At 73.3% G+C, this 115343-nt stretch carries 101 protein-coding genes, 1 tRNA gene and 1 pseudogene (2 of these 103 running past the window's edge); 68 read left to right on the forward strand and 35 right to left on the reverse strand.

Annotated elements, in window-relative coordinates; all coding sequences use genetic code 11:
* From uvrB to AC0VX0_RS05290, 6 genes and pseudogenes are all read left to right on the forward strand, one after another.
* Window positions 1-1745: the 3' portion of an excinuclease ABC subunit UvrB gene (uvrB, locus tag AC0VX0_RS05265; RefSeq protein WP_158183754.1), read on the forward strand. It extends 385 nt beyond the left edge of the window; 1745 of the gene's 2130 nt are visible here — the last part of the coding sequence; the start codon falls outside the window, past its left edge; the stop codon is at window positions 1743-1745.
* Between the two features lie 77 nt (window positions 1746-1822).
* Window positions 1823-2461 carry a SatD family protein gene (locus tag AC0VX0_RS05270; protein ID WP_036315325.1) on the forward strand — a complete coding sequence of 213 codons (639 nt, stop codon included), beginning with the start codon at window positions 1823-1825 and terminating at the stop codon, window positions 2459-2461.
* A complete protein-coding gene (locus tag AC0VX0_RS05275; RefSeq protein WP_158183755.1) occupies window positions 2458-3222 on the forward strand; it encodes a hypothetical protein in 765 nt (254 codons plus the stop codon). Before AC0VX0_RS05270 ends, AC0VX0_RS05275 begins: the two co-directional genes overlap by 4 nt.
* A 159-nt stretch (window positions 3223-3381) precedes the next feature.
* Window positions 3382-4392 carry an IS481 family transposase gene (locus AC0VX0_RS05280; protein ID WP_182496708.1) on the forward strand — a complete coding sequence of 337 codons (1011 nt, stop codon included), beginning with the start codon at window positions 3382-3384 and terminating at the stop codon, window positions 4390-4392.
* Window positions 4393-4397: 5 nt separating this feature from the next.
* Window positions 4398-5237: pseudogene (locus tag AC0VX0_RS05285) on the forward strand (TerC/Alx family metal homeostasis membrane protein); the annotation flags it as partial.
* 16 nt (window positions 5238-5253) lie between these two features.
* A complete protein-coding gene (locus AC0VX0_RS05290) occupies window positions 5254-6513 on the forward strand; it encodes a TerC family protein (protein WP_049147868.1) in 1260 nt (419 codons plus the stop codon).
* Between the two features lie 52 nt (window positions 6514-6565).
* On the opposite strand, the gene AC0VX0_RS05295 is transcribed toward AC0VX0_RS05290, so the two are convergent.
* Both AC0VX0_RS05295 and AC0VX0_RS05300 read right to left on the reverse strand, forming a co-directional pair.
* Window positions 6566-8032: an alpha/beta fold hydrolase gene (locus tag AC0VX0_RS05295; protein WP_376174037.1), complete on the reverse strand. Its 1467-nt coding sequence runs from the start codon at window positions 8030-8032 to the stop codon at window positions 6566-6568.
* A gap of 32 nt (window positions 8033-8064) precedes the next feature.
* Complete coding sequence (locus AC0VX0_RS05300; protein ID WP_376174039.1) at window positions 8065-10698, reverse strand: DEAD/DEAH box helicase; 2634 nt, start codon at window positions 10696-10698, stop codon at window positions 8065-8067.
* A 42-nt stretch (window positions 10699-10740) separates the two neighbouring features.
* On the opposite strand from AC0VX0_RS05300, the gene AC0VX0_RS05305 reads away from it, so the two are divergent.
* A complete protein-coding gene (locus tag AC0VX0_RS05305) occupies window positions 10741-11664 on the forward strand; it encodes a methyltransferase domain-containing protein (RefSeq protein ID WP_144826483.1) in 924 nt (307 codons plus the stop codon).
* A gap of 30 nt (window positions 11665-11694) precedes the next feature.
* Here AC0VX0_RS05305 and AC0VX0_RS05310 read toward each other — a convergent pair whose 3' ends face one another.
* The gene (locus AC0VX0_RS05310) at window positions 11695-12375 is read right to left on the reverse strand and encodes an MBL fold metallo-hydrolase (RefSeq protein WP_144826482.1); all 681 of its coding nucleotides are present in this window, start codon (window positions 12373-12375) and stop codon (window positions 11695-11697) included.
* A gap of 113 nt (window positions 12376-12488) precedes the next feature.
* Between AC0VX0_RS05310 and uvrA the strand changes: the two genes are divergently transcribed.
* The 13 genes from uvrA to istB (AC0VX0_RS05375) all read left to right on the forward strand — a co-directional run bounded on the left by uvrA (window position 12489) and on the right by istB (AC0VX0_RS05375) (window position 28086).
* Window positions 12489-15473 (forward strand): excinuclease ABC subunit UvrA, encoded by a 2985-nt coding sequence (uvrA, locus tag AC0VX0_RS05315; protein ID WP_144826480.1) that lies wholly within the window; start codon window positions 12489-12491, stop codon window positions 15471-15473.
* A 40-nt stretch (window positions 15474-15513) separates the two neighbouring features.
* Window positions 15514-16185: a lysophospholipid acyltransferase family protein gene (locus tag AC0VX0_RS05320; RefSeq protein WP_145951129.1), complete on the forward strand. Its 672-nt coding sequence runs from the start codon at window positions 15514-15516 to the stop codon at window positions 16183-16185.
* The gene (gene uvrC, locus AC0VX0_RS05325; RefSeq protein ID WP_036315391.1) at window positions 16178-18103 is read left to right on the forward strand and encodes an excinuclease ABC subunit UvrC; all 1926 of its coding nucleotides are present in this window, start codon (window positions 16178-16180) and stop codon (window positions 18101-18103) included. Before AC0VX0_RS05320 ends, uvrC begins: the two co-directional genes overlap by 8 nt.
* Window positions 18100-18996: an RNase adapter RapZ gene (gene rapZ, locus AC0VX0_RS05330; protein WP_044658950.1), complete on the forward strand. Its 897-nt coding sequence runs from the start codon at window positions 18100-18102 to the stop codon at window positions 18994-18996. Before uvrC ends, rapZ begins: the two co-directional genes overlap by 4 nt.
* On the forward strand, window positions 18993-20039 hold the full coding sequence (locus AC0VX0_RS05335) for a gluconeogenesis factor YvcK family protein (RefSeq protein WP_036315301.1): 1047 nt from the start codon (window positions 18993-18995) through the stop codon (window positions 20037-20039). The genes rapZ and AC0VX0_RS05335 overlap by 4 nt, the downstream gene beginning before the upstream one ends.
* Window positions 20040-20070: 31 nt before the next feature.
* Entirely contained in the window at window positions 20071-21036 is a 966-nt protein-coding gene (gene whiA / locus AC0VX0_RS05340; RefSeq protein ID WP_036315298.1) for a DNA-binding protein WhiA, read from the forward strand.
* Window positions 21037-21185: 149 nt separating this feature from the next.
* On the forward strand, window positions 21186-21812 hold the full coding sequence (locus AC0VX0_RS05345) for a superoxide dismutase (protein WP_036315296.1): 627 nt from the start codon (window positions 21186-21188) through the stop codon (window positions 21810-21812).
* A 185-nt stretch (window positions 21813-21997) separates the two neighbouring features.
* Window positions 21998-23008 carry a type I glyceraldehyde-3-phosphate dehydrogenase gene (gene gap / locus AC0VX0_RS05350; RefSeq protein ID WP_044658949.1) on the forward strand — a complete coding sequence of 337 codons (1011 nt, stop codon included), beginning with the start codon at window positions 21998-22000 and terminating at the stop codon, window positions 23006-23008.
* A 107-nt stretch (window positions 23009-23115) separates the two neighbouring features.
* Window positions 23116-24363 (forward strand): phosphoglycerate kinase, encoded by a 1248-nt coding sequence (locus tag AC0VX0_RS05355; RefSeq protein WP_044658948.1) that lies wholly within the window; start codon window positions 23116-23118, stop codon window positions 24361-24363.
* Between the two features lie 2 nt (window positions 24364-24365).
* Complete coding sequence (tpiA, locus tag AC0VX0_RS05360; protein WP_010078716.1) at window positions 24366-25157, forward strand: triose-phosphate isomerase; 792 nt, start codon at window positions 24366-24368, stop codon at window positions 25155-25157.
* A gap of 81 nt (window positions 25158-25238) precedes the next feature.
* Window positions 25239-25490, forward strand: a complete 252-nt coding sequence (secG, locus tag AC0VX0_RS05365; RefSeq protein WP_036315286.1) for a preprotein translocase subunit SecG — start codon at window positions 25239-25241, stop codon at window positions 25488-25490.
* Window positions 25491-25780: 290 nt separating this feature from the next.
* A complete protein-coding gene (locus tag AC0VX0_RS05370; protein WP_031943827.1) occupies window positions 25781-27304 on the forward strand; it encodes an IS21-like element ISMlu14 family transposase in 1524 nt (507 codons plus the stop codon).
* The gene (gene istB / locus AC0VX0_RS05375; protein WP_010078636.1) at window positions 27301-28086 is read left to right on the forward strand and encodes an IS21-like element helper ATPase IstB; all 786 of its coding nucleotides are present in this window, start codon (window positions 27301-27303) and stop codon (window positions 28084-28086) included. Before AC0VX0_RS05370 ends, istB (AC0VX0_RS05375) begins: the two co-directional genes overlap by 4 nt.
* Window positions 28087-28235: 149 nt before the next feature.
* Here the strand turns inward: istB (AC0VX0_RS05375) and AC0VX0_RS05380 are convergent, their stop codons facing one another.
* From AC0VX0_RS05380 to tkt, 5 genes are read right to left on the reverse strand one after another with little or no spacing between them, the layout of a single operon-like run.
* Window positions 28236-29177, reverse strand: coding sequence for a glucose-6-phosphate dehydrogenase assembly protein OpcA (locus AC0VX0_RS05380; protein WP_044658947.1), 942 nt, complete (start codon window positions 29175-29177; stop codon window positions 28236-28238).
* Window positions 29174-30736: a glucose-6-phosphate dehydrogenase gene (zwf, locus tag AC0VX0_RS05385; RefSeq protein ID WP_044658946.1), complete on the reverse strand. Its 1563-nt coding sequence runs from the start codon at window positions 30734-30736 to the stop codon at window positions 29174-29176. The genes AC0VX0_RS05380 and zwf overlap by 4 nt, the downstream gene beginning before the upstream one ends.
* On the reverse strand, window positions 30726-32327 hold the full coding sequence (locus AC0VX0_RS05390; protein WP_044658945.1) for a glucose-6-phosphate isomerase: 1602 nt from the start codon (window positions 32325-32327) through the stop codon (window positions 30726-30728). Before AC0VX0_RS05390 ends, zwf begins: the two co-directional genes overlap by 11 nt.
* Before the next feature lie 56 nt (window positions 32328-32383).
* The gene (gene tal, locus AC0VX0_RS05395) at window positions 32384-33502 is read right to left on the reverse strand and encodes a transaldolase (RefSeq protein WP_044658944.1); all 1119 of its coding nucleotides are present in this window, start codon (window positions 33500-33502) and stop codon (window positions 32384-32386) included.
* Between the two features lie 60 nt (window positions 33503-33562).
* Window positions 33563-35737: a transketolase gene (gene tkt, locus AC0VX0_RS05400; RefSeq protein ID WP_044658943.1), complete on the reverse strand. Its 2175-nt coding sequence runs from the start codon at window positions 35735-35737 to the stop codon at window positions 33563-33565.
* 262 nt (window positions 35738-35999) lie between these two features.
* Here tkt and AC0VX0_RS05405 point away from each other — a divergent pair, with 262 nt between their 5' ends.
* Window positions 36000-36983 carry a heme o synthase gene (locus AC0VX0_RS05405; protein WP_044658942.1) on the forward strand — a complete coding sequence of 328 codons (984 nt, stop codon included), beginning with the start codon at window positions 36000-36002 and terminating at the stop codon, window positions 36981-36983.
* An 87-nt stretch (window positions 36984-37070) separates the two neighbouring features.
* Here AC0VX0_RS05405 and AC0VX0_RS05410 read toward each other — a convergent pair whose 3' ends face one another.
* From AC0VX0_RS05410 to AC0VX0_RS05420, 3 genes are read right to left on the reverse strand one after another with little or no spacing between them, the layout of a single operon-like run.
* Window positions 37071-38087 (reverse strand): COX15/CtaA family protein, encoded by a 1017-nt coding sequence (locus AC0VX0_RS05410; RefSeq protein WP_044658941.1) that lies wholly within the window; start codon window positions 38085-38087, stop codon window positions 37071-37073.
* 42 nt (window positions 38088-38129) lie between these two features.
* Window positions 38130-38906, reverse strand: coding sequence for an ABC transporter permease (locus AC0VX0_RS05415; protein ID WP_044658940.1), 777 nt, complete (start codon window positions 38904-38906; stop codon window positions 38130-38132).
* Window positions 38903-39868: an ABC transporter ATP-binding protein gene (locus tag AC0VX0_RS05420; protein WP_235281248.1), complete on the reverse strand. Its 966-nt coding sequence runs from the start codon at window positions 39866-39868 to the stop codon at window positions 38903-38905. The genes AC0VX0_RS05415 and AC0VX0_RS05420 overlap by 4 nt, the downstream gene beginning before the upstream one ends.
* Before the next feature lie 143 nt (window positions 39869-40011).
* Here AC0VX0_RS05420 and AC0VX0_RS05425 point away from each other — a divergent pair, with 143 nt between their 5' ends.
* From AC0VX0_RS05425 to AC0VX0_RS05445, 5 genes are all read left to right on the forward strand, one after another.
* A complete protein-coding gene (locus AC0VX0_RS05425; protein ID WP_223247562.1) occupies window positions 40012-40704 on the forward strand; it encodes a helix-turn-helix transcriptional regulator in 693 nt (230 codons plus the stop codon).
* Between the two features lie 76 nt (window positions 40705-40780).
* Window positions 40781-42253, forward strand: coding sequence for a Fe-S cluster assembly protein SufB (gene sufB / locus AC0VX0_RS05430; protein ID WP_036315257.1), 1473 nt, complete (start codon window positions 40781-40783; stop codon window positions 42251-42253).
* A 1-nt stretch (window position 42254) separates the two neighbouring features.
* Window positions 42255-43493 carry a Fe-S cluster assembly protein SufD gene (gene sufD, locus AC0VX0_RS05435; protein ID WP_044658938.1) on the forward strand — a complete coding sequence of 413 codons (1239 nt, stop codon included), beginning with the start codon at window positions 42255-42257 and terminating at the stop codon, window positions 43491-43493.
* Window positions 43494-43539: 46 nt separating this feature from the next.
* A complete protein-coding gene (sufC, locus tag AC0VX0_RS05440) occupies window positions 43540-44304 on the forward strand; it encodes a Fe-S cluster assembly ATPase SufC (protein WP_010078702.1) in 765 nt (254 codons plus the stop codon).
* A 1-nt stretch (window position 44305) separates the two neighbouring features.
* Window positions 44306-44632 carry a metal-sulfur cluster assembly factor gene (locus tag AC0VX0_RS05445; protein WP_002855327.1) on the forward strand — a complete coding sequence of 109 codons (327 nt, stop codon included), beginning with the start codon at window positions 44306-44308 and terminating at the stop codon, window positions 44630-44632.
* A gap of 108 nt (window positions 44633-44740) precedes the next feature.
* Here the strand turns inward: AC0VX0_RS05445 and ypfJ are convergent, their stop codons facing one another.
* Window positions 44741-45688 (reverse strand): KPN_02809 family neutral zinc metallopeptidase, encoded by a 948-nt coding sequence (gene ypfJ / locus AC0VX0_RS05450; RefSeq protein WP_044658937.1) that lies wholly within the window; start codon window positions 45686-45688, stop codon window positions 44741-44743.
* 20 nt (window positions 45689-45708) lie between these two features.
* Window positions 45709-46719 (reverse strand): IS481 family transposase, encoded by a 1011-nt coding sequence (locus AC0VX0_RS05455; RefSeq protein ID WP_182496708.1) that lies wholly within the window; start codon window positions 46717-46719, stop codon window positions 45709-45711.
* A gap of 217 nt (window positions 46720-46936) precedes the next feature.
* Between AC0VX0_RS05455 and abc-f the strand changes: the two genes are divergently transcribed.
* Window positions 46937-48535, forward strand: a complete 1599-nt coding sequence (gene abc-f / locus AC0VX0_RS05460; protein ID WP_355504192.1) for a ribosomal protection-like ABC-F family protein — start codon at window positions 46937-46939, stop codon at window positions 48533-48535.
* A 30-nt stretch (window positions 48536-48565) separates the two neighbouring features.
* Here abc-f and AC0VX0_RS05465 read toward each other — a convergent pair whose 3' ends face one another.
* The 3 genes from AC0VX0_RS05465 to AC0VX0_RS05475 are packed head-to-tail and all read right to left on the reverse strand — an operon-like array spanning window position 48566 to window position 50315.
* Window positions 48566-49483: an SURF1 family cytochrome oxidase biogenesis protein gene (locus tag AC0VX0_RS05465; protein ID WP_355504194.1), complete on the reverse strand. Its 918-nt coding sequence runs from the start codon at window positions 49481-49483 to the stop codon at window positions 48566-48568.
* Window positions 49480-49851, reverse strand: coding sequence for a hypothetical protein (locus tag AC0VX0_RS05470; protein WP_061867249.1), 372 nt, complete (start codon window positions 49849-49851; stop codon window positions 49480-49482). Before AC0VX0_RS05470 ends, AC0VX0_RS05465 begins: the two co-directional genes overlap by 4 nt.
* Window positions 49848-50315, reverse strand: coding sequence for a DUF3099 domain-containing protein (locus AC0VX0_RS05475; RefSeq protein WP_355504196.1), 468 nt, complete (start codon window positions 50313-50315; stop codon window positions 49848-49850). Before AC0VX0_RS05475 ends, AC0VX0_RS05470 begins: the two co-directional genes overlap by 4 nt.
* A gap of 171 nt (window positions 50316-50486) precedes the next feature.
* On the opposite strand from AC0VX0_RS05475, the gene AC0VX0_RS05480 reads away from it, so the two are divergent.
* On the forward strand, window positions 50487-51233 hold the full coding sequence (locus AC0VX0_RS05480) for a beta-ketoacyl-ACP reductase (protein ID WP_355504198.1): 747 nt from the start codon (window positions 50487-50489) through the stop codon (window positions 51231-51233).
* Window positions 51234-51270: 37 nt separating this feature from the next.
* Window positions 51271-52029: an SDR family oxidoreductase gene (locus AC0VX0_RS05485; protein WP_355504200.1), complete on the forward strand. Its 759-nt coding sequence runs from the start codon at window positions 51271-51273 to the stop codon at window positions 52027-52029.
* Window positions 52030-52102: 73 nt separating this feature from the next.
* Here AC0VX0_RS05485 and serB read toward each other — a convergent pair whose 3' ends face one another.
* Complete coding sequence (gene serB, locus AC0VX0_RS05490) at window positions 52103-52939, reverse strand: phosphoserine phosphatase SerB (RefSeq protein ID WP_036315229.1); 837 nt, start codon at window positions 52937-52939, stop codon at window positions 52103-52105.
* A gap of 86 nt (window positions 52940-53025) precedes the next feature.
* On the opposite strand from serB, the gene AC0VX0_RS05495 reads away from it, so the two are divergent.
* From AC0VX0_RS05495 to AC0VX0_RS05520, 6 genes are all read left to right on the forward strand, one after another.
* Window positions 53026-53850: an ABC transporter ATP-binding protein gene (locus AC0VX0_RS05495; RefSeq protein WP_051995263.1), complete on the forward strand. Its 825-nt coding sequence runs from the start codon at window positions 53026-53028 to the stop codon at window positions 53848-53850.
* Window positions 53847-54692, forward strand: coding sequence for a sulfite exporter TauE/SafE family protein (locus AC0VX0_RS05500; protein ID WP_036315227.1), 846 nt, complete (start codon window positions 53847-53849; stop codon window positions 54690-54692). Before AC0VX0_RS05495 ends, AC0VX0_RS05500 begins: the two co-directional genes overlap by 4 nt.
* Window positions 54685-55527 carry a TrmH family RNA methyltransferase gene (locus AC0VX0_RS05505; RefSeq protein ID WP_051995262.1) on the forward strand — a complete coding sequence of 281 codons (843 nt, stop codon included), beginning with the start codon at window positions 54685-54687 and terminating at the stop codon, window positions 55525-55527. The genes AC0VX0_RS05500 and AC0VX0_RS05505 overlap by 8 nt, the downstream gene beginning before the upstream one ends.
* A gap of 109 nt (window positions 55528-55636) precedes the next feature.
* Entirely contained in the window at window positions 55637-55894 is a 258-nt protein-coding gene (locus tag AC0VX0_RS05510; RefSeq protein ID WP_002855042.1) for a type B 50S ribosomal protein L31, read from the forward strand.
* A 103-nt stretch (window positions 55895-55997) separates the two neighbouring features.
* On the forward strand, window positions 55998-57056 hold the full coding sequence (locus tag AC0VX0_RS05515) for a lipoate--protein ligase family protein (protein WP_036383370.1): 1059 nt from the start codon (window positions 55998-56000) through the stop codon (window positions 57054-57056).
* 373 nt (window positions 57057-57429) lie between these two features.
* Window positions 57430-58074 carry a hypothetical protein gene (locus AC0VX0_RS05520; protein WP_223247538.1) on the forward strand — a complete coding sequence of 215 codons (645 nt, stop codon included), beginning with the start codon at window positions 57430-57432 and terminating at the stop codon, window positions 58072-58074.
* A gap of 79 nt (window positions 58075-58153) precedes the next feature.
* Here AC0VX0_RS05520 and pepN read toward each other — a convergent pair whose 3' ends face one another.
* Together pepN and glgC are read right to left on the reverse strand one after the other, a co-directional pair.
* Window positions 58154-60802, reverse strand: coding sequence for an aminopeptidase N (gene pepN / locus AC0VX0_RS05525; protein ID WP_069941299.1), 2649 nt, complete (start codon window positions 60800-60802; stop codon window positions 58154-58156).
* A gap of 103 nt (window positions 60803-60905) precedes the next feature.
* The gene (gene glgC, locus AC0VX0_RS05530; protein ID WP_069941300.1) at window positions 60906-62150 is read right to left on the reverse strand and encodes a glucose-1-phosphate adenylyltransferase; all 1245 of its coding nucleotides are present in this window, start codon (window positions 62148-62150) and stop codon (window positions 60906-60908) included.
* 113 nt (window positions 62151-62263) lie between these two features.
* Here glgC and glgA point away from each other — a divergent pair, with 113 nt between their 5' ends.
* On the forward strand, window positions 62264-63460 hold the full coding sequence (gene glgA, locus AC0VX0_RS05535) for a glycogen synthase (protein WP_044658928.1): 1197 nt from the start codon (window positions 62264-62266) through the stop codon (window positions 63458-63460).
* A gap of 76 nt (window positions 63461-63536) precedes the next feature.
* On the opposite strand, the gene AC0VX0_RS05540 is transcribed toward glgA, so the two are convergent.
* Both AC0VX0_RS05540 and AC0VX0_RS05545 read right to left on the reverse strand, forming a co-directional pair.
* Window positions 63537-65660, reverse strand: coding sequence for an acyl-CoA dehydrogenase family protein (locus AC0VX0_RS05540; RefSeq protein WP_144869172.1), 2124 nt, complete (start codon window positions 65658-65660; stop codon window positions 63537-63539).
* Window positions 65657-66370, reverse strand: a complete 714-nt coding sequence (locus AC0VX0_RS05545) for a TetR/AcrR family transcriptional regulator (RefSeq protein ID WP_036315211.1) — start codon at window positions 66368-66370, stop codon at window positions 65657-65659. The genes AC0VX0_RS05540 and AC0VX0_RS05545 overlap by 4 nt, the downstream gene beginning before the upstream one ends.
* 127 nt (window positions 66371-66497) lie before the next feature.
* Between AC0VX0_RS05545 and AC0VX0_RS05550 the strand changes: the two genes are divergently transcribed.
* The 3 genes from AC0VX0_RS05550 to AC0VX0_RS05560 are packed head-to-tail and all read left to right on the forward strand — an operon-like array spanning window position 66498 to window position 70119.
* Complete coding sequence (locus AC0VX0_RS05550; RefSeq protein ID WP_216886044.1) at window positions 66498-67841, forward strand: acetyl-CoA C-acetyltransferase; 1344 nt, start codon at window positions 66498-66500, stop codon at window positions 67839-67841.
* Between the two features lie 32 nt (window positions 67842-67873).
* Window positions 67874-69223, forward strand: a complete 1350-nt coding sequence (locus tag AC0VX0_RS05555; protein WP_475452011.1) for a 3-oxoacyl-ACP reductase — start codon at window positions 67874-67876, stop codon at window positions 69221-69223.
* Between the two features lie 2 nt (window positions 69224-69225).
* Window positions 69226-70119 (forward strand): MaoC/PaaZ C-terminal domain-containing protein, encoded by an 894-nt coding sequence (locus tag AC0VX0_RS05560; protein WP_216886057.1) that lies wholly within the window; start codon window positions 69226-69228, stop codon window positions 70117-70119.
* 67 nt (window positions 70120-70186) lie between these two features.
* Here AC0VX0_RS05560 and malQ read toward each other — a convergent pair whose 3' ends face one another.
* On the reverse strand, window positions 70187-73696 hold the full coding sequence (malQ, locus tag AC0VX0_RS05565; RefSeq protein ID WP_377636196.1) for a 4-alpha-glucanotransferase: 3510 nt from the start codon (window positions 73694-73696) through the stop codon (window positions 70187-70189).
* 85 nt (window positions 73697-73781) lie between these two features.
* Window positions 73782-73865, reverse strand: a tRNA-Leu gene (locus tag AC0VX0_RS05570).
* A 116-nt stretch (window positions 73866-73981) separates the two neighbouring features.
* On the opposite strand from AC0VX0_RS05570, the gene AC0VX0_RS05575 reads away from it, so the two are divergent.
* Window positions 73982-75307 carry a M20/M25/M40 family metallo-hydrolase gene (locus AC0VX0_RS05575; RefSeq protein WP_357012993.1) on the forward strand — a complete coding sequence of 442 codons (1326 nt, stop codon included), beginning with the start codon at window positions 73982-73984 and terminating at the stop codon, window positions 75305-75307.
* 49 nt (window positions 75308-75356) lie between these two features.
* Here AC0VX0_RS05575 and AC0VX0_RS05580 read toward each other — a convergent pair whose 3' ends face one another.
* Complete coding sequence (locus AC0VX0_RS05580; protein WP_036384809.1) at window positions 75357-75596, reverse strand: DUF5703 family protein; 240 nt, start codon at window positions 75594-75596, stop codon at window positions 75357-75359.
* Window positions 75597-75689: 93 nt separating this feature from the next.
* Between AC0VX0_RS05580 and AC0VX0_RS05585 the strand changes: the two genes are divergently transcribed.
* The 3 genes from AC0VX0_RS05585 to mshC all read left to right on the forward strand — a co-directional run bounded on the left by AC0VX0_RS05585 (window position 75690) and on the right by mshC (window position 78144).
* Window positions 75690-75908 carry a hypothetical protein gene (locus AC0VX0_RS05585; RefSeq protein WP_036315190.1) on the forward strand — a complete coding sequence of 73 codons (219 nt, stop codon included), beginning with the start codon at window positions 75690-75692 and terminating at the stop codon, window positions 75906-75908.
* A 69-nt stretch (window positions 75909-75977) separates the two neighbouring features.
* Window positions 75978-76811: an undecaprenyl-diphosphate phosphatase gene (locus AC0VX0_RS05590; protein WP_355504209.1), complete on the forward strand. Its 834-nt coding sequence runs from the start codon at window positions 75978-75980 to the stop codon at window positions 76809-76811.
* Between the two features lie 64 nt (window positions 76812-76875).
* Window positions 76876-78144, forward strand: a complete 1269-nt coding sequence (mshC, locus tag AC0VX0_RS05595; protein WP_036315180.1) for a cysteine--1-D-myo-inosityl 2-amino-2-deoxy-alpha-D-glucopyranoside ligase — start codon at window positions 76876-76878, stop codon at window positions 78142-78144.
* 22 nt (window positions 78145-78166) lie between these two features.
* On the opposite strand, the gene AC0VX0_RS05600 is transcribed toward mshC, so the two are convergent.
* Window positions 78167-79117 (reverse strand): PAC2 family protein, encoded by a 951-nt coding sequence (locus AC0VX0_RS05600; RefSeq protein WP_377636200.1) that lies wholly within the window; start codon window positions 79115-79117, stop codon window positions 78167-78169.
* A gap of 91 nt (window positions 79118-79208) precedes the next feature.
* Between AC0VX0_RS05600 and AC0VX0_RS05605 the strand changes: the two genes are divergently transcribed.
* From AC0VX0_RS05605 to dop, 5 genes are read left to right on the forward strand one after another with little or no spacing between them, the layout of a single operon-like run.
* Entirely contained in the window at window positions 79209-79949 is a 741-nt protein-coding gene (locus tag AC0VX0_RS05605; protein WP_377636202.1) for an HAD family hydrolase, read from the forward strand.
* Window positions 79946-81073: a site-2 protease family protein gene (locus tag AC0VX0_RS05610; RefSeq protein ID WP_377636204.1), complete on the forward strand. Its 1128-nt coding sequence runs from the start codon at window positions 79946-79948 to the stop codon at window positions 81071-81073. Before AC0VX0_RS05605 ends, AC0VX0_RS05610 begins: the two co-directional genes overlap by 4 nt.
* 16 nt (window positions 81074-81089) lie before the next feature.
* The gene (locus AC0VX0_RS05615; RefSeq protein ID WP_122054331.1) at window positions 81090-82154 is read left to right on the forward strand and encodes a tRNA (adenine-N1)-methyltransferase; all 1065 of its coding nucleotides are present in this window, start codon (window positions 81090-81092) and stop codon (window positions 82152-82154) included.
* Window positions 82155-83909: a proteasome ATPase gene (arc, locus tag AC0VX0_RS05620; protein WP_122054333.1), complete on the forward strand. Its 1755-nt coding sequence runs from the start codon at window positions 82155-82157 to the stop codon at window positions 83907-83909. It abuts the gene before it with no gap.
* Window positions 83906-85633 (forward strand): depupylase/deamidase Dop, encoded by a 1728-nt coding sequence (gene dop, locus AC0VX0_RS05625; RefSeq protein ID WP_122054335.1) that lies wholly within the window; start codon window positions 83906-83908, stop codon window positions 85631-85633. The genes arc and dop overlap by 4 nt, the downstream gene beginning before the upstream one ends.
* 15 nt (window positions 85634-85648) lie before the next feature.
* On the opposite strand, the gene AC0VX0_RS05630 is transcribed toward dop, so the two are convergent.
* Together AC0VX0_RS05630 and AC0VX0_RS05635 are read right to left on the reverse strand one after the other, a co-directional pair.
* A complete protein-coding gene (locus tag AC0VX0_RS05630; RefSeq protein ID WP_073116889.1) occupies window positions 85649-86242 on the reverse strand; it encodes a cyclodeaminase/cyclohydrolase family protein in 594 nt (197 codons plus the stop codon).
* A gap of 40 nt (window positions 86243-86282) precedes the next feature.
* The gene (locus AC0VX0_RS05635; RefSeq protein ID WP_036336875.1) at window positions 86283-86747 is read right to left on the reverse strand and encodes a pyrimidine dimer DNA glycosylase/endonuclease V; all 465 of its coding nucleotides are present in this window, start codon (window positions 86745-86747) and stop codon (window positions 86283-86285) included.
* 124 nt (window positions 86748-86871) lie between these two features.
* Between AC0VX0_RS05635 and AC0VX0_RS05640 the strand changes: the two genes are divergently transcribed.
* The 10 genes from AC0VX0_RS05640 (at window position 86872) to AC0VX0_RS05685 (ending at window position 98296) form a co-directional block, all read left to right on the forward strand.
* Window positions 86872-87063 (forward strand): ubiquitin-like protein Pup, encoded by a 192-nt coding sequence (locus AC0VX0_RS05640; RefSeq protein WP_036336876.1) that lies wholly within the window; start codon window positions 86872-86874, stop codon window positions 87061-87063.
* Window positions 87060-88454, forward strand: a complete 1395-nt coding sequence (pafA, locus tag AC0VX0_RS05645; RefSeq protein WP_069941584.1) for a Pup--protein ligase — start codon at window positions 87060-87062, stop codon at window positions 88452-88454. The genes AC0VX0_RS05640 and pafA overlap by 4 nt, the downstream gene beginning before the upstream one ends.
* Before the next feature lie 37 nt (window positions 88455-88491).
* The gene (locus AC0VX0_RS05650; RefSeq protein ID WP_069941585.1) at window positions 88492-89583 is read left to right on the forward strand and encodes an FKBP-type peptidyl-prolyl cis-trans isomerase; all 1092 of its coding nucleotides are present in this window, start codon (window positions 88492-88494) and stop codon (window positions 89581-89583) included.
* 32 nt (window positions 89584-89615) lie between these two features.
* Window positions 89616-90011 carry an FKBP-type peptidyl-prolyl cis-trans isomerase gene (locus AC0VX0_RS05655; protein WP_010078659.1) on the forward strand — a complete coding sequence of 132 codons (396 nt, stop codon included), beginning with the start codon at window positions 89616-89618 and terminating at the stop codon, window positions 90009-90011.
* 11 nt (window positions 90012-90022) lie between these two features.
* Complete coding sequence (locus AC0VX0_RS05660) at window positions 90023-92122, forward strand: helix-turn-helix transcriptional regulator (protein WP_036315139.1); 2100 nt, start codon at window positions 90023-90025, stop codon at window positions 92120-92122.
* Window positions 92123-92159: 37 nt separating this feature from the next.
* Window positions 92160-92417: a twin-arginine translocase TatA/TatE family subunit gene (locus tag AC0VX0_RS05665; protein ID WP_002855080.1), complete on the forward strand. Its 258-nt coding sequence runs from the start codon at window positions 92160-92162 to the stop codon at window positions 92415-92417.
* Window positions 92418-92437: 20 nt separating this feature from the next.
* Window positions 92438-93295 carry a twin-arginine translocase subunit TatC gene (gene tatC / locus AC0VX0_RS05670; protein WP_020627219.1) on the forward strand — a complete coding sequence of 286 codons (858 nt, stop codon included), beginning with the start codon at window positions 92438-92440 and terminating at the stop codon, window positions 93293-93295.
* 74 nt (window positions 93296-93369) lie between these two features.
* A complete protein-coding gene (locus AC0VX0_RS05675; protein ID WP_377636211.1) occupies window positions 93370-96360 on the forward strand; it encodes a DEAD/DEAH box helicase in 2991 nt (996 codons plus the stop codon).
* A 19-nt stretch (window positions 96361-96379) separates the two neighbouring features.
* The gene (locus AC0VX0_RS05680; RefSeq protein WP_041103783.1) at window positions 96380-97474 is read left to right on the forward strand and encodes an amidohydrolase family protein; all 1095 of its coding nucleotides are present in this window, start codon (window positions 96380-96382) and stop codon (window positions 97472-97474) included.
* Window positions 97475-97564: 90 nt separating this feature from the next.
* Window positions 97565-98296, forward strand: coding sequence for a polyprenol monophosphomannose synthase (locus tag AC0VX0_RS05685; protein ID WP_036315073.1), 732 nt, complete (start codon window positions 97565-97567; stop codon window positions 98294-98296).
* Between the two features lie 76 nt (window positions 98297-98372).
* On the opposite strand, the gene AC0VX0_RS05690 is transcribed toward AC0VX0_RS05685, so the two are convergent.
* The 3 genes from AC0VX0_RS05690 to AC0VX0_RS05700 all read right to left on the reverse strand — a co-directional run bounded on the left by AC0VX0_RS05690 (window position 98373) and on the right by AC0VX0_RS05700 (window position 100545).
* Window positions 98373-98720, reverse strand: a complete 348-nt coding sequence (locus tag AC0VX0_RS05690) for an RNA polymerase-binding protein RbpA (protein ID WP_060774975.1) — start codon at window positions 98718-98720, stop codon at window positions 98373-98375.
* Between the two features lie 87 nt (window positions 98721-98807).
* On the reverse strand, window positions 98808-99998 hold the full coding sequence (locus AC0VX0_RS05695; protein WP_078025539.1) for an SPFH domain-containing protein: 1191 nt from the start codon (window positions 99996-99998) through the stop codon (window positions 98808-98810).
* Window positions 99999-100068: 70 nt separating this feature from the next.
* Window positions 100069-100545 (reverse strand): NfeD family protein, encoded by a 477-nt coding sequence (locus AC0VX0_RS05700; protein WP_020624804.1) that lies wholly within the window; start codon window positions 100543-100545, stop codon window positions 100069-100071.
* Between the two features lie 149 nt (window positions 100546-100694).
* On the opposite strand from AC0VX0_RS05700, the gene AC0VX0_RS05705 reads away from it, so the two are divergent.
* Together AC0VX0_RS05705 and AC0VX0_RS05710 are read left to right on the forward strand one after the other, a co-directional pair.
* Window positions 100695-102800, forward strand: coding sequence for an NADPH-dependent 2,4-dienoyl-CoA reductase (locus AC0VX0_RS05705; protein ID WP_250202753.1), 2106 nt, complete (start codon window positions 100695-100697; stop codon window positions 102798-102800).
* Between the two features lie 59 nt (window positions 102801-102859).
* Entirely contained in the window at window positions 102860-103408 is a 549-nt protein-coding gene (locus AC0VX0_RS05710) for a maltokinase N-terminal cap-like domain-containing protein (RefSeq protein ID WP_100057212.1), read from the forward strand.
* Window positions 103409-103424: 16 nt separating this feature from the next.
* Here the strand turns inward: AC0VX0_RS05710 and AC0VX0_RS05715 are convergent, their stop codons facing one another.
* Both AC0VX0_RS05715 and AC0VX0_RS05720 read right to left on the reverse strand, forming a co-directional pair.
* Window positions 103425-103670, reverse strand: a complete 246-nt coding sequence (locus tag AC0VX0_RS05715) for a superinfection immunity protein (protein WP_020624801.1) — start codon at window positions 103668-103670, stop codon at window positions 103425-103427.
* A 192-nt stretch (window positions 103671-103862) separates the two neighbouring features.
* Complete coding sequence (locus AC0VX0_RS05720; RefSeq protein WP_122054342.1) at window positions 103863-104513, reverse strand: hypothetical protein; 651 nt, start codon at window positions 104511-104513, stop codon at window positions 103863-103865.
* A gap of 109 nt (window positions 104514-104622) precedes the next feature.
* Between AC0VX0_RS05720 and AC0VX0_RS05725 the strand changes: the two genes are divergently transcribed.
* Entirely contained in the window at window positions 104623-105039 is a 417-nt protein-coding gene (locus AC0VX0_RS05725) for a DUF3054 domain-containing protein (protein ID WP_041103767.1), read from the forward strand.
* Window positions 105040-105107: 68 nt separating this feature from the next.
* Window positions 105108-105389 (forward strand): Lrp/AsnC family transcriptional regulator, encoded by a 282-nt coding sequence (locus AC0VX0_RS05730; protein WP_002854527.1) that lies wholly within the window; start codon window positions 105108-105110, stop codon window positions 105387-105389.
* Between the two features lie 54 nt (window positions 105390-105443).
* On the opposite strand, the gene trpD is transcribed toward AC0VX0_RS05730, so the two are convergent.
* Entirely contained in the window at window positions 105444-106502 is a 1059-nt protein-coding gene (gene trpD / locus AC0VX0_RS05735) for an anthranilate phosphoribosyltransferase (protein ID WP_041103765.1), read from the reverse strand.
* A gap of 190 nt (window positions 106503-106692) precedes the next feature.
* Between trpD and ctaE the strand changes: the two genes are divergently transcribed.
* The 6 genes from ctaE to istB (AC0VX0_RS05765) all read left to right on the forward strand — a co-directional run bounded on the left by ctaE (window position 106693) and on the right by istB (AC0VX0_RS05765) (window position 114624).
* On the forward strand, window positions 106693-107331 hold the full coding sequence (gene ctaE, locus AC0VX0_RS05740; RefSeq protein WP_428842618.1) for an aa3-type cytochrome oxidase subunit III: 639 nt from the start codon (window positions 106693-106695) through the stop codon (window positions 107329-107331).
* Between the two features lie 86 nt (window positions 107332-107417).
* The gene (qcrC, locus tag AC0VX0_RS05745; protein WP_069941589.1) at window positions 107418-108224 is read left to right on the forward strand and encodes a cytochrome bc1 complex diheme cytochrome c subunit; all 807 of its coding nucleotides are present in this window, start codon (window positions 107418-107420) and stop codon (window positions 108222-108224) included.
* 69 nt (window positions 108225-108293) lie between these two features.
* Window positions 108294-109370: a cytochrome bc1 complex Rieske iron-sulfur subunit gene (gene qcrA / locus AC0VX0_RS05750; protein WP_069941590.1), complete on the forward strand. Its 1077-nt coding sequence runs from the start codon at window positions 108294-108296 to the stop codon at window positions 109368-109370.
* A 5-nt stretch (window positions 109371-109375) separates the two neighbouring features.
* On the forward strand, window positions 109376-111070 hold the full coding sequence (gene qcrB / locus AC0VX0_RS05755; RefSeq protein ID WP_069941591.1) for a cytochrome bc1 complex cytochrome b subunit: 1695 nt from the start codon (window positions 109376-109378) through the stop codon (window positions 111068-111070).
* A 1248-nt stretch (window positions 111071-112318) separates the two neighbouring features.
* Window positions 112319-113842, forward strand: coding sequence for an IS21-like element ISMlu14 family transposase (locus tag AC0VX0_RS05760; protein ID WP_031943827.1), 1524 nt, complete (start codon window positions 112319-112321; stop codon window positions 113840-113842).
* Window positions 113839-114624, forward strand: coding sequence for an IS21-like element helper ATPase IstB (istB, locus tag AC0VX0_RS05765; protein ID WP_010078636.1), 786 nt, complete (start codon window positions 113839-113841; stop codon window positions 114622-114624). The genes AC0VX0_RS05760 and istB (AC0VX0_RS05765) overlap by 4 nt, the downstream gene beginning before the upstream one ends.
* Window positions 114625-114849: 225 nt before the next feature.
* Here istB (AC0VX0_RS05765) and AC0VX0_RS05770 read toward each other — a convergent pair whose 3' ends face one another.
* Window positions 114850-115251 (reverse strand): cytochrome c oxidase subunit 4, encoded by a 402-nt coding sequence (locus tag AC0VX0_RS05770; RefSeq protein WP_036315109.1) that lies wholly within the window; start codon window positions 115249-115251, stop codon window positions 114850-114852.
* Window positions 115248-115343 carry the 3' portion of an aa3-type cytochrome oxidase subunit I gene (ctaD, locus tag AC0VX0_RS05775; RefSeq protein ID WP_051995259.1) on the reverse strand. 1614 nt of this gene lie beyond the right edge of the window, so the window shows 96 of its 1710 coding nt (coding positions 1615-1710); its start codon lies beyond the right edge, outside the window; the stop codon is at window positions 115248-115250. Before ctaD ends, AC0VX0_RS05770 begins: the two co-directional genes overlap by 4 nt.

The following is a 115343-nucleotide window of genomic DNA, read 5'->3' on the forward strand; positions in this document are numbered from 1 at the left end:
AGCGGCTGCGCCACTCGGCCACGAACGCGCTGCTGACCCGGCGGGACGTGATCGTGGTGGCCACCGTCTCCTGCATCTACGGCCTCGGCACGCCCGAGGAGTACATCGAGCAGATGGTCACCCTGCGCCGCGGTGCGGAGATGGACCGGGACGTGCTCCTGCGGCGGTTCGTGCAGATGCAGTACGTGCGCAACGACGTCGACTTCCACCGCGGCACCTTCCGGGTGCGGGGGGACACCGTGGAGATCATCCCCATGTACGAGGAGCTCGCGGTGCGCATCGAGTTCTTCGGGGACGAGATCGAGTCCATCCAGACCCTGCACCCGCTCACCGGCCAGGTGGTGCGCGAGGAGGAGGAGATGTACATCTTCCCGGCCTCGCACTACGTGGCCGGCGACGAGCGCATGGGCCGGGCGATCACCACCATCGAGGACGAGCTGCGGGAGCGGCTGCAGGAGCTGGAGTCCCAGGACAGGCTCCTCGAGGCGCAGCGGCTGCGCATGCGCACCACGTACGACCTCGAGATGATGCAGCAGATGGGCTACTGCAACGGCATCGAGAACTACTCGCGCCACATCGACGGCCGTCCCGCCGGCTCCGCCCCGCACTGCCTGCTGGACTACTTCCCGGACGACTTCCTGCTCGTGGTGGACGAGTCCCACGTGACCATCCCGCAGATCGGCGCGATGTACGAGGGGGACATGTCCCGCAAGCGCACCCTCGTGGAGCACGGCTTCCGCCTGCCCTCGGCCATGGACAACCGCCCGCTGAAGTGGGATGAGTTCCTCGAACGGATCGGGCAGACCGTGTACCTCTCCGCGACGCCGGGCGCCTACGAGCTCGGCCAGGCGGACGGCTACGTCGAGCAGATCATCCGGCCCACCGGGCTGGTGGACCCGCAGGTGGTGGTCAAGCCGACCGAGGGCCAGATCGACGACCTGCTCGAGCAGATCCGGGTGCGCACGGCCAAGGACGAGCGCGTCCTGGTGACCACGCTGACCAAGCGCATGGCCGAGGACCTCACGGACTACCTGCTCGAGGCGGGGGTGAAGGTCGAGTACCTCCACTCGGATGTGGACACGCTGCGCCGCGTGGAGCTGCTGCGGGAGCTGCGCAAGGGCACCTTCGACGTGCTGGTGGGCATCAACCTGCTGCGCGAGGGCCTGGACCTGCCCGAGGTCTCGCTCGTGGCGATCCTGGACGCGGACAAGGAGGGCTTCCTGCGCTCCACCACCTCCCTCATCCAGACCATCGGCCGCGCCGCCCGCAACGTCTCCGGCGAGGTCCACATGTACGCCGACAACGTCACGGACTCCATGCGGCGGGCGATCGACGAGACCGAGCGGCGCCGGGCCGTGCAGATCGCGTACAACGAGGAGCACGGGATCGACCCCCAGCCGCTGCGCAAGCGCATCGCGGACATCACGGACCAGCTGGCCCGGGAGGACGTGGACACCGCCGACTTCCTCAAGGGCATGGGGGGCGTGAAGTCCGGGTTCGACTTCGGCATGGGCCACCGCGGCCTCAGCTCACTGGACCGGGCCCCGGCCACGGGGGAGGGTGCCGAGGCCCCGGCGGTGGACCCGGCGTCGCTGCCCGCCAAGGACCTGGCCGATCTGATCGAGCAGATGTCGCAGCAGATGCACCAGGCGGCGGCGGACCTGCAGTTCGAGCTCGCGGCCCGCCTGCGCGATGAGGTCGGCGAGCTCAAGAAGGAGCTGCGGCAGATGAAGCGGGAGCAGTGACCGCCCGGCGCGTTCCGCGCCCCGGGGTGTTATGAAAACACTGATGAATATCTTCATATCAGTGATAGTGTGACGCCATGAGCGCAGCACCCCCGGTCGCGGCCGTGATCGCGGACATCGTCGGCTCCCGCGCCCTCCCGGACCGGGACCGCGCGCAGGAGCAGATCCTGGCCGCCTTCGCGGCCGCGGAACAGGACGTCCCGCCGCTGCGTCCCGCCTGGGCCAGCGTCGGCGACGAGTTCCAGGCGCTGCACCGCACCTGGCCGGACGCGCTCCGGCTGACCGTCCGCGTCACGCTCGCCCTGCCCCCGGGCCTGGACCTGCGCTTCGGGATCGGCCTGGGGCAGCGGCGGGCCCTGGACGCCGGCGGAGACGGCATCGAGGACGGACCGGCCTGGTATCGGGCCCGCGAGGCCGTCGAGCGCGCGCATGAGCGGGCTGTCGGAGCCGCGACCGCCTTCCGCGCCGCGGACCCGTCCCTCACCGCCGCCGTGGACGGGCTCGTCCTGCTGCGCGACCATGTCCTCGGCCGGCTCAAGGCCCGCGAACGCCGAATCGCCGCCGCCCTGCTGGGCGGGGCGACCCAGGCGGAGGCGGCACGGGCGGAGCGGATCACGCAGTCCGCGGTGTCACAGGCCGTCGCGCGGTCCGGGATCGACCGGCTGCTCGAGCTGGACGCCGAGCTCGCCGCCGCGGCGACGGAGGTCGCGCCGTGACCGCCCTCGCCCTGCTCGCGCTGGGGCTGCACGACCTGCTCGACGCCGTCCTGCCCGACGCCTGGCCCACCCCCCGGCGGCGGTGGCTGGCCCGGGCCGGCGCGGCGGTGGCCGCCGTCCTCGCCGCGGTGCTGGTGGCCGTCCTGGCGCCGACCGGCATCTCCGTCGCGGTGGGCGGCGGCCTGGTGGCCCTCGGCCTGCTGATGGGCTGGACGTGGCTGCACCCGGACCGGCCGCTCGGGGTGGTCGCGGTGGCGGCCGCGGTCGGCCTGGTGGCCGTGCTCGAGTCGACCCTGGCGCCCGCGGGTCTGCGCTCCGCGCCCCCGGCACTCACGCTGCTGGCGGTGACGGTGGCGCTGACCGAGACCGGCAACCGGGTCACCCGCGCGGTCCTCGCCCTGGCGGGCCGGTCCGCCGACGGGGGCGACGAGGAGGCGGAGGACCCCGCGGCGGAGCCCACGACCGTGCCGTCCGCCGCGCCCACGGACCCCGCGGCCGACGGCCTGCGCGGCGGTCGCTACATCGGGCCCATGGAGCGACTGCTCATGGTCGTCCTGGGGCTCGCGCAGGCCTATCCGGTGATCGCGGCCCTGATGGCGGCCAAGGGCATCGTGCGCTTCCCGGAGATCTCGGCGGACCGCGGAGCCGGCTCGCGCGCGGAGGAGTTCCTCATCGGCTCCCTCGCCAGCTGGGGCCTGGCCGCCGCCGGCGCCGTCGTCGTCTGGCTCGCCCTCGGCTTGACCGCCCCCGGCGCAGCCTGAGACCGGGCCCACCCGCATCCGCGCGCGGGACCGCACCCGTCTAGATGTTGTGGGTCATGAGGTTCTTGACACGAGGCACGGGCTGAGATGAGACGAGCGGGCTCCGCCCCGCAGGATGGGAATTGCGACATCCACTCATCCGCGGAAGGAAGCCCGCTCGTGACTCACGCTAACGCACCTCTGACCCCCACCGGCCGGCTGCGCATGGTCCACCGCCACCTGAACGACGGGATCCCGCAGTCCCACGTGGCCGCGGAGTTCCGCGTCAGTCGGCCCACGGTGGCCACCTGGGTCGCCCGCTACCGTGCCGAAGGCGAGGCAGGACTGCAAGACCGCTCGAGCCGGCCCCATCGCTCACCTGCCCGGCTCGACCCCGCGATCGTGGCCGAGCTGGAGGCCCTGCGCCGGGCCGAGAAGTGGTCCGCCCGGCGCATCCATCACCATCTGGTCGGCGAGGGCCACCAGGTGTGTCTTCGCACCGTGGGGCGATGGCTGCACCGGGCCGGGATCTCCCGCCTACGGGACCTGACCCCAGCCGGAGAAGACCTCCGCCGGCAGCCGGCCCGGAGGATCACCGCGAGGGGGCCAGGGCACATGGTGCACCTGGACGTGAAGAAGATCGGACGCATCCCTGAAGGGGGAGGCTGGCGCGCCCACGGAAGAGACAGTGAGGCAGGGCGTGCTTCCAAGCGGGGGTCTGGCCAGCGGGTCGGCTACACCTACCTGCACTCGGCGATCGACGGGTTCACCCGCCTGGCGTACACGGAGGCGCTGGAGGATGAGCGGGCGGTGACCACGATCGGGTTCTACTGCCGGGCCCGCGCGTTCTTCGCCGCTCACGGCATCACCGTGGACCGGGTGGTCACGGACAACGGGAACAACTACCGGGCCGTGGACTTCACCCGGAAGGTGGTCTCTCTCGGGGGCCGGCATCACCGGATCCGCCCCTACACCCCGCGCCACAACGGGAAGGTCGAGCGGTACAACCGGCTGATGGTCGACGAGGTCCTCTACGCCCGCCCGTACTCCTCAGAGCGGGCTCGGCGTGAGGCCCTGCAGGTGTGGGTGAACCACTACAACTACCATCGGCCTCATACCTCCTGCGGAGAGGCTCCTCCGGCCTCGTTGGCCCCGGTGCGTGTCAACAACGTCATGCCCTCCTACATCTAGACTGGCGCGGCCCCCACGAGCCCTCCATGAAGGAGGCCGGCCTGTGGATCGGGTTCTACGTGGCGCTGGCGCTGGTCTTCGCGGGGCTGCTCTTCGCCCTGGGCGATGCGCAGCACGGCACCGAGTTCCTCGCCGGCTGGGTCACCGAGTACAGCCTCAGCGTGGACAACCTGTTCGTGTTCCTCATCATCATGGCCAAGTTCCAGGTGCCCCGCCGCTACCAGCAGGAGGTGCTGATGGTGGGCATCATCATCGCGCTGATCGCCCGCGCGGTGTTCATCGCGGTCGGCGCCGTCGCCATCGAGCACCTGACGTGGGAGTTCTACATCTTCGGCGCCTTCCTGCTCTGGACCGCCTGGCAGCAGCTCAAGGGCGACGGCGGGGACGAGGAGTCCGAGCCGGGCGTCGTGGCCCGCCTGACCCGCCGCCTCAACGTGGCGCCGGACTACGACGGCAACCGACTGCGCACCACCGTGGACGGCCGGCGCATGTTCACCCCCATGGTGGTCGTGTTCATCACGATCGGCCTGACGGACGTGATGTTCGCGGTGGACTCCATCCCGGCGATCTTCGGCCTCACCCAGAACTGGTTCATCGTCCTGACCGCCAATATCTTCGCCCTCATGGGCCTGCGCCAGCGGGCCCGACGACGCCCCGCTCCGCCCGCCGCGGGTCGGGGCGTCGTCGTGCGACCGGGTAGACTGACCGGCGACGTAGGGGAGTATCCCGAACACTGTGGACGTCAGCACGCCGCGGCCGCCGAGAGCGCGCCGCCGGCCGGACACAGGGGCCCGGGCCGCGGCCGCGGCGGGCGGAGAGACTTGCGGCACCGTCCTGACCCCTGACGCCGAGAGGTGACCCGTGGAAATCAACGGCCTGACCTGGGGCCTGACGATCGCGCTGATCGTCGGGCTCCTCGCGTTCGACTACTTCGCCCATGTCCGCAAGGCGCACACGCCGTCGATCCGGGAGGCCGCGATCTGGTCCGGCGTCTACGTCGGCCTCGCGCTCGTCTTCGGCCTCGTGTTCTTCGCCTTCGGCGACACCCAGCACGCGGTCGAGTACTACACCGGCTACCTGCTGGAGAAGGCGCTCAGCGTCGACAACCTGTTCGTCTTCCTGGTCATCATGGCCAGCTTTCGGGTGCCGCGCGAGTACCAGCAGAAGGTGCTGCTGTTCGGCATCACGTTCGCGCTGATCTCGCGCACCCTGTTCATCCTGCTGGGCGCCGCCGTCATCGCCGCGTGGTCGGACGTGTTCTACCTCTTCGGCCTGTTCCTGCTGATCATCGCCGGCGGCCAGCTCAAGGGCGAGATGTCCGGCGACGCCGAGGGCGCCCAGGACGAGGCGGACAACGTGATGGTCCGCCTCGTCAAGCGGTTCCTGCCCGCCTCCGAGCAGTTCGACGGCGACCGCCTCTTCACGACGGTGGACGGCAAGCGCCTCATGACGCCGATGCTCCTCGTGATGATCGCGATCGGCGCCACGGACATCCTCTTCGCCTTCGACTCCATCCCCGCGATCTTCGGCGTGACCCAGGAGGCGTACATCGTCTTCACCGCCACGGCGTTCTCGCTCATGGGCCTGCGCCAGCTGTACTTCCTGATCGACGGCCTGCTCGACCGCCTCGTCTACCTGGCCTACGGGCTCTCCGCGCTGCTGGCGTTCATCGGCGTGAAGCTGATCCTGCACGCCCTGCACGAGAACAACCTGCCGTTCATCAACGGCGGCGAGAACGTGCCCGTCGTCGAGATCCCCACGACGCTGTCCCTCGTGGTCGTCGTCGTGATCCTGGCGATCACCGTGGCGATCTCCCTGGCCTCGCCGAAGGGCCAGGCCCTGCGGGCGCTGCAGAACGCCGAGAAGTACTCGTACCGGTACTCGAAGCTGCCCGAGGACGCCGACCCGGCCGAGCGCGAGCGCGCCGCCGCCCTGATGGATCGCTGGACGGCCCGGGCCGAGGCCGTGGACCAGCGCTGGCGCGACCAGCTGCTCGAGCACAAGGACGCGTGGTCGGCCATCATCCGCACGGCCCACGAGACCCGGCTCGCCGATCCCCGTGACGACGACGCGCGCGGGGTCTCCGAGCAGATCGTGCGGCAGGACGGGCCCACCGTCTGAGCCGATCACGGCGCCGGGGAGCCCTCCGCCGGCGCCCGGGCCCCCGGGCCGGTCAGTCGACCGGGTCGGGGGCCGTCGTCGTCCCGGCGCCGTCCGGCGCGGTCATCGCCAGGAGCCGCTCGAGGATCGCCGGTCCGTCGTCGGCGATGCCGTCGTGGTGGAAGGCGTCGGTCTCCCACACCTGCAGGCCGCGGACGCGCCGCGCCGTCTCGAGCGAGAGGTCCCGGTCCACGTACACGTCGTCGGCGTAGACCGCGGCGGCCACGGGGACGGTGTTCTGCGCCAGGGCAGCCACGTCGTAGAGCGGGCCCCACTGCGTGCGCTCGGCGAGCAGCCGCGCCGTGCCGGCCAGGGGCCGCAGCCGGGGGTCGACCTCGACGGACCAGGGCATGACGTGTTCGCCCGTGGGCAGCGGGACCGTGGTCGCCTCCGGGTCGAAGTCCGGGTGCTCGGCGAGCATCCGGGACGCCGACCAGCCGGTGTCCGCCCGGCCGCCGGCCAGGTCCGCCGGCTGCGCGTAGATCGCCTCGTGCAGCACGGTGTAGAGCGGGTTGACGAGGCGGTCGTCCTGGTCGGCGACGGCGGCCAGGAACGTCTCGGACAGGCGCGGCGCGGGTCCGGTGCGGTCCACGGCCTCGGCGAGGACCCAGTGCAGGCGGTCCACGCTGGTGTTGCCGCCCAGCAGCATGCCCAGACCCTGGGCCCGTCCCACGGTGAGCGGCCCGCCGCCGGGCAGGGGGATCGGGGCGCCCGCGGCCTCGGCGGCGCGGATCAGCCCCACGGCCTCCGACCACGCGTCGCGGTCGGCCGGGTGCCGGTCGAAGAACTCCTCGGTGCGGGCGCGCATCCGGGCGTAGGTGGCCCGGTAGACCCGGTCGGCGTGGCCGGTGAGCGGGGCGAGGCCGCCGGTCACCAGGCTGCGCTGCAGGCCCTCCGGGTGGAAGGAGAGATAGCTCAGCGTGCAGAACCCGCCGAAGCTCTGGCCCAGTGTGGTCCACGGCCCGGCGCCGAGGGCGAGGCGCAGCATCTCGGCGTCCCGCACGATCGAGGGCGCCCGCAGGTGCACCAGGTGCTCGGCGCGCGCCTCGTCCGTGGCGAAGGCGCCCGGGGCGGTCAGGGTCGCCACAGTGGCCGGGGTCGAACGCCCCGTGCCGCGCTGGTCCAGCAGCAGCACGCGGTGGCTCTCGGCCAGCGCGCCGAGCCAGCCGCTCAGGCGCGCCGGGCGGGGCCCGGCACTGCCGGGGCCACCCTGGAGGTACAGGGCCCAGGGGCGCTCGCCCTCGGGGTCGTCCTTCGCCCGGATCTCGCGGGCGAAGACGGTCAGCGTGCCGCGCCCGTGCGGCCCGACGCCGGTGCCCGCCGCGTCCTGCGCCTCGGCCTCGGCGAGGCCCAGCGCGTGGTCGATCGGCACCGAGAACCAGTGGTCCACCGTGACGGTGCCGTCGTAGAGCTCGGTGCGCTCGCCCACGCGGTGGCGGGCCGGCTCGAGGGGAGCGAAGCCGCGCGGGTCGCCCGCCACGGGCCGTCCTGCCGCCCGAGCGTCCCCGGCGCTCACAGGCCCCACCCGGACTCGGGCGCGCCCACGGAGACCACCCGGATCACGGGATGGCCCGCCTCGTCGGAGGCGTCCAGGTCGACCACGGCGTTGATCCCGTGGTCCAGGTCCCCGTCCGGGTCCTTCAGGACCTGCCGCACCGCCCACCAGCGCGGGCCGGCCAGCTCCAGCGGGGCGGCGACGTCGGGGGCCGCGGCCACGCGGAACAGCTCGGGGCCGCGCGCGGCGGGGCCGTCGTCGATGTCCTCGTGGTCGTCGAAGTAGGCGTCGAGGGCGTCGGCCCAGTCGTCGGCGGACAGCTCGCCGGACAGGCGCGCGAGCGCCTCGTCCCGCTCGTCGCCGAACAGGCGCACCCGCTGGAACATCGCGTTGCGGACCATCACCCGGAACACGGGCTCGTTGTCCGTCAGGCGAGGCGGGGCCGGCGGCTCGAGCGCCTCCATGTCCCGGCGCAGCTCGTCGATGTCCCCGGCCACCAGGTCCTCCCACTCCTCCAGGAGGGACGAGTCGGTCTGCTTCACCATCTCGTCGAGCCAGTCCAGCAGCACCTGGAGCTCCTCGGTGCGGGCCGCCTCGGGGACGGTGTGGCGCAGTGCCTTGACCGCGTCCGTGAGGTAGCGCAGCAGCACGCCCTCGGACCGGGCGATCCCGTAGAACCGCACGTAGTCGCCGAAGCCCATGGCCCGCTCGAACATGTCGCGCACCACGGACTTGGGGGTCAGCTCGAACTCCGCGAGCCACGGGGCGTCCTGCCGGTAGAGCTCGAACTGCTGCTCGAGGAGCTCGGCCAGCGGCCGCGGGTGGGTGATCTCGTCGAGGGCCCGCATGCGGTCGTTGTAGTCCATGCCCTCGGCCTTCATGGCGGCCACGGCCTCGCCCTTGGCGTGCTTGACCTGGGCGGAGAGCACCTGGCGCGGCGGGTCGAGGGTCGCCTCGATCACGGAGACGACGTCGAGCGCGTGGTCGGGATCGGCCGGGTCCAGCAGGTCGAGCGCGGCGAGGGCGAAGGGGGAGAGCGGCTGGTTGAGCGCGAAGTCCGGCTGCAGGTCCACCGTGAGGTCCACGGTGCGGCCCTCGGCGTCCGGCTCGGGCAGACGCTCGACGACGCCCGTGGCCAGCAGCTCCCGGAAGATCCCGAGCGCGCGGCGCATGAGCACCGCCTGGCGGGCCGGGGTCTCGTGGGTGCCGCGCAGCAGGCGCCGGACCGCGATGACCGGGTCGCCGGGCCGGTCGAGGATGTTCAGCAGCATGGAGTGCGTGATCCGCATGCGGGAGACCAGCGGCTCCGGCTCGGCGGAGACGAGGCGCTCGAACGTCGCCGGCCCCCACGAGACGAAGCCGGCCGGCGGGGTCTTGCGCTTGCCGGACTTCACGGACTGCTTCATGCGCTTGGCCCGCTCGGCCTCGTCCTTGACGTTCGCGAACTTCGCCGCGGCCTTGCGCTCGGCCGCCTTGTTCTCGATCACGTGCTCGGGGGCCTGGACCACCACGGTGCCGGAGGTGTCGAAGCCGGCCCGGCCCGCCCGGCCGGCGATCTGGTGGAACTCGCGGGCCTGGAGCAGGCGGGTCTTCTCGCCGTCGAACTTGGACAGCGCGGTGAGCAGCACGGTGCGGATCGGCACGTTGATCCCGACGCCGAGCGTGTCCGTGCCGCAGATGACCTTGAGCAGCCCGTCCTGGGCCAGCTTCTCCACGAGGCGGCGGTACTTGGGCAGCATGCCCGCGTGGTGCACGCCGATGCCCGCCCGGACGAGGCGGTTCAGGGTGTGCCCGAAGCCCGCGGAGAAGCGGAAGCCGGCGATCCGCGCGGCGATCGCCTCCTTCTCCTCCCTGGACGTCACCGAGATCGAGGACAGCCCCTGGGCCGTCTCCACGGCGTCCAGCTGCGAGAAGTGCACGATGTACACCGGTGCCTGGTGGGTGCCCACGAGCTCCTCGACCTTCTCCTGCAGCGGCACCTCGGACCACTCGAACGTCAGCGGGATGGGGCGCTGCGCGTGGGCGACGACGGCGACCTCGCGCCCGGTGCGCTCGGTCAGGTCCGCCTCGAGGCGGGTCGTGTCGCCGAGGGTGGCCGACATCAGCAGGAACCGGGCCTGCGGCAGCTCGAGGAGGGGCACCTGCCAGGCCCAGCCGCGGGAGGGGTCCGCGTAGTAGTGGAACTCGTCCATCACCACGGTGCCGATCTCCATGCCCGAGCCCTCGCGCAGCGCGCGGTTGGCGAGGATCTCGGCGGTGCAGCAGATGATCGGGGCGTCACCGTTGACGGTGGAGTCACCCGTGACCATGCCCACATTCTCCGCGCCGAACACGTCCACCAGCGCGAAGAACTTCTCCGAGACGAGCGCCTTGATCGGCGCCGTGTAGTAGGAGACGGCGTCGTGGGCGAGTGCGTCGGCGTGTGCAGCCAGCGCCACCAGGGACTTGCCGGAGCCGGTGGGCGTCGCCAGGATCACGTGCCGGCCCTGGACCAGCTCGAGGGCGGCCTCCTCCTGGGCGGGGTAGAGCGTGATGCCGCGGTCCTCGGTCCAGGCCGCGAAGGCCCCGAAGACGTCGTCGGCGTCCGGGGCCGGCGGGAGCGCGTCGATGCGGTCGGTCAGCGAGGGCGGGTTCGTGGCGGGAGAAGTCATCGCTCCCAGCGTATCGGCCGCTCCGCGCGATACGGTGCCGCCATGAGTCAGATCGCGCCTGAGAGCCCGCACCCGGACACCGACGCCGTCGTGGGGGACGTGACCGGCCGACAGGGCGGGGGGTTCACCTGGGATCCCGCGCAGTACGAGGGCTTCGCCGAACACCGCGCCCGCCCCTTCCACGACCTGGTGGGGCGCGTGCGCGCCGAGGCCCCGCGCGTCGTGGTGGACCTGGGCTGCGGCCCGGGGACCCTGACCCGGACGCTGGCCGAGCGCTGGCCGGACGCCGAGGTGATCGGTCTGGACGACTCGCCCGCCATGCTGGAGCGGGCCCGGGAGCAGGCGGCCCGCACGGGCGCCCCCGCCAACCTGCGCTTCGAGGCGGTCGACGCCTCGCAGTGGCGCCCGTCGGGGGCGACGGACGTCGTGGTGTCCAACGCGATGCTCCAGTGGATCCCGACGCACCGTCGCCTGATCCGGCGCTGGCTCGGGGACCTCACGCCGGGGGCGTGGTTCGCGGCGCAGATCCCGCGGCCCTACGAGCAGCCCTCCCACGCGGCGATCGTGGCGCTGGCGGAGGACCCGGCCTTCTCCGAGCCGCTGCACGGGGTGGCGACGACCCGCACCGTGGCGCCGCCCGAGGAGTACACGCGGCTATTCCTCGAGGCGGGGTGGTCCCCGGTCGTCTGGGAGACGGAGTACCAGCAGGTGCTGACGGGCGAGGACCCGGTGTTCCGGTGGACCTCCGGCGCGGCCCTGCGACCGAGCCTGCAGGCTCTGGCCCGCTGGGACGCCGAGGAGGGCGCCGCCGAGGGCGCCGGGCTGCTCGAGGCGTTCGTGGACCGGTACCGCGCCGCCATGCGCGAGGCGTACCCGCCGGTGCCCGGCGTCACGGCCGACGACGGCGGCCCGGTGACGATCTTCCCGGCCCGGCGCCTGTTCATGGTCGGGCAGAAGCCGGCCTGACGCCGGGCCCGGGAGTGCCCGGGCGGGCCGTCACCAGCCGCGCTCGGCCCACTCCGGCAGGTGGGGGCGCTCGGCGCCCAGGGTCGTGGAGGCGCCGTGGCCGGGGTGGACCACCACGTCGTCGTCGAACGCGTCGAAGATCCGATCGGTGACGTCCGTGAACAGCTGACGGAACCGGCCGTCGTCGCCCTCGGTGTTGCCCACCCCGCCCGGGAAGAGGGCGTCGCCGGTGAAGAGCACGGCCGGCTCGTCCGCCTCGGGGCGGCACACCAGCGCGATGGACCCGGGCGTGTGGCCGCGCAGGGCCACGACCTCGAGCCGGAGCCCGTCCGCCCCCACGGTGTCCCCGTGGCGCAGGCGCACGTCGGGGGCGACCCCCGTGGCCTCGGCGATCGCGTCGGCGTCGTCCTCGCCGGCCGCCGTGCGGGCCCCGGTCAGGGACGCCAGCGCCGGCAACGCGCGCACGTGGTCCCAGTGCCGGTGCGTGGTGACGATCATCTCGAGGCGCGGCTCGCACGGGGTGTCGTCCGCGGCCGAGGCGATGAGGTCGCGGATGGCCTCGGCGTCGTCGGCGGCGTCGATCAGCACCTGCGCCCCCGTGGTCTTGGAGGTGAGCAGGTACACGTTGTTGTCCATCTCCGACACGGAGCAGGTGCGCACCGTGACGGCGGGCAGATCGTGCAGGAGGCGGTTCCGGGCGGTCTCGGGCATGCGCAACAGTGTACGGACGGGGCGGCGAGGCGCCAGGGCGGGCCCAGCCCGCGGTGGGTTCGCCCATAGGCGAGACCCCGGTGTCGTGTCCGTGCCGCCCCTATGCTGGCCGCGTGCCCAAGAACTCCTCCACCACCGTCTCCTCCGCCGTCGAGACCCACGCCGGCGGCCTCGCCTCCGGCCCCGGCGGCGCGCGCTCGGGCGAGCGGGACCGCATCGTCGTCCAGGGCGCCCGCGAGCACAACCTGAAGGACGTGGACGTCAGCTTCCCGCGGGACGCCATGGTCGTGTTCACGGGTCTGTCCGGCTCGGGCAAGTCCTCCCTGGCCTTCGACACGATCTTCGCCGAGGGCCAGCGACGCTACGTCGAGTCGCTCTCCTCCTACGCCCGCATGTTCCTGGGCCGGGTGGACAAGCCGGACGTGGACTTCATCGAGGGCCTGTCCCCGGCCGTGTCCATCGACCAGAAGTCCACCAACCGCAACCCGCGCTCCACGGTGGGGACCATCACCGAGATCTACGACTACATGCGCCTGCTCTGGGCGCGCGTCGGGGTGCCGCACTGCCCGCAGTGCGGGGAGCCGGTGAGCCGGCAGACCCCGCAGCAGATCGTGGACCAGCTCGAGGAGCTGCCCGAGCGCACCCGCTTCCAGGTGCTCGCGCCCGTGGTCCGCGGCCGCAAGGGCGAGTTCGTGGACCTGTTCCAGGACCTGTCCACGCAGGGCTTCGCCCGCGCCGTCGTGGACGGGGAGACCGTCCAGCTCTCGGACCCGCCCGTGCTGAAGAAGCAGGTCAAGCACACCATCGCCGTCGTCGTGGACCGCCTCGCCATGAAGGAGGGCATCCGCCAGCGCCTCACCGACTCGGTGGAGACCGCCCTGAAGCTGGCGGACGGCCTCGTCGTCGCCGAGTTCGTGGACGTGGAGCCGGTCGCCGAGAAGGCCAGGAAGAACACCGCGGAGTTCGGCGGGCGGGACGCCGAGGGCAACCCCCGGTACCGCTCGTTCTCCGAGAAGCTCTCCTGCCCCAACGGGCACGAGCAGACCGTGGACGAGATCGAGCCGCGCTCGTTCTCCTTCAACAACCCGTTCGGCGCGTGCCCCGAGTGCACCGGCATCGGCTCCCGCCTGCAGGTGGACCCGGACCTCGTCGTCGCCAACGACGAGCTGTCCCTGCGTGAGGGCGCCGTGGTGCCGTGGTCGCTGGGCAAGTCCACCTCGGACTACTGGCTGCGCGTGCTCGGCGGGCTGGGCAAGGAGATGGGCTTCTCCCTGGACACCCCGTGGAAGGACCTGACGGAGGCGGAGCGCGACGCCGTCCTGAACGGCAAGGACTTCAAGGTGGAGGTGACGTTCCGCAACCGGTTCGGGCGCGAGCGCCGCTACACCACGGGCTTCGAGGGCGTCATCCCCTACGTGATGCGCAAGCACGGGGAGACCGAGTCGGACGGCGCCCGCGAGCGCTACGAGTCGTTCATGCGGGAGATCCCGTGCCCGGCGTGCCACGGGGCCCGCCTCAACCCCACGGTCCTGAACGTGCTCGTGGGCGGCCTGTCCATCGCGGACGCCACCCGCCTGCCCATGCGGGAGGCCATGGAGTTCTTCTCGGGGCTGCGGCTGACGGACCGCGAGCGGCAGATCGCGGACCAGGTGCTCAAGGAGATCCTGGCCCGGCTGGCGTTCCTGCTGGACGTCGGCCTGGAGTACCTCAACCTGGAGCGGCCGGCCGGCACCCTCTCTGGAGGCGAGGCCCAGCGCATCCGCCTGGCCACGCAGATCGGCTCCGGGCTGGTCGGCGTCCTCTACGTGCTCGACGAGCCGTCCATCGGCCTGCACCAGCGGGACAACCGCCGCCTCATCGAGACCCTCCTGCGCCTGCGGGACCTCGGCAACACCCTCATCGTCGTCGAGCACGACGAGGACACGATCGCCGAGGCGGACTGGATCGTGGACATCGGTCCTCGCGCGGGCGAGCACGGGGGCGAGGTCGTGCACTCGGGCTCCCTGGCGGATCTCAAGGCGAACACGCGGTCCGTCACCGGCGACTACCTCTCCGGGCGCCGCTCCATCGCGGTGCCGGAGCGGCGTCGCGTCCCGGAGAAGGGGCGCGTGCTGACGGTCCGCGGCGCCCAGGAGAACAACCTGAAGGACGTCTCGGTGGAGGTCCCGCTCGGGGTCCTCACCGCCGTGACGGGCGTGTCCGGCTCCGGCAAGTCCACGCTGATCAACGAGATCCTCTACAAGGTCCTGGCCAACCGGCTCAACGGCGCCAAGCTCGTGCCCGGCCGGCACCGGTCCGTGGAGGGGCTCGAGCACCTGGACAAGGTGGTCCACGTGGACCAGAGCCCCATCGGGCGCACGCCGCGCTCCAACCCCGCCACCTACACGGGCGTGTTCGACGCGATCCGCAAGCTCTTCGCGGAGACCCCCGAGGCGAAGGTCCGGGGCTACCAGCAGGGCCGGTTCTCCTTCAACATCAAGGGCGGGCGCTGCGAGGCGTGCGCGGGCGACGGCACGCTGAAGATCGAGATGAACTTCCTGCCGGACGTCTACGTGCCGTGCGAGGTGTGCCACGGGGCCCGGTACAACCGGGAGACGCTCGAGGTCACCTACAAGGGCAAGAACATCGCCGAGGTCCTCGACATGCCGATCGAGGAGGCCGCGGACTTCTTCAGCGCGTACACCCGCATCTCGCGGTACCTGGACACGCTCGTCGACGTCGGTCTGGGCTACGTCCGCCTGGGCCAGCCCGCCACCACGCTCTCGGGCGGCGAGGCCCAGCGCGTGAAGCTGGCGGCCGAGCTCCAGAAGCGCTCCAACGGCCGCACCATCTACGTGCTGGACGAGCCGACCACGGGGCTGCACTTCGACGACATCCGCAAGCTCCTGCACGTGCTCCAGTCCCTCGTGGACAAGGGCAACACGGTGCTCACCATCGAGCACAACCTCGACGTCATCAAGAGTGCCGACCACGTGATCGACCTCGGCCCCGAGGGCGGCTCCGGGGGCGGCACGATCGTGGCCGCGGGCACGCCGGAGGAGGTCGCACACGTCGCGGAGAGCCACACGGGCCGGTTCCTCGCGGAACTGCTCGCGTAGCATGGACCCCACCCACGCAGGACGCGGACGAAGGAGAGCCATGGCGACGTCGGAGCCCGTGCGCAGGAGCGCCGCCGCGCTCCTGCGGCTCACCTGCCGCCCCGAGGTCGTCGGCATGGAGCACGTCCCTGCGCGGGGCCCCTTCGTCATGGCCTCCAACCACCTGTCCTTCGTCGACTCGGTGATCCTCCAGGCCCTCGCCCCCCGCCCGGTCCACTTCTTCGCCAAGGAGGAGTACTTCACGGGCATGGGCCTGCGGGGCCGCGTCCGGCGGCGGTTCTTCGAGTCCGTGGGCTCCGTCCCCGTCCGCCGGGGCGAGCAGGCCGCCTCCGTGGCCGCGCTCGAGTCCCTCGTGGGCCTGCTCGAGTCCGGCCAGGGCGTCGGCATCTACCCGGAGGGCACCCGCAGCCGCGACGGCCGCCTCTACCGCGGCCGCACCGGTGCGGCCTGGCTGGCCCTGGCCACCGGCGCACCCGTGGTGCCCGTGGGCCTCGTCGGCACGCAGCACCTCCAGCCGCCGGACACGAACGGCTTCCGTCCCCACCGGTTCTCCGTGCGCGTGGGCGCGCCCCTGGACTTCGGCCACCCCGGGCGTCGACACACCCTGCCGCAGCGCCGCGACGCGACGGCGGCGATCATGGACGCCATCGGCGCGCTCTCGGGGCAGGAGCGCGTGGACGCCTACAACGCCGCCCCGGGTGCCCGTGGCTGATCCGGCCTCCTACCGCCCGGCTCCGGGCGAGATCTCCACGTCGCCCGGCGTCTACCGCTTCCGCGACGCGGACGGACGCGTCGTCTACGTCGGCAAGGCGAAGAACCTGCGCGCCCGCCTGAGCTCCTATTTCCAGGACCCCGCCCGGCTGGCCACCAAGACCCGGACCATGGTGTTCACGGCGGCCGCGGTCGAGTGGACCGTCGTCGGCTCCGAGCTGGAGGCGCTCCAGCTCGAGTACACGTGGATCAAGGAGTACCGCCCCCGGTTCAACATCATGTACCGGGACGACAAGTCGTACCCCTACCTGGCCGTGACCATGAACGAGCAGTTCCCGCGCGTCCAGGTGATGCGCGGCGACCGGAAGCCCGGCGTGAAGTACTTCGGCCCGTTCCACCCGGCCAAGGCGATCCGGGAGACCGTGGACCTGATGCTGCGCGTCTTCCCGGTCCGCACGTGCTCGGCGGGCGTGTTCAAGCGGGCCCGCGCCCAGGACCGGCCGTGCCTGCTCGGCTACATCGGCAAGTGCTCGGCGCCCTGCGTGGGCCGGATCAGCCCGGCGGACCATCGCGCGCTGGCCCAGGACTTCTGCGACTTCATGGCCGGGGACGCGAACCGGTTCATCCGCGAGCTGGAGAAGGCCATGGCCCGTGCCGTCGAGGAGCTGCGCTACGAGGACGCGGCCCGGCTGAGGGACGACATCGCCGCGCTGCGCCGCGTGTTCGAGCGCAACGCCGTGGTGCTGCCGGAGAACACGGAGGCGGACATCTTCGCCCTGCACGCGGACGAGCTGGAGGTCGCGGTGCAGGTGTTCCACGTCCGGCAGGGACGCATCCGCGGCCAGCGCGGCTGGGTCATGGAGCGCGTGGAGGACGTCGCCGAGCCGGAGATGGTCGCGCACCTGCTCCAGCAGGTCTACGGCGACCTCGAGGGGCCGGAGCGCATCCCGCACGAGATCCTCGTCCCGGTCGAGCCCGACGACGCCGCACAGCTCACCGAGTGGCTCTCGGGCCTGCGCGGGTCCCGGGTCGCCGTGCGCGTGCCCCGGCGGGGCTCGAAGGCGGACCTCATGGAGACCGTCCGGGAGAACGCGGAGATGGCCCTCAAGCTGCACAAGTCGCGGCGGTCCGGGGACCTCACCACCCGCTCCGCCGCCCTGCGGGAGCTGCAGGAGGCCCTGGAGATCACCGAGCCCCTGCTGCGCATCGAGTGCTACGACATCTCCCACTCCCAGGGCACCAACGTGGTCGGCTCGATGGTCGTCATGGAGGACGGGCTGCCGAAGAAGAAGGACTACCGCCGCTTCAACGTCACGGGGGAGGCCGCCCGGGACGACACGGCGTCCCTGCGCGACGTCCTGCGGCGGCGTTTCGCCCGCCTGGCCAAGGAGCGCGCGGAGGGCGCCCCGCTGTCCGGTCAGGTCGAGGGGGACGATCAGGAGGCGGGGCGCCGCTTCGCGTACCCGCCCTCGCTCGTGGTGGTCGACGGCGGCCCGCCCCAGGTGGCCGCGGCCGCGGCGGTCCTCGAGGAGCTGGGCCTGGACGACCTGCCCGTGGTCGGGCTGGCCAAGCGGCTCGAGGAGGTGTGGCTGCCGGGCGACGAGTTCCCGGTGGTCCTGCCGCGCACCTCGGAGGGCCTGTACCTGCTCCAGCGCATCCGTGACGAGTCGCACCGGTTCGCGATCGCGGGCCACCGCAGCCGGCGGTCCAAGGCGATGACCGTCTCCGCCCTGGACGGGATCCCGGGTCTGGGCCCGGCCAAGCGCACCGCGCTGCTGAACCACTTCGGCTCCGTCGCCGAGATCCGGGCCGCCGGCGTGGACCGGCTGACCGAGGTCGCCGGCATCGGGCCGCGGCTGGCCGAGGCCGTCCACACGGCGCTCACGGCCGACACGCCCGCGGATACAGTGGAGTCATGATCGAGGAGACCCTCCAGCCGGAGAAGCCGCCGACATCCGAGGTGCTCGTGATCGCCGGGATGTCCGGCGCCGGACGGACCACCGCCGCGCACGCGCTCGAGGACCACGGCTGGGACGTGGTGGAGAACATGCCGCCGGCCCTGTTCGGCACGCTGGCCGAGCTCATCGCCCGCTCGCCGGAGGCGTTCCCGCGCCTGGCGATCGTGGTGGACGTGCGCTCGCGCTCCTACTTCGAGGAGCTGTACGCCGCCCTGCAGCACCTGGCCAACAGTGGGGTGGAGTACCGCACGGTGTTCCTCGATGCGGACGATCACGTGCTCCTCCGGCGCTTCGAGGCCGGCCGCCGCCCCCACCCGATGCAGGGCAACGCCCGGCTGCTGGACGGCATCCGCGCGGAGCGGGACGTCGTCGAGCCGCTCAAGGCGCGTGCCGACGTCGTGGTGGACACCACCGAGCTGAACGTGCACGGCCTGGCCACGGAGATCACCGAGCTGTTCTCGGAGTCCGGCCCCGTCACGCTGCGCCTGACCATCATGAGCTTCGGGTTCAAGTACGGCGTCCCGGCGGACGCGAACTTCGTGGCGGACATGCGCTTCATCCCCAACCCCCACTGGGTGCCGGCGCTGCGTCCGCACACGGGCACGGAGGCCGCGGTCGCGGACTACGTGCTCTCCCGCCCCGGTGTCGAGGACTTCCTGCGCACGTACGTCGCCATGCTGGGGCCGGTGTTCGAGGGCTACCGGCGGGAGAACAAGCACTACGCCACGCTCGCCATCGGCTGCACGGGCGGCAAGCACCGCTCCGTGGCCGTCGCCGAGGAGCTGGCCCGGCGCCTGGCCCAGGTGCCCCACGTCACGGTGCACGTCCAGCACCGGGACATGGGGCGCGAATGACGTCCCCGCTCACCGGCCAACTGCCCCTGCCGCCCGGGATGGGTTCGGAAGGGCGCGGGGTGGGTGCGGGCATGTCCCGCCCCACGGCCCGCGTCACCGCCCTCGGCGGCGGCCACGGCCTCTCCGCGTCCCTCGCGGCCCTGCGGCACGTGGCCGGGCACCTCACGGCCATCGTCACGGTGGCGGACGACGGTGGCTCCTCCGGCACCATCCGCCGGGAGATGGCGGTGCTGCCGCCCGGCGACCTCCGCATGGCGCTGGCCGCCCTGTGCGACGACACCGACTGGGGTCGGACCTGGGCCCACGTCATGCAGCACCGCTTCCGCTCCACCGAGGTGCCCGCCGACCAGGCCACCCTGGACAACCACGCGCTCGGGAACCTCCTGATCGTCGCCCTCTGGGAGCTGCTGGGCGACCCGGTGGACGGGCTGCGCTGGGCCGGCGCCCTGCTGCGGGCGCACGGTGAGGTCCTGCCGGTCTCGCGGGTGCCGCTGACCATCGGCGGGGACGTGCTCAGCGCCGGCCCGGACGGCCGCCTGCGCACCCGATGCGTGGAGGGCCAGGTGGCCCTCGCGGTCGCCGCGTTCGAGGGGCGCGTCACCGACGTCCGCCTGAGCCCGTCCGACGCCCCCGCCACCCCGGAGGCGCTCTCGGCGATCGAGCTGGCCGACTGGGTGGTGCTCGGACCCGGCTCGCTGTACACGTCGGTGCTGCCGCACCTGCTGATGCCGGACGTGCGCGCGGCCCTCGCCGCCACCACCGCCCGGCGCCTCATGGTGCTGAACCTGCGCACGGGAGACCAGGAGACCACCGGCCTCACCCACGCCGACCACCTCAAGGTGCTGCGCTCCTATGCGCCGGACCTCCGGCTGGACGTGGTGATCGCCGACGTGGACGCGGTCACCGACCGGGCGGCGGTGGAGGCCGAGGCGGCCCGGATGGGCGCGCGCGTGGCGTTCAGTAGAGTGAGCAGTGCCCAGGATCCCCAGGTCCACGACCCGCTGCGCCTGGCCGTCGCGATCGACGAGGCGATGACCCACTGACGCGCGCACCTCGCCGAGAAGGAGCACGAGCATGGCGCTGACCATGACCCTCAAGGAGGAGCTGGCCCGTGTGCCGGTCGCCGCGACCCCGGAGCGGCGGGCGGAGACCGCGGCGATGCTGCGGTTCGCCGGGGGGTTGCACCTCGTGGCCGGCCGCGTCGTCGTGGAGGTTGAACTGGACCACGGCGCCAGTGCGCGCCGCCTGCGCGCCGCCATCACCGAGCTGTACGGCCTGGCCCCGGAGATCGTGGTGGTCTCCGGCGGCAACCTGCGCCGTGGTCAGCGGTACGTGCTCCGGGTCGTGCGCGGGGGAGAGGACCTCGCCCGGCAGACCGGGCTCATCGACCAGCGGGGACGGCCCGTGCGTGGCCTCGCGCCGGTCCTCGTCAGCGGGACGACGGCGGCCACCGCCGCCGTGTGGCGCGGGGCCCTGCTGGCCCACGGCTCCCTCACCGAGCCCGGCCGCTCGGCGGCCCTCGAGGTGACCACGCCGGGCCCGGAGGCCGCGCTCGCGCTGGTGGGGGCCGCGCGTCGGCTCCGCGTGGCGGCGAAGGCACGCGAGGTGCGTCAGTCGGACCGCGTCGTGGTCCGCGACGGCGAGGCGATCGCCACGCTGCTCGCCGCCGTCGGCGCGGAGCAGACCGCAACCCTCTGGCGCGAGCGGCGCGAGCGCAAAGAGGTCCGGGCCACCGCCAACCGCCTCGCGAACTTCGACGACGCCAACCTGCGCCGTTCCGCCCAGGCCGCTGTCACGGCCGGGGCGAAGGTGGAGCGGGCCCTCGAGATCCTCGGGGACGAGGTGCCCGACCACCTTCGCTACGCGGGACGGCTGCGCCTCGAGCACAAGCAGGCCTCCCTCGACGAGCTCGGCCGCCTCGCGGACCCGCCGATGACCAAGGACGCCGTCGCCGGGCGCATCCGCCGGCTGCTGGCCATGGCGGACAAGCGGGCCGCCGAGCGGGGCATCCCCGGGACGGACGCGGCCTCCGAGGGCTGAGCGCGGGATCACCGTCGACGGGATCTGGCCCCGGCGCTCCGCCCCCGATCACAATGGAGACGGACGGAATACGCCGCCGAGACGCGAGGTTGCCCGAGGTGGAGGCCGAGGGCGTCCTGTCCGCAGCCTCGCCTGACCAAGGAGGAAGCATGACCGAATACACCCTTCCGGAGCTGGACTACGACTACGCCGCGCTGGAGCCGCACATCTCGGCCCGCATCATGGAGCTGCACCACTCCAAGCACCACGCCACGTACGTCAAGGGCGCGAACACCGCCCTGGAGAAGCTGGCCGCCGCGCGTGAGGCCGGCGACTTCGGCTCCGTGAACCAGCTGTCGAAGGACCTCGCCTTCAACCTGGGCGGGCACACGAACCACTCGATCTTCTGGAAGAACCTCTCGCCGGAGGGCGGCGACAAGCCGACCGGCGAGCTGGCCGCCGCCATCGACGAGTACTTCGGCTCGTTCGACCAGTTCCAGGCCCACTTCACCGCCGCCGCCCTCGGCATCCAGGGCTCCGGCTGGGCCGTGCTGGCCTACGAGCCCATCGGCGGCAACCTGGTGATCGAGCAGTTCTACGACCAGCAGAACGGCGTGCCGGTCGCCACCATCCCGCTGTTCCAGCTGGACATGTGGGAGCACGCCTTCTACCTCGACTACCAGAACGTCAAGGCGGACTACGTCAAGGCGATCTGGAACATCGTGAACTGGGCCGACGTGCAGGCCCGCTTCGAGGCCGCCCGCGCCGGCGCCTCCGGCCTGATCCTCCCGGCCTGATCCACACCGCGCACCGGGGCGCTGATGTCGTGGCCCCACGACGTCAGCGCCCCGATGCGGGGAGGGGCTCGGCGCTCCGGCCCTGTCCCCACCGCGCGCCCGGACCGGGCGCGACCGCTCGACCGTACCGCCCCGGACCCACCGCCACGGGGACCACGCAACGCGAACTAACGAGAGAGACCACCATGACCAAGATCGCCATCAACGGCTACGGCCGCATCGGACGCAACATCGTGCGCGTGCTCAGGGACCGCGGCCACGAGGGCCTCGAGCTGGTCGCCGTGAACGACCTCGCCGACCCCGAGGACCTGTTCTGGCTCACCAAGTACGACACCATCCTGGGCCGCTACCCGGGCGAGCTGGAGCGGACCGAGAAGGGGTTCCGCATCGACGGCCGCGACGTCGCGTTCTTCCAGGAGGCCGACCCGACGAAGCTGCCGTGGGGTGAGCTCGGCGTGGACCTGGTCATCGAGTGCACCGGCATCTTCACGACCGGCCCCAAGGCGCAGGCCCACCTCGACGCGGGGGCCAAGAAGGTCCTCATCTCGGCCCCCGCCAAGGAGGTCGACGGCACCTTCGTGATGGGCGTGAACGAGCACACCTACGACGCGGAGTCGATGCACATCGTCTCGAACGCCTCGTGCACCACGAACTGCCTGGCCCCGATGGCGAAGGTCCTCAACGACGAGTTCGGCATCGTGGACGGCATCATGACCACGATCCACGCGTACACCGGCGACCAGAACCTGCACGACAACGTGCACAAGAAGGATCGCCGTCGGGCGCGCGCCGCGGCCCAGAACATGGTGCCCACCTCCACGGGCGCGGCCAAGGCCATCGGCGAGGTCATCCCGGAGCTGAAGGGCAAGCTCGACGGCTTCGCCATGCGGGTGCCCACCATCACCGGCTCGGCCACCGACCTGACCGTGGAGCTGACGCGCCACGTGGAGGTCGAGGAGATCAACGCGGCGTTCAAGAAGGCCGCGGAGTCCGGTCCGCTGCAGGGCCGCCTGGTCTACTCGGAGGACCCGATCGTGTCCTCGGACATCATCACCTCCCCGGCGGCGTGCACCTTCGACGCCCCGCTGACCAAGTCCATCGGCCAGACCGTGAAGATCATCGGCTGGTACGACAACGAGTACGGCTACACCTCCCAGCTCATGGACTTCGCAGACCTCATCGGCTCGAAGCTCTGAGCCCGCACGGCGCCCGACGGCCCGGGCCGACGGTTCCTCCGTCGGCCCGGGCCGTCCGCCTAGACTGCACCGTGAACCGACCCCGCTCCGGCACCCCAGGAGGCATCATGCCCGCACCGACCCTCACCGATCTGCTCGAGGCCGGCGTCGCCGGCCGCACCGTGCTCATCCGGTCCGACCTGAACGTCCCGCTGGACGGGGACACCGTCACCGACGACGGCCGCATCCGTGCCTCGCTGCCCGCGATCCGGGACCTGGCCGAGGCCGGTGCGCGCGTGATCGTCATGGCCCACCTGGGCCGCCCCAAGGGTGAGCCGGACCCCGCGTACTCCCTCCGCCCCGTCGCCGCGCGCATGGCCGAGCTGCTGGGCACCGACGTCGCCCTCGCCGCGGACGTGACCGGGGACGACGCGCGCGCGAAGGCCGCCGCCCTGCAGGACGGCCAGGTGCTGCTGCTGGAGAACGTGCGCTTCGACGCCCGCGAGACCTCCAAGGACGATGCCGAGCGCGCCGCACTGGCCGGCGAGATGGCGGCGCTGGCCGGCGACGACGGCGCCTACGTGGGCGACGCCTTCGGCGCGGTCCACCGCAAGCACGCCTCCGTGTTCGACGTCGCGGCACAGCTGCCGGCCTACCAGGGTCCGCTGGTCGCCGCCGAGCTCGAGGTGCTCACCCGTCTGACCGAGTCCCCGGAGCGGCCTTACGTCGTCGTGCTGGGCGGGTCGAAGGTCTCGGACAAGCTGGCCGTGATCGACAACCTGCTGGACAAGGCCGACACGCTGCTGATCGGCGGCGGCATGCTCTTCACGTTCCTCAAGGCGCAGGGCCACGAGGTGGGCACCTCCCTGCTCGAGGAGGACCAGCTCGACACCGTCCGCGAGTACCTGCGCCGCTCCGAGGCCGGGGCCGCCCGCATCGTGCTCCCCACGGACATCGTCATGGCCTCCGGCTTCGCGGCCGACGCCGAGCACGAGGTCCTGGCCGTGGACGCCCTCACCTCGGGCGCGCACGGCGCGTCCGCCATGGGCTTGGACATCGGCCCCGAGACGGCCCGGGCGTTCGCGGAGCAGATCCGCGGCGCCCAGACCGTGTTCTGGAACGGCCCCATGGGCGTGTTCGAGTTCCCGGCCTTCGCGGAGGGCACCCGGGCGGTGGCCCAGGCCCTCACCGAGGCCTCCGCGGCCGGCGGCCTGTCGGTGGTCGGCGGCGGCGACTCCGCGGCGGCCGTGCGCACGCTCGGCTTCGCCGACGACGCGTTCGACCACATCTCCACCGGTGGCGGCGCCTCCCTCGAATACCTCGAGGGCAAGGAGCTGCCGGGCGTCACCGCCCTGGCCGGCGAGGGGCGGGCGTGAGCATGGCGGAGCAGACCACGCGCGTGCCGCTGATCGCGGGCAACTGGAAGATGAACCTGGACCACCTCGAGGCCGTCACCCTGGTGCAGCGCCTCACGTGGCTCCTCTCGGACGCGGACCATGACCAGGAGGCCGTGGAGGTCGCGGTGTTCCCGCCCTTCACGGGCCTGCGGTCCGTGCAGACGCTCGTCACCGGCGACCGCCTGGACCTCGTCTACGGCGCGCAGGACCTCTCGCCCGAGGACGCCGGCGCCTACACGGGCGACGTCTCCGGCGCGTTCCTGGCCGCGCTGGGGTGCCGTTACGCGATCGTGGGCCACTCCGAGCGCCGCACCCTCCACGGGGAGGACGACGCCCTCGTCGCGCGCAAGGCCGCCGCGGCCCTGCGCCACGGCCTCACCCCGGTGATCTGCGTGGGCGAGGGCCTGGAGGTGCGCCAGGCCGGCCGGCACGTCGAGCACACGCTCGCCCAGCTGGAGGGCTCGATCGCGGGCCTGTCGGCGCAGGACGTGGCCGGCGTCGTCGTCGCCTACGAGCCCGTATGGGCGATCGGCACGGGCGAGGTCGCCGGCCCCGAGGACGCGCAGCAGATGTGCGCGGCCCTGCGCGCCCGCGTGGCCGCACTGCACGGCGACGACGTCGCCGCCGGACTGCGGATCCTCTACGGCGGCTCCGTGAAGTCCTCCAGCGCGCCGGCGCTGCTGGCGCAGCCGGACGTGGACGGCGCCCTCGTGGGCGGCGCCAGCCTCGACGCGGACGAGTTTGCTAAGATCGTCCGGTTCGACCAGGCCTGATCCGTCCGGCCCGACCGACCGCATTCTCCGTGACGGCCCCGGCGCGCGCCGGGGCCGCACCTCGACCCGAGGAGCCCTCCCGTGGACGTCCTGACCCTGGCCCTGCAGATCCTCGTGGTCGTGCTCAGCGTGGTCATCGTGCTGCTCATCCTGCTGCACAAGGGCCGCGGCGGCGGCGTCTCGGACATGTTCGGCGGCGGCGTGACCAGCTCGATGAGCTCCTCGGGCTCCGCCCAGCGTCTGCTCACCCGCCTGACCGTCGGCTCCGTGGTCGCCTGGGGTGTCGTGATCGCCCTGCTCGGCGTCCTGCCGCGACTGACCATGGAGTCCTGAGGCCGCCCCGCCGGGCCCCGACGCGAACGCCCCGCACGGAAGATCCGTGCGGGGCGTTCGCGCGTCCCGGACCGGTGTGTAAGCGGCCATGAAAAGCTGCCCATAGGTGGCCAGGGAATGACCCGCTGACGGCCATGAGGACTGCCCAGTGATGGCCACGGGAACTGCCCGGTGCTGGCCATCTGGTTTGCCCGCGTTGCTCGTTGCCCGCCGCGTCGTGAGCCGGCGGGGGCCTCCTCCCCGGGTTGGATATCGGTGTCGAATCGAATCCAGCGAGGAAGAGGCCCTGAATGAAGGATGCCGCAGAAACCATGAAAATACTCAGTGCCTATGACCTGACCAAGTCATTGCGGGGCGCCGCCGAGCTGGCCGGTTGCTCCCATCACACCGTGGCCCGGCTGGTGCGGGCCCGCGACGCCGGCCAGACCCCTGGATCCGGAGCCAGCCGCCCGAAGGTCACCGATGTCTGGCTGCCCAAGATCGAGGAATGGGTCGAGGCCTCCACGGGCAGGATCCGCGCCGATGTCGTGCACGCCAAGCTCACCGCAATGGGCTACACCGGCTCTGAGCGCTCCACCCGGCGGGCGGTGGCCGAGGTGAAGGCCGCCTGGCGGGCCGGGAAGCGCCGGGTGCACCGGCCCTGGATCACCGAGCCGGGCGCATGGCTGCAGTACGACTTCGGCGATGGGCCGGCGATCGACGGGGCCAAGACGGTGCTGTTCGTGGCCTGGCTGGCCTGGTCCCGCTACCGGATCGTCATCGCCCTGCGTGATAGGACGGCTCCGAGTGTGTTCGCCGCCCTGGACCGGTGCTTCCGGCTGATCGGGGGCGCGCCGACCTATGTGCTGACGGATAACGAGAAGACAGTGACGGTCTCTCATGTGGCCGGGGTGCCGGTGCGTAACCAGGCCACCGTGGCGTTCGCTCGGCATTACGGCGTGGAGGTGCTGACCTGCCAGCCAGCGGATCCGGCCGCCAAGGGCGGGGTGGAGAACGCGGTGAAGCTGGCCAAGGCCGACCTGGTCCCGAAGGACACCAACCTGCGGGACCAGTACGCCTCGTTCGCTGAGCTCGAGGCCGCCTGCGCGGGGTTCATGGCCATGGTGAACTCCCGGGAGCACCGGGTGACCCGGCGCCGCCCGGACCACATGCTCGCCGAGGAGACCAGCGCGTTGCATCGGATCCCCGCCACGGCGCACACCGTGGCCTACGGGGTGGGACGGAAGGTGCCGGAGAACACGCCGATGGTCTCCTTCGAAAACGCCCAGTACTCGGTGCCCGCGCACCTGCTCGGGGCCGAGGTGTTCGTGCGCCATCACGGCACCGGACCGGACTCGATGGTGGTGATCATGCACGCCGGTGCGCAGGGGCCGGTGGAGGTCGCCCGGCACCGGGTGGCCCGGCCCGGGTCCCCGGCCATCGACGACGCGCACTTCCCCGGCCACGAGACGGACAAGGTGCCCGGGGACTACACCCCGGTGCCCCGTTCGGCGGCGGAGGCCGAGTTCCTGGCCATCGGGGCCGGAGCGAGGACCTGGCTGGTGGAGGCCGCCGCGGCCGGCACCAGCCGGATCGGTCAGAAGATGGCCGAGGCCGTCACCCTGGCCAAGCTCGCCGGCACCGACCAGGTCGACCGCGCCCTCGGGGTGGCCGCGGTGCACCAGCGCTTCGCCCACGGCGACCTGGCCTCCCTGCTCACCGCCGCCGGCCACCGCACCGGGATGCACACCGCCACCGAGGAACGGTCCCTGACCCAGGGCACCGCCGGCTGGGCCGGCCTCGGTACCTCCAACACCGAGGGGGCAGCCCGGTGAGCATCCACACCCCGAACACCGCCGCACCGGCGCTGCCGGCCGATTTGGAGGCGCTGTTGCGGCAGCTGAAGATGCCCCACGCCCGCGGTATCGCCGCCGAGGTACTGGCCACCGCCCGGGCCCAACGCTGGGAGCCGGCCGAGGTCCTCAAGGCCCTGCTGGTCGAGGAGACCACCGGTCGGGCCCGATCCATGCTCGCCGCCCGGCGCAAGGCCGCCGGGTTCCCCACCGGCAAGACCTTCACGACCTGGGATCCGGGCGCCTCCTCGATCCCGGCCCCGACCCAGCAGTCCCTGCGCACCCTGGAATGGCTCTCGCGCAGAGAGAACCTCGTGGTCTGCGGGCCCTCCGGCACCGGCAAGACCTTCTTCCTCGAGGCCCTGGGCCAGCAGGCCGTGGAGGAGGGCAAGCGGGTGGCCTGGTTCACCCTGGAGGACCTCGGGGCGATGATCCGGGCCCACCGGCCCGATGACACCATCACCAAAGCCGTCGCCCGAATCCTGCGCGCCGACCTGATCGTCATCGACGACATCGGCCTGCTGCCGGTCGCCGACGATGCCGCCGAGGGCCTCTACCGCATCGTGGACGCCGCCTACGAGAAACGCTCCGTAGCGATCAGCTCGAACCTGCACCCGGCCGGCTTCGACGAGCTGATGCCCAAGACCCTGGCCACCGCCACCGTGGACCGGCTCCTGCACCACGCCCACGTCTGCCAGACCACCGGAGACTCCGTACGGATGACCCAGGCAATGGCCGGGAAGGGAGTCATGCCACTGAACTGATCCCATCACGGTGGCCAGCACCACCACCCAAACGGGCAAACCAGCTGGCCACCAGTGGGCAGTTCTGATGGCCACCAGCGGGAAGAAACACTGGCCGCCTATGGGCAGAACTCAATGGCCCTTGACACCGGTGGGGCGCCGGGGGCCCCTCAGCGTTCGGAGGCCTGCACGGGGGAGAGGTCCGTGCGCGGCAGGCCCTGGTGGAGCACGGCGCCGAAGACCTCGTCCGGGTCCAGGCGGCGCAGCTCCTCGGCCAGGCAGTCCTGGATCGTCCGGCGTGGCAGGGAGATGCGCTGCACCGGCCGGCCCTGCTGATAGAGCCGGGCCACCTGCGACTGCGAGCGGGAGAGCACCACGTCCCCGTCCGTGCACCGCAGGCGCACCGCACGGATCCCGTGGCCGACCTTCGAGTGCGCGATCGTCACGGGCACCTTCAGGGTCAGGGTGAGCCACGCCGCGAGCAGCATGGTGCTGGGGGAGTCCGGCGCCCCGTCCACCGTCACCGAGCGCAGGGTGGCCACGTCGAGCGTGTCGAAGATCCCGGCCACCTGGATCCGCCACAGCGTCAGGCGCGTCCAGGCCAGGTCGGTGTCGCCCTCATGGTGGCCCGCGCGCAGAGCCCACAGGGCGGGCTCGGCCGCGGACGCCGATGCCGTGTCCGTGATCCGGCGGTGGGCCAGGCGACCGAGCGCCGTCGCCGAGGGGACCTCGGGCGGCACCCCGGGCCACCACGCGACGATGGGCGCATCGGGCAGGAGCAGCCCGGAGACGAGCGACTCATCGGCGTGGGCGTTCTCCCCGGCGCACCACAGCACCACGACGTCGGAGGCGCCGGCGTCGCCGCCGACCCGGATCTCGGCGTCCAGGCGGGTGGGTGCCGCAGGGTCGCCCAGGGCCAGGACGATGATGCGGCACGGGTGCTCCAACGAGGCCGCGTTGGCGGCCTGGACGGCGGACTCGATGCCGGCGTCGTCCGTGCTGATCACGAGCGTGAGGACGCGGCCGAGGGTCACGACCCCGCTCTTCTCGCGCAGCTGCGTGATGCGCTTGGCCACCTGGGAGGTGGTGGTGTCCTGCATGCGGATCTTCACGGGCGCCTCCAGCTTCGTCCGTCGCGGGCCATGAGGGCGTCGGCCGAGGGCGGGCCCCACGTGCCCGGGGCGTAGGGCTCGGGCTGGGTGCCCAGGCTCGCCCAGTGCTCCTCGAACGGGTCCACGATCCGCCAGGACAGCTCCACCTCGGCCTGACGCGGGAACAGCGGCGGCTCCCCGAGGAGTACGTCGAGGATGAGCCGTTCGTACGCCTCGGGGGAGTCCTCGGTGAAGGCGTGGCCGTAGCCGAAGTCCATCGTGACGTCGCGGATTTCGGTCTGCGTGCCGGGCACCTTGGACGCGAAGCGGATGGTGACGCCCTCGTCCGGCTGCACCCGGATGACGATGACGTTCTGCCCGAACTCGTCCCCGTCGTGGACGGGGAACAGCAGGTGCGGGGGCTTCTTGAAGACGACGGCGATCTCCGTCACCCGCCGGCCGAGGCGCTTGCCGGCCCGCAGGTAGAACGGGACGCCCTGCCAACGGCGCGTGCGGATGCCCACCTTGAGCGCGGCGTACGTCTCCGTGACGGACGCCGGGTTGAAGCCCTCCTCGTCGAGGAAGCCCGTGACCTGCTCGCCGCCCTGCCAGCCGGAGGTGTACTGGCCGCGGGCGGAGGCCCCCGCGAGTCCCTCGGGCGTGTCCGGGACGGTCACGGCTTCGAGGACCTTCTCCTTCTCCGCGCGCAGGTGGTCCGCGTCGAACGAGATCGGCTCCTCCATCGCCGTGAACGCGAGCAGCTGCAGGAGGTGGTTCTGAATGACGTCGCGGGCCGCGCCCACGCCGTCGTAGTAGCTCGCCCGTCCGCCGATGCCGATGTCCTCGGCCATCGTGATCTGGACGTGGTCCACGTGCTCCGCGTTCCAGAGCGGCTCGAACATCCGGTTGGCGAACCGGAACGCGAGGATGTTCTGCACCGTCTCCTTGCCGAGGTAGTGGTCGATGCGGAACACGGCGTCCGAGGGGAAGACGCGCTCGATCACGGCGTTGAGCTCCTGCGCGCTGGCCAGGTCGTGGCCGAAGGGCTTCTCGATGACCACGCGGCGCCACGGGCCGTCGGCCGGCTGGGACCGGTCGGCCAGGCCCTGGTCGGCCAGGTGGTGGGAGACGGCCTCGAACCAGTCCGGCGGGATGGAGAGGTAGAACGCCGTGTTCCCGCGCGTGCCGCGTGAGGTCTCGAGCTCGGCGAGCACCTCGTCGAGACGGACATAGGCCGCCTCGTCGTCGAACGCGCCGGAGACGAAGCGCAGGCCGCCCCGGAACTGGTCCCACACGGTCTCGTCGAAGGTGGTTCGGGAGGAGGCCTCCACGGCGGCACGCACGTAGTCGGCGAACTCCTCGTCGGACCAGTCGCGGCGGCCGAAGCCGACGAGGGAGAACGCCGGCGGCAGCAGGCCGCGCTGGGCCAGGTCGTACATGGCCGGCAGGAGCTTCTTCTTCGCCAGGTCGCCCGTCACGCCGAACAGCACGAGGGCCGACGGACCCGCGATGCGGGTCAGGCGCCGGTCACGGGGGTCGCGCAGCGGGTTGCGGGGGACGGTCCGGGACTCACCGGCCACGGACGGCGTTCCTCAGGGCCTCGATGCCCGCGTCGCGGCGGCGCAGGTGCAGGGTGACCACGGGGCGGCCGAGATCGCCCAGCACCCGGGCGTCGCCCGCGGCCTGCGCGGCGATGAGCCTGCCCAGGGAGAACGGGCGTCCGGGCACCTCGAGGTCCAGGCCGGCGTCGCCCGTGATCTGGAGGAACACGCCGACGGCCGGGCCGCCCTTGTGGAACTGTCCGGTGGAGTGCAGGAACCGCGGACCCCAGCCGAACGTGACCGGGCGGCCGACCAGCTCTGCCAGGTCCGCGCGCAGCTCCTCGAGCTCGGCGTCGTCGTGACGGGAGAGGTAGGCGTGGACCGCCAGGTAGCCGTCCTCGGGCACCAGCGCCGCCGTGGCGCGCAGCACGCCGGCCAGGTCCGGGGCAGAGGTCACGGACGCCGGGCCGGAGACCTCGACGCCCTCCACCTCACCGTCGGCCGTCCGCTCGGCGGCAGGGCTGTCCAGCAGGGTGCGCGCGGCGGCCTTGGCGGCCTCCACGTCCGGCTGGTCGAAGGGGTTGATCCCGAGCAGGCGACCGGCCACCGCGGTGGCCACCTCCCACAGCAGCAGCTGGGCGCCGAGCGAGCCGGCGACCTGCACGCCGTGGCCCGGGGCCGCGACGTCGTCCTCGCCGACGAGCTGTACCTGCAGCAGGTCGGGGGCGTCCCACGCGGTCTCGGGGTCGCCGGGGGCGACGACGACGGGCAGCAGCCCGGTGCCGTGCTTGCCCGTGGACTCGGCGATCAGCTGCTCGATCCAGGCCGGCAGTCCGGCGATGCCGGACCCGTGGTCGGCGAAGACGAGCTTGTCGCGCAGCGGGCGGGTGCCGCCCAGGGCCGCGCCGAGCTGCAGGCCCGGGTTGTCCTCGTCGTCGGCGATCAGCAGGTCGAGCACGGCCTCCGCGTCGTCCAGCAGGGCCGCGACGTCCACGCCGGCCAGGCCGGTGGGGACCAGGCCGAACGCGGTGAGGGCCGAGAAACGCCCGCCCACGGTCGGGTCCGCGGTGAAGACGGCGCGCCAGCCGGCGGACTCGCACGCGGCGTGCAGCGGTGAGCCCGGGTCCGTGACGGCGACCAGGCGGGTGCGGGGGTCGATCCCGGCGTCGCGGAACGCGGCCTCGACGACGCGGCGCTGCGAGTCGGTCTCCACGGTGGAGCCGGACTTGGAGGAGACCACCAGCACGGTTCGCTCGAGGTCGCGCTCGAGGGCGCGGGAGACCTGGAGCGGGTCCGTGGAGTCCAGGACCTCGAGCTCGACGCCGGCCGTCGCCGCGATCACCTCGGGGGCCAGGGACGAGCCGCCCATGCCCGCCAGGACCACGCGGTCCACGCCCTCGGCGCGCAGCTCCCGGGTCAGCTGGGCGATGTGCGGGACGAGGGCGCGGGAGTCCTCGAACAGGTCGATCCAGCCGAGCCGCTTGGCGGCCTCGTCGCGGGCCGGCGCCCCCCACAGGTCGGCGTCCTGCGCCCCGAGGCGGGAGGCGACGCGGTCCTGGAGGAGGGCGGGCAGATGGCGGTCGATCGCCTCGAGGGCGGCTCCGGTGGCGGTGAGGCCGAGGGTGCTCATGGGGGGTCCTTCCGTGCGCGTGGCGAGCGGGCGGCGGGGTCGGGGGGCGGGTGCGGTCAGCGATGGGCGTCGAGCCCGGAGCGGACCGAGCCGAGCAGCTCGTCCCACGCGGCCTCGAACTTCTCCAGGCCCTCAGTCTCCAGCACGTCCACGACGTCCTGGTAGGACACGCCTGCCGCGCCGACCGCGTCGAGCAGGGCATCGGCCTCGGCGTAGGCGCCCGTGACGGTGTCCGCCGCAATCACCCCGTGGTCGGCGACCGCCTCGAGGGTCTTCTCCGGCAGGGTGGTCACGGTGTGCGGTGCCACGAGTTCGGTGACGTACAGCGTGTCCGGCAGGGCGGGGTCCTTGACGCCGGTGGAGGCCCACAGGGGCCGCTGCACGGGGGCGCCGGCCGCCTCGAGCAGGCGCCAGCGCTCCGAGTCCAGGGCCTGCTCGAAGGCTCGGTAGGCCAGGCGCGCGTTGGCGACGGCGGCCCGGCCGGTCAGCGCCTCGGCCTCGGGGGTGCCGATCGCGCGCAGCCGCGCGTCGACCTCCGTGTCCACACGGGAGACGAAGAAGGAGGCCACCGAGTGGAGGCGGCGGACGTCGTGCCCGTTCGCCCGGGCCTTCTCCAGGCCGGTGAGCCAGGCGTTGAGCACCCGGCGGTAGCGGGGCAGGGAGAAGATCAGGGTCACGTTCACGCTGATGCCCGCGCCGAGCACGTCCGCGATGGCGGACAGGCCCTCCACGGTCGCGGGGATCTTCACCATGAGGTTGGGCCGGTCGATTGCCGCCGCCAGCTCGCGGGCCTGGGCCACGGTGCCGGCGGCGTCGCGGGCCAGGCGCGGATCGACCTCGAGGGAGACGAACCCGTCCGCCCCGCCGGTGCGCTCGTGGACGGGTGCGAGCACGTCGGCGGCGCGGCGCACGTCCTCGGTCGTCAGGGCGACGACGGCCTCGTCCACCGAGGCGCCGGCCGCGGCGAGGTCGCGCAGCTGGCCCTGGTAGGCGCCCGCGTCCGCGAGGGCGACGGCGAAGATGGACGGGTTCGTGGTGACGCCGGTGACCGAGCGGGTGGCGATCAGCTTCTCGAGCGTGCCCTCGTCCAGCCGCGTGCGGGAGAGGTCGTCGAGCCAGATCGACACACCGGCCTGGGCCAGCGCGGCGGTGTTCGGGTTCTGCGGGGTGCTCATGGTCTGCGGGTGCCTTCCCTTCGGGGGTGGACGTGCTCGGGGCGTCGGGGGCGCCGGGCCTCAGAGGAGGCCGCGGGTCACCTCGGCGACGTGCTCACCGGTGAATCCGTACTTCTCCATCAGGCGGGTGCCGTCGGCCGACTCGCCGTAGTGCTCGAGGCTCACGCGGGCGCCCGGGGAGGAGGCCGTCACCGTGTGCTCGAACCACGGCATCGCGACGCCGGCCTCGACGGAGACGCGGACCGGGGCGTCGGGGCCGTCGGGCAGGACCTCGGCCCGGTAGGCCGCGTCCTGCTCGGCGAACCACTCGAGGCACGGGGCGGAGACGACGCGGGTCGGGACGCCGTCGGCCTGCAGCAGCTCGCGGGCCCGCACGGCCACGGAGACCTCTGAGCCGGTCGCGATCAGCAGCGCGCGGGCCGGCGTCGGCGCGCCGTCGGCATCCGTGGCGTCGACGAGGACGTAGGCGCCGCGTGCCACGCCCGAGGCGGGGGCGAAGCCGTCCGTGCCCCGGGGGAGCACGGGCAGGTTCTGCCGGGACAGGATGAGTCCGGCCGGGCGGTCCCGGTGCTCGAGCACCGTCCGCCACGCCCACGCGGTCTCGTTCGCGTCGGCTGGGCGGACGACGTCGAGCCCGGGGATGGCCCGCAGTGCGGCCAGGTGCTCCACCGGCTGGTGCGTGGGGCCGTCCTCGCCGAGGCCGATGGAGTCGTGCGTCCACACGTACGTGCTCGGGGTGCCCATGAGGGCGGCCAGGCGGACGGCGGGGCGCATGTAGTCGGAGAACGTCAGGAACGTGCCCATGTAGGCACGGGTCAGGCCGCCGATCGTGATGCCGTTGACGATCGCCCCGGCCGCGAACTCGCGGATGCCGAAGTGCAGGGTGCGGCCGTGCTCGTCGCCCTGCCAGGTCGCCGTGGAGCGGCGGGCCGGGATGAAGGAGGGCTCGCCCTTCATGGTCGTGTTGTTCGACCCGGCGAGGTCGGCCGAGCCGCCCCAGAGCTCGGGCATGACCGGCGCGAGGGCCGTGAGCACCTCACCGGAGGCCGCGCGCGTGGCCATGCCCTTCTCGTCCGCGTCCCAGGACGGGAACGCGTCCGCGAAGCCGACGGGCAGCTCTCGTCCGGCCAGTCGGTCGTACAGGCGCGCGTTCTCCGGGTGGGCCTCGCGCCAGGCCTGGAACGCCGCCTCCCATCCGCGGCGGTACTCGGCCGAGCGCTCGGTGATGGACCGGGCGCCGGCCAGGAGCTCGGGGTCCACGTCGAAGGTCGTGGTCGGGTCCAGCCCGAGGCCCTCCTTGAGGCCGGCGACCTCGTCCGTGCCGAGCTTGGAGCCGTGGATGCCGCCGGTGTTCTGCTTCGTGGGGGAGGGCCAGCCGATCACGGTGCGCAGCTTGATCAGCGAGGGCCGGCCGGTCTCGGCCTTGGCCGCCACGAGGGCGTCGTACAGGGCCTCCACGTCCTCCGTGTACTCGGTCACGGCGTGGCCCTGGGCGCCGTTGGTCCAGTCGACCTCCTGCACGTGCCAGCCGTAGGCCTCGTAGCGGCGCACCACGTCCTCGGTGAACGCGACGTCCGTGTCGTCCTCGATCGAGATGCGGTTCGCGTCGTAGACGACCACCAGGTTCCCGAGCTCCTGGTGCCCGGCCAGCGAGGAGGCCTCGGCGGCGACGCCCTCCTGGATGTCCCCGTCGGAGGCGAGCACGAACACGTGGTGGTCGAACGGGGAGGTGCCGGGGGCGGCGTCGGGGTCCATCAGCCCGCGCACGCGGCGCTGCCCGTACGCGAAGCCGACGCCCATCGCCAGGCCCTGGCCCAGCGGACCCGTGGTCACCTCGACGCCGTGGGTGTGGCCGTACTCCGGATGGCCCGGGGTCCTGGATCCCTCGGTGCGCAGCGCCTGGATGTCCTCGATCTCGAGCCCGGCGCCCGCGGCGAACAGCTGCAGGTACTGGATGAGCGAGGCGTGGCCCGCGGAGAGGATGAAGCGGTCCCGGCCCTCCCAGCGGTCGTCCGTGGGGTCCAGGTGCATGACGTTCTGGTACAGCTGCCACGCCACGGGGGCCAGCGAGATCGCGGTGCCGGGGTGGCCGTGCCCGGCCTTCTCCACGGCGTCCGCCGAGAGCGCCTTGAGCGTGTCCACCATCCGGCGGTCCTGCTCCGAGTAGACGAACCCGCGGGCCGGGGCCACCCGGTCCAGGGTCGGGGGGGTGGACGGCTGCGCGGCGTCGGTCACGGGTTCTCTCCTGGCGGATCGGGAGCGTCGGGGTGCGGCCCCGGCCGACGCCGGGGCGTCGCGGCGCGGGGCCGTCGTCCCAGCCTAGCCGCGCGACGGCGGGGCGGGCCCGACCGGGCGCCCCATGACATGGTTCGCCCCCGGGCGAACAGCCGTTGACACGAGTAGACTGGGTCAAGGCCTGCCCGCAGGCGGACCGCCCGAGTGGCCGATCCGAACCCCGGGACGGGCACGCCCACCGTCCCCTCACCGTGAGAAGCAGATGTCATCCTCCCTGGAGTCGCCGTCCGCCGCCCGCGTCGCCGCCGCCGAGCCCGGCGTCGTCGACCGGTCCCCGCTGCCCCTGCGCCGCAAGGTCCGGGCGTACGTCGAGCTGACGAAGCCCCGGGTGATCGAGCTGCTGCTGGTGACCACGCTGCCGACCATGATATTCGCGCAGCGCGGCTTCCCGGACGTGCTCACCATGATCGCCACGCTCGTCGGCGGTGCGCTCGCCGCCGGCGCCTCCGGCACCTTCAACTGCTACATCGACCGCGACATCGACCGGGTCATGAAGCGCACCGAGAACCGGCCGCTCGTCACCGGCGAGGTCACCCCCCGCGAGGCCCTCGTGTTCGCGTGGGTGCAGACGGTCGTGTCCATCCTGATCCTCGGGTTCGGCGCCAACTGGCTGGCGGCCGGCCTGGGCGTGGCCGCCATCTTCTTCTACGTGGTCGTGTACTCGCTCGTGCTCAAGCGCCGCACGGAGCAGAACATCGTGTGGGGCGGCATAGCCGGCTGCTTCCCCGTGCTGATCGGCTGGGCGGCCGTGCGCGGGACCGTCGAGTGGCCGGCCATCGTGCTGTTCCTCGTGGTCTTCCTGTGGACGCCCCCGCACTACTGGCCGCTGTCCATGAAGTACAAGCGCGACTACCAGCAGGCCGACGTGCCGATGCTCGGCGCCATCGCCTCCGCGCGCCACGTCTCCAACCAGGTCGTGCTCTACGCGTGGGCCACCGTGGCGTGCTCCCTCCTGCTCGTGCCGATGGGCTGGGCCGGCATCGTCTACACCGCGGTCGCTTTCGTCGTCGGAGGCTGGTTCATCTGGGAGTCCCACGTGCTGCAGGTGCAGGCCCAGCGCGAGGACTTCGAGGACCGCAAGGCCATGAAGGTCTTCCACCTCTCCATCACCTACCTGACGCTGCTGTTCATCGCCCTGGCCGTGGACCCGTTCGTGGGCGCGCCGCTGATGCACTTCGGCGCCTGAGCGCTGGTCCGCCCCGGGCGCTCCCCGGGACGCAGACGACGACGGCCCCGCACCTGCCGGTGCGGGGCCGTTCGCGTGCGCGGGGCGTCAGCCCGCGAGGACGGTGCGCGCGGGCGCGGCGGCCTCGACCGCGGCGCCCGGGCCGGCCGTGACGTAGCGGGCGACCTGCCGGTCCCAGGTCTCCGTCGCGGCGGCCACGAGCAGGGCAGAGCCGAGCATGTGCAGCAGGACCACGCCGATCGGCAGGCCCGTGAAGTGCTGGGTGTAGCCCACGACGGCCTGGAACACGAGGGCGAGCAGGAGCCGCAGCACGGCGGCGCGCTGCAGGCGGGAGGCGCCGGCCGCGCGGCGCACCGTGAAGAACAGGACGAGGGCGGCCGCCAGGAGCAGGTACACCGGGACCACGTGGACCCGGGTGACCAGCAGCGGGTCGAACTCGTGGCGCGGCGAGCCGGGGTCGCCGGAGTGCGGGCCCGTGCCGGTCACCACGGTGCCCAGGTACACGGCGGCCCACGTCAGCGCGAACGCCGCCCAGGCGGCGGCACGGGACCGGACGGTGGTGGCGCCGTCCACGAGGGGCACGCCCGCCCGGCCGGCGCGGCGCTCGGCGGCGATGCGCACCACGAGCAGGGTCGCCACGGCGACCATGATCGAGGACACGATGAAGTGACCGGCCACCCACCACGGGTTCAGATGCGTCAGGACCACGACGCCGCCCACGAGGGCCTGCGCGGGGATGCCGGCCAGCAGGCCCACGGAGAGCCAGAAGGGGCTCCGGTGGGTGCCGCGCAGGTTCCACAGGGACAGGAACATGGCGGCGGCGATGACCACCAGGACGAACGTCAGCGTCCGGTTGCCGAATTCGATGTAGCCGTGGATGCCCATCTCCGGGGTGTTGGTGAGGGACTCGGGTGAGCACTTGGGCCACGTGGGGCAGCCCAGGCCGGAGCCGGTGAGGCGCACGGCGCCGCCGGTGACGATGATGCCGATCTCGGACGCCAGGGACGCCACGGCGAGGGCCATGGTGGCCTTCGTGAGGCGCTGCGGCAGGCGGGCGGCGAGCCCGGCCGGGGCGGTCCCGGCCGCGGGGGTGGTGGTGGACACGGTGTCCTTCCGATCGTTCGATGCAGGGGGACGGGGAACGGCTCAGGGCCGCCAGCGGAACCAGCGGAGCGCGGCCGCGACGGCCACGGCGCCCCACAGGGTGAGCACGAGCAGGGGGACGGGCGACCAGGCCCCGTCCAGGAGGGCGGCCCGCAGGGCCGTGCCCAGCGCGCCGGAGGGGAGCAGGTCCACGCCGGGCACCCGCGCGGGGAACACCGTGCCGCCGACGGCGCCGAACAGCACCCACAGCAGGTTGGCGACGGCGAGGGTCGCCTCCGGCCGGGCCGTGCCGGCGAGCAGCAGCCCGAGGGCCGTGAAGGCGGCGGCCCCCAGCGCGAGGGCGACGAGGGCCGGCAGGATCCCCTCGGGGTCCGGACGCCAGCCGAGCGCCAGGCCGACGCCGCCGATCACGCTCACCTGCACCAGCAGGAGGGCCACCACCGCCAGGGCCTTGCCGGCGACGAGGCCGAGCGTGCCCAGCGGGGTGGTGGCCAGGGCGGCGAGCACGTCGTAGCGACGCTCGAAGCCCGTGGCGATCGCGGTGGCCGTGAACGCGGAGCTGATCACGGCCAGGGCGAGCACGCCGGGCACGGCCACGTCCAGGCCCGAGCGGCCGGGGGTGTCCAGCAGGCCGGTGACGTGCACGCCCACGAGCGCGAGCAGGGGCAGCACCACGGTGACGAGCAGCTGCTCGCCGTTGCGCAGCGCGGTGCCGGTCTCGTAGCCGGCCTGACGCAGGACGCGGGCGGCCAGCGGGGCGGCGCCGGCGTGGGCTCCGGTGCCGGCCGGGGTCCGGTGGTCGACGACGGGCGTGCTCATGCGGCGGTCTCCCGGAGGATCTGCTCGAGGCGCAGTCCGGCGCGCTCGAATCGGGTGGGCATCAGGGCGTGCTCCCGCCAGCTCGCCGCGAGGACGGCCAGGTCGTCCGGGCCGCGGACGCCGGCCACGCGCAGGCGGGCGGACTCGCCGAGGCCGGCCGCGCGCAGCGGCGCGGGCAGGGTGTCGGCCCAGGCACGGACGGCGTCGGGGGAGGCGTCGCCGAAGTCCACGTCGACGACGTCGCCCTCGGCCACGCGCGTGAGCTCGGCCAGCGAGCCGGAGCGCACCACGCGGCCGGCGCGCAGGATGGCGACGTCGTCCGCGAGCCGCTCGGCGTCGTCGAGCAGGTGCGTGGTCAGCAGCACGGCGGCGCCGCGGTCGGTCTGCTCCCGCACGACGTCGTGCACGACGGGCCGGGTCTCCGGGTCGAGGCCCGCGGTGGGCTCGTCGAGGAACAGCATGTCCGGCCGGCCGACGAGGGCGGCCGCGAGCGCCACGCGCTGGCGCTGGCCGCCGGAGAGGCGGCGCAGGGGGCGGCCGGCGACCTCGGCGATCAGCAGGCGCTCCAGCAGCGGCTCGACGGGCAGCGGGTCGCGGTACAGGGACGCCACGTGGCCGACGAAGCGGCGGGCGGGGATCGCGGGCGGCAGGCCGCCCTCCTGCCACATCACGCCGATGCGGGCGCGCAGGTCGGCGGAGGCCCGCCACGGGTCTGCGCCGAACACGCGCACGGTGCCGGCGTCGGGCCGGTCCATGCCGTGGCAGAGGCCGAGGGTGGTGGACTTGCCGGCCCCGTTGGGGCCGAGCAGCACCGTGACGGCGCCGGCACGGGCAGTGAGGTCGACGCCCCGCAGGACGGGGGTGCGGGACCGGCCGCGGCCGAGGCTCCGGTGGACGTCGCTCAGGCGCAGGACGGGCTCGTCGCGCGGCACGGGATCCGGGGTCAGGGGAGGTCGGGGCACTGTGCCAGTCTAGTCCTCGGGCCCTGCGACCCCGGCTCGTGGGGCCGGGGGTGCCCGGGCCTGCGGCGGGTTCCGCCGTGGGCGTCATCAAGCCAGGTGAGCCTCACTTGAACCGTTCCAGATCAATAGGTCATGATGGCGTGGTGTATTCGGATCAGTCTGCGTCGCCCCCCGCTCCGGCCCCGGCCGAGGGCACGCGCGAGCGTGTGCTGCAGCTGGTCCTGACGCGTGGACCCGTGAGCGCGGCCGAGATCGGCCGCGAGCTGGAGCTGACCGCGGCCGCCGTGCGCCGCCATCTGGACGCGCTCGAGGAGGACTCGCTCGTCGAGGTCAAGCGGGTCACCGCGGCCCGCGGCGCGGGACGGCCCTCCCGCCGCTACGTGGTCACCTCGCACGCGCAGGAGCACCTGCCCAAGGACCACCTCGCCGTCGCCCTGGACACCCTGGCCCGCCTCGAGGAGCTCGGCGGGGAGGAGGAGGTGCGCCGCACCGCGCGCCACGCCTTCCGCGAGATCGAGGAGCGCTTCACGGCCGCCGTCGACGGCCGGGAGACCGCGCTGCAGGACCGCACCCGGATCCTCGCGCGGGTCCTCGACGAGGCCGGCTACGCCGGCACGCTGCGCCACTTCGGCGCGGGCCTGGCGCCCACCCTCCGCGCGGACCAGGTCTGCCAGGGGCACTGCCCGTTCCAGGGAATTCCCGCGCGCCATCCGGAGTTCTGTGAAGAGGAGACCGCGCTGTTCGCCCGCCTGCTCGAGGTGGACGTGCGCCGGCTCTCGACCCTCGCCGCCGGCGCCCACGTGTGCACCACACACGTGCCGCTGGGCCGCGACTGAGCCGCGCGGGCCACGCCCCGGCTCCCGCCGACCACCCGACCGACCCCGACCGCAGTGACTAGTGAGAGAGGCTGAGATGACCGACCAGATCGTCCAGCGGGACTCCGCGGAGACCGCCGACCCCGGCGTGATCCAGGAGATCCTCGACAAGAACCCCGAGCTCAACGCCATCGGCGCCTACCAGTACGGCTGGGCCGACTCCGACGCGGCCGGCGAGAAGGCCGTCCGCGGTCTGAACGAGGACGTCGTGCGCGACATCTCCGGCAAGAAGGACGAGCCGGAGTGGATGCGCGACCTGCGCCTGAAGGCCCTCAAGTACTTCGAGCGCAAGCCGATGCCGGCGTGGGGCCCGGACCTGTCCGGCATCGACTTCGACAACATCAAGTACTTCGTGCGCTCCACCGAGGGCCAGGCCAAGACCTGGGAGGATCTGCCCGAGGACATCCGCAACACCTACGAGCGCCTGGGCATCCCCGAGGCCGAGCGCGAGCGTCTCGTGGCCGGCGTCGCCGCCCAGTACGAGTCCGAGGTCGTCTACCACCAGATCCGCGAGGACCTGGAGGAGCAGGGCGTCGTGTTCCTCGACACCGACACCGCGCTCAAGGAGCACCCGGAGATCTTCGAGGAGTACTTCGGCACCGTGATCCCGGTCGGCGACAACAAGTTCGCCTCCCTGAACACGGCCGTGTGGTCCGGCGGCTCCTTCGTGTACGTGCCCAAGGGCGTGCACGTGGAGATCCCGCTGCAGGCCTACTTCCGCATCAACACGGAGAACATGGGCCAGTTCGAGCGGACGCTGATCATCGCGGACGAGGACTCGTACGTGCACTACATCGAGGGCTGCACCGCCCCGATCTACCAGTCCGACTCGCTGCACTCTGCCGTCGTCGAGATCGTGGTGAAGAAGAACGCCCGCGTGCGCTACACCACCATCCAGAACTGGTCCACGAACGTGTACAACCTCGTGACCAAGCGCGCCGTGGTCGAGGCCGGCGGCACCATGGAGTGGATCGACGGCAACATCGGCTCCAAGGTGACCATGAAGTACCCGGCCGTGTACCTGACCGGCGAGCACGCCACCGGCGAGACCCTCTCCGTCGCGTTCGCGGGCAAGGACCAGCACCAGGACACCGGCTCCAAGATGGTGCACATGGCCCCGCACACGAACTCCTCGATCGTGTCCAAGTCCGTGGCCCGCAGCGGCGGCCGCGCCGCCTACCGCGGCCTGGTGCAGATCGCCGAGGGCGCGAACGGCTCCGCCAACTCGGTGGTGTGCGACGCCCTGCTCGTCGACACGGTCTCCCGCTCCGACACGTACCCGTACATCGACATCCGCGAGGACGACGTGACCCTCGGCCACGAGGCGACCGTCTCGAAGGTGTCCGAGGAGCAGCTCTTCTACCTCATGAGCCGTGGCATGTCCGAGGACGAGGCCATGGCCATGATCGTGCGCGGCTTCATCGAGCCGATCGCCCGCGAGCTGCCCATGGAGTACGCGCTCGAGCTCAACAAGCTGATCGAACTGCAGATGGAAGGATCGGTGGGCTGACATGACCGACACCGTGGAGAACACCCAGCGGACCATGATCCCGGGCATGGGCGAGGAGGGCGAGAAGCTCACCGCCGCGCAGAACCCGGCCGCCCGGGCCGGGGGCCGGGAGCGCAACGCCGCGGGCTCGCGCGCCGATCGCCTCAGCTCCTTCGAGCTGTCCGACTTCCCCGTGCTCACGGGGCGCGAGGAGGACTGGCGCTTCACCCCGCTCAAGCGCCTGGGCGGGCTGCACCTGCCCGAGGGCGACGACGCGCGCCTGACCGGTGCCGCGCCCGCCGTGACCGTGGCCGAGCAGGCCGGCGTCACGGTGGAGACCGTGGCCCGCGACGACGCCCGCGTCGGCTCCGTCCTGACCCCGGACGACCGCGTGTCCGCCGCGGCCTGGAACTCGGTCTCCGAGGCCACCGTCGTCACGATCTCCGGCGAGGTCGCCGAGCCGGTGCGCATCGACGTCGTCGGCTCCTCCGCCGACCCGGCCGCGATGCACCTGACCGTGCTCGTGGAGGAGAACGCGCAGGCCGACGTCGTGATCGCCCACCGCGGCACCGCCGTGCTGGCTCAGAACATCGAGTTCGACGTGCGTCGCGACGCCCGCCTGAACGTGGTCGCACTGCAGGCCTGGGAGGGCGATGCCGTGCACGTCTCGGCCCAGCAGGCCTCGGTCGCCACGAACGCGCACTTCAAGCACGTGGCCGTGTCCTACGGCGGCGGCGTGGTGCGTCTGACCCCGACCGCGCGGTTCGCCGCGGAGCGCGGCGAGGCCGAGATGTACGGCCTGTACTTCGCCGACGCCGGTCAGCACCTCGAGAACCGCCTGTTCGTGGACCACAACCAGCCGGACTGCGTCTCGAACGTGCTCTACAAGGGCGCCCTGCAGGGCACGGACGCGCGCACCGTGTGGGTGGGCGACGTGCTGATCCGCAAGGAGGCCGAGGGCACGGACACGTACGAGAAGAACCAGAACCTGCTGCTCTCCGACGGGGCACGCGCGGACTCGGTGCCGAACCTGGAGATCGAGACCGGCGTGATCGAGGGTGCGGGCCACGCGTCCGCGACCGGCCGCTTCGACGAGACCCAGCTGTTCTACCTGATGGCCCGCGGCATCCCCGAGACCGAGGCCCGCCGCCTGATCGTGCGCGGCTTCCTCAACGAGATCATCCAGAAGATCGGTGTCGGCGACGTCGAGGACGAGCTGACCGCCGTGATGGAGGACGAGCTCCGCATCGCGCAGCTCTGACCGACGCCCCGCAGACCCCACCGCCTTCCACCCGAGGAGAACCACCATGGCAACCCTGCAGATCACCGACCTGCACGTGCAGATCGCGACCGAGAACGGCCCCAAGGAGATCCTGAAGGGCCTCTCCCTGACCATCGAGACGGGCGAGACCCACGCGATCATGGGCCCGAACGGCTCCGGCAAGTCCACCCTGGCCTCGACCATCGCCGGCCACCCGCGCTACGAGGTCACCTCCGGCTCCATCACCCTCGACGGTGAGGACGTGCTGGAGATGAGCGTCGACGAGCGCGCGCAGGCCGGCCTCTTCCTGGCCATGCAGTACCCCGTGGAGATCCCGGGCGTCACCATGACCAACTTCCTGCGCACCGCCAAGACCGCGCTCGACGGCCAGGCCCCCTCGCTGCGCACCTGGACCAAGGACGTCAAGGGCGCCTTCGAGGCCCTGCAGATCGACCCGGCGTTCATGAACCGCAACGTCAACGAGGGCTTCTCCGGCGGCGAGAAGAAGCGCGCCGAGATCCTCCAGCTCGAGCTGTTCAAGCCCAAGTTCGCGATCCTCGACGAGACCGACTCCGGCCTCGACGTCGACGCGCTGCGCATCGTCTCCGAGGGCGTCAACCGCGCCCAGGCGCAGAACGAGATGGGCACCCTGCTGATCACCCACTACACGCGGATCCTCAACTACATCAAGCCGGACCACGTGCACGTGCTGGTGGACGGCCGCGTGGCCGAGTCCGGCGGCCCGGAGCTCGCCGAGCAGCTCGAGGCCGAGGGCTACGCCCGCTTCGAGAAGGCCGCGGCGGGGGCCTGAGATGACGGAGACCACGAACCAGGCGCCCACGGAGGACATCCGTGAGGCCCTCAAGGACGTGATCGACCCGGAGCTGGGCGTCAACGTCGTGGACCTGGGCCTGCTCTACGGGCTGCACTACGCCGACGACGGCGCGCTGCTCGTGGACATGACCCTGACCACCGCGGCCTGCCCGCTCACGGACGAGATCGAGGACCAGGTCTCCCGCGCGATCGGCACCATGGTGGACGAGTGGCGGCTGAACTGGGTCTGGATGCCCCCGTGGGGCCCTGAGCGGATCACCGAGGACGGCCGCGACCAGATGCGCGCCCTCGGCTTCAACATCTGATCCGGCCCGGACCACGACGGCGGCCCGTCACCTTCTGCGCGAAGGTGACGGGCCGCCGTCGTGGTGGGGGAGTGCGGACGGGCCCGCAGGCACCCCGGGGCTCGCGGCTCAGATGTCCAGGGAGGAGGCCCGGAACGTGTCGCACTGACGGATGTCCGGCTCCTGCTGGGAGCTCTGGTAGCCGCGCATGAACCAGGCCATGCGCTGCTCAGAGGTGCCGTGCGTGAACGCCTCGGGGTCCACCCGACCGGTGTGGGTGGACTGGATGCGGTCATCGCCCACGGCGGAGGCCGCGTCGATGGCCTGGCGCAGCTGGTCCTGCGAGATCGGCTTCAGGAACGGCGCGCCGGACTCGGGGTCCACGGTGGAGGCGGCGTGCCCGGCCCACATGCCGGCGAAGCAGTCGGCCTGCAGCTCCGCGCGCACGGCGCCGGAGGTCGGGCCAGTGGTCCCGTCCCTGGAGTGCTGCAGGTAGCCGGTGACCTGCTGGACGTGGTGGCCGTACTCGTGCGCCACGATGTACTCCTCCGCCAGCGGCCCGCCCTCGGCGCCGAAGTCGGTCTGCAGCGTCGCGAAGAACGCGGTGTCGAAGTACATGGACTCGTCCGCCGGGCAGTAGAACGGGCCCGTGGCCGAGGAGGCGCTGCCGCAGCCGGTGCTCACACCGCCCTGGAACAGGGTGAGCTGCGGCTGGCGCCACTGGATGTCCGAGAACTGCGCGAGGTACTCGCCCCAGAACTCGTCCGCGGCCTCGGTGGTCGCGATGACGCGGCAGTCCGTGTTCTGGTTGGCGTCCGCACCGCTGGCGCACTCCTCGTCCGAGAGGGGCTGGCTCTGGCCGCCCGAGCCCGTCTGCTGCTGGTACTGGCTCTGGCCGACGGACCCGCCACCCGTGTCGATCCCGAGCTGCTCGGCCAGCCCGGGGGCGAAGATCGCGAGCAGCAACGCGAGCAGGCCGCCGCCACCGCCGATGGCGATGCCCCGGCCCCCCAGCCCGCCGCCACCGCCCGATCGGGCCCGGCCGGCGTCGATCTGCACGTTCTCGTTGAAGCTCATGGGGCCAGAGTGTAGACGGACTAGATGTAGGAGGGCATGACGTTGTTGACACGCACCGGGGCCAACGAGGCCGGAGGAGCCTCTCCGCAGGAGGTATGAGGCCGATGGTAGTTGTAGTGGTTCACCCACACCTGCAGGGCCTCACGCCGAGCCCGCTCTGAGGAGTACGGGCGGGCGTAGAGGACCTCGTCGACCATCAGCCGGTTGTACCGCTCGACCTTCCCGTTGTGGCGCGGGGTGTAGGGGCGGATCCGGTGATGCCGGCCCCCGAGAGAGACCACCTTCCGGGTGAAGTCCACGGCCCGGTAGTTGTTCCCGTTGTCCGTGACCACCCGGTCCACGGTGATGCCGTGAGCGGCGAAGAACGCGCGGGCCCGGCAGTAGAACCCGATCGTGGTCACCGCCCGCTCATCCTCCAGCGCCTCCGTGTACGCCAGGCGGGTGAACCCGTCGATCGCCGAGTGCAGGTAGGTGTAGCCGACCCGCTGGCCAGACCCCCGCTTGGAAGCACGCCCTGCCTCACTGTCTCTTCCGTGGGCGCGCCAGCCTCCCCCTTCAGGGATGCGTCCGATCTTCTTCACGTCCAGGTGCACCATGTGCCCTGGCCCCCTCGCGGTGATCCTCCGGGCCGGCTGCCGGCGGAGGTCTTCTCCGGCTGGGGTCAGGTCCCGTAGGCGGGAGATCCCGGCCCGGTGCAGCCATCGCCCCACGGTGCGAAGACACACCTGGTGGCCCTCGCCGACCAGATGGTGATGGATGCGCCGGGCGGACCACTTCTCGGCCCGGCGCAGGGCCTCCAGCTCGGCCACGATCGCGGGGTCGAGCCGGGCAGGTGAGCGATGGGGCCGGCTCGAGCGGTCTTGCAGTCCTGCCTCGCCTTCGGCACGGTAGCGGGCGACCCAGGTGGCCACCGTGGGCCGACTGACGCGGAACTCCGCGGCCACGTGGGACTGCGGGATCCCGTCGTTCAGGTGGCGGTGGACCATGCGCAGCCGGCCGGTGGGGGTCAGAGGTGCGTTAGCGTGAGTCACGAGCGGGCTTCCTTCCGCGGATGAGTGGATGTCGCAATTCCCATCCTGCGGGGCGGAGCCCGCTCGTCTCATCTCAGCCCGTGCCTCGTGTCAAGAACCTCATGACCCACAACAACTAGACTGGCCCGGCACCGCACTGGCCCCCGCCCGTCGAGATCGGCCGGGCCCCGCCGGTGCACCCCTGTCCTTCCCTCGACCCCTGGAGTCTGACACCCCCATGCTGACCGTCACCGATGTCGAACTGCGCGTGGGCGCCCGTCTCCTCATGGACGAGGTGAACTTCCGCGTGGACAAGGGGGACAAGGTCGGCCTCGTGGGGCGCAACGGCGCCGGCAAGACGACGCTGACCAAGGTCCTGGCCGGCGGCGGGCAGCCCACGGCGGGCACCGTGACCCGGACCGGTCGCATCGGCTACCTGCCCCAGGACCCCAAGGTCGAGGACATGGACCAGTCCGGCCGTGACCGCATCCTCTCCGCCCGCGACCTGGACCAGACCATCCGCCGCATGCGCGAGGCCGAGGCCGGGATGGCCGCCGTCGACGACGCCGAGCGGGAGCGTGCGATGAACCGCTACTCCCGCCTGGAGGCGGAGTTCGAGGCCCGCGGCGGCTACGCGGCCGAGTCCGAGGCCGCCCGGATCACGTCCAACCTCGGCCTGCCGGACCGCGTGCTGGACCAGCCGCTGCACACCCTCTCCGGCGGCCAGCGCCGCCGCGTGGAGCTCGGCCGCATCCTCTTCTCCGACGCGGACATCATGCTGCTGGACGAGCCCACCAACCACCTCGACCACGACTCGATCGTGTGGCTGCGCGACTACCTGAAGACCTACTCCGGCGGCCTCCTGATGATCTCGCACGACGTGGAGCTCATGGAGATGACCGTGAACAAGGTCCTCTACCTGGACGCGAACCGGCAGACCATGGACGTCTACAACATGACGTGGAAGAACTACCTCGCCCAGCGCCAGCAGGACGAGGCGCGCCGCCGCCGGGAGTTCGCCAACGCGGAGAAGAAGGCCTCGGCCCTCATGGCCCAGGCCGAGAAGATGCGTGCCAAGGCGACCAAGGCCACCGCCGCGCAGAACATGATCAAGCGCGCCGAGCGGCTCATGCGCGGCGTCGAGGGCGAGCGCGCGGTCGATCGCGTGGCCGCGATCCGCTTCCCCACCCCGCAGGCCTCCGGCAAGACGCCGCTGCGCGCCGAGAACCTCTCCAAGTCCTACGGCTCGCTCGAGATCTTCACGGGAGTGGACCTGGCGATCGACCGCGGCTCGCGCGTGGTGATCCTGGGCTACAACGGCGCCGGCAAGACGACGCTGCTGCGCATGCTCGCCGGGGAGGAGACCCCGGACACCGGGGAGGTGCAGGCGGGCCACGGGCTCAAGCTGGGCTACTTCGCCCAGGAGCACGACACCCTGGACCAGGACGCGTCCGTCCTGGACAACATGCGCCACGCCGCCCCGCAGCTCGGCGACACCCAGGCGCGCACGCTGCTCGGCTCGTTCCTCTTCCAGGGCGACGACGTCGACAAGCCCGCCCGCGTCCTCTCCGGCGGCGAGAAGACCCGCCTGGCGCTGGCCACGCTCGTGGCCTCGAGCGCGAACGTGCTGCTGCTGGACGAGCCCACGAACAACCTCGACCCCGCCAGCCGTGAGGAGATCCTCCACGCACTGCGCCAGTACGAGGGCGCCGTGGTGCTCGTGACCCACGACGAGGGCGCCGTCGAGGCGCTCGACCCCGAGCGCGTGGTGCTGCTGCCGGACGGGGTCGAGGACCTCTGGAACGACGACTACAGGGACCTCATCACCCTCGCCTGAGTCCGCGGGCCGCCGAGGCGGAGGGCCGGCTCAGTCGAAGAGCGCGTCCTCGGCCTCCTCGTCCGTGAGCCGCCCGTCGCGCCGCCGCCGGGCCGGCTTGGCACGGGGGACCCGGTGCGCGGAGAGCAGCCCGTCGTCCGCGGCGTCGTCGAGGGCGTCGGCCCGGTCGTTGCGGGCGCGCATCCACGCGGAGTACCCCCACACCCCGAAGCCCATGGCCGCGAACAGGTACCACTGGATCGCGTAGGACAGGTGCGGGCCCTCGTCGAGGGTGGGCTCGACGAGCTTCTGCGGCATCGACTCCACCGCCGGGTCCTCCGTGACCATGATCCCGTAGGCCGTACCGGCCACGGGCCCGCCCACGGTGTCGGCGATCTCGGCGAGGTCGATCGAGGGCACCTGGCCGTCCGGGGCGTCGCGGTCCAGGGCCGGCTCCCCGGGCTTGACCCGCACCACGACCTCGGCGTGGCCGGCGGGCGGGGCCGGCACGGCGTCCGGCTGACCCGGGCTGTTGCCCACCGGGAGCCAGCCGCGGTCCACCACGACGACGGGGCCCTCGTCCGTCCGGAACGGCACGAGCACCTCGTAGCCGGGCTGGCCGGCGCGGGGACGGTTGCGGACGATGAGCGTCTCGTCGACGAGGTACTCGCCGGTCAGTGTCACAGGCGTCCACTCGTCCTCGGTCTGGAACGCGGTGAACAGCCGGGAGGCCTCGGCGAACGGCATCGGGTCGTCGTCGTAGTTCTCCAGGACGCGGTTGACGCGGTGCTGGACCTCCACGCGGCGGTCCCACTGCCACTGGGCGAGCGCGTGGCACAGGAACGCGAAGAGGATGCACACCACGAAGCCGAGGATCCACGGGCCGGTGGCGAGGAAGCCGAAGCGCAGGGGCGGCAGGCGTTCGGCGTCGCGGGCGGTCGGGGTCGTCATGGGGGCGGGGGTGCTCATGGGCGCGGGGGCTCCTGCGGGGTCTCGGGCGTCTCGACCTCGGGCGCCTCCGTGGCGGGCGGGTCGAGTGGGCGGGAGCGCCGCAGGAAGCCGCGGGCGCTCAGGAAGTCGTCCAGGAAGGGCCGATGGTCCGCGCAGGCCAGCCAGGTCTTCACCCGGTCCGGGGCGTGGACGCGCGGGTTGTTCCACTCCAGGGCCCAGGCGGCCTCCGCGGTGCAGCCGCGACGCGAGCAGACCGGCCGCTCGGGCCCGTCCGCGGCGGCGCGCGGGGATCGGGTGGCGGAGGCACCCGCGGCGGGGTCGAGGCGGCCGGCCGCGAGGGCGCCCAGCAGGTCCATGCCCGGCTCGCCCGGGCCCGCCCCGATCACGCGGCGCCCCGTCCGGGCAGGCCGGGACCGCCGGCGGACGAGGACCCTCGGCCCAGCGCCCGGGGCGCACGGTCGCGCGGGTCGTCCACGAGGTCGCCGGTGAGCACGACCGGCTTGGGCGCCGCCGTGTCGTCGGGGCGGGGGGCCAGGGCCGGTCCCTGGGCGGGCACGGCGCGCAGGGTGCCGGCCTGCTGCGGGCCGGTGTTGTTCACGCGCACGACGGCGACGTAGGGCAGCACGACCGCGCCGAGGATGAACCCGAGCTGCCACCAGCCGTGGGTGAAGAGCGCGGCGACGAAGCAGGCGGTGCGGAGCAGCATCTGGACCAGGTAGACCTTCATGCGCGCCTCCCGGTCCGCGCTGCGGCCGGCGGCGGCGGTGGTGACCCCCTGGACCTCCGGTGTCGTCCCGCGCCCGGCGCGGGCGGGACGGCCGGCTCGGGAGCTGGCGGCGGAGCTGGTCATGGCGCATCCTCCTGGCACGTCGCGCCCTGCGGAGGGCCCCCGCGCGGCCGCGGACGTAGAGTGGTGGTTCACATGCCGGCGCGCCCGCCCTCGGCGGCGTCCCGCAGGACGGCGTCGACGGCGCCGCGCCGGTGCTCCAGTCTAGTCCCGTCCCGTCCGGAAGGTGTTCCCATGGCCGATCAGACCACCACGCCCGCAGCGGAAGCGCAGGCCGCCGGCCGCAGCGTCCTCGTCACGGGGGGCAATCGCGGCATCGGCCTGGGCATCGCCCGGGCGTTCGCCGCGAACGGCGACCGGGTGGCCATCACCTCCCGCTCGGGGGAGGGGCCGGAGGGGGTCCTCGCGGTCCGGGCCGACGTGACGGACGCGGCCTCCGTGGACGCGGCCTTCCGCGAGGTCGAGGAGGCCCACGGCCCGGTCGAGGTGCTCGTGGCCAACGCCGGCATCACCCACGACCAGCTGCTGCTGCGCATGTCCGAGGACGACTTCACCTCGGTGATCGACACGAATCTCACCGGCGCCTTCCGCGTGGTGCAGCGCGCCACCAAGGGCATGATGCGCCTGAAGCGCGGACGCATCGTCCTGGTCTCCTCCGTGGTGGGCCTGCTCGGCTCGCCCGGCCAGGTCAACTACGCCGCCTCCAAGTCCGGCCTCGTCGGGATGGCCCGCTCGATCACGCGCGAGCTCGGCGCGCGCGGCGTGACCGCGAACGTCGTGGCCCCCGGCTACATCGACACCGAGATGACGCAGTCCCTCGACGACGAGCTCAAGGCCCAGTACAAGACGTCCATCCCGGCCGGCCGCTTCGCCGCCCCGGAGGAGGTGGCCGGAGTCGTGCGCTGGCTGGCCTCGGACGAGGCCGCGTACATCTCCGGGGCCGTGATCCCCGTGGACGGCGGCCTGGGCATGGGCCACTGACGACCACCGACCGCTGAGCAGACAGGAAGCACAGAACATGACCGAGCAGGACCTGGCCGGACGCGGCGTCGTCGTCACCGGCTCCTCCCGCGGCATCGGCGCCGCCACCGCCGAGCTGCTGGCCGCCCGCGGCGCGGGCGTCGTGGTGAACTACCGCCAGAAGGCGCCGCGCGCGAACAGGGTGGTGCAGAGGATCGAGGACGCCGGCGGCCGCGCCGTGGCCGTGGGCGGCGACGTGACCGTCGCCGAGGACCGGGCCGCGCTGCTGGACGCCGCCGTGGAGCACTTCGGCTCACTCGACGTGCTCGTGCTCAACGCCTCGGGCGGCATGGAGTCCCAGTTCGGCGAGGACTACGCCATGAAGCTCAACCGTGACGCCCAGGCCGCGCTGGCCGACGCCGCGCTCGAGCGCATGGGCGCCGGCGGGCAGATCGTGTTCGTGACCTCCCACCAGGCGCACTTCATCGACGAGGTCGCCACGATGGACTCCTACGAGCCCGTGGCCCGCTCCAAGCGCGCCGGCGAGGACGCCCTGCGCGAGCGCATCCCCGCGTTCACCGAGAAGGGCGTGGGCTTCGTGGTGGTCTCCGGCGACATGATCGAGGGCACCATCACCGCCACCCTGCTCGACCGCGCCGAGCCCGGTGCCATCGAGGCCCGCCGCGAGGCCGCCGGCAAGCTCTACACCGTGGAGGAGTTCGCCGCCGAGATCGCCTCCCTCGTGGGCCGCGAGGGCCTCGAGGTCGGCCACACCGAGCTCGTGGGCGGCGCCGAGGACTTCCTCGGGCAGGACTGAACCCCACCACACCCCAGACGACGAGGGCCGGATCCGTGGGATCCGGCCCTCGTGACCTCCGGGAGCGGACGCCTCAGAGACCGAGGAGCCACCGCAGGGGGGTGAAGGAGGGCACGTCGACGACGACGTCCGCGTGCTCCCGGAGGATCGGCTTCGCGCACAGCGCCACGCCGCAGCCGGCCGCCTCGAGCAGATCGATGTCGTTGGCGCCGTCGCCCACGCCGACGGCCTGCTCGGGGGTGAGCCCCGCGTCCTCGGCCCAGGCGCGCAGCATGGCGGCCTTCGCCGCGCGGTCCACGACGTCGCCGAGCACCTTCCCCGTCAGGTGCCCGTCCCGCACCTCGAGCTCGTTGGCGCAGTAGGCGTGCACGCCCCACGCCTCGGCCAGCGGGGCGAGCACCTGGGTGAAGCCGCCGGAGACCGCGCACACCCGGCCGCCGGCCGCGGTGACGGCCTCGATCAGCGCGAGGGCTCCGTCGGTGGGCCGGATGGCCCGCACCACGTCCGCCACGACGCCCACGGGCAGCCCCGCGAGCGCCTCGACGCGCGCGTGCAGCGAGGCGGCGAAGTCGAGCTCACCGCGCATCGCCCGCTCCGTCACCTCGGCGACCTCGGCCTCGCGGCCGGCGTGGGCGGCGAGCAGCTCGACGACCTCCTGCCGGATCAGCGTGGAGTCCACGTCCGTCACCACGAGGGGCGCCGGCGCGGCGGCGACCGTCGCCGGCACCGTGAGCACGTCCCACCCGGAGCCCGGCTCCGGGGCCGCCGCCCACTCGTCCGCGGCGAAGCGCCAGCCCAGCAGGCCGTCGTCGGTGAGCCGTTCGGCGTCGTCGGGCACGCCGGCCGGGGGCGCGTCCGTGACGAGGAGGGCGGGGTCGGCGGTGACGACGAGGCGGCGCAGGGTGCTCATGCGCGGCATCCTAGGCGGGGGTGCGGGCGCGGCCGGGCGTGCGTCGCATCGGCGACGCGCCGGCCGGCCGGACTAGGCTGGCCCCCATGACCACCCCCGCGCCTCCCGACGACTGGTTCCTCCCGGACGAGGACGCCGTGCTGCAGATGCGCCGCGTGCGCGTGCGCCGCGGCACCACCGACATCCTCGGCCCCCTGGACTGGACGGTCCGCGCGGGGCAGCGGTGGATCGTGATGGGCCCGAACGGCGCCGGCAAGTCGACGCTGCTCCAGCTGGCCGCGGCCCGCCTGCACCCGACCGCCGGCGACGTCGGCGTGCTGGACGAGGTGCTCGGCGCCGTCGACGTGTTCGAGCTGCGCCCGCGCATCGGCCTGTCCTCCGCCCAGCTCGCCGCCCAGGTGCCCGCGAACGAGACCGTGCAGGACGCCGTCGTCACCGCCGCCTACGGGATCACCGGCACGTGGCGCGAGCGGTACGAGACGGAGGATCGCGCCCGCGCGCTCGGCCTCGTGGCGACCTGGGGGCTCTCCCGCCTCGCGCACCGCGCGTTCGGCACCCTCTCCGACGGTGAGCGCAAGCGCGTGCTCATCGCCCGTGCCCTGATGACCGACCCCGAGCTGCTCCTGCTGGACGAGCCCGCCGCGGGCCTGGACCTCGCCGGGCGGGAGGACCTCGTGCGCCAGCTGACGGCGCTCGCCACGGACGAGGACGCGCCCGCGCTGGTCCTCGTCACGCACCACCTCGAGGACGTGCCCCCGGGCTTCACGCATGCACTGCTGCTGCGGGCCGGCGGCGTCGTGGCGGCCGGGCCCATCGAGTCGACGCTCACCGAGGAGCACCTCTCCTCGGCGTTCGGCACGGACCTGAAGGTGACCCGCACCGGCGGTCGGTACACCGCCGTCGCCCGGTGACGGGGCTGCTGACCGCGCAGCTGCTGGGCATGGACCTGTGGCAGGTCCTGCTCGTGCTGCTCGCGGGGTTCTGGGCCGGCACGATCAACTCGGTGATCGGCTCGGGCACGCTCGTCACCTTCCCGACGCTCGTGGCGGTCGGGTTCCCGCCCGTGACGGCCCAGGTCTCCAACGCGATGGGCCTGGTGGCCTCGGGCTTCTCCGGCACGTACGGGTACCGCCGAGAGCTGGCCCAGTCCCGGGCGCTCCTGCCGAAGCTGACCGTCGCGTCCCTGCTCGGCGGGGTCATCGGCGCCGCCCTGCTCACCACGCTGCCCCCGGCCGTGTTCGGCTACGTCGCGCCGGTGCTGCTCGTGGTGGCCCTGACGGTCGTCGTGCTGCAGCCGCGCATCCAGCGGTGGGTCCGGCGTCGGGCGGAGGACCAGGGACCGACCCCCGGCGCGGACTCTCCCGTGCCGGTGGGCCCCGTGACCCCGACACTGTGGACGCTCGTGTTCCTGACCGGCATCTACGGCGGCTACTTCGTGGCCGCCCAGGGCGTCATGCTCATGGCGATCTTCGGCGTGCTGCTGGTGGGCGGCACCCTCGTGCACGCCAACGCGGTGAAGACGTGGCTGTCGCTGGTGGTCAACCTCACCGCCGCGGCGTTCTACCTGGTGTTCGCCTTCGACCGCATCGACTGGCGGGCCGTCCTGTTGATCGCGCTCTCCTCGCTCGTGGGCGGGCTCGTGGGCGCGCGGATCGGGCGGCGCATCTCGCCGACGGCGCTGCGCGTCACCATCGTGATCGTGGGCCTGGCCGGGCTGGTGGTCATGGTGATGCGGCAGGTCTCGGGTGGGTGAGGGCGGGGCCCGCGAGGTGCGCCTGGAGCGGATCGAGGACCTCGCCGACCCCCGCCTGGCCCCCTACACGACCATGACAGACGCGGCCCTGCGCCGTCGCGTCGACGCGGAGCACGGCGTCTTCCTCGCCGAGTCCTCCCAGGTGGTCCGCCGCGCACTGGACGCCGGACACACCCCGCGCTCCTTCCTGCTGGGGGACCGCTACCGCGGTTCCTTCGCGGACGTGCTCGCCGCCCACCCGGACGTCCCGGTCTTCACCGGACCCGACGACGTGCTCGAGGCACTCACCGGCTTCCACCTGCACCGCGGCGCCCTGGCCGCGATGGACCGCCCCGCGCCCCGGCCGCTCGCCGACGTCCTCGCGGGCGCGCGGCGCGTGCTCATCGCCGAGGACCTCGTGGACCACACGAACCTGGGCGCCGTGGTGCGCTCCGCCGTCGCCCTCGGCTGGGACGCCCTGCTGCTCACCCCGCAGGCCGCCGACCCGCTCTACCGGCGCGCCATCCGCGTCTCGATGGGCACGGTGTTCCGCCTGCCGTGGGCGCGCCTGCCCGGTCCGGTCGCCCAGTCGCTGCCCGCGCTGCGGGCGGCCGGGTTCGCGGTGGCCGCCCTCGAGGTGACGGAGCGTGCCGTGGGCCTGGACTCCGCCTGGATCGAGCCGCTGCGCACCGCCGAGCGCCTGGCCCTCGTCCTCGGCCAGGAGGGGCCGGGGGTCCGTCCCGAGACCCTCGCCCAGACCGACGCCGACGTCGTCATCCCCATGCCCGCCGGCGTCGACTCGCTGAACGTGGCGGCGGCCGCGGCGGTCGCGCTGTGGGAGCTGCGCGCGCGCTGACCGGCCCGGGTGCGGTAGAGTGGGCGGCTGGCCCGCCCTCCGGCGGACCCCCTGACCACACCTCTCGCGCCCCTGGTCCCAATCAGGCGGCTGACACGAAGGATGCACCATGAAGTCTGAGATCCACCCGGATTACCGCTACGTCATCTTCAACGACCTCGCCTCCGGTGAGAAGATCCTCACCCGCACCACCGCGAACTCCGACAAGACCGCGGAGTGGACCGATGGCAACACCTACCCGGTGATCGACGTCGAGATCTCGGCCGCCTCGCACCCGTTCTACACGGGCAAGCAGCGCATCATGGACACCGCCGGCCGCGTCGAGCGCTTCAACGCCCGCTTCAAGGGCTTCGGCGGCAAGAAGTGACCGCGGCGGCCTGAGCCGCACGCCCACCACGACGACGGGCCCCGCGCCCCCGGAACGATCCGGGCGGTGCGGGGCCCGTCGCGTCGCCCGTAGGCTGACGGGCATGACGACTCTCCACGGTGAATACAAGGTGATCGGCGGCAAGCTGGTCGCGGCGGACCTGAGCCTCGCGGACGGCCGGATCGCGACCGCGAGCATCAACGGCGACTTCTACCTCGAGCCGGATGAGGCGCTCGAGGACCTCAACGCGGCGGTGGCCGGGCTGTCCGCGGACGCTGAGCACCGCGTCATCCGGGAGGCCGTCGAGCGGGGTCTGCGACCCGAGGCCGAGCTGTTCGGCGTGGACGCCTTCGCGGTGGCCTCGGCCGTGCGTCGGGCCCTCGGCAAGGCGACCACGTGGGGGGACCACGAGTGGGAGGTCATCGGGCCGGAGCCGATGCCGATCGCGCTCACCGTGGCCCTGGACGAGGTGCTCACCCGGCAGGTGGCCGAGGGACGTCGCAAGCCGACCATGCGCCTGTGGCAGTGGAACGAGCCGGCCGTGGTGATCGGCGCCTTCCAGTCGCTCGCCAACGAGGTGGACCCCGAGGGGGCGCGGCGGCACGGCATCAACGTGGTGCGGCGGATCTCCGGCGGCGGCGCGATGTTCATGGAGGCGGACAACTGCGTCACGTACTCGATGCACGTCCCGTCGTCGCTGGTCGACGGGCTGGAGACGGCGGAGTCCTACCCGTTCCTGGACGAGTGGACCATGGACGCGCTCTCCCGACTCGGCGTGCACGCGTTCTACCAGCCGCTCAACGACATCGCCACGGACCAGGGGAAGATCGGCGGCGCCGCGCAGAAGCGGGTGGGCACGGCCGGGCTGCTGCACCACGTGACGATGAGCTACGACATCGACGCGGACAAGATGCTCGAGGTGCTGCGCATCGGCCGGGAGAAGCTGCGCGGCAAGGGCGTGACCTCGGCGAAGAAGCGCGTGGACCCGCTCCGGCGCCAGACCGGCGTCTCCCGCGCCGAGATCTGGGAGACCATGATGACCACCTTCGAGGAGCGCTACGGCGCCCGCCGCGTCGAGCTGGACGAGGCCACCCGTGAGGAGGCCGAGCAGCTGGCCCGCACCAAGTTCGCGACCCCGGAGTGGACCGCGCGGGTGCCCTGAGCCGCCTGACGGCGTCCCGGCACCGTCCGGCACGCTTCCGTCCGGGGGCGGTTTGCGGTGGTATTCGACGTGAATACCGCCCGAAACCGCCCCCGACGCGTCGAGGTGTGGCGGGGCGGCTCTGTCAGGATCGGACCATGACCCCCGACGACGACGCCCCCGTCCGCCTGATCGCCCGCTCCGACGCCCCGGGGCGCCCACGGTCGACCGTGGACGTCCACTGCGCCCTCGAGCTGGAGCTGGCCTCCGGCCGCCGCGTGCCTCTGCTCACGGACCGCGGCTGGACGAGCCGGGCGGCGGCCGCACGCCTGCCCAGGAGGAGACGCGACACTGGGACGCGCTGGCAGCGGTCGCGGCCGAGGCCGGGGTGCCGGTGGGTGCCGCAACGTTGCGCGAGCTGCCGCTGGTGGGGGAGACCTCGCCCGAGCTGGCCGCCCTCGTGGACCGGGCGCACCGCGAGGCCCGCGCCCTGAACCGGCTGCTCGGCGTCCACCCGCTGGCCCTCGGCACGGTCGCGCCGGCCGACGTGCTGGGCGCCGACGCGACCGCCGCGCTGCGGACCGGGCTGGCCGCGGGACTCGGCGTCGCGCCGACGGCGTGGGAGGACCCGGGCGTCGTGCTCGCGCCCGCCGCGGACGCCGACCCGGAGCTGCTGCACGTGGTCCTGCTCCACACGACCGCGGTGGTCGCCGGGCCACCCGCACTCGTGGCCCGCCTCGCGGACGCCGACGTCTCCGACCTGCTCGACGACGCCTCCCTCGGCGCGCACCTGCGCGGCCCGGTGGAGGACGTGTCGGCGGCCTGGCTCCACGCGGCCGACCGGCAGGCGCTGTCTCTCGACCCGGACGGCGGGGCCGCGCACGTGGCGCGCCACGCCGAACTGACGGCCGTGCTGGAGACGCGGCCCGTCGTCGTCGAGCGGGTGGGGATGCGCGACCGGGACGCCCAGCGCGCCGCCGACGCCGTGGGCCTGCGCCGGGTGGGCCGGGAACGCGTGCTCCGCGTTGCCGCGCCCTGAGCTGGAATGGTCACGACACACCGCCTCGCCCGAGGGGAGGCGGCGTGTCGTGACCACTCTGCGCGGGAGGGCTTACCGCTCAGCCCGCCGGCTGCACCGCCTGCACGCGCAGGGACCGCCGCAGGGCGTCCGTGTGCTCCACGACCAGGCGCCGCAGGGCCCCCGGGGCGTCGGGGTGCTCGTCCAGCCAGCGCTGGGCCGCGGCCAGCGTCGGGTGCGACTCCTGCGCGTCGGCGCCGCCGGCCACCGCGTCCTGGCGGCCCGGGAACAGCCCGCCGATCGCGCGCGAGGCCAGCCCGTTGGACCGCGAGGCCCACACCGAGGTCAGGCGCGGCCAGAAGCCGGACTCGTAGGGGGCGAGGAGCTCGACCCCGCCCGCGGCGAAGCCGGCCGCCGTGGCCGAGAGCAGGTCGTTGGACAGCTCCGTGCCGGTGGTCGTGCGGCCGGACATGACCGCCTCCCACGCGGCGGCCTTGACCTCGGCCTCGGGGCGGGCGGCTGCGGCGAGCCGGTGCCACGTGACGGTCTGCGCCGTGCGGCCGGCCTCGAGCTCCGCGTCCAGGCGGTCCTGGTCGGCCCGGCCGGTCGCGGCGAGGGCCTGGAGCACGAGCCAGCGCAGCTCCGCGTCGACCGCCAGGCCCGGCGCGAACGCCGCCGCGTCCTCGCCGAGCAGGGCGGCCTCGAGGGCCGCGGCCATCCCGACGTCGGCCCGCGCCAGCGTCGCCCACGTGCGGGCCGCGGTGCGCTGGCGGTCGGAGCCGGCCTCGAGCGTGCGGGTCTGCTCGGCCAGGACCTCGCCCAGCCGGGACCGCAGCGCGTCACGGTCCTCGGCGCGGGCGTACTGGCCCACGGCCGCGGCGGCCTGCGCCAGCACCTGCGCGTGCACGCCCACGGTCGCGATCCGCGCGGACAGCGTCGCCACCGCGTCCAGGAACCGGGCGACCGGCAGCTCGCCGTCGCGGGTCATCGACCACAGGGCGGCCCACACGGTGGCCTCCGCGAGCGGGTCCGCGATGGGGTGCGTCAGGGCCGCGCGCAGCGAGCCCGCGTCGAGCGCGACGGCGGCGTAGGTGAGGTCCTCGTCGTTGGGCAGCACGAGGCGGACGCCCCCGGGCACCTCGAGGTCCGGCAGGGGCACGGCCGCGCCCTCCGCCCCACCCGGCACATCGGCGGTGACCTGGGCGGTGCGGCGCAGGACGCCGTCCTGCCCGGGCGTGAAGACGCCGACCTTCAGCACGTGCGGGCGGAGGATCGGCCCGCCCGTGACCGGGTCCGCGCCCTCCTGGCGCAGCACCGGGGCGTCGCCGTCGACGTCGACCCGCAGCCGGGGCACGCCGGAGGTGTGCAGCCACGCGTCCGCCCACGCGCGCATGTCCCGCCCCGAGGCGGCCTCGAGGACCGCCATGAAGTCGGCGAGGGAGGCGTTGCCCCACGCGTGGGCGGCGAAGTAGCGATGTGCGGCGTCGAGGAACGCGTCACGGCCCACGTAGGCGGCCAGCTGCTTGAGCACGGAGGCGCCCTTGGCGTAGGTGATCCCGTCGAAGTTCTGACGGGCGGCCTCGAGGTCGACGATGTCCGCGACGATGGGGTGCGTCGTCGGCATCTGGTCCTGCACGTACGCCCAGGCCTTGCGGCGGGACGCGAAGGTCACCCACGCGGTCCGGAAGTCGGTGGCCTCGTCCACGCCGAGGGCGCCCATGTAGTCCGCGAACGACTCCTTGAGCCACAGGTCGTCCCACCAGTGCATCGTCACGAGGTCGCCGAACCACATGTGCGCCATCTCGTGCAGGATCACGTTGGCGCGGCCCTCGTACTGGACCGCGGTGGCCCGCGAGGTGAACACGAAGTCCTCGGTGAAGGTCACGAGGCCCGGGTTCTCCATGGCGCCGAGGTTGTACTCGGGCACGAACGCCTGGTCGTACTTGCCCCACGGGTACGCGACGCCGAAGAGGTCGTGGAAGAACGTCAGCCCCCGCTTCGTCACGTCGAACACGGCCTCGGGGTCGAACGCGTCGGCCATCGTGCGCCGGGTGAACAGCCGCAGCGGCACGGCCTGCGCACCGCTGGCCGGGTGACCGTCCCAGGCGTCCTCCCACTGCGCATAGGGGCCGGCGAGCAGCGTCGTGATGTAGGTGGACTGGGGGAGCGTCGGGGCGAACTCCACCCGGACGACACCGTCCCCGGTCGGCGTCCGGGAGACCTCCGGCCGGTTCGAGGCCAGCACCCAGTCCTCGGGTCCGGTGAGGGAGAAGGTGAAGGCGGCCTTGAGGTCCGGCTGCTCGAAGTCCGGGAACACGCGGCGCGCGTCGGCGGGCTCGTACTGGGTGTAGAGGTAGACCTCGCCGTCGGCGGGGTCCGTGAAGCGGTGCAGGCCCTCGCCCGACCGGGAGTACACGGACCGGCCGACCAGCTCGACCACGTTCTGCGCCGCCAGGTCGGGCAGCAGCACCCGGGCCTCGCCCACGACCTCGGCCACGTCCAGCGCCGTGCCGTTGAGGGTCACCGACTCCACGCCGCCGTGGATCCAGTCCAGGTGGGTCTGCGCGCCGGGCTCGGCGCACGCGAAGCGGATCACGGTGCGGACCGGATAGGTGTCGGCGGCGGCGTCCCGGGCGTCGGAGAGGTCCACGTCCACGACGTAGTCCTGCACCGTGAGCAGGCGGGAGCGGTCCGCGGCCTCCGCGCGGGTGACGTTGGTGGCGTCGAGGTCGGGGGTGGTGTCGGTCAAGGCGAGCCTCCGGTCGGGGATCCAGCGGGGACGGCGACGCGCGGACACACCGGGGCGTGCCCGCGCGTCGGCGGTGGTCCGGGACCGGCGGCCCGGGGCCGCGTCAGTGCGGCGTCGGGACGGGCTGGCCCTTGGAGAGCACCGTCAGCCCGGATTCTGTGACGGTGTAGCCGTTCGCCTCGTCCTCCGCCCGGTCGAAGCCGATGCGCGCGCCCGGGGGCACGACCACGTTCTTGTCCAGGATCGCGTTGCGCACGTGGGCCCCCTCGCCGATCACGACGGAGTCCAGCAGCACCGACTGCTCCACCCACGCCTCGTTGTGCACGCGCACGTCCGTGGAGAGCACGGACTGGGCCACGGTGCCGCCGGAGATGACCACGCCCTGGGAGAGGATCGAGTCGTTCGCCGAGCCGGGGCGGCGGGTGGATGAGCGCACGAGCTTGGCGGGCGGGGAGACGGACTGGCGGGTGTAGAGCGGCCACTCGCGGTTGTAGAGGTTGAACTCCGGCCACGGCTGCACCAGGTCCATGTGCGCGTCGTAGTAGGAGTCCAGGGTGCCGACGTCCCGCCAGTAGTGCTTGCCGGCCGTGCCCCCGGGCACCTCGTTGGCGGTGAAGTCGTACACCCCGGCCTCGCCACGCTCCACGAACAGCGGGATGATGTCCCCGCCCATGTCGTTGTTCGACTCGGGGTTCTCCTCGTCCTGGTTCAGCGCCGCCACGAGGGCGTCGGTGTCGAACACGTAGTTGCCCATCGAGGCCAGGAACTGCGTGGGGTCGTCCGGCAGGCCGGGGGTCGTCTCCGGCTTCTCCACGAACGCCGAGATCCGCGTCCTGTCCTGTGGGTCCGTCTCGATCACCCCGAACGAGGAGGCCAGCTCGAGCGGCTGGCGCACCGCGGCCACGGTCGCCTTGGCGCCCGAGGCGATGTGCTGGTCCACCATCTGCTGGAAGTCCATGTGGTAGACGTGGTCCGCGCCGATGACGACGACGATGTCCGGCCGTGCGTCGTGGATCAGGTTCATGGACTGATAGATGGCGTTCGCGCTGCCCGTGAACCAGTCCTTGCCCCGGCGCTGCTGTGCCGGCACGGAGGCCACGTAGTTGTTCAGCAGCGTGGACATCCGCCACGTCTCGGAGATGTGGCGGTCCAGCGAGTGCGACTTGTACTGCGTCAGCACGACGATCTCGCGGTACCGGCTGTTGACCAGGTTGGACAGCGCGAAGTCGATGAGGCGGTACGTGCCGCCGAACGGGACGGCCGGCTTGGCACGGTCGGCCGTCAGCGGCATCAGGCGCTTGCCCTCACCGCCCGCCAGCACGACCGAGAGGACCTTCTTCTGCACCATCTGCGTCACTCCTCGTGAGCCGGGTCGTCGCGACCCGCACGCGTGCTCGGGGCGTGCGGGGCATCCGTGCCGCCAGACTATCGACCCCCGCCGGGCTGAACTAGGTTGGGGGCGTGCGCATCGACATCGTGAGCAAAGAGTTCCCCCCGTCCATCTACGGCGGTGCCGGCGTCCACGTCGCCGAGCTGACCCGTGTCCTGGCCTCCCGCGCCGACGTCCGCGTGCACGCCTTCGGCGCGCCGCGCGACCCGGACTACCACGGGGCCCGCGTCCTGACGTACCCGAACCCGCCCGGGTTCGACGCCGCCAACGGGGCCGTGCAGACCCTGGCCACCGACCTCACGATCCTCGGCGACCTCGAGGGCGCCGACGTCATCCACTCCCACACCTGGTACGCCAACCTGGCCGGCCACCTCGGCAAGCTCCTGCACCAGACCCCCCACGTCCTCTCCGCGCACTCCCTCGAGCCGCTGCGCCCCTGGAAGGCGGAGCAGCTCGGCGGCGGCTACGCCCTGTCCAGCTGGGCCGAGCGCACGGCGTACCTCGGGGCGGACGCGGTCATCGCGGTCTCGGACGGCATGCGCCGGGACATCCTGGCCTGCTACCCGGACGTGGACCCGGCGAAGGTGCACACGGTCCACAACGGCATCGACACGCAGGTCTGGACCCCGCAGACCGGCACCGCCGCACTGGAGAAGTACGGAATCGACCCGGACAAGCCCTCCGTCGCGTTCGTCGGCCGCATCACGCGCCAGAAGGGCGTGCCCCACCTGCTCCGTGCGGCCCTGCGGCTGCCGGAGGACGTCCAGCTCGTGCTGTGCGTGGGCGCCCCGGACACCGCGGAGCTGGCGCACGAGGTGAACGAGTTGATCTCCGAGCTGCGGCGCACCCGCCAGGGCGTCGTCGTGATCGAGGGGATGATCCCGCGCCACGAGGTGATGGAGATCCTCACGGCCGCCACCGTGTTCGCCTGCCCCTCGGTCTACGAGCCGCTGGGCATCGTCAACCTCGAGGCGATGGCGTGCGGCACCGCCGTCGTCGCCTCCGCCGTGGGCGGCATCCCGGAGGTCGTGCAGGACGGCGAGACCGGCCTGCTCGTCCCCTTCGAGCAGGTCGACGACGGCACGGGGGCGCCCGTGGACGAGGAGAGGTTCGCCGCCGACTTCGCGGCCGCGCTCACCCGCGTCGTGGAGGACCCGGAGCGCGCCCGCGCGATGGGTGAGGCCGGCCGGGCCCGCGCGATCGAGCACTTCTCGTGGGAGACCATCGCGGAGCGCACGATCGAGGTCTACGAGGCCGTGCTGCGCTGAGCCCGCCCGACCACGCACACGGGCCCCCGCCACCGCGAGGTGACGGGGGCCCGTGTGCGTCCGGGGACGGCCACGGTCAGCCGCGGCGACCCCGCGCCGCCTTCTCGCGGGCGCGCACGGCCTTCTCATCCTCCGGCTCCTCGCCGGCGGCCCGGCGGGCCGTGAACCAGGCGTGGGCCTCCTCCTGGCGCTGGGTCTCGGCGTCCGTGGCCACCGCCATGCGCAGGTGCTCGGGCTCGAGGCCGAACGACTCGACGAGCTCGAGGGCGAAGGGGCGCAGCCGCTCGGCCAGCCGGTTGACGTAGCCGCGCAGGGCCCGGGCGCGCTGGCTCGAGACGCGGCCGTGGGCCACGAACCAGCCGAGGTCGTCCTCGATGAGGCGCAGCGCGAACAGGTCGCGCAGCCACGTCAGGACGGTCTTCGTGGTCTCATCCGTGATGCCCTCCAGGGCGCGGGTGAAGGCCTCCCACTGCAGCAGCTCGCCGTGGTTGCGGGCGGCCTCGATGAGCTCGTGCTGGCGCGTGTTGAACGCCTCCGCCTGCGCCGCCTGGCCCTTGCCCCGGGCCCCCGAGAGGGTGCCGGCGATGTCGGCGGTCTTGGCACGGACGCGCTCGGTGAGCAGCTCATGCTGGACGGCGGGGTCCTTGAACCAGTTCGCCGAGCGGCGCTCGGACCCGCCGTCGGCCACGGACTGGACGGCCTTGTGCAGGCCCGCACGGTGGAGGGCGTCCGAGGCCTGATGGACCACGTAGCGGGAGACGGCGCCCACATTGAGACGTCCGAACTCCTTCGAGTAGTCGGTCAGCAGACGCTTGCCCACGAGCTGCAGGAGCACCGTGTTGTCGCCCTCGAACGTGACGTACACGTCCAGGTCGGCGCGCATCTGGGCCACCCGGTTCTCGGCGAGGAACCCGGCGCCGCCGCACGCCTCGCGGGCCTCCTGCAGGGTGTCCAGGGCGTGCCACGTGGTCAGCGGCTTCACGGCCGCGGCGAGCGTCTCGAGCTCCTGCCGGTCCACGTCCGTGTCGGAGCGGCCCGAGAAGACGTCGTCGAACTTCTCGACGAGCTCGTTGGAGGCGAAGGCGTCCGCGTAGGCGCGGGCCAGGCGGTCGATGAGGCGGCGCTGGTGGTTCTGGTAGTCCAGCAGCACCTCCTCCCGCTGCGGGTCGGAGGCCTTGAACTGGCGGCGCTGCTCCGCGTAGGCCAGCGCACCGTGCAGGCCGAGGAAGGAGGCCGTGGTGGCGGCGAGGGACAGGGAGACGCGGCCCTGGACGAGCGTGCCGAGCATCGTGAAGAAGCGACGCCCGGGGGAGGCGATGGGCGAGGAGTAGGTGCCGTCCTCGGCCACGTCGCCGTAGCGGTTGAGGAGGTTGGTGCGCGGGATGCGGACCTGAGTGAAGTGCAGACGGCCGTTGTCGATGCCGTTCAGTCCGCCCTTGAGGCCGTCGTCCTCGCCGCCCACGCCGGGCAGGAAGGCGCCCTTCTCGTCCCGGATGGGGACGTAGAAGCAGTGCACGCCGTGGTTGACGCCCCGGGTGATCAGCTGCGCGAAGACCGTGGCCGCCCTGCCGTGCAGCGCGGCGTTGCCGAGGTAGTCCTTCCAGGCGCCCTTGAACGGGGTGTGGATGACGAACTCCTGGGTCGCCTCGTCGTACGTGGCGGTCGTCGCGATCGAGGCGACGTCCGAGCCGTGCCCGATCTCGGTCATGGCGAAGGCGCCCGGGACGCTCAGGTCCATCGCGCCCGGCAGCCACCGGCGGTGGTGCTCCGCGGTGCCCAGGTGCAGGATCGCCGAGCTGAACAGGCCCCACTGCACACCGGCCTTGATCTGCAGGGAGGGGTCGGCGAGCACGAGGTCACCGAAGGCGGCGAGGTTGCCGCCGTGGTTGTCCTCGCCGCCGAACTCGCGCGGGAAGGCGCGGTGGACCGCGTTGCGCTCCACGAGGACGCCCAGCTGCCGCAGGACGCGGGCGCGGTGCTCGTCCATGCCGAGCAGCGGGTCGCGCCACAGGGCGGGATCCTTGACCAGTTCGCGGGATTCGCGGCGCTCCGCGGCCCAGCGGCCGAGGAGGGCCTCCTCGAGGGCCGCGGCGTCGAGGGAGCCGGGCGTCGGCCGCTCGGGCGCGATCTCGGCGACGTCGGAGGGAACCTCGGTGCTGGGCGTCGAGGACTGGGGGGCGAGCTTCTCGTGGACGGTCATGACGATGCTCCTGTTCGTGAGTGGGGGCGGGCGCGGACGGCGTCCGCCGCCGCGGGTTCGAGGGCGGCGCCGGGCGCGGCGCCGATGAGGCCGGTGAGCAGCCAGTCGGCGATGGCGCGGGCCATCGCCTCGACCGGGATGCGACCGGCGGCCGGGGTCCGCAGCCAGGTCTCGGCGGCGGCCCGGACGAGGCCGACGGCGGCGCGCGGCCACAGGGCGAGCGGGTCCGCCGGCGCCGGGGCGTGGCCCCGCGCGGCCATCCCGCGCGCCAGGCCCGACTCGAGCATGGCGTAGACGCGCTCGAGGAACGGGCCCAGCACAGGGGCCTCGGCCGCGGCGGGGGACGGGGCGACGGCGAACGCGTACACCTCGGGCGACGTCGCCGCGACCGTGAGGTACACCTCGACCATGCGACGCAGCGCCTCGGGTTCGGAGACCGGTTCGTCCGCGACCTCGAGCAGGCGGCGCTCCATGTGGGCGGTGACCCGCTCGGACACCGCCAGGCGCAGGCCCTCGCGGTCGCCGAAATAGCGGTAGTAGACGGTCTTGGAGGTGCCCGCGTGGGACGCGATCTCCTCCATCGAGGCGTGTGCGCCCAGGGCGTGCACGGCCGACCGGGCGGCCCGGACCAGTTCCAGACGGCGCTCGGCGCGGTGCCGGTCCCAGCGGACGCTGCGACCGTCCCGGGCGGTGGACGTGACGGGATTCACGAAACCGAGCGTATCAGGTACTGTGGATCACAGTCACCCACCCCGCCGACGTCCGTATCGTCCGTATCGTCCGGGGTGACAACGCCCCCGCCGCGTCGGCGGTGGGCCCGCCGTCGAGAGGACCGTCATGACCCACCACGAGACCCCCGCGTCCGAGACCGCCTCCCGCCCCGCCGTCGCCGGCGGAGCGCTGCGCCCCGCCGTCATCCTGGGCGGCAACCGCATCCCGTTCGCCCGTGCCAACACCGCCTATGCCGAGGTCGGGAACCAGGAGATGCTCACGGCCACGCTCGACGGCCTCGTCGCGCGGTTCGGGCTCCAGGGCGAGCGCCTCGGTCAGGTCACCGCCGGCGCCGTCCTCAAGCACCCGCGCAACTTCAACCTCACCCGCGAGGCCGTCCTGGGCTCCGCGCTCTCCGCCGAGACCCCGGCCGCCGACGTCCAGGTGGCCTGCGCCACCGGCATGGAGGCCCTGGGCACCCTGGCCAACAAGATCCGGCTCGGTCAGCTCGACTCCGCCATCGGCGGCGGCGTGGACTCGATCTCGGACGCCCCCGTCTCGCTCTCCGACGGTGCGCGCCGCGTGCTGCTGCAGCTCAACACCGCCAAGACCACGAAGGACCGCCTGCGCGCCCTCGCCCAGCTGCGCCCCGGGCAGCTCGTGCCCGAGCCGGCCGGCGCGGGCGAGCCGCGCACCGGCATGTCCATGGGCGAGCACCAGGCCCTGACCACCCACAAGTGGGGCATCACCCGTCAGGCCCAGGACGAGCTCGCCGCGGCCTCCCACCGGAACCTCGGCGCCGCGTACGCCGCCGGGTACATGGACGATCTGGTGACCCCGTTCCACGGCCTGGCCCGCGACAACAACCTCCGCCCCGACTCCACGCCGGAGAAGCTGGCCGGCCTGAAGCCCGCGTTCGGTCGCCAGCTGGGGGACGAGGCGACCATGACGGCGGCCAACTCCACCCCGCTCACCGACGGCGCCTCCGCGGTGCTGCTCTCCTCCGAGGGGTGGGCCGCCGAGCGCGGGCTTCCCGTGCTCGCCGAGTTCGTGGACATGGAGAACGCCGCCGTGGACTTCGTCGACGGGCACGAGGGCCTGCTCATGGCCCCCGCCTACGCCGTCCCGCGCCTGCTGGCCCGGCACGGGCTCACCCTCGACGACCTCGACTTCGTGGAGATCCACGAGGCGTTCGCCGGCACCGTCCTGTCCACGCTCGCCGCCTGGGAGGACGAGGAGTACTGCCGCGAGCGCCTCGGGCTGCCGGGTGCGCTGGGCTCGGTGGACCGCGCCCGGCTCAACGTGCACGGCTCCTCGTTGGCGGCCGGTCACCCCTTCGCCGCGACCGGCGGCCGCATCGTCGCCCTGCTGGCCAAGATGCTGCATGAGAAGGGGGAGGGCTCTCTCGGCCTCATCTCCGTCTGTGCCGCCGGCGGCCAGGGCATCGTCGCCCTGCTGCGCGGCCGCTGAGCCCCGACCGACCCGATCCGAGAGGACCGACCATGACCGACCGTTACGGCACCTTCGTCGCCTCGCCCTTGGGCCGCCGCCTCACCGGCGCCCTGGGCCTGCCTCAGCCCGTCGAGCTGCGCCGGCACACCCCCGGCGACCCCGTGCTGCCCGGCTCCGTGCTCGTCCTGGGCGCGACCCCCGCAGCCGCGGACGCCCGCACCCTCTTGGCCTCGTGGGGCCTCGAGGTTGCCGACGCCCCCCGGGAGGGCGCCCGCCACGCGGCGATCGTCGCGTGCTTCGACGGGGTCGCCACGCCCGCGGACCTCGGCGCGGTGGCGCTGGAGATCGGCGGCGCGCTGCGCTCGCTGGGCTCCTCCTCGCGCGTGGTGACGGTGTTCGAGGACCCCGAGTCCGCCACGGACCCGACCCTGCGCGCCGCCCGCCAGGGCGTGACGGGCCTGACCCGCTCCATCGCGCACGAGATGCGCCGCGGCGGCACGGCCAACGGCCTGGTCCTGGGCGAGGGCGTTCCGCTCACCGCCCCCGGTGCGGCCGGCGCGCTGGCGTTCCTGCTCTCCGGCCGCGCGGCGTACGTCTCCGGCCAGTTCGTGCCCGTCGCCACCGCCAACGGCGCTGTCCCCGCCGACGCGGCGCGCCCGCTGGCCGGCAAGGTCGCCGTGGTCACGGGCGCCGCCCGCGGCATCGGCGCCGCCATCGTGCGGACGCTCGCCCGCGACGGGGCCGTCGTCGTCGGCGTGGACGTCCCGGCGGCGGGTGAGGCGCTGGCCGAGGTCGTGAACGAGGTGGGCGGCACCGCGCTCGCGCTGGACATCACGGCGCCGGACGCCGGCGCGCGCATCCTCGAGCACTGCCGCACCCGGCACGGCCGGATGGACGTGGTGGTGCACAACGCCGGGATCACCCGGGACCGGATGCTGGCCAACATGGACGCCGCACGCTGGGACTCCGTCCTTGCCGTGAACACCACGGCCCAGCTGGCCATGAACGAGGCCTTCCTCGCCGAGGACGCCCGGGACGTGGCGGGCCACGGGCTGCGCATCGTGGGCCTGGCCTCCATCTCCGGCATCGCGGGCAACCGCGGCCAGACGAACTACGCGGCATCCAAGGCCGGGGTGATCGGCCTGACCGCGGCCTCCGCCCCGGTCCTCGCGGCCCGCGGGGGCACGATCAACGCGGTGGCCCCGGGCTTCATCGAGACCGAGATGACCGCGAAGATCCCGCTCGCCACGCGCGAGGTGGGCCGGCGGCTCAACTCGCTCCAGCAGGGCGGCCTGCCGCAGGACGTGGCCGAGACGGTGGCCTGGCTCGCCTCGGACGCCGCCGGCGGCACCAACGGGGCCACACTGCGGGTCTGCGGCCAGTCGAAGCTGGGGGCGTGAGGATGCAGACCACGCAGCTGTCCGCCCCGCCCTCCCTCGGCCGGCTCTACGTCCGGGCCGCCAGGCAGGCCGCCACGGACGCCGTCGTCCGTCGGCGCCGTCCCCGCGAGCTCCCGGACCGTCAGGTGGTCGTGACCGGCCACCGCATCCCGGCCGAGGCCGTGACCGCGTGGCGCGGGGCCGTCGGGTCCGCGGATCCGGCGGACCTGCCCTCGGTCCTGGTGCACACCCAGGTGTTCGGCGCGGCCATGGAGCTGATGGCCGACCCCGAGTTCCCGCTGCCCCTGCCCGGGCTGGTGCACCTGAGCAACACGGTCCTGCACCACCGGCCCGTCCCGGCTGAGACCGCCCTGCGCGTCACCGCGCGTGCGGTGGGTCTCGTCCCGCACCACGCGGGCACGGCCGTGGACGTCGTCGTGACCGTCGAGGGGCCCGGCGACGACGGCGCGGAGGCACTGCTGTGGGAGGGCGTCTCCCGGTACCTCGCCAAGGGCGTCCACCTCTCCGGCCTGCGTCCCGAGCGGCCCGCCCGCCCGGACTTCGTGCCCCCGACGCCGACCGCCCAGTGGCGCTTCGGCACGGGGGCCGGGCGCCGGTACGCGGGCGTCTCCGGGGACTGGAACCCGATCCACCTGACCGGCGTCTCGGCCCGCCTGTTCGGCATGAAGGGCGCGATCGCCCACGGGATGTTCCTGGCCGCCCGGATGCTCGAGGGCCGGGAGCCGGCCGGCGCCGGGTTCCGCTGGCACATCGACTTCGAGGCGCCCGTCGTGCTGCCGACCACCGTGGCCGTCCGCTACGAGCCCGGGCCCGACGGCGGCACGCGCGTGTGCGGCTGGGATGCGCGGCGCCGGCGCCCGCACTTCTCCGGGGAGATCACTCCGCTCGGGTCCTGACGGCCACCGGGCCCGCGCACCGGCCCGCCGAGACTCGCTGTCTCGGCGGGCCGGTGCGTTCGGGCGGTCAGGCGTCCAGCCCGGGCGACCGCCGCGGCACGGCGGTGACGGCCTCGAGCAGCCCGTCCGCGTAGGCCTCCCACGAGTGACCGGCGGCGTGGCGCACGGCGCCGGTCCTCAGTGCCGCCCAGGCGTCACGATCCGCCAGGATCTCGGCCAGGGCATCGGCCCACGCCTCGGGGGTGCCCGCCGTCACGTGGCGGCCGGACACGCCGTCGAGGACCGCGTAGACCAGTCCGCCGACCCGGTGCGCCAGCACGGGCGTGCCGCAGGCCTGTGCCTCGAGGGCGACCAGGCCGTAGGTCTCGGACGCGCTCGGCATCGCCACGACGTCCGCCGCCCGGAACTGGGCGGCCAGGGCGGGCGCGGGCACCGGCCCGGAGAACGTCACCAGGTCGGCGACCCCCTCCCGCGCGGCCAGGCCCGCCAGGTCCAGCTCGTCGTCCCCCGAAGCGGCCCCGTTCGCGTGCAGGCGCACCCCCGGGTCGGCGCCCGCGCCACCGGCCCGCTCGCGCAGCACCCCGAGGGCGGCCACGAGCAGGTGCGGGCCCTTGTGCCGCTGCACGCGGCCGGCGAACAGGACGCGCAGGGCCCCGTCGTCCTCCGGGGCGCCCGGCCACTGCGCGGCGCCCTCCGGCGTGAACGTCTCGAGGTCGGCCCCGGGGGGCAGCACCCGGGTGCGGGCGCGGGGCACGTCCAGCAGCTCGCGCAGGTCGGCGACCTCGGCGGCGGAGTTGACCACGAGCAGGTCGGCCCGCTCGGCGACCTCGCGCTCGGCCTCGATCCGCGCGGCCGGCTCGCGCAGCTCGGGGTCCTCGAGCATCTTCGCCGCCGCCGTGGTGTGCATGGTCTGCAGGTACGGGGCGTGCGCCGCCCGCGCCAGCGCCGCGGCGGTGGACCCGGAGAGCCAGTAGTGGCCGTGCACGAACGCGACGGGCGGGGCGTCCGCGCCACCGAGGACGGGACCGCCCGGCACGGCGTCCGAGGCGAGCCAGTCCAGGGCCGCGCGGGTGAACTCGGCGCCGAGTCCCGCCAGCTCCTCCTTGGGCACGGGAGCGGACGGCCCGGCGGCGAGGTCCACGACCGTGACCGGCGGGGCCTGCCCGCCGGCGTCCAGCATCCGGACCCGTGCGCCATCCGCTCCCACCGGCTCCTCCGCCCGGGTCAGCAGGATCATCCGCACGCCCCGGCGGGCCAGGGCCACGGCGGCCTGCCGCACGTAGACGTTCATGCCGCCGGCGTCGCCGCGGCCGGGCTGGGCCAGGGGGGAGGTGTGCAGGCTGACCCCGATCCCCACCGGCACGGACGCCCGCAGTTCGGCGTCCACGGCGTCGAACAGCCGGGCCGCCGACGCCGAGTCCGCCAGGTCCTCGACGGAGACCATCCGTCCGGCGCCGTCGCCGAGCGGCACAGTCCAGTTCGGGTACTGGTCCTGGAGGGTGCCGGGCTGGTTCTGGATGCGCCGCTCGCCCACGGCGTCCACGAGCGCCACGCTGTGCAGGGCCGAGGGCGCCTGCGCGAGCAGGCGGTGCAGGGCCACGATCTGGCGTTCGCGCACCTCGGGGCCGGCCTCGGGGACGTCCACGTCCGCCTCGGCGAGCAGCCCGCGCCGGGCCGCGGCGGCGAGGAACGCGCGCACCTCCTCCGCCGACCGGCGGCGTTCCTGGGCGACGTCCACGGTGTAGAGGCCCAGCCGTTCGCGCAGGTCCACCTGGACGCCCTCGAGGTAACCGGCCGTGGGCGGCAGGTCGTGCGTGTTCACCGCCGCCATGGCCAGCCGCCGGTAGCGCTCCGGCGGGGTGGGCTCGCCGTCCTCCTGTTCGAACCACAGGATCGACGTGCCGAGCACGCCGGCCTCGGCCAGGCGGCGCTGCACCCACGGCTCGAACGTGCCGAGGTCCTCGCCCACCACGACGACGCCGGCCCGCTCGGCCTCGAGCGTGAGCACGGCGAGCATCGCCTCGTGGTCGTACTCGACGTACGCGCCCTGGGTGGCACCGGCGCCCTCCGGGATCCACCACAGGCGGAACAGCCCCAGGACGTGGTCCATCCGGATGCCGCCCGCGCCGCGCAGCACGGTGCGCAGCATGTCCCGGAACGCGGCGTAGCCGGTCTCGGCCAGGCGGCGCGGATGCCAGGGGTGCTGCGACCAGTCCTGGCCCAGCTGGTTGAACAGCTCGGGCGGCGCGCCGACGGACATGGTCGGCACCAGCACGTCCCCGAGCATCCACGCGTCCGCGGTCTCGCGGGTCGCCCCGACTGCCAGGTCCACCATGACGCCCATGCGCATGCCGGCCGCCCGGGCCCGCTGGTGCACGCCGGCGAGCTGCTCGGCGGCGATCCACTGCACCCAGCGGTGCAGGTCGACGTCGGTCGCGCGTTCGACGCGGACCCGCTCGGCCTCGACCCCGCCCGGCGCCCAGGCCGGGTCGGCGAGATCGGGCCCGGTGCCGTCGCCGTCCAGGCGCAGGACGGACCAGAGGGCGAAGTCGTCCAGGCCCGGGCCGGCCTCGGCGCGGAACCGCGCGTAGGCGGCCTCGCGCTCGGGGGAGCGGGGCACCTCGTGCACGCGGCGCAGCGCGGGCCACAGGACGGCGGCGACGGCGGCCCGATCGATCCGGCCGGTGCGCTCCAGCTCCGCCTGGACGCGGGCGCCGGCCGACCGCAGCTCCGCCTGCTCCGCGGCGGGCAGGTCGGCGAACTCGGGGATCGAGGGCACGTGCACGATCAGCGCCGAGAGGAACCGACGGGAGACGGGGGAGTAGGGGGAGTCCGCCGGATGGGGGCCGGGCTCGACCGCGTGCAGGGGGTGCAGCAGCAGGAAGTCGGCACCGTGCCGGGCGACGATCTCGGCCAGGGACGCCATGTCCGCCGCGTCGCCGATGCCCCACGAGTCCGCCGAGGTCACCGAGTAGCCCTGCGCGGCCGCGCCCCAGCCGCGGCGCTCGAGGAAGGGACGCGCCGTGCTCAGCCGGGTCGGGGCGCAGACCAGGACCGCGGAGGCGGTGGAGCCGGAGCCGCTGGTCACCTCCAGCCGGTGCCAGCCCGGGGCGAGGTCGGCGGGGATCTGCACGTGGACGCGCTCGCGCTCGACGCCGTCCACGAGGCGGACCTCGGACACCGGCTCGCTCACGCTCACCTCGAGGGTCCGGCCGTCCTCCGTGCGCACGCGGGCCACGACCGGCTCGCCCGCGGCCACGTGGCACGGCACGGACAGGCGGTGGCCGGACCGGGCGGCCACGGTGGGCGGGAGCACGTCCCGCCAGGGGGCCGTCTCCGCCTCCTCCAGCGCCTCGGCCAGAGCGGCGACCCCGTCCGGACGGACCGACACCCCGAGGGCGGCGAGCACCTTCACGAGGGCCTCGTCCGGCACGGTCTGGGCCGAGCCGTCCTGCCCGACGTACTCGGGCTGCACCCCGTGGGCTCGCGCGAGCCGATGCAGCAGTGCGGGGGCTTCCAGGGCCATCGGGTCCTCCATGCCGTCGTGCGGTTCCACCGACGGCGCCTGCCGTCGCACGGACACCACTCTAGAGGGGACGCCGGGCCGGGGAACACGCAGGGCCCCGGTCGTGACGACCGGGGCCCTGCTGCTCGACGAGCGGTGCGCGAGGGGGGACTTGAACCCCCACGTCCTTGCGGACACAGCGACCTCAACGCTGCGCGTCTACCAATTCCGCCACTCGCGCTCATCGGTGGAGCCCTGGGAGAGGCTCCGTCGCCCACCGCGTTCCGGTCCTGTCCGGTCCGTCCCGCTCCGGGCAACTCGAGAAAGATAGCACGGGTTCGGGCTAGGCTCAAAACCATGGTCGAGAACATCGAGAACCCCGCCCGCTCGCGCCCCGAGGACCGCGTCGTGGAGATCTGCCGCGACCTCATCCGGATCGACACCACCAACCGCGGGGGCAACGTCTCCGTCGGTGAGCCCGAGGCCGCGGAGTACTGCGCCCGGCTCATGACCGAGGCGGGGATGACCCCCCGCTTCTTCGAGTCGGCGCCGGGCCGGGTCTCCGTCGTCGGACACCTGCCGGGCTGGGATCCGGAGGCGCCGGGGCTCGTCATCCACGGGCACACGGACGTGGTCCCCGCCGAGGCGGACGAGTGGAGCGTGGACCCGTTCGGCGCCGAGCTCAAGGACGGCATGATCTGGGGGCGCGGCGCCGTGGACATGAAGGGCATGGACGCCATGGTGCTCGCGGCGCTGCTCCACCTGGCCCGCACGGGCCGCCGGCCGCGGCGACCCCTGACGGTCGCGTTCTTCGCCGACGAGGAGGCCGGCGGCGTCTACGGCGCACGCTGGGTCGTGGACCACCACCCCGAGGTGTTCGACGGGTGCACCGAGGCGATCTCCGAGGTGGGCGGCTTCTCCACCGAGGTGCACGGCTCGCGCGCCTACCTCGTGCAGACCGCGGAGAAGGGGCTCGCCTGGCTCAACCTCACCGCACAGGGTGCCCCCGGGCACGGCTCGGCCCCGCACCCGGACAACGCGGTCACCCGGCTGGCCGGCGCCATGACCCGCATCGGCGGACACGAGTGGCCGCTCGTGTACACCAAGACCACGCGCGCGCTGCTCGAACAGGTGGCCGAGATCATGGGCGTGGACTTCGACGAGACGGACCCGACGCCGCAGCTCGACGCGCTCGGGCAGGCCCGGTCCTGGGTGGCCGGCACCCTGCGCACCTCGTCCAACCCGACGGGGCTGACCGCCGGCTACAAGCACAACGTCATCCCGTCCTCGGCCACCGGCACCGTGGACGTCCGCCTGATCCCCGGGGAGGAGGAGTCCGCCCTCGCCACGATCGCCGAACTCGCCGGTCCGGACGTGACCATCGCACCCGAGCACCGGGACGTCGCCCTGGAGACCCCCTTCTCCGGGGACCTGGTGGAGCTGATGATCGCCTCGCTGCAGGCGGAGGACCCCGAGGCCCAGGTGCTGCCGTTCATGCTCGGCGGGGGCACGGACAACAAGTCCCTCTCCCGGCTGGGCATCACCGGCTACGGCTTCGCGCCCATGCGCCTGCCCGCCGACCTGGCCTTCACGTCCCTGTTCCACGGCATCGACGAGCGGGTGCCCGTGGACGCGCTCGAGTTCGGCTGCCGGGTGCTCGAGCGGATGCTGGAGCCACGCTGATCCGGGCCGCGGGCGACGACGGCCGGGGCGCCGCCGTCGGACCCGCGCCTCAGACCGTCTGCAGGGTCGAGGCCACGCGCATCACCCGGCGGCGCATCCAGTAGCGGCGCGCCCCGTCACGGTAGTGCACGGAGCGCTGCAGCTCCCATTGGCCGTACTCCGCGTGCTCCACGAGGCGCCGACGGGCGTCGGCGAGGGACTCGTGGGCGGCGACCGTCATCACCAGGTACTCCCACTTCTGTCCGCGGGAGATCGCGTCGAGGGTCGAGGACATCAGCTGTTCACGCACCCGCCCATCCTGGCAGACGGCGCCGCGTCCGTCGGCCGGTCCCGCACGGCCCACCCCTGGCCGCGCCACCGGCCACCGGGTTACCGTTCACCCATGAGCTCTGACGCCCGCATGGCCCTCGAGGCCCTCACCACCGCCCTGAACGAACACCTCGTGGCCGCGCAGAACAAGCGGGGCGAGGACGACCCCGCCGTCGAAGCCGCGTTCTTCGCCGTGGCCGACGCCTTCGAGGCCTACGAGGACGCCCTGTACGCGGACACCGAGGAGGTCACCCCGCTCGACCTCTTCGACGACGAGGACGACGACGACTGACCGTCCTGCTCGTGACGGATCGCACGGCCCCGGGTTCCCACCCGGGGCCGTGGCGTACAGTGACCCTCCGTGACGTGGATCGAAGCCATCATCCTGGGCCTGGTGCAGGGCCTCACCGAATTCCTGCCCATCTCCTCCTCCGCCCACATCCGCATCGTGGGCGAGTTCCTGCCCTCCGCGACCGACCCGGGGGCGGCCTTCACGGCCATCACGCAGCTCGGCACGGAGCTGGCGGTCCTCATCTACTTCTGGCGCGACATCACCCGCATCATCGGCCGGTGGTGCGCCGCGGTCACGGGGCGGATCCCGCACTCGGACCCCGATGCGCGCATGGGCTGGCTGATCATCGTGGGCTCGATCCCGATCGCGGTCCTGGGTCTGCTGCTGGAGGACTGGATCGACACGGAGTTCCGGTCGCTGTGGATCACGGCGACCATGCTCATCGTGTTCGGCGTCCTGCTCGCCCTGGCGGACCGGCTCGGCCGTCAGACCACGCCGCTCGAGAAGCTCACCGTGCGGGACGGCATCCTCTACGGCCTGGCCCAGGCCCTCGCGCTGATCCCGGGCGTCTCGCGCTCCGGCGGCACCATCGCGGCCGGCCTGGCCATGGGCTACACCCGGCCCGCCGCCACCCGCTACGCGTTCCTGCTGGCGGTGCCCGCCGTGTTCGCCTCCGGCCTGTACAAGCTGTACACCTCGCTCACCGATCCCGGCACGCAGGGCCCGTACGGCATGGGGGAGACCCTGGTCGCGACCGCGATCGCCTTCGTGGTGGCCTACGCGGTCATCGCCTGGCTCATGCGCTTCATCAGCACCAACTCGTACCTGCCGTTCGTCTGGTACCGCATCCTCCTGGGCGGCGTCCTGTTCGCCCTGCTGGGCGCGGGCGTCATCAGCGCCTGAGCCCGCTCCCGCGGTCCGGCATGACGGCCCGGCCCCGCCGAACCACCCCGATCTGAGGAGTCCCGTGAAGTCCTGGAGCACCCCCGCCCCGCCCGCCGTGCCGAGCCGCCCCGACCGGCTGCGGCTGCACGACACCGCCACGGGACGGACCCGGCATCCGGGCAACGACGCGCAGCGCGCCTCGCTGTACGTCTGCGGGATCACCCCGTACGACGCGACGCATCTCGGCCACGCGAGCACCTATGTGGCCTTCGACCTGCTGCACCGCTACTGGCGCGCGGCCGGTCTCGAGGTCGCCTACGTCCAGAACGTGACCGACGTGGACGACCCCCTGCTCGAGCGGGCCGAGGCGACCGGCGTCGACTGGCGCGCGCTCGCCGAGGAGCAGACCGACCTGTTCCGTGCGGACATGGCCGCCCTCGAGGTGCTCGCCCCGGACCACTACGTCGGCGCGACCGAGGCGGTGGGCCTGGTGGTGGACGCCGTCGAGACGATGCTGGCGGCGGGCCGGGCCTACCGCGTGCCGGGCGGCGACGGCGAGCCCGACGGGGACGTCTACTTCGACGTCCGCGCGGCCCAGTCCGCGACCGACTGGCGCCTCGGACAGGTCTCCGCGATGGGCCTGGACGAGATGGCCGCGGTGTTCCCGGAGCGGGGAGGCGATCCCGACCGCCCCGGCAAGCGCGACCCGCTGGACCCGCTGCTGTGGCGCGTGCACCGCGAGGGCGAGCCGGCCTGGGACGGGCGGTCGCTCGGCTCCGGCCGGCCCGGCTGGCACATCGAGTGCTCCGTGATCTCCCGGGCCCACCTGCCGGCGCCGTTCACGGTGCAGGGCGGCGGCTCCGACCTGCGGTTCCCGCACCACGAGTTCTCCGCCGCGCACGCCACCGCCGTCGACGGCCTGCCGCTCGCGCACACCTACGCGCACACCGGCATGGTGGCCCTGGACGGCGAGAAGATGTCCAAGTCCCTCGGCAACCTCGAACTCGTCTCCCGCCTGCGGGCGCGGGGCGTCGAGCCGGTGGCCGTCCGCGCGGCGATCCTCGCGCACCACTACCGGTCGGACTGGGAGTGGTCCGAGCAGGTGCTGGCCGACGCCCAGGCGCGGGTGGCCCGTTGGCGCGCCGCCCTGGACGGACCGCATGCCGCCGCCGGCGTCGCCGTGCTGGACGCGGTGCACGCGGCGCTCTCGGACGACCTCGACGCCCCCCGCGCGCTGGAGGCCCTCGACGCATGGGCGGCCGGCACCCTGCCGGGCCTGGCCGAGGCCGCCGCCGACCCGCTGCCGGTGGTCGACGTCGTGGCGGCGCTGCTGGGTCTGCGCCTGCGCTGACCCCGCCGGGCGCGGCCGGGCGTCAGCGTCCGCCGCGCCCGCGCAGATAGCGCTCGAACTCCCGCGCGATCGACTCGCCCGAGGCCTCCGGCAGCTGCTGGGTGTCCTGGGCCTCCTCGAGCTGCCGGACGTAGGCGGCGACGTCGGGGTCCTCGGCGGCCAGCTCGTCCCCGCCGCGCTGCCAGGCCCTCGCGTCGTCCTCGAGCCCGCGCGTGGACACGCTCACGTGCAGCAGGTCCTCGACCGCCTCGACCAGCCCGAGCAGCGTCTTGGGGGAGGGCGCCTGGGCCACGTAGTGGGGCACCGTCCCCCACAGCGAGAGGCTCGGCAGGCCGCGGCGCGCGGCCTCGTCCGCGATGACGCCGATGATCCCGGTGGGCCCCTCGTAGACCGGACGGTCCGCGCCGACGGCCACCCGCACGTCCACGAGCGGCGAGGTCGGGCGGGCGCGCAGGGGCCGGGTGTGGGGCACGTCCGCCAGCAGCGCGCCCAGCGTCACGACGGCGTCCACGTCGCGCGCGTCGGCCGCCGCGAACAGCTCCTCGAGGAACGCGCGCCACCGCACGTTCGGCTCCACGCCGACCGCGAGGAGCACGCGCACCCCGTCCGGCGGGGCGGCCTCGCCCGCCACGGGCCGGCCCTCCCGGTCCAGGAGCGCCTCGTGCAGGGTGACCGCCGGCCAGTCCAGCGTCCCCAGCCCGTCCGCGTCGCGCCGGACCAGGGGTCGAGTGACCTGGTAGTCGTAGAACTCGCCGTCGCACACCCGTCCCGCGTCCCCGGCGTCCCACTGCTCCCGCAGCGCGCCCAGGGCCCCGGTCGCGGCCTCCCCGGCGTCGTTCCACCCCTCGAAGGCCAGCAGCAGGACCGTGGGGGCCCGCCGCCCGGCCTCGAGCGCGTCCACGGTCGCCGTCAGGTGGGTCCGCAGCGGGCCCAGGACGTCGTCCGGCTGGTCCTCGGAGGTAGCGTCGGTCATGGCGGCCAGCCTAGACACAGCCCGACGACGGGGCCACGGCCCGCGACCCGCCCCGCACACCCCGGCGGCGGCGCTCGATAGGATGCACTCCATGCCCCGCCACCCCGCGCCCGCCCCGGACGACCGTGCCCGCCGCCTGCCGCGCGCCGTCCTGTGGGACATGGACGGCACCCTCGTGGACACCGAGCCCCTGTGGAACGCCGTCCAGCGCCGGCTGGTGGTCGAGCACGGCGGCACCTGGTCGGAGGACCTGGCCGCCTCCCTCGTGGGACGCCCCCTCGACGAGGGAGCGCGCCGCCTGCAGGAGGCCGGGCTGGACCTGCCCGTGCAGCGGATCATCGACCTGACGATGGACGAGGTCGTCCAGGGGGTCGTCCGTGGGGTGCCATGGCGGCCGGGTGCCCGGGAGCTGCTCGTCGCGCTCGCCGAGGCCGGCGTGCCGGGCGCCCTCGTGACGATGTCCCATGCCCCACTGGCCCGCGCACTGGCCGAGCGGGCGCCGGCGGGCACGCTGGACGTCGTCGTCTCGGGGGACATGGTCTCCCGGGGCAAGCCCGACCCGGAGGCGTACCGGCTGGGCCTGCAGCTGCTGGCCGAGCGGACACCGGGGCTGACGGCCGCCGACTGTGTGGCGGTCGAGGACTCCCCGGTGGGCGTCGGCGCGGCCGTGGCCGCGGGCCTGCCGACGGTCGGCGTGCCCAGCGTGCTGCCGCTGCCGGCGGGGCTCGCGACCGTCGAGTGGACGACGCTCGCCGGCCGCACGCCGGCCGACCTCGCCGCGGTCCGCCGGATCGCCGCCACGCGCAGGCCCGGGGCGGACGAGCCCGGATGAGCGGGCCCGCCTCCGTCCGGCTGGGCACGATCGCCGGCGCACCGGTGCGCCTGTCCTGGTCCTGGCTCCTGATCGCCGCGGTCATCACCCTCGCGTTCGGCCCGCAGATCCAGCGCGCGCTGCCCGCGATCGACGGCGGCGCCTACGGGGTCGCCCTGGGGTACGCCGTGCTCCTGGCCCTCTCCGTCCTGGTCCACGAGGCCGCCCACGCCCTCACCGGCCGCGCCTTCGGCCAGCGCACCGAGGAGATCGCGCTCACCCTGTGGGGCGGGCACACCCAGTTCCGCAGCCCGCCCGCCCGACCGCTGGACACGGTCCTCACCGCGATGGCCGGCCCCGCCGCGAACCTCGTGCTCGCGGGCCTCGCCCATCTGGCGGCCCGTGCCGTGGCCGGCCCGTCCGTCCTCGCCCTGCTGCTCGAGGTCACGGTGTGGGCCAACCTCCTCCTGGCCGCGTTCAACGCGCTGCCGGGCACCCCGCTCGACGGCGGCCGCATGGTCGAGTCCGCCGTCTGGGCCGCCACCGGCTCCCGGGCCCGTGGCGTCGAGGCGGCCGGCTGGGCCGGGCGCGTCGTCGCGGTGGGCGTCCTCGCGGCGGTGTTCGGCCCCCCGACCCTCGCGGGCCGCGCGCCGGACCTGTTCGTCGTCGTCCTGGCGGCCTGGGTCGCCCTCACGCTGTGGCGGGGCGCGGACGACGCCGTGCGCCACGGGCGCTGGAGCCGCCGGCTGGAGACCCTGCGGCTCGAGCAGGTCGAGGCGCCCGCCATCGCCCTGCCCGAGCACCTCTGCGTCGCCGAGGCCCTGGCCCAGGCGGACGGCGGCCGCCGCGCCGTCGTGGCCGTGGACGGGGCCGGTCGGCCCCGCGGCGTGCTGGACCACACGGCCGCGGCGGGCCTCACCCCGGCGCGCCGCACGACCACCGCCCTGGCCGCGGTCGCCGTCGCCCTGGCTCCGGAGGCCGTCCTCGTCCGCGACGACGTCCCCGCCGCCGGTCCCGACCTGGCCGCCCGCCTGGCCGACCCCCAGACCCCCGTGTGGGTGCTGACCGACGCGCACGGCCTCGTGCGCTCCGTGGTGCCCCGCGAGACGATCCTCGCCGCCGTCGACGCGACGCGGCGTCCCTGAACCGAAGGAGCCCCCCATGACCGAACCCACCGGCGTGAGCGCGCGCCGCGGCCCCCTGCGGGCCGGCCAGCGCGTGCAGATCAAGGACGCGAAGGGCCGCCTCAACACGATCACCCTGCTGCCCGGCGGGGAGTTCCACAGCTACCAGGGCGTGCTGCGGCACGACGACCTGATCGGCGGCTTCGAGGGCGTCGTGGTCGAGAACTCGGCCGGCCAGCCGTACCAGGTGCTGCGCCCCCTGCTGAACGACTTCGTCCTGTCCATGCCCCGCGGCGCCACGGTGGTCTACCCGAAGGACGCGGCGCAGATCGTGCAGCAGGCGGACATCTTCCCGGGCGCCGTCGTGGTCGAGGCCGGCGTGGGCTCCGGCGCCCTGTCCATGTCCCTGCTGCGCGCCGTGGGCGACCACGGTCGCCTGCACTCCTACGAGCGCCGCCCGGAGTTCGCGGACGTCGCCCGGGCCAATGTGGAGGCCTTCTTCGGCGCCGAGCACCCCGCCTGGTCGGTGCACCTCGGCGACGCGCAGGAGGAGATGCCCAAGGTCCACGAGCCGGGCTCCGTGGACCGGGTGGTCCTGGACATGCTGGCCCCCTGGGAATGCCTCGACACCGTCGCCGAGGTCCTGGCCCCCGGCGGTGTGTGGCTGAACTACGTGGCCACCGCCACCCAGCTCTCCCGCGTGGCCGAGGCCATCCGGGACTCGGGCCGCTTCACGCAGGTCGAGGCCAACGAGACCCTCGTGCGCGGCTGGCACCTGGACGGGCTCGCCGTGCGCCCCGACCACCGCATGGTCGCGCACACCGGCTTCCTCCTCACGGCCCGCCGCCTGGCCTCGGGCGAGGAGGCGCTGCGCCTGAAGAAGCGCTCCAAGGTCTCCGAGTTCAAGGCCGAGGACGTCGAGGCCTGGCAGCCGGCCGACGAGGCCCGGTGGACGCCCGAGGCCCTCGGCGAACGGCCGGTCACGGACAAGAAGGCGCGCAAGGCGGCGAAGGAGGCCCGCCTCATGGCCGCGCGGTCACGCGCCGCCGAGCAGGGCGTGGACGCGTACGGTGGGAGGACCCCGACCGGGGAGCAGGACTGAGTGGACGGAGCACCGGTGGACCACCACGCGCAATCAGGCACGGAGCACGCCGAGCAGCGCCTCGCCGAGGCGCGGGAGCTGCTGCGGCAGTCCCAGGCCGAGGCCGAACGGCTGCGGCACCAGCTGCAGTCCGCCCAGCGGCACGCCGCCGGCCTGAGCGAACGCCGTCGGGCCGCCGAGGCCCAGACGCAGACGACCGCCCGCAACAACCGGCGCATGGTCGAGCTGCTCGAGGCCACGCGCGCCGAGATCACGACGCTCAAGGAGAACCTGGACGCCGTCACGCATCCGCCGTTCACCTTCGCCACCCTCGAGGCCGTCCACGCCCCGCGCGATCCCGAGGAGGGCGTGGAGACCGGCGCCGTGGTGCGCGGGGGAGCGGACGTCGTGCAGAACGGCCGACGGCTGCGCGTGACGGTCTCCCCGCTGCTCGACGCCGCCCGCCTCACCCCCGGCGCCCAGGTGCTGCTGGACGAGTCCAGCTCGATCGTCGGCGTCGCCCCGGGCACGGGGTCGGGTCAGCTGCTGCGCGTCAAGGAGGCGCTGCCCGACGGCGGCCTCGTCCTGGCCGGCACGGCGGACGAGGAGCGCGTGGTGCGGCGCGCGCCCGCGCTGGAGGGCGTCGACCTGCGCCACGGGGACGCCGTCACCGTGGACGCCCGCGTCGAATGGGCGCTGCGGCGGGTCGAGCTGTCCGAGGTGGACGAGGTGCTGCTGGAAGAGGTCCCGGACGTCACATTCGAGGACATCGGCGGCCTCGGCCCGCAGATCGACCGGATCCGCGAGGCCGTCGAGATCCCGTTCCTGCACCCCGAGGTCTACCGCGAGCACGGCCTGCGCGCCCCCAAGGGGATCATGCTGTACGGCCCGCCCGGCACCGGCAAGACCATGCTCGCCAAGGCCGTGGCCAACGCCCTCTCGGCCCGCAGCGCGGACGGCGAGCGCTCGTTCTTCCTCAACGTCAAGGGACCCGAGCTGCTGAACAAGTACGTGGGCGAGACCGAGCGGCAGATCCGCGTCATCTTCGACCGGGCCCGCGAGAAGGCCGACGCCGGCTTCCCCGTGGTCATCTTCTTCGACGAGATGGAGTCGCTGTTCCGCACGCGCGGCTCCGGCGTCTCCTCGGACGTGGAGACCACGATCGTCCCGCAGCTGCTCACCGAGATCGACGGCGTCGAGGCCCTCGAGAACGTGATCGTCATCGGTGCCTCGAACCGTGAGGACATGATCGACCCGGCCGTGCTCCGCCCCGGCCGACTGGACGTGAAGATCCGCGTGGACCGTCCCGACGCCGCCGGCGCCGCGGAGATCATGGCCAAGCACCTCACCGCGGACGTGCCCCTGCACGCCGACGACGTCGCCGCGGCCGGCTCCGCGGACGCGGCCCGCGCGACGCTCATCGCCCGGACCGTCGCCGCCCTCTACGACCGCGGCGGAGACACCGCGCTGGCGGAGCTGACGGACGTGTCCGGCACGACCCACGCCCTGCACCTGGCCGACCTCGTCTCGGGCGCCGTGGTGGCCGACGTCGTGGACCGCGCCAAGCGGCACGCGGTGCGCGACTACCTCGCCGCCGGCCAGGCCCCGGCCGCGCTCGGCGTCCGCGAGGGCCACCTGCGCGAGGCCGTGGCCGCGGTGATGGAGGACCAGACGGACCTGCTGGCCACGGTCGCGCCCGCCGAGTGGGCGCGCACCTCCGGCTGGCGCGGTCCTCGGCTGCGCTCGCTGCGCATGGTCCGGGGGGTCGAGGCATGAGCGCGTTCGGCCGCGGGGCCGCGGACGGCTTCGCCCGGGTCGCCGCCGTCGACGTCGGCCCGACCCCCGCCTTCGAGGGCCAGCGCCGGCTGTTCCACGGCGCGGCCGTGCCCCCGAACGGGCGGGACGCCGCCGGCTGGGGCGTGCACCGCGTGATGGGCACGGAGACCGAGTTCGGCATCCACGCGCCGGCCAACCCGGGGGCGCACCACAGCGTGCTCTCGGTCGAGCTCGTGAACGCGTACGCGGACCTGGTCACCCGGTCCGGCTCGGCGGTGGCCGGCACGGAGTGGGACTACACGGGGGAGTCGCCGCTCGTGGACGCCCGCGGCTGGCGGCTGCCGCGTTCGGCGGCGCACCCCTCGCAGCTGACCGACGAGGCGCTCGTGGGCCCGGACGGGGAGCCCGTGCACCTGCTGCTGTCCACCGTGCTGGCCAACGGCGCGCGCTGGTACGTGGACCACGCCCACCCGGAGTACTCGTCGCCGGAGACGACCACCCCGCGGGACGCCATGGTGTGGGACGCCGCCGGGGACCTGGTCGCGCAGGCGGCGGCCGAGCACATCGGCCAGGCCGAGGGCGCCCCGGAGGTGCTGGTCTACAAGAACAACGTGGACGGCAAGGGTCAGTCCTACGGCGCGCACGAGAACTACCTCGTGGCCCGGTCCCTCGACTTCGAGGAGCTCACCGCCGTCCTGCTGCCGTTCTTCGCGGCGCGGCAGGTGCTCGTGGGCGCGGGCCGCGTGGGCCTCGGCCCGGCGGGGGAGCGGCCGGGCTTCCAGCTGTCCCAGCGGGCGGACTACTTCGAGGAGCCCGTGGGCCTGGAGACCACGATCCACCGGCCGATCGTCAACACGCGGGACGAGCCGCACGCCCGCCCCGAGGCCTACCGCAGACTCCACGTGATCATCGGCGACGCGACGCTGAGCCAGCACGCCACGTGGCTGCGGATGGGCATGACCGCGCTCGTCCTCGCGATGGCCGAGGCCGGGACGGCGCCCCGGCTCACCCTGGACGACCCGGTGGCCGCGTTGCAGACGATCAGCCACGACCCGGGTCTGCGGGCCACGGTGCCGCTGCTCGAACGCACCGCGGACGGCCCCGTGCGCCGGCACTGGACCGGGCTGCAGATCCTGCGGTCCTACCTGGACGCGGCCCGCGCCCACTGCGCCGCCTTCGGGGTGACGGATCCGCAGACGCGCGAGGTGCTGGAGGCCTGGGCCATCGACCTCGACGACGCCACCGCGGATCCGCTGTCCCTGAGCGACCGCGCCGATTGGGCGGCCAAGCTGCGCGTCCTCGAGGGCCTGCGGGCCCGCACGGGCGCGGACTGGACCGACCCCCGCCTCGCGATGGTGGACCTGCAGTACGCCGACCTGCGCCCGGCCCGCTCCCTGCACCGCCGCCTCGTGGCCGCCGGCGCCCTCCGGACGCTCGCCGACGAGGCGGAGATCCGTGCCGCCGTCGCCACGCCGCCGCGGGCCACCCGCGCGTGGACCCGCGGCAACCTCGTGGGCCGCCACGGTGACCGCGTGGCCGGCGCCGCGTGGGAGACCCTGCTGCTGCGCGGGGCGGGGGAGCGGGTGCACCGGCTGCACCTGGCCGAGCCGCTGGTCGGCGCCGCCGTCGACCTGCCCGGCTGGTGGGAGGACGCCGCCGCGCCCCGGCCCGACGACGAGGCGCTCGTGGCCACGCTGCCGCCGCTGTTCGGCGCGCGGGCCTGAGGCGAGGGCGGGCGCTCAGCCCGCGACGGCCGCGCGCACGCGGCCCAGCAGGGCGTCCGCCCGCGCGACGAGACGGTCCGCCCGGTCGACGTCGGTGCGCAGGACGCCCTCCAGGCCCTCGTCGCGGAGGGGGCCCAGGTTGGTCTCGAGGGTGACCGCGGCGGCGGTGAGGCCGCCCCGGACGCAGCCGAGCGCCGCACCGACGTCGGAGAGCACGTTCGGGTTCGCCGCGTCCAGCACACGCTCGGCCAGGTCCAGCGCACGCTCGGCGACGTCGACGATCCCGCGGGGCGGCTGGACGGCCTCGGCCAGGGCGGCCTGGATCGCGGCCGAGCGCCGGGCCCGGTCCTCCGGGGTGTCGCGGGGCAGCCCGAACGCCTCGGCCACGGCGCCGAAGCCCCGCTCGTCGCCGTCGGCGAGGCCGAGGCACGCCGCGATCAGGCCCTCCGATGCCCGGGCGTCCTCCTCGGCCGCGCTGAACCGGGCCGCCATGGCCAGCAGTCCGGCGCCCTCGGCGACCGCGAGCGCGCCCGTCGCGCCGCCGCCGGGGGTGGGCTCGCCGGAGGCGAGGCGCCCCAGATAGCTCTCGATGCTCTCGTCGCGGATCATGCCCCCACGGTGCCAGACCGGGCCCGACCGCGGCCCGCCCTCAGGCGCGCTCCCAGGAGGCGACCGGCCCCGGGACGATCGTGAACAGCGGGTGCACGTCGGGGACGGGCGTGTCCGACCACCGTTCGAGCCAGGCGGGGCTGCGCGCGGCCAGCTTGGCGCACAGGTGACGCCACTCCAGGTCGCGCTGGCCCGTGGTGGCCGGGATCGGTGCGAGACCGGCGGGCGGGATGCGCACCGCGCCGTCGGGGGCGGGGCACGGCCGGTCGATCCGGGAGTGGTCGAAGCGATAGCCGCGCGCCGTGGCCTCGGCCTCGAGGCCGGAGAGGAACGCACCGATCGCGCCGGACGGGTCCGGGTGCTCCCGGAACCTCAGCAGCTGCGGGTGGTCCCGATACCCGCGCGTGCGGCCGGCCAGGACGGCCTGCGCGAGCAGGGCCTCGCGCCAGGCGCCCGTCAGGCCCTGACGGTCGAGGTGGCGGGGGTGAAGGGTCCACAGGCGCATGCCCCCATCCTGCCAGCGCGGGGCAACCCGGGGGCGTGGGGCTGAAACGTGGCCCGCGCGTGGGGCAGGATGGGTGGACGCGGACGGAGCACACCGACCCGCGTCGACGCACGAGGAGGCCACCATGTCCCAGGAGCAGATCCGCCCACGCCCGTCCGGCGGCGACGACGAGACCGGCGCCGCGGCGGGCCAGGCGCACGTGAAGCCCGCGGCCCAGGACCAGCGCCTGGACAGCCTGCTGGACGAGATCGACTCGGTGCTGGAGTCCAACGCCGAGGAGTTCGTCAAGGGCTTCGTCCAGAAGGGCGGCCAGTGACCGACGCGGACCGCGCCCGCCGGATCTTCGGCCTGGAGACGGAGTACGGCGTCCAGCACTGGAACCCGCAGGGGCGCCCGCTCAGCCCCGAAGAGGTCGTCCGCTACCTCTTCCGGCCCGTCGTCGAGTGGGGGCGGTCCTCGAACGTGTTCGTGGCCAACGGCTCCCGGCTCTATCTCGACGTCGGCTCCCACCCCGAGTACGCGACCGCCGAGTGCTCGACGCTCGACGAGCTCATCGCCTCGGACGGGGCGGGGGACCTGCTGCTGCACGACCTCGTGGTCCAGGCCGAGGAGCGCATGGCCGCGGACGGGGTCGGCGGCCGGATCCACCTCTACCGCAACAACGCCGACTCCTCGGGCAGCTCCTACGGCTCCCACGAGAACTACCTGCTGCGCCGGCGCACCGAGTACCGGCGGCTCACCGAGGCGCTCGTCCCGTTCCTCGTCTCCCGGCAGATCCTCGTGGGCGCGGGCCGCGTCGTGCCCGCCGGCACGTGGCCCGAGGGCGAGGGCCCGGCCCACTTCGCGTTCTCCCAGCGCGCCGACTTCGTGCAGGACGGCGTGTCCTCCTCCACCACGCGGTCCCGGCCGATCATCAACACGCGGGACGAGCCGCACGCGGACGCCTCCGAGTACCGGCGCCTCCACGTGATCGTGGGGGACACGAACCTCTCCGAGCACACCCACCTGCTGCGCTTCGGCGCCACCGACCTGCTGCTGCGGATGATCGAGGCGGGCTTCCCGCTCGGGGACCGCGTCGTCGCCCACCCCACCCGTGCGGTGCGGCAGATCTCCCACGACCTCACCGGCACGGCCCGCATCGCGCTCCGGGAGGGGGAGGCCTCCGCCCTCGAGCTGCAGGAGCACTACCTCGAGCGGGCCCGCGCCTTCGTCGCCGCGGAGGGTGCCCACCACGACCGGGTGGGGGAGGTCCTCACCCTGTGGGGCGAGGTGCTTGACGCCGTCCGCACCGGTGACCGGTCCCGCATCGAGGACCGCATCGACTGGGCGATCAAGCTGCGCCTGCTGGAGGACTACCGGGCCCGCCACGACCTGGGCTGGGACGCGCCCCGCCTCGCCCAGCTGGACCTGGCCTTCCACGACATCGACCCCGACCGGGGGCTGTTCCGCCTGCTGCTGCGGCGCGGGGCCGTCGCGCGCCTGCTGCCCGAGGACGCCGCCCGGTCCGCCGTGGAGGCCGCCCCGCCCACCACCCGGGCCCGTGTGCGCGCGGACTTCGTGTCCCGCGCCCGGGAGCGCGGCCTGGACTACGCCGTCGACTGGACGACCCTGAAGCTCACCGACCATCCGCTGCACGCGATCGTGACGAAGGACCCGTTCGACACGTCGTCGGCCGCCGTCGACCGGCTGTTCGAGCGGATCGCCTGACAGCGCGCGTCCAGGACGCGCCGTTAGGGTGACCCGCATGAGTTCGTTCGAGACCCCCCAGCCCCCGACGGCCCGCCGCCGTCGCCGCCTGCTGCCGCTGCTGTCCCTCGGCGCCGCGGGCCTGATGCTGGCCACCGCCTGCGCCACCGGCGACGACGGCGCGGACCAGCCCCACAGCGACACCGCGTCGGCCTCCACGTCGGCCGCCCCCGAGCGGGCGGCCGTCGGCGAGGGCCAGGGGGAGCCGGACGCCCTGACGGGTGTCACCTTCACGGAGGGCGACGGCGGGGCGCCGACGGTCGAGATCGACGGGGAGATCGACACCGACCAGCCCACCACGCGCGTGCTGACCGCCGGCGAGGGGGAGCAGGTGCAGGAGGGCGACGTCCTGAAGATGTCGATCGCCGTCGTCGATCCGGCCAGCGGCGAGGTGGTCGCCGAGAACTTCAGCGGCGAACCGGAGGCCGTGCCCGTGGACGACCAGCTCAAGTCCATGAACCCGGAGATCCACGAGATGCTGGTGGGCAGCGGTGCCGGCACGATCGTCGCCGCGTACAGCCCCGAGTACGACGTCCCCGTCCCGCAGACCGAGAGCGCGTCGCCGAGCGCCTCCCCCTCCACCCAGACGCAGCCCGCCCAGCTGTTCGTCTACAAGATCGACGCCATCCTGCCGAAGCAGGCCGAGGGCGAGGAGGTGACCGAGCGGGACGAGCGCCTGCCCGACGTCACCGTGGACGAGCAGAGCGGCCGGCCGAGCATCGCGAAGCCCGACGGCGAGGCGCCCCAGGAGCTGGTGGTCCAGTCCCTGATCGAGGGCGAGGGCCGCGAGGTCGGCGCGGACGACACCGTGACCGTGCAGTACGAGGGCGTGACGTGGTCCGACGGCGAGGTCTTCGACTCGTCCTGGGAGACGGGCCAGGCCATCACGTTCTCCCTCAACCAGGTCATCGAGGGCTGGAAGGAGGGTCTGGCCGGCCAGAAGGTGGGCTCGCGCGTCCTCCTGTCGATCCCGGCCGAGAAGGCCTACGGTGAGCAGGGCAGCCCGCCGGCCATCGGCGAGAACGAGCCCCTGCTGTTCGTGGTGGACATCCTGGACGCCCAGGCGCCCGCCACCGAGTCGGCGAACTGACCCCGTCCACGAGAACCCCAGAGGAGAGCACCGTGTCCTTCGGACAGCGCGACTACGACCGCACCAAGCCCGAGATCGACTTCCCGGGCGAGACCCCGCCCACCGAGCTCGTGGTGGAGGACCTGATCGAGGGCTCCGGCCCGGCCGTCGAGGCCGGCTCCCGCGTGCAGGTCCACTACGTGGGCGTGGCCTGGTCCACCGGCGAGGAGTTCGACGCCTCGTGGAACCGCGGCACCCCGCTGCCCCTGACCGTCGGCGTCGGCCAGGTCATCGCCGGCTGGGACCAGGGCCTGCTCGGCATGAAGGTCGGCGGCCGCCGCCGCCTCGAGATCCCGCCGCACCTGGGCTACGGCGCCCGCGGCGCCGGCTCCGCGATCGGGCCGAACGAGACGCTCATCTTCGTCTGCGACCTCGTCTCGGTCGACTGACCCCGGGCCCCGTGACCCCACCCGCCCCGCGGCGCGCCGGCGACGAGGCCGCCGAGCGCATCATCTCGCTGCTGTGGCTGCTGCTCTCGGCGCCGCACGGCCTCGAGCGTGACCGGATCCGACGGCAGGTCGTCGGCTACGAGGGGCTCACGGACGCCGCCTTCGAGAAGCTCTTCCAGCGGGACCGCCGCGTGCTGCGCGCCGTGGGGGTCCCGCTGGAGACGCTCGAGCCCGCCGGCTTCGACGAGGGCGAGGCGGGGGTGCGGCACCGCGTCGTCCGCGATGCGCTGCTGCTGCGCGACCTCGACCTGACCGTGGACGAGCGCCGCGCCCTCGTGCGGGCGCGGCGCCTGTGGGGCGACTCGCCGCTGCGCGCCGACGTCGTCCGCGCCGTGGGCCTGCTGTTCCAGCCGGCCACCGACCTCACGGGCGATGACGAGCTGGCCGGGTACCACACCCTCATGCCCCGGGCCGACCCCCGGCTCGAGGCCCTCACCCAGGCCGTGGCCGACGAGGCCGTGCTGCGCTTCCCCTACCGCGACGCGCGGGGGCGGGCCACCCGGCGCACCGTGCGGGCCTGGTTCCTCACCCTCGTGCGCGGTCGCTGGTATCTCACCGGCTGGGACCTCGACCGCGCCGCCGAGCGCAGCTTCCGGCTCACCCGGATGGAGGGGGAGCCGCGCCGCCTCGAGCGGGCGACGGACGCCCCCGGCCGTCCCGAGGACCACGACCATGCCGACCTCGTGGCGCGCCTGGCCGGACAGGCCGACGCCGAGCGGGTCCGCGTGTGGCTCGCGCCCGGTCGGGGCCAGGGCGTCCGCGCGGTCGGTGAGCCCGCCGAGCCCCGCGTCGAGGACGGTGCCGCACCGGGACCCGACTGGGAACTCTGGGAGGCCCCGGCCGGTCCTCGCGAGGACGGCCTCGCCGCGGAGATCGGCGGCCTGCTGGGCTGCGCCGTGCCCTCGGCCGCGCACCCGGACCTGACCGACCGCGTCCGCGCGGGCCTGGCCGCCGCGGCGGAGTCCCACGCCGGCCCCGCCGACCCGGCCCTGCTCGAGGTGGCGCTCGCCGCGCCCGTCCGGCGCCGCGCCCGCGACTCGAGCGAGGACCTCGTGGGCCGCCTGCTGGACATCGTGGGGCTGGCCAACCGGGCGGGTGGGGTGGACCGGGCGGAGCTGCGCGCCCGCCTCGGCATCACCGACGAGCGCCTCGACGCCGACCTCGAGACGCTGCGCTACTGCGGCATGCCCGAGCGCGACTTCCCCGGCTTCCAGTTCGAGGTGGCGGAGGTCGGCGGCCGCGTCCACGTGGAGCGCGCCGCAGACCTGGCCGGTCCCGTGCGGCTGACGCGCCCCGAGGCGCACAGCCTCGTCGCCGCCCTGCAGACGGTCGCGGACCTGCCGGTGTTGGACGAGGCCGACCGCGAGGCCGCCCGCTCCGCCCAGCGCCGGATCCGCGCCGCCGTCCTGGACGCGGGGGCCCCGGACGCGGACGATGCGGACGACGCCGCCCTCCGGGAGGCCGAGGCGCACACCGCCGGCGAGCCCCCGGTCGCCGTCGCCGCCCACTGGGACGTGGCCGTGGACCCCGCGACGGTGCGCACCCTGCTGGCCGCCGTGGCGGAGCGGGCCGTCGTGCACCTGACCTACCGCTCCGTGCATGCCGACGCCCTCACCGAGCGGGACGTGGAGCCGCTGGCCCTGGTACAGGACGGGGCGCGTCTCTACCTGCAGGCGTGGTGCCGTCGCGCCGAGGACCACCGGGTGTTCCGGGTGGACCGGATCAGCGCGCCCGCACCCACGGGGGAGACGTTCGCCGCCCGGGCAAGGCCCGCGCGCTGGCGGGTCCATCCCGACGACGCCGCGGGGGTGCCCGTGCTGCTGCGCTGGGCCCATCCCGTCCGCGACGCGGCCGCCGGCTACCGCCCGGACGCCCAGGCCGATCTGCCCGACGGCGACCGGCTCACCCGGGTGCATCTGACCGACGCCGGCGTGGCCGCCGCGCTGGTCGGACGCCACGGCGGAGCCGTCCAGGTGCTGGCCCCCGCCGACCTCCGGGCGTCCGTGGCGGACGCGCTGGGCGATGCCCTCGTGGCCCTGCCGGCGCGGTAGCCTGGACCCCGGAACCCCATCGAAAGGACCCTTCATCATGGCTGGACTCCAGGGCTGGCAGCTCGTCATCATCATCCTGCTCGCGATCCTGCTCTTCGCGGCGCCGAAGCTGCCCGCGATGGCCCGCAACCTCGGCCAGTCGATGCGCATCTTCTCCTCCGAGGTGAAGCAGATGCGCACCGAGGGCAAGGGCACCACGGACGAGCGCTCCGGCGCCGGCTCCACCGCCGCGGACGAGCCGGTCGAGGGCCGCGTCGTCGAGCGTGACGAGACCGACCCGCGCGACCCGCGCTGAGCCGGAAGGACCCCCACCCGATGACCGAGGTCGACGAGGTCGCCCGCCGCACCCGGCGCCGCCGGAAGCGGCGGGACAACCCCACCGGCGAGATGCCGCTGCGCGAGCACCTCACGGAGCTGCGCAACCGACTGCTGAAGTCGGGACTCGCCGTCGCGGTCGGCATGGTGGTCGGCTTCCTCGTCTACCAGCCGGTCATGGCGGAGCTGTTCCGCCCGGTCAAGGAGATCGCCAGCCAGGGGCACACGGCGGCCGTCGCCTATGACACGGTGGCCTCGCCGTTCGACCTCATGCTCAAGGTCAGCATGTTCATCGGGCTCATCCTGTCCAGCCCGGTCTGGCTCTACCAGATCTGGGCATTCATCGTGCCGGGTCTGAAGAAGGCCGAGAAGAAGTACGCCCTGGGCTTCATCGCCGCGGCCGTGCCCCTGTTCATCTTCGGCATCGCGCTGGGGTGGCTCGTGATGCCGCAGGCCGTCCAGTTCTTCGTGGGCTTCACTCCCGAGGGCGGCGCGAACCTCCCGACGGCGTCGGTGTACATCAGCTTCGTCACGCGTCTCTACCTCGCGTTCGGCGTGGCCATGGTCCTGCCGGTGCTGCTGGTGGGACTGAACATGCTCGGCATCCTGCCGGGCCGCACGATCGTCCACCACTGGCGCATCACCGTCTTCGTGATCATGCTGATCGCCGCGATCGCCGCCCCCGGTGCGGACGCCATCTCCATGTTCTACATGGCGATCCCGCTCGTCGTCCTCTTCGGCGTGGCCATCGTCCTGTGCCTGTGGGGGGACCGTCGTCGTGACCGCCGCTCGGGGCAGCGCGAGGTGGACGTCGAGGCGGAGCTCGCCGAAGGCCCGAAGCCGCTCGATCAGATCTGAGCGTCGTACGCGGCGGCCCTCCCGCCCGGACGCACGACCACGACGGTGTCCGGACCCGCCAGTAGGGTGGGGCCATGGCCCACCATCCCGCGTCCGCGACCCCGCACGACGAGCCCGAGCTGAGCCCGGCGGAGCGCTACGCCCGTGCCCGGGCGGCCCGGCACCACGCCGGCTCCGAGCTCGGCCGGTTCGCCGCACGCGTGGGCTTCCCCCTCGACGACTTCCAGCGCCGCGCGTGCGCCGAGGTGGAGGACGGCCACGGCGTCCTCGTCGCGGCGCCCACCGGCGCCGGCAAGACGGTGGTCGGCGAGTTCGCCGTCCATCTGGCCCTGGCCCGCGGCACGAAGGCGTTCTACACCACCCCCATCAAGGCTCTCAGCAACCAGAAGCACGCGGACTTCGCCCGCGTGCACGGTGCGGAGAACGTCGGCCTGCTCACGGGGGACACCTCCGTCAACCCGGATGCGCCCGTCGTCGTGATGACCACCGAGGTGCTGCGCAACATGCTGTACGCGCAGTCCGACACCCTCATCGACCTCGGCTTCGTCGTCATGGACGAGGTCCACTACCTCGCCGACCGGTTCCGGGGCCCGGTGTGGGAGGAGGTCATCATCCACCTGCCCGAGCACGTGCAGCTGATCTCCCTGTCCGCCACGGTGTCCAACGCCGAGGAGTTCGGCGCCTGGCTCGACACGGTCCGGGGCGCCACCACCGTGATCGTCTCCGAACACCGGCCGGTGCCGCTGTGGCAGCACGTCATGGCCGGGGGCCGGCTCTACGACCTGTTCGCCGAGGACATCGCCTTCGAGGACACCGCGGACCGGGACGGGGAGGCCCTGCTCAACCCCGAGCTCAAGCGCCTGGGGGAGGAGACCGAGCGCCGGTTCCAGCGCGCGGACTGGGGACGGCCCGGGCGGCAGCAGCACCGCGACGGGCGCGGGGGCGGCCCGAAGGGCCGGGTCAGGGGCGGCCGACGCACGACTCGCGACGGCGGCCGGGGCCGGAACGGCTCCTCCGCGCTGGACCGGGAGCGGCCGGTCTCCGGTCGGCCGGGCGGTCACGACGGCGGCCAGCGGCGCGGACCGCGGCTGTCCACGTCGCGCCCAGAGATGATCCGGGCCCTCGACCGCGACGGGCTGCTGCCGTGTATCACCTTCATCTTCTCCCGGACCGGCTGCGACGCCGCCGTGGAGCAGTGCCTCCGGGCCGGGCTCGACCTCACCACGGCGCGGGAGAAGGCGCTCGTGGCCGAGCGGGTCGAGGAGGCGGCGCGTCTGCTGCCCGTCGAGGACCTGGAGATCCTCGGGTTCTGGGCGTGGCGCGACGGCCTGTCCCGGGGCTTCGCGGCCCACCACGCCGGCATGCTGCCCCCGTTCAAGGAGGCCGTCGAGGACCTGTTCGCCGCCGGCGCGCTCAAGGCCGTGTTCGCCACGGAGACCCTCGCCCTCGGCATCAACATGCCGGCCCGCTCCGTGGTGATCGAGAAGCTGGTCAAGTTCAACGGCGAGAACCACGTCGACATCACGCCGGGGGAGTACACCCAGCTGACGGGCCGGGCGGGCCGCCGCGGCATCGACGTCGAGGGCCACGCCGTGGTGATGTGGCGTCCCGGGCTGGACCCGGCCGCCGTCGCGGGCCTGGCCTCGCGCCGCACCTACCCGCTGCGCTCCTCGTTCCGGCCTACCTACAACATGTCCGCGAACCTGCTGGCACAGGTCGGGGCGGAGCGGGCACGGGGCATCCTCGAGTCCTCGTTCGCCCAGTTCCAGGCGGACCGCTCCGTGGTGGGGCTGGCCCGCGAGGTCCGCTCGAAGCAGGCCAGCCTCGAGAAGTACGAGGAGGCCATGCAGTGTCACCTCGGCGACTTCGCCGAGTACCTCACCCTGCGCAAGGAGCTCGCGGCCGCGGAGAAGTCCGGCTCGCACGGGCGCCGTCGGGCCCACCTGGCCGCCGTGAAGGACTCGCTCGCGAACCTCGCGGTCGGGGACGTCGTCGAGCTCGACGCCGGCCGCGCGCTCGGCCGGGCCGTCGTCGTGTTCCCCGCCGGCAACCTCCAGAACCCGCGCGTCGGCGTCGTGACGGACAAGGCGCAGCTGCGCCGCATCACGGTGGACGACGTCGCCGGGCCGGTCGAGCCGGTGGCCGGCGCCGCCCTGCCCCAGGTGGTGCAGGTGAAGACGCCCGCGCAGCGCAAGGACGTCGCCGCGCTCATGCGCGAGGCCGTGCGCACGGGCCGCCCGCCCGCCGGAGGCCGCCGCACGGCGGGCTTCCGCCTCCGGGAGGACCCGGCCGCGCCCCGGGTCGAGGAGCTGCGCCGGGCACTGCGCCGCCACCCGTGCCACGGCTGCCAGGACCGCGAGGAGCACGCCCGCTGGGGCGACCGCTGGTGGGCCATGCGGCGGGAGGTCTCCGTCCTGCGGGAGCGCATCGCGGGCCGCACCAACACCATCGCCCGCACGTTCGACCGCGTCGTCGGTCTGCTGCGCGCCTACGGCTACGTCCAGGAGGACGCGTCCTCGCCCCGCGCGGCGCTCACGGAGCGCGGCGAGGCCCTGCGCCGGATCTACGGCGAGCGGGACCTGTTCACCTCGCTGGTGCTGCAGGATCCGGCCACGGACGGCTTGACGCCGGAGGAGTGGGCCGCCGTCGCCGCGCTGCTCGTGTACCAGGGCAGGGGGGAGGCCGAGCCCGGACTGGTCCCGATGCCGACCCCGCGGCTCGCGCGCGTCGCGGAGGCCGCCGAGCGCATCGAGGAGCGCCTGCGCACGGACGAGGCCCAGGCCCGGCTCGAGCCGACGCCCCGGACGGACCCCGGGCTGGTGGCACCCATGCACCGCTGGGTGCGGGGCGCCACCCTGCGCCGCACCCTTGACGGCGCGGACCTCGCCGCGGGCGACTTCGTCCGCTGGGCGCGGCAGGTCATCGACGTGCTGGGCCAGCTGGCCAACGTCCCCGGGGACACCCGTCGCAGCCGTGCCTGCCGCCGGGCCGCGGACCTCGTCTCCCGCGGCGTCGTGGCCACCTCGCTGCCGGCGGCCTCGGCGCCGCGCGCGGACGAGGACTGACACGGGCTAGGGTGGGCGGGTGAGCGCACACCTGTTGACCCGCGGCATCATCCACTCGACGACGGACCCGTACGCACAGGCGCTGCTGGTCCGGGACGGGATGATCGCCTGGCTCGGCGCGGACGACTCCGCGGACCGCGTGGCCGACCCGGGTGACGAACGGCGGGACCTCGACGGCGCCGTCGTCGTGCCCGTGTTCGTCGAGCCGCTGGCCCGGCCCGCGGACGCGCGGGACGCGCTGAGCCGCGGCACCGCCGTCGTGACGGTCCTGGCCGGGCCCGAGGACACGGGCGCCGCGCCCGCCGACGAGGACGTCCAGACCGTCGTCTACCGGCACGCCGACCGCGTGGACGCCGAGGCGGCCGGGGTGTGGCTGCCCGTCGGGACCGACACCGACCCCGCCACGCTCACCGGCCTCCTGACGGCCTCGACCCAGGCGGGGGAGCAGGCCTACCTCGTCCCCGACGGCGGTGCGGACGCCGGGCCCGCCGCCCAGGACGTGGCCCTGACCGCCCTGCGCTCGGTCGCGGAGGAACTCGGCACCGCCGCCCTGGGCCGCGTGCGCCATCGGCTCGTGGTCACCCACCCGGTCACCGCCGAGGACCGCGCCTTCCTGGCCGCCGCCGGGGTCAGCGCCACCGTCGTCCCCGACGCGGACGGCGTGCTGCACGCCCCCGTGGCGAGCCTGCTGGCCGACGCCGTCACCGTGTGCCTGGGCGCCGGCCCGGCCGGGGACCCGTGGGCCGCCGTCCGGTCGGCGCTGTCCCACCCCGACCCGGACGAGCGCATCTCCGCCCGCTCCGCCTTCGCCGCCGCGACCCGCACCCCGCTGCGCGCGCTGCCCGACGCTCCGGCGGCACGCCTGTCCGTCGCCCCGCGCCTGAGCGTGTCGGCCCCGGCCGTGTTCGGCGTCTGGGACGCCGACGCGGTCGCTGTGCAGTCGCCGGACGGCCGGGTGGCGGCGTGGAGCACGGACACCCGGGCCGGCACGCCGCTGCTGCCGGCCCTCGACGCCGAGACCGCCCTGCCCCGCTGGCGGGCCACCTGGGTGGACGGCCGGATCGCCGCGGAGGACGTGGCCCGCGACGCTCACGACGCCGCGACGCCGGCCTGAGACCTCCGCTTCCTATACTCGAACGGATGCGATGGCCCGTCCGACCGGCGGGCCGCCCCCACGACCCCGGCCGGAAGGCGAGAACCGCACATGCGCGTGCTGACCATCATCCCCACGTACAACGAGATCGAGTCGCTGCCGCTGACCCTCGGCCGACTCCGTGACGCCGTCCCGGAGTCCGACGTTCTCGTGGTGGACGACGCCTCCCCGGACGGCACCGGCGACTGGGCCGACGCCCGCGCCGCCGAGGACCCCTCCGTGCACGTGCTGCACCGCACCACCAAGGACGGCCTGGGCGGCGCCTACATCGCCGGGTTCCGCTGGGGCCTGGAGCGCGGCTACGACGTCCTGGTCGAGATGGACGCGGACGGCTCGCACCAGCCCGAGCAGCTGCCGCGCCTGCTGGAGGCCGTCCGCACTGCGGACCTGGTGATCGGCTCGCGCCGCGTGCCGGGCGGCAAGATGGTGAACTGGCCGACCTCCCGCAAGATGATCTCGTGGGCCGGCTCCCTGTACCCGCGGATCATGCTGGGCCTCAACCTGACGGACATCACGGCGGGCTACCGCGCCTACCGGGCCGACACGCTCCGTGCGATCGACCTGGACGCGATCGAGTCCAAGGGCTACGGGTTCCAGGTGGACATGACCTTCCGCACGGCCCGCCTCGGCAAGCGGATCGTCGAGGTCCCGATCACGTTCGTGGAGCGTGAGCTCGGCGAGTCCAAGATGAGCGGCGGCATCATCGGCGAGGCCGTGGTCAACGTGACCCGGTGGGGCCTGGCCGCGCGCTGGGAGGGCCTGCGCGCCCGCCTCGGCCTGTGAGGCGCACAGTCCCCGAACGACGACGGGGCCGGATCCATGGCGGATCCGGCCCCGTCGTGCATGGGGGAGCGGCGGGTCAGGCGTCGACCTCCTCGCCGCGGCTGGCGCGCAGCTTGTTGAGCTGGATCTTGTAGGTCTCCTCCAGCTCCTCGAGGCTGCGGCGCTCACGCAGCATGTCCCAGTGGGTGCGCACGGGCTTGCCCTCGGTCTCAGCCGGCTTCTCGCCGCTGACGAGGAACGCCTCCTTGCCGGTCTTCGAAGTCCAGGTGGCCGGCACGTCCGCCTCCACGGAGAAGGTCACGAACACCTGCTCGCCGTCCTCCGTGCGGTACTCCACCCGCTGCCGGGCGGCGGGCTCGACGCCGGCCTCGGACTCCAGGGACTGCGCGCCCAGGCGCATGCCCCGCAGGCTGCGATCGCTCACGTTTCCTCCTCGTCAGGCCGCGCCGAGGCCCGCGCGGGGGCGCGGGCCGATCGAGGCGCGGCGGGTCGTTCTCACCGATGGAACCATTCAGTGTCCCACAGCATTCCCGTCGGCCTCGCCGGCCGGGCGGGTGCCGGGGGTGCGGCCGGCCGACGGGTCGGGCTCGATCTCCTGCGGCGTGGCCAGGGCCTCGTCGAGCGAGGTCTGCGGCATGTCCTCCGCCGTCACCGCGCCCGCGGTCATCGCGTCCATGACGCCGCTGGCGCGCAGGGCGTCCGCGGTGGTGGGACGGGACCCACGCGGCCGACGCGCGCGCTCCGGGGTGACGCCGGAGTGCTCGGCTCCCGGCTCGCCCGCGCGGTCCCCGGAGTCCCGACGCCGGGGTGCGTGCTCCGGGGTGGGGCGGTCGCCGTCGCCGGGGGCGAACGCCTCACCGAGGCCCTGCAGGGCGCGGGTGAGCTCGGCGGGGACCACGAACATGGTGTTGGCCTGGCCGTCGGCGATCTTGGGCAGGGACTGCAGGTACTGGTAGGCCAGGACCTCGGAGTCGGCGCCGCCGGAGTGGATGGCGTCGAAGACCACCTCGATCGCCTCCGCCTCGGCGTTGGCGCGCAGCACGCGGGCCTGAGCCTCGCCCTCGGCGGAGAGGATCTGGGACTGGCGCTCGCCCTCGGCCGTGAGGATGGCGGCCTGCTTCGTGCCCTCGGCGGTGAGGATGGCGGCGCGGCGGTCGCGCTCGGCGCGCATCTGCTTCTCCATCGAGTCCTGGATGGACATGGGCGGGTCGATGGCCTTGAGCTCCACCCGCGAGACCCGCAGGCCCCAGCGCGTGGTGGCGTCGTCCAGCACGCCGCGCAGCTGGGAGTTGATGGAGTCGCGAGAGGTCAGGGCCTCCTCGAGGTTCATGCCGCCCACGACGTTGCGCAGGGTGGTGGTGGTGAGCTGCTCCACCGCGTGGATGTAGTTGGCGATCTCATAGGTCGCGGCCTTGGCGTCCGTGACCTGGAAGTAGACGACCGTGTCGATGGAGACGACGAGGTTGTCCTCGGTGATCACCGGCTGGGGCGGGAAGGAGACGACCTGCTCGCGCATGTCCACCATCGGGAGCATGCGGTCCACGAACGGGATGATCAGGGTCAGCCCGGCGCCGGCCGTGCGGTTGTACTTGCCGAGGCGTTCGATGTTGGCCGTCCGCGCCTGCGGGATGATCTTGACCGAGGAGGCCACGATCACCGCCGCGAGGACGGCGAGGACGACGAGGACGATGAGGGTTTCCATCGGGGTCCCTTCTTCTGGGGTCGGTGCGGTCGGTGCGGTCGGTGCGGTCGGAACGAGGACGTGGGGCGGCTCAGGCGCCGTCCGCCTCCCAGTCGATGCGGGGGAGCGGGCGGACCACCAGGGTGGCCCCGTCGATGCGCAGGACGGTCACCTCGTCGCCGGGGGCGACCTCGGGCGCCCCGGGCTCGACGCGGGCGGACCAGGTGTCGCCGTCGACGGCGAGCGTGCCGGCGTCGCCGGTGATCGCGCCCTGGGCCGCGACGCGGCGCCCCGGAAGCGTGTCCAGGTAGGAGGCGCCGGCGCCGGTGTCCTTGCGCAGGTGGCGCAGCGCGACGGGGCGCACGGCGGCGAGCATCAGCAGGGCGACGGCGGCGAACGCCGCGAGCTGGAGCGCCAGCGGGCCGCCCACGAGCGCGACCACTCCCGCCGCGCCGGCCCCGGCGGCGATCATCAGGAAGACGAGGTCGAGGGTCAGCAGCTCGACGCCGGCCAGGCCGGCGGCCAGCACCAGCCACAGCCAGCCCGCGTTCGCCTCGATCCACTCCATGCGTGCGCTCCCCTCCGTGTCGGGTGCGCGGACGGGTCTGCCGCGCGTCGACGTGTGATCCCCATCCTGCCCTATGCAGTGGCGTCGGACACAGCGTGTCCCCAGGCGGTCCTGGAAGGAGGGGGCTACCGACCGGTAATGTGAGCTGCATGACATCTTCACCCGTCGCGGTCTCGCCCCTGCTCCAGCCGATCACTCTGGGCCCCCTCACGCTGCCCAACCGGGTGGTCATGGCCTCGATGCACATGGGACTGGAGGATCGGCACGACGACCTGCCGCAGCTGGCGGCGTTCTACGCGGAGCGGGCACGCGGCGGCGTCGGACTCATCGTCACCGGCGGCCTGGGCGTCGTCCCGGAGGGCACGGTGACGCTGGGCGGGGGGATGCTCGCCAGCGAGGAGGACGCGCGCGCCCATCGCGTCGTCACGGACGCCGTCCACGCCGCCGGGGGCAGGATCCTCGCCCAGCTGCTGCACGCCGGGCGCTACGCCCCCAGCGCCGACCTGGTCTCGGCCTCCGCGGTGCGAGCCCCGATCTCGCGGCACACGCCCCGGGAGATGACGGCCGCGGACATCGAGCGGACCGTGAACGCGTTCGCACGCGCGGCCACGTTGGCCCTGGAGGCCGGATACGACGGCGTGGAGATCATGGCCTCGGAGGGCTACCTCCTCAACCAGTTCCTCGCCCCGGCGACGAACCGACGCGCGGACGAGTACGGGGGCGACGCCGAGCGCCGACGCCGGTTCCCGGCGGCGGTGGTCGCGGCCGTGCGCGAGGCGCTGGGGGAGCGCGGCGTGCTCTCGGTGCGCACCTCGGCGGCGGACCTCGTCCCCGACGGGCAGACGCGCGCGGAGATCGCGGACACCGCCCGGGCCTTCGAGGCCGCCGGAGCGGACGTCCTGATGACCGGCATCGGGTGGCACGAGTCCCGCGTGCCGACCATCGTGACCTCCGTGCCGCGCGCCGCGTTCCTCGCCGCCTCGGCTGACCTGACCGCCGCCGTCGACATCCCCGTGATCGCCTCCAACCGGCTCACCACCCCCGCCGAGGCGGAGGAGGCGCTGACGTCCGGGGCCGCCGCGCTCGTCGGGCTGGCCCGGCCCCTGCTGGCGGACCCCGAGTGGATGGCCGCGATCAGCGACCCGCGCGCTCGGACCCTGACCCCGTGCATCGCCTGCAACCAGGCCTGCCTCGACCACGTGTTCACCGGGGCCAAGGTCTCGTGCCTGATGAACCCCCGCGCCGGGCGGGAGACGGAGCCGGAGTACGCCGCGCCCGTCCCGGTGGCCCTCGGCCGCCGGCGCCGGATCGCCGTGGTCGGTGCCGGGCCGGCGGGCCTCACGGCGGCGGAGCGTGCGGCCCGGTTCGGGCACGAGGTCACCCTGTTCGACCGGCACGCCGAGCCCGGCGGCCAGTTCCGGCTCGCCCGGCGCATCCCCGGCAAGGAGGAGTTCGGTCCCGCGCTGGAGCACCTGGCGGCCCGCGCGGCGGCGTCCGGGGTGACGCTCGTGACCGGGGAGGAGGTATCCGCACAGACACTCCTGACCGACGACGGGCGGCCGGGTTACGACGAGGTGCTCCTCACCACCGGCGTGCGGCCCCGGCCCGTCGATCTGCCCGGGACGGGGGAGCCGGGCGCGCCCGCCGTCCATGCCTATGACGACGTGGTCCTGGGGCACGTCGACGTCGGCCCGCGCGTCGCGGTGATCGGCGCCGGCGGCGTGGGCGTGGATGTCGCCGAGGCCCTGGCGGCCGGCACGGAACGGCCGGACGGGACACCCGAGACGCAGGAGCACTGGCGGGCCCGCTGGGGCGTGGCACTGACCTCTCAGACGCCGGGCCAGCTGGCGAAGCCGGCCGCGGCCGACCCCGGACGCGAGGTCCACCTGCTCCAGCGCAGCCCCGGACCGATCGGCGTGCGACTGCGCCCCACCACCGGCTGGGTGCACCGCGCCGAGCTGCGGCGGCACGGGGTCCACCTGCACTCCGGTGTGACCTACGAGGGCCTCGGCCCCGACGGCCTGCGCGTGACCGCGCCGTCCCCGGAGGACCCCGAGGCCCGCGTGGCGCTGACCCTGGACGTGACGGACGTCGTCGTGTGCGCCGGGCAGGAGTCCGAGACGGATCTCGTCGAGGACCTGGTGGCTGCGGGCTACGCGCCGGAGGCGGTGCGCCTGATCGGTGGCGCGGCCGAAGCCCGCGAGCTCGACGCCTACCGGGCCATGGACCACGCCGTGCGGGCCGTGCAGGGCTGAGCCGCGCCGCCGGCCGGCGGGCCCTCCCGGGCGGACGACGTCGGGGCTACGGTCGGGGCATGGCTCTCATCTACACCGCACGCCTGGACCCGGACAAGCCCGAATGGATCCGCCGCCGCCTCGTGGCGCACGGACTGCCCGAGGACGTGACCGCCGAGAAGGTCGGCTCGTACCGGTTCGACGATCCCACCGGCGAGATCGGCGTCGAGTCGATGCTCGTGCGCGTGGGGGACCGGCTCTACCAGACTGCGTTCGCCTACCGAGGCGACGCACCCGCCGAGGGAGACGTCGTGGCCGAGGTGGAGCACTCCGTCCTGGGACACCGCTGGGTCGTGGACGCCGCCACCGACCCGGACGCGCGCCGTATCCTCGCAGCCGCCGTGCGCGGCGAGATCCCGCAGGCCCGGCTCGAGATGCACGACGAGTCCGGGACCTACCTCGAGACGCGCGCCCCGGATCTCACCCTCCGCGTGATCGGCGCCGATGCGACGGGGGAGCTCGAGGTGCCGGTCGAGCTGTCCGAGACGGACGAGGCGGACGTCGACGGCCCGCGATGCCTGGTCGCCGAGGGAGACGGTGTGCGGGCCGTCGTCGCGCGCCTGTCCTGAGGGGCGGTCCGCGCGGTCAGAGGCCGCGCGGACCCCAGGGCCGCAGCCGGCGATGGCTGGTGAGTGACATGTAGAGCGCGATGCACCAGCCGAGGACGGTCCACCCCGTGAGCAGGTTCACCCAGAACACCGCCCACACGTTGGAACGGCCGCGGACGGCGGCAATGGCCCACGGAGCCAGGTAGCCCGCCGTGGCGATGGCCAGGACGACGGCGATCGTCGCGTGCAGGGGGCGGTCGCGCTGGTCGGTCATGATCGTCATGGGTCCAGGCTACGCGCGAGACCCGCCGCGCGGGGCGCCCCTGTCCGCCCTTCTACCGTGCGCCGATAATGTACATTATGTCAACTAGCCCGTTCTTCGCCTCCCCTTCGGAGGCCGCCTGCGCGGCACGCGCTGCGTCGTGAACTGGCCCAGGTGGCCGCGCCGGGCGGCACCGACACCGCGTGCCGGGGTTCACTCCCCCGGGTCTGCGGACAGCCGCTCCAGCAACGGCAGGACGGCCGCCACGGCCGTCCGGCTCTCGTGCCAGAGCCCGTGCCGCAACCGGGAATGGACGGCCTGCTGACTGATCCCGAGCTCCGCCGCCGCCTCTCGCTGACTGGCGCCGGCTTCCACCAGCCGCCCCGCCGCATGCTGGTCATCGGACCGGCGCCGTTCCACCGTGGCGACCAGCTGCAGGGTGGCCTCTGCACAGCGCAGATCAGCCTCTCGGCCGGTCTCCGAGGCGCGGCCCGGGCGTCGTCCGTGCGGCAGCACCAGCCGTCCCGGTGCCCGCCGGGCGCGCCGCCGCTCGGCTGGCGTCAGGTACGACAATAATGAGTCCTTGTCGAGGGCATCCTCGGGATCCAACAGCACCGCCCAGGACCCGGTCCGCACAGCCCACAACGCCAGGCCCACCGCAGCCGCCATGCTTTCGACGACGACGGCCAGCTCGCCGTCGCCCGGCGCTGCATCGGCGTCGGGGTTCCCTTCGTCGCCACGCCACACCGCCGCGGCTACGGACGCGTCCGGGTGAGGATCATCGAGCAGCACCGCTGCCAGACGTCGGGCGTCGTCGGCCGTGGCAGCGGTCGGTCGGATGGGCACCAGATGCACGAACACCATACAGAGAGCCTACCTCTGACAACATTGGCATCTTGTCATAGGCCCCGTCCACCGAGTCACCTGTGGCTGGACGCGCCGCCTCGACCTTGCGGTGGGCCAGACTGGATGCATGACGTCCTCCCCCACCGCCCGTCGTGCCGTGCCCGCCGAGCACCGTGACCCGCGCGGCGCCCAGCCGGCACTTGCCGTCGACCTCCTCCTCACCCTCCTCTTCGTGGCTCTGGGCCAGGGGCAGCACGCGACAGAGCGCGGGCCGCTGGGGCTGCTGGTCACGGCGGCGCCGTTCCTCGCGGGTCTCCTGGTCATGACCGGGCTGACCGCCGGACACCGGACCTGGGCCCGCGTGTGGCCCCACGGCGTGATCGTGTGGCTGGGGACCGTCGCCGTCGGGATGGTCCTACGCGTGGCCTTCGGCCTCGGTGGCGCACCCGTGTCCTTCGTGCTCGTGGCGCTCGGGGTGCTGGGCGTCCTGCTCCTGGGCCGCCGGGCCGTGACCGCCTGGCTGGTGCGCCGCACCCGGAGGTGAGGGCCCGGCGCGCAGCTAGGATCATCCCGGACACCGGACCCACAGCATCGAGGAAATGAGGACCGCCCGTGGTCACCGCCATCGTCTTGATCAAGACCGACAAATCCAGCATCCCGGAGACCGCCGAGACCCTCGCCGCGCTCGAGGGGGTCGGGTCGGTCTACTCCGTGACCGGCGCGTGGGACCTGGTGGCGATGGTCAAGGTGCGCCGCTACGAGGACCTCGCCGACGTGATCGCCGACCACCTCTCCAAGGTCGACGGGATCCAGGACACCGAGACCATGCTGGCCTTCCGGACCTACTCGTCCGAGGACCTCGGCGAGGGATGGGCGCTCGGCTTCGACTCCTGAGCGTCCTCCCCACGACGGGCCCCACCTCGCTGGCGAGGGCCCGTCGTCGCACCATCAGGACCGGGAGAAGGCGACCCAGCGGTCCAGGACGTCACGCGCGGCGCCGGAGTCGATCGACTCGGCGGCCCGCGCCATGTTGGCCGCCAGCCGCTCCATCAGCGGCGCGTCCGCGTCACGGTCCCAGGCCGTCAGGCCCGCGGCCGCGTTGAGGAGGACGGCGTCGCGGATCGGACCCTTCTCCCCCGCCAGCAGAGCGCGGACGAGGGTCGCATTGTAGGCACCGTCCCGCCCGGCCAGGGCCTGAACGGGGGCCAGGTCGATGCCCAGCTCCCGGGGATCGAGCTCGTGGGTGCGCACACCGTCCCGGACCTCCATGACGGTCGACGGCCCCGACGTCGTGATCTTGTCCCGGCCGTCCGCCCCGCGGAAGACGAAGCCGCGCACCCCCCGGTCCGCGAGCACCTGCGCGAGCAGCGGGACCATGGCCTCACTCGAGCAGCCCAGGGCCTGGGCGGTGACCTGGGCCGGATTGCTCAGGGGGCCGAGGAAGTTGAACACGGTGGGCACGCCGAGCTGCTTGCGCACCGGGGCCACATACTTCATGGACGGGTGGTAGTTCTGGGCGAAGAGGAACGTGATGCCCACGGCCTCGGCGCACTCCTCGGCCTTCCGGGTCGGCATGGACAGGTCCACGCCGAGGGCCTCGATCACGTCGGCCGCGCCGGCGGTGGACGAGGCGCCGCGGTTCCCGTGCTTGACGATCCGCGCGCCCGCACCGGCGGCCACGAGCGAGGACATCGTGGAGAGGTTCACGGTGCCCAGGCGGTCGCCACCCGTGCCCACGACGTCGAGGGTCTCCCCCGGCACGTGCACCGGGTTCGCCGCCTGGACCATCGCCTCGGTCAGGCCGCGCAGCTCCGGCACCGTCACCCCCTTGGCGGCCAGGGCGAGGAGGAATCCGCCCACCTGCCCCTCGGTGGCATCGCCGGCCATCATCTCCCCCATGGCCCACGCGGCGACGTCGTCGCTGAGGTCCTCACCGACGGTGAGGGCGCGGAAGACCTCCGGCCAGGAGGTCCCCAGGACTGCTGCGGTGTTCTCGGGGGTGCTCACGCACTGAGCCTAGCGGCCCGGCCGCACCCGGCACCGCGTCGTGTCATGCGCCGCCCGCCGTGAACCTGGACATCCCCTGGACGCCAGCCCCCGACTGACACTGAAACCCCCCGACGGTGCTGACGACCTGTCCTGCGACACGGTAGGTTCGATTTACCGCCCGGGCGGTGTTTGGGGCCATAATGGCTGGGTGACCACAGCTAACCCCACTCTCCATCAGCCCACCACGGGGCTCCCGAGCCGGCCGAACATGGTGCAGGTCGGGACCATGGTGTGGCTTGCCAGCGAGCTCATGTTCTTCGGTGGGCTCTTCGCCATGTACTTCACCCTTCGCTCCACGTCTCCGGAGCTCTGGGCCGAGCACACCGCGATCCTCAACGTCCCGCTCGCCGCGGTGAACACGACGATCCTGGTGCTCTCCTCCGTCACCGCCCAGTTCGGCGTCCTCGCCGCCGAGCGCCTTCAGCCCCGCCGCACCGGCGGCTTCCTGCAGTTCGGGAAGTGGGGCATGGTCGAGTGGTTCATCCTGACCTTCATCATGGGCTCGATCTTCGTGGCGGTGCAGTCCTACGAGTACGCGGTCCTCGTCTCCGAGGGTGTGACCGTCGCGGCGAACGCGTACGGCTCGGCGTTCTACATCACCACCGGCTTCCACGCCATCCACGTGACCGGTGGCCTGATCGCGTTCCTCTTCATCATCGGCCGCGCCTACATGGCCCGCCGCTTCGGCCACCACGAGGCCACGTCGGCGATCGTCGTGTCCTACTACTGGCACTTCGTGGACGTCGTCTGGATCGCCCTGTTCTTCATCGTCTACTTCCTGAAGTAAGACGACCCTCACTCACCGCACCGACGTCAGGTACGGGCCGGGGGCACGCAGCGGTCCGGCCCGTAAGAGAACGATAGGAAACCCCCGTGAAGGCACTTTCGCAGAACCGACGCCATCCCCTGATGGGGCTGGCGCTCCTCCTGCTGGGACTCCTGGTGACCGGCGGACTGTACTCCGTCGCGAGCACCGTGAACCAGGCACAGGCGGCCACGCAGGTCACCGCGGCCGCCTCGGCTGATGACATCACCGAGGGCGAGAAGCTCTTCAACGCCAACTGCGCCTCCTGCCACGGCATGGGCGCCGCGGGGGGCCCCTCCGGCCCGTCCCTGATCGGCGTCGGCGCCGCGTCCGTCGACTTCCAGGTCGGCACCGGCCGCATGCCCATGCAGATGAACGGCCCGCAGGCCCCGGCCAAGCCGAACCAGTTCAACGAGGAGCAGACCGCTCAGCTCGCCGCCTACGTCGCCTCCCTCGGCGCCGGCCCGGCCATCCCAGAGGACGAGTACCTGGATGTGAACCACGAGGACGTGGACATCACCCGTGGCGGCGACCTGTTCCGCATCAACTGCGCCATGTGCCACAACGCGGCTGCGGCCGGCGGTGCGCTCACCCGCGGCAAGTACGCCCCGTCTCTGCAGGGCGTGGACGAGAAGCACATCTACGAGGCCATGGAGACCGGCCCGCAGAACATGCCGGTGTTCTCCGACTCGAACATCAAGCCCGAGGACAAGCGCGACATCATCGCCTACCTCAAGACCATCGAGAACCAGGGCTCCCCCGGCGGCCTCACCCTCGGCTCGCTCGGCCCCGTCTCCGAGGGCCTGTTCATCTGGACCGCGGGCCTGGCGCTGATCATCGGCTTCATGGTCTGGCTCACCAGCCGATCCTCCTGATCCCATCGGCGCAGGCGCGCCGACCACCCGTCATCGACATTCATCACTCGAGTAAAGGAAACAGGACATATGGGCGAGAAAGGCTTTGAAGGGACCGAGCACCGCTCGGGTTCCCTCGAGCACGCCGGCGAGGACGCGCCCCGGTACGCGATCGACAACCCGGGCCTGCCTCCGCACCGTCCGCGCCTGGCCGATGAGGATCCGAAGGCCGCGAAGCGCGCCGAGCGTCAGGTCTCGGTCATGTTCCTCATCTCCATCGTGGGCACGGTGCTCTTCTTCATCGGCTACTTCGGTGTGGGGCAGATCGGCAACGGTGAGGCGTTCAGCAAGATCTACCTGCAGAACCTGCTGCTCGGCCTGGGCACCGCCCTCGCCATGTTCGGCATCGGCATCGGCGTGGTGCACTGGGCCAAGACCCTGATGCCGGACCACGAGACCGTGGAGGACCGTCACGAGATCCGCTCGGAGGACGACCGCGTGGCCGCCACCGGGATGATCTCCGAGATCCTGGACGAGTCGCAGATCAAGCGCCGCCCCCTGCTGCGCAACACCCTGATCGGCGCCGCCCTGCTGGCCCCCCTGCCGTTCATCGCCGTGTTCCGCGATCTGGACGACTCGGACAATTTCTCGGACCAGGAGGCTCACAACTTCGGCCCTGAGCGTCTGCGCCACACCATGTGGGCCGAGGGCGTGCGCCTCGTGCGCGACCCCACCGGCTCCCCCATCAAGGCCTCGGACGTCACGCTCGGCTCCGCCGTGCACGTCATCCCCGACGGCCTGAACGACCTGGGCCCTGACAAGCTCAACCAGAAGGCCAAGGCCGTCGTCCTGCTCATGCGCCTCGACCCGGCCAAGGTGAAGATCACCCCGGGTCGCGAGGACTGGAACGTGGACGGGATCTTCGCCTACTCCAAGGTCTGCACGCACGTGGGCTGCCCGATCGCCCTGTACGAGCAGCACACCCACCACCTGCTCTGCCCCTGCCACCAGTCGACCTTCGACCTGACGCAGGAGTGCAAGGTCATCTTCGGCCCGGCCAGCCACGCGCTGCCGCAGCTGCCGATCACCGTGGACGACGAGGGCTACCTCGTGGCCCAGAGCGATTTCCATGAGCCCGTCGGGCCTGTCTACTGGGAGCGTGGCTGACACCTATGAGCACCACCGTGAATGAGTTCCAGCCGGCGACCACGACCGGCCGCATCGCCAACTTCGTCGACACCCGCATGGGCATGTCGCCGATCGTGAAGTTCTTCGGCCGCAAGATCTTCCCGGACCACTGGACGTTCATGTTCGGCGAGGTCGCCCTGTACAGCTTCGTCATCCTGCTGCTGTCCGGCGCGTTCCTCACCCTCTTCTTCGACCCCTCCATGTCGGAGGTCGTCTACGACGGGGCCTACGCCCCGCTGCGCGGCATCGAGATGTCCGCGGCCTACGCCTCGACCCTGGACATCTCGTTCGACGTGCGCGGCGGCCTGTTCATGCGCCAGCTGCACCACTGGGCGGCGCTGATGTTCGTGGCGGCCATGTCCGTCCACATGCTGCGCGTGTTCTTCACCGGCGCGTTCCGTCGCCCGCGTGAGCTGAACTGGCTGGTCGGCTGCTTCCTGCTGATGGCCGGCTGGGCCGCCGGCTTCACCGGCTACTCCCTGCCCGACGAGGTGCTCTCCGGCAACGGCCTGCGCATCATCGACGGCATCCTGAAGTCGCTGCCGCTGGTGGGCACGTACCTCTCCGCCTTCTTCTTCGGCGGCGAGTTCCCCGGCCACTCGGTCATCGGCCGCCTGTACGCCCTGCACATCATGATCGTGCCGGCCGCCATCCTGCTGCTGATCGGCATCCACCTGTTCATGGTCGTCGTGCACAAGCACACCCAGTACCCGGGCCCGGGCCGCACCGAGGACAACGTGGTCGGCTACCCGGTGGGCCCCGTGTACGCGGCCAAGGCCGGCGGCTTCTTCTTCATCGTGTTCGGTGTGCTCGCGCTCATCGCCTCCACGGTGACGATCAACGCCAACTGGAACTACGGCCCGTACGATCCGTCCCCGGTGCAGGCCGGCACCCAGCCCGACTGGTACATCGGCGTGTTCGACGGCGCCCTGCGCCTCATGCCGGGCATGATCGGCGACTACTCCTTCCTCTGGAACATCCCGATGCCGTGGGGCTCCTCGGTGTCCCTGCCCATGGGCGTGCTCGTGCCGCTGATCCCGGTCGGCGTCCTGCTCGTCGGCATGTGCACCTGGCCCTGGATCGAGCGGTGGATCACCAAGGACAACACTGAGCACCACCTGCTCGACCGTCCGCGCAACGCCCCGGCCCGCACGGGCATCGGCGTGGCCGCCGTCGTCTGGTACTGCGTCATGTGGGCGGCCGCGTCCTCGGACCTCATCGCCACCCACTTCCGCCTCTCCCTGAACGACGTGCTGTACGTGCTGCGCGCGCTGTTCTTCCTCGGCCCGGTGATCGCCTTCATCGTCACCCGCCGCATCTGCCTCTCCCTGCAGCGCAAGGACCGTGAGCTCGTGCTCCACGGCCACGAGGCCGGTGTCATCGAGATGTCCCCCGAGGGCGGCTTCCACGAGCGGCACCGTCAGCTCACCGACTACGAGCTGTACCGCCTGGTGTCCTTCGAGGATCGTCGCCCGGTGCCGGCCATCCCCGGCCGCAACGGCAAGGTGGGCATGCTGGAGAAGGCCCGTGCCGGCCTGAACCGCATGTTCTACCAGGATCGCGTCGCCCCGGTCTCCCGCGAGGAGCTGGTGGAGGCCCGCACCCACGGCCAGCACGGCCACGAGGAGCACCCCGTCGAGCTCGAGCACGGCTCGCACGCCCCTCACCTGGATCGCTGATCCCGAGCGGCTGATTCCCTGACGAAGGGCCCCACGCACCATGGTGCGTGGGGCCCTTCGACGTTCCCAGGGTGACCTCGAGGACGCGCTGCCCTGAGCAGCCCCGACGCCGCGGCGCGCATCGGCCCGCATGGACGGCGAAGGGTTCAGGCCCGCCGGTCCCGGGCCACCCCCGTGGGCCTGCCCAGCGTTTCCCGCCAGCCTGGGACGTGCCCGGCCCCTGCTGACGGCCACGTGCCCGGTTCCGGACTCCCAGGTGCCGCGGGCCCGTGCCCGACGGTGTGTCCTGGCGGCGGGGGCTGTCCCGGCAGGGTGGCCATCCGCCACCCCTGGGCCCCGAGATGGACGACGGCCCGGATGCAGGCCACGGCGTCACGGTCAACATGGTGGGCACCGGTGCAGAGCCAAGCCGTACTCCGCTGCACCGATGCACCGATGCACCGATGCACCGATGGTGATGATGAGGCCCATCGCCGCAACCACCGGCCAGCCCTTTCTTCCTGACCGAGGAGCTGTCGACAGTGCGTGGCAGGTGCCCGTGCGGACGCGGCCACGGGCTCTCCGGAGGCCGGGCCGGCCCCGCCCCCTCGGACGGTGCAGAGGGGGCGGAGGGGGCCTCGTCCGGCGCCCACCGAAAGTGTCACCCTCACCTCGCCACGTGGACCGTCACAAGCGACGGCCCTGCTGGCCTGCACCCCGTGCGACTCCCCTGCCCGGTCTCTACGTGACGAGGCTCGTTCCGGCCGCTGAGAGCGGCGTAGGAGTCGCGGGCACGGGCATCAACGGGACGCGCGACGGGACGGCCCATTCAAGTGCCGCCGCGGCACGCAGACGTCGTCATGGGCAGCGCGGTGAGGCGCTCCTGGCGCGCCGCTGACTCTGCGCGGCGGTCGATGCCCGGGCCTACGCAGACCACGAGACAGCGGGACGGGCCACCAGGCGAACCCTTCACCCGGGCACCACGCCTGGCCCCCGAGCGGCGAGTAGGCCGGTCGCCGTGACCGGCCCCGCGGCGCAGGAGCTGGCTGCCCGCGATGTAAGCGGCCATGAAAAGCTGCCCATAGGTGGCCAGGGAATGACCCGCTGACGGCCATGAGGACTGCCCAGTGATGGCCACGGGAACTGCCCGGTGCTGGCCATCTGGTTTGCCCGCGTTGCTCGTTGCCCGCCGCGTCGTGAGCCGGCGGGGGCCTCCTCCCCGGGTTGGATATCGGTGTCGAATCGAATCCAGCGAGGAAGAGGCCCTGAATGAAGGATGCCGCAGAAACCATGAAAATACTCAGTGCCTATGACCTGACCAAGTCATTGCGGGGCGCCGCCGAGCTGGCCGGTTGCTCCCATCACACCGTGGCCCGGCTGGTGCGGGCCCGCGACGCCGGCCAGACCCCTGGATCCGGAGCCAGCCGCCCGAAGGTCACCGATGTCTGGCTGCCCAAGATCGAGGAATGGGTCGAGGCCTCCACGGGCAGGATCCGCGCCGATGTCGTGCACGCCAAGCTCACCGCAATGGGCTACACCGGCTCTGAGCGCTCCACCCGGCGGGCGGTGGCCGAGGTGAAGGCCGCCTGGCGGGCCGGGAAGCGCCGGGTGCACCGGCCCTGGATCACCGAGCCGGGCGCATGGCTGCAGTACGACTTCGGCGATGGGCCGGCGATCGACGGGGCCAAGACGGTGCTGTTCGTGGCCTGGCTGGCCTGGTCCCGCTACCGGATCGTCATCGCCCTGCGTGATAGGACGGCTCCGAGTGTGTTCGCCGCCCTGGACCGGTGCTTCCGGCTGATCGGGGGCGCGCCGACCTATGTGCTGACGGATAACGAGAAGACAGTGACGGTCTCTCATGTGGCCGGGGTGCCGGTGCGTAACCAGGCCACCGTGGCGTTTGCTCGGCATTACGGCGTGGAGGTGCTGACCTGCCAGCCAGCGGATCCGGCCGCCAAGGGCGGGGTGGAGAACGCGGTGAAGCTGGCCAAGGCCGACCTGGTCCCGAAGGACACCAACCTGCGGGACCAGTACGCCTCGTTCGCTGAGCTCGAGGCCGCCTGCGCGGGGTTCATGGCCATGGTGAACTCCCGGGAGCACCGGGTGACCCGGCGCCGCCCGGACCACATGCTCGCCGAGGAGACCAGCGCGTTGCATCGGATCCCCGCCACGGCGCACACCGTGGCCTACGGGGTGGGACGGAAGGTGCCGGAGAACACGCCGATGGTCTCCTTCGAAAACGCCCAGTACTCGGTGCCCGCGCACCTGCTCGGGGCCGAGGTGTTCGTGCGCCATCACGGCACCGGACCGGACTCGATGGTGGTGATCATGCACGCCGGTGCGCAGGGGCCGGTGGAGGTCGCCCGGCACCGGGTGGCCCGGCCCGGGTCCCCGGCCATCGACGACGCGCACTTCCCCGGCCACGAGACGGACAAGGTGCCCGGGGACTACACCCCGGTGCCCCGTTCGGCGGCGGAGGCCGAGTTCCTGGCCATCGGGGCCGGAGCGAGGACCTGGCTGGTGGAGGCCGCCGCGGCCGGCACCAGCCGGATCGGTCAGAAGATGGCCGAGGCCGTCACCCTGGCCAAGCTCGCCGGCACCGACCAGGTCGACCGCGCCCTCGGGGTGGCCGCGGTGCACCAGCGCTTCGCCCACGGCGACCTGGCCTCCCTGCTCACCGCCGCCGGCCACCGCACCGGGATGCACACCGCCACCGAGGAACGGTCCCTGACCCAGGGCACCGCCGGCTGGGCCGGCCTCGGTACCTCCAACACCGAGGGGGCAGCCCGGTGAGCATCCACACCCCGAACACCGCCGCACCGGCGCTGCCGGCCGATTTGGAGGCGCTGTTGCGGCAGCTGAAGATGCCCCACGCCCGCGGTATCGCCGCCGAGGTACTGGCCACCGCCCGGGCCCAACGCTGGGAGCCGGCCGAGGTCCTCAAGGCCCTGCTGGTCGAGGAGACCACCGGTCGGGCCCGATCCATGCTCGCCGCCCGGCGCAAGGCCGCCGGGTTCCCCACCGGCAAGACCTTCACGACCTGGGATCCGGGCGCCTCCTCGATCCCGGCCCCGACCCAGCAGTCCCTGCGCACCCTGGAATGGCTCTCGCGCAGAGAGAACCTCGTGGTCTGCGGGCCCTCCGGCACCGGCAAGACCTTCTTCCTCGAGGCCCTGGGCCAGCAGGCCGTGGAGGAGGGCAAGCGGGTGGCCTGGTTCACCCTGGAGGACCTCGGGGCGATGATCCGGGCCCACCGGCCCGATGACACCATCACCAAAGCCGTCGCCCGAATCCTGCGCGCCGACCTGATCGTCATCGACGACATCGGCCTGCTGCCGGTCGCCGACGATGCCGCCGAGGGCCTCTACCGCATCGTGGACGCCGCCTACGAGAAACGCTCCGTAGCGATCAGCTCGAACCTGCACCCGGCCGGCTTCGACGAGCTGATGCCCAAGACCCTGGCCACCGCCACCGTGGACCGGCTCCTGCACCACGCCCACGTGTGCCAGACCACCGGAGACTCCGTACGGATGACCCAGGCAATGGCCGGGAAGGGAGTCATGCCACTGAACTGATCCCATCACGGTGGCCAGCACCACCACCCAAACGGGCAAACCAGCTGGCCACCAGTGGGCAGTTCTGATGGCCACCAGCGGGAAGAAACACTGGCCGCCTATGGGCAGAACTCAATGGCCCTTGACACCGCGACGGCGCCGTGTCGCTCCGCAGCACACGCGGCATGAAAACGCCGCAGGCCGGACCCCAAGGGGTCCGGCCTGCGGCGTTCGACGACGGTCGGGTCAGTGGGCGTACTTGCCCCGAGAGAACTCGTAGACCCACCCGAAGGTGAAGTAGGCGCCCGCGATGACGCCGATGATGAAGATCCACCAGCCGACAGCCAGACCGGTCACGATGATCGCGCAGGCCAGGCCGAGGCCCAGCGGCCACCAGCTCCAGGGAGCGAAGGTGCCGTAGGTGCCGGCGTAGTCGGCGATCTGGCCGTCCGCATCATCGGCGGGCCCGACGCCGTACTTCCGCTCGGTGACGTTCAGGTACCACGCGATCATCCAGGACATCCCGCCCACGGCGTAGATGGCCGGGATGCCTGCCCACTCGGTCCACTCGACCCAGAACCCGTAGAGGGTGGCGGCTGCGATGAAGAACAGGCCGATGATCCAGAAGATGTTGGCTGCGACCTTCACTGGGCGACCTTCTCTCCGAAGGCCTCAGACGTGTTCTGAGGCGAGTGCGGGAAGAGCTCCGGGTGGTGCAGATCCAGCGCCGGACGCTCGGA

The organism is Micrococcus sp. iso_26, assembly GCF_056172975.1.

Coding starts and splice junctions, on each gene's coding strand:
- AC0VX0_RS05270 (WP_036315325.1), top strand. CDS start 1,823: ATGAGCGCAGCACCCCCGGTCGCGGCCGTGATCGCGGACATCGTCGGC.
- AC0VX0_RS05300 (WP_376174039.1), bottom strand. CDS start 10,698: ATGACTTCTCCCGCCACGAACCCGCCCTCGCTGACCGACCGCATCGAC.
- AC0VX0_RS05305 (WP_144826483.1), top strand. CDS start 10,741: ATGAGTCAGATCGCGCCTGAGAGCCCGCACCCGGACACCGACGCCGTC.
- AC0VX0_RS05310 (WP_144826482.1), bottom strand. CDS start 12,375: ATGCCCGAGACCGCCCGGAACCGCCTCCTGCACGATCTGCCCGCCGTC.
- AC0VX0_RS05320 (WP_145951129.1), top strand. CDS start 15,514: ATGGCGACGTCGGAGCCCGTGCGCAGGAGCGCCGCCGCGCTCCTGCGG.
- rapZ (WP_044658950.1), top strand. CDS start 18,100: ATGATCGAGGAGACCCTCCAGCCGGAGAAGCCGCCGACATCCGAGGTG.
- AC0VX0_RS05335 (WP_036315301.1), top strand. CDS start 18,993: ATGACGTCCCCGCTCACCGGCCAACTGCCCCTGCCGCCCGGGATGGGT.
- whiA (WP_036315298.1), top strand. CDS start 20,071: ATGGCGCTGACCATGACCCTCAAGGAGGAGCTGGCCCGTGTGCCGGTC.
- AC0VX0_RS05345 (WP_036315296.1), top strand. CDS start 21,186: ATGACCGAATACACCCTTCCGGAGCTGGACTACGACTACGCCGCGCTG.
- gap (WP_044658949.1), top strand. CDS start 21,998: ATGACCAAGATCGCCATCAACGGCTACGGCCGCATCGGACGCAACATC.
- AC0VX0_RS05355 (WP_044658948.1), top strand. CDS start 23,116: ATGCCCGCACCGACCCTCACCGATCTGCTCGAGGCCGGCGTCGCCGGC.
- tpiA (WP_010078716.1), top strand. CDS start 24,366: ATGGCGGAGCAGACCACGCGCGTGCCGCTGATCGCGGGCAACTGGAAG.
- AC0VX0_RS05370 (WP_031943827.1), top strand. CDS start 25,781: ATGAAGGATGCCGCAGAAACCATGAAAATACTCAGTGCCTATGACCTG.
- AC0VX0_RS05390 (WP_044658945.1), bottom strand. CDS start 32,327: ATGAGCACCCTCGGCCTCACCGCCACCGGAGCCGCCCTCGAGGCGATC.
- tal (WP_044658944.1), bottom strand. CDS start 33,502: ATGAGCACCCCGCAGAACCCGAACACCGCCGCGCTGGCCCAGGCCGGT.
- AC0VX0_RS05405 (WP_044658942.1), top strand. CDS start 36,000: ATGTCATCCTCCCTGGAGTCGCCGTCCGCCGCCCGCGTCGCCGCCGCC.
- AC0VX0_RS05415 (WP_044658940.1), bottom strand. CDS start 38,906: ATGAGCACGCCCGTCGTCGACCACCGGACCCCGGCCGGCACCGGAGCC.
- sufB (WP_036315257.1), top strand. CDS start 40,781: ATGACCGACCAGATCGTCCAGCGGGACTCCGCGGAGACCGCCGACCCC.
- sufD (WP_044658938.1), top strand. CDS start 42,255: ATGACCGACACCGTGGAGAACACCCAGCGGACCATGATCCCGGGCATG.
- sufC (WP_010078702.1), top strand. CDS start 43,540: ATGGCAACCCTGCAGATCACCGACCTGCACGTGCAGATCGCGACCGAG.
- AC0VX0_RS05445 (WP_002855327.1), top strand. CDS start 44,306: ATGACGGAGACCACGAACCAGGCGCCCACGGAGGACATCCGTGAGGCC.
- ypfJ (WP_044658937.1), bottom strand. CDS start 45,688: ATGAGCTTCAACGAGAACGTGCAGATCGACGCCGGCCGGGCCCGATCG.
- abc-f (WP_355504192.1), top strand. CDS start 46,937: ATGCTGACCGTCACCGATGTCGAACTGCGCGTGGGCGCCCGTCTCCTC.
- AC0VX0_RS05465 (WP_355504194.1), bottom strand. CDS start 49,483: ATGAGCACCCCCGCCCCCATGACGACCCCGACCGCCCGCGACGCCGAA.
- AC0VX0_RS05475 (WP_355504196.1), bottom strand. CDS start 50,315: ATGACCAGCTCCGCCGCCAGCTCCCGAGCCGGCCGTCCCGCCCGCGCC.
- AC0VX0_RS05480 (WP_355504198.1), top strand. CDS start 50,487: ATGGCCGATCAGACCACCACGCCCGCAGCGGAAGCGCAGGCCGCCGGC.
- AC0VX0_RS05485 (WP_355504200.1), top strand. CDS start 51,271: ATGACCGAGCAGGACCTGGCCGGACGCGGCGTCGTCGTCACCGGCTCC.
- serB (WP_036315229.1), bottom strand. CDS start 52,939: ATGAGCACCCTGCGCCGCCTCGTCGTCACCGCCGACCCCGCCCTCCTC.
- AC0VX0_RS05495 (WP_051995263.1), top strand. CDS start 53,026: ATGACCACCCCCGCGCCTCCCGACGACTGGTTCCTCCCGGACGAGGAC.
- AC0VX0_RS05510 (WP_002855042.1), top strand. CDS start 55,637: ATGAAGTCTGAGATCCACCCGGATTACCGCTACGTCATCTTCAACGAC.
- AC0VX0_RS05515 (WP_036383370.1), top strand. CDS start 55,998: ATGACGACTCTCCACGGTGAATACAAGGTGATCGGCGGCAAGCTGGTC.
- glgC (WP_069941300.1), bottom strand. CDS start 62,150: ATGGTGCAGAAGAAGGTCCTCTCGGTCGTGCTGGCGGGCGGTGAGGGC.
- AC0VX0_RS05540 (WP_144869172.1), bottom strand. CDS start 65,660: ATGACCGTCCACGAGAAGCTCGCCCCCCAGTCCTCGACGCCCAGCACC.
- AC0VX0_RS05550 (WP_216886044.1), top strand. CDS start 66,498: ATGACCCACCACGAGACCCCCGCGTCCGAGACCGCCTCCCGCCCCGCC.
- AC0VX0_RS05555 (WP_475452011.1), top strand. CDS start 67,874: ATGACCGACCGTTACGGCACCTTCGTCGCCTCGCCCTTGGGCCGCCGC.
- AC0VX0_RS05560 (WP_216886057.1), top strand. CDS start 69,226: ATGCAGACCACGCAGCTGTCCGCCCCGCCCTCCCTCGGCCGGCTCTAC.
- AC0VX0_RS05575 (WP_357012993.1), top strand. CDS start 73,982: ATGGTCGAGAACATCGAGAACCCCGCCCGCTCGCGCCCCGAGGACCGC.
- AC0VX0_RS05585 (WP_036315190.1), top strand. CDS start 75,690: ATGAGCTCTGACGCCCGCATGGCCCTCGAGGCCCTCACCACCGCCCTG.
- AC0VX0_RS05600 (WP_377636200.1), bottom strand. CDS start 79,117: ATGACCGACGCTACCTCCGAGGACCAGCCGGACGACGTCCTGGGCCCG.
- AC0VX0_RS05605 (WP_377636202.1), top strand. CDS start 79,209: ATGCCCCGCCACCCCGCGCCCGCCCCGGACGACCGTGCCCGCCGCCTG.
- AC0VX0_RS05610 (WP_377636204.1), top strand. CDS start 79,946: ATGAGCGGGCCCGCCTCCGTCCGGCTGGGCACGATCGCCGGCGCACCG.
- AC0VX0_RS05615 (WP_122054331.1), top strand. CDS start 81,090: ATGACCGAACCCACCGGCGTGAGCGCGCGCCGCGGCCCCCTGCGGGCC.
- dop (WP_122054335.1), top strand. CDS start 83,906: ATGAGCGCGTTCGGCCGCGGGGCCGCGGACGGCTTCGCCCGGGTCGCC.
- AC0VX0_RS05630 (WP_073116889.1), bottom strand. CDS start 86,242: ATGATCCGCGACGAGAGCATCGAGAGCTATCTGGGGCGCCTCGCCTCC.
- AC0VX0_RS05635 (WP_036336875.1), bottom strand. CDS start 86,747: ATGCGCCTGTGGACCCTTCACCCCCGCCACCTCGACCGTCAGGGCCTG.
- AC0VX0_RS05640 (WP_036336876.1), top strand. CDS start 86,872: ATGTCCCAGGAGCAGATCCGCCCACGCCCGTCCGGCGGCGACGACGAG.
- AC0VX0_RS05650 (WP_069941585.1), top strand. CDS start 88,492: ATGAGTTCGTTCGAGACCCCCCAGCCCCCGACGGCCCGCCGCCGTCGC.
- AC0VX0_RS05665 (WP_002855080.1), top strand. CDS start 92,160: ATGGCTGGACTCCAGGGCTGGCAGCTCGTCATCATCATCCTGCTCGCG.
- tatC (WP_020627219.1), top strand. CDS start 92,438: ATGACCGAGGTCGACGAGGTCGCCCGCCGCACCCGGCGCCGCCGGAAG.
- AC0VX0_RS05675 (WP_377636211.1), top strand. CDS start 93,370: ATGGCCCACCATCCCGCGTCCGCGACCCCGCACGACGAGCCCGAGCTG.
- AC0VX0_RS05685 (WP_036315073.1), top strand. CDS start 97,565: ATGCGCGTGCTGACCATCATCCCCACGTACAACGAGATCGAGTCGCTG.
- AC0VX0_RS05695 (WP_078025539.1), bottom strand. CDS start 99,998: ATGGAAACCCTCATCGTCCTCGTCGTCCTCGCCGTCCTCGCGGCGGTG.
- AC0VX0_RS05700 (WP_020624804.1), bottom strand. CDS start 100,545: ATGGAGTGGATCGAGGCGAACGCGGGCTGGCTGTGGCTGGTGCTGGCC.
- AC0VX0_RS05705 (WP_250202753.1), top strand. CDS start 100,695: ATGACATCTTCACCCGTCGCGGTCTCGCCCCTGCTCCAGCCGATCACT.
- AC0VX0_RS05710 (WP_100057212.1), top strand. CDS start 102,860: ATGGCTCTCATCTACACCGCACGCCTGGACCCGGACAAGCCCGAATGG.
- AC0VX0_RS05715 (WP_020624801.1), bottom strand. CDS start 103,670: ATGACGATCATGACCGACCAGCGCGACCGCCCCCTGCACGCGACGATC.
- AC0VX0_RS05720 (WP_122054342.1), bottom strand. CDS start 104,513: ATGGTGTTCGTGCATCTGGTGCCCATCCGACCGACCGCTGCCACGGCC.
- AC0VX0_RS05725 (WP_041103767.1), top strand. CDS start 104,623: ATGACGTCCTCCCCCACCGCCCGTCGTGCCGTGCCCGCCGAGCACCGT.
- qcrA (WP_069941590.1), top strand. CDS start 108,294: ATGGGCGAGAAAGGCTTTGAAGGGACCGAGCACCGCTCGGGTTCCCTC.
- qcrB (WP_069941591.1), top strand. CDS start 109,376: ATGAGCACCACCGTGAATGAGTTCCAGCCGGCGACCACGACCGGCCGC.
- AC0VX0_RS05760 (WP_031943827.1), top strand. CDS start 112,319: ATGAAGGATGCCGCAGAAACCATGAAAATACTCAGTGCCTATGACCTG.